At 72.3% G+C, this 112,543-nt stretch carries 98 protein-coding genes and 1 pseudogene (2 of these 99 cut by a window edge); 52 read left to right on the top strand and 47 right to left on the bottom strand.

The window, feature by feature from the left end; genetic code table 11:
* The 5 genes and pseudogenes from ACFZB9_RS12145 to ACFZB9_RS12125 form a co-directional block, all read left to right on the top strand.
* Window positions 1-8: the end of a response regulator gene (locus ACFZB9_RS12145; RefSeq protein ID WP_391446194.1), read on the top strand. 826 nt of this gene lie to the left of the window's left edge; the window shows 8 of its 834 coding nt (coding positions 827-834); its start codon lies beyond the left edge, outside the window; it ends in the stop codon at window positions 6-8.
* Entirely contained in the window at window positions 5-1,204 is a 1,200-nt protein-coding gene (locus ACFZB9_RS12140; protein ID WP_391446192.1) for an ATP-binding protein, read from the top strand. The genes ACFZB9_RS12145 and ACFZB9_RS12140 overlap by 4 nt, the downstream gene beginning before the upstream one ends.
* A 1,031-nt stretch (window positions 1,205-2,235) precedes the next feature.
* Window positions 2,236-3,831, top strand: coding sequence for a glutamine-hydrolyzing GMP synthase (guaA, locus tag ACFZB9_RS12135; protein ID WP_391446191.1), 1,596 nt, complete (start codon window positions 2,236-2,238; stop codon window positions 3,829-3,831).
* Window positions 3,832-4,183: 352 nt separating this feature from the next.
* Window positions 4,184-4,705: pseudogene (locus tag ACFZB9_RS12130) on the top strand (DoxX family membrane protein); the annotation flags it as partial.
* A gap of 15 nt (window positions 4,706-4,720) precedes the next feature.
* Complete coding sequence (locus tag ACFZB9_RS12125; RefSeq protein WP_391446738.1) at window positions 4,721-5,197, top strand: Rieske (2Fe-2S) protein; 477 nt, start codon at window positions 4,721-4,723, stop codon at window positions 5,195-5,197.
* An 18-nt stretch (window positions 5,198-5,215) separates the two neighbouring features.
* On the opposite strand, the gene ACFZB9_RS12120 is transcribed toward ACFZB9_RS12125, so the two are convergent.
* The 3 genes from ACFZB9_RS12120 to ACFZB9_RS12110 all read right to left on the bottom strand — a co-directional run bounded on the left by ACFZB9_RS12120 (window position 5,216) and on the right by ACFZB9_RS12110 (window position 7,821).
* Window positions 5,216-5,437 (bottom strand): hypothetical protein, encoded by a 222-nt coding sequence (locus tag ACFZB9_RS12120; RefSeq protein WP_391446189.1) that lies wholly within the window; start codon window positions 5,435-5,437, stop codon window positions 5,216-5,218.
* On the bottom strand, window positions 5,434-6,993 hold the full coding sequence (locus ACFZB9_RS12115) for a PspC domain-containing protein (protein ID WP_391446187.1): 1,560 nt from the start codon (window positions 6,991-6,993) through the stop codon (window positions 5,434-5,436). Before ACFZB9_RS12115 ends, ACFZB9_RS12120 begins: the two co-directional genes overlap by 4 nt.
* Before the next feature lie 81 nt (window positions 6,994-7,074).
* Complete coding sequence (locus ACFZB9_RS12110) at window positions 7,075-7,821, bottom strand: SGNH/GDSL hydrolase family protein (RefSeq protein ID WP_391446185.1); 747 nt, start codon at window positions 7,819-7,821, stop codon at window positions 7,075-7,077.
* Window positions 7,822-8,190: 369 nt separating this feature from the next.
* Between ACFZB9_RS12110 and ACFZB9_RS12105 the strand changes: the two genes are divergently transcribed.
* From ACFZB9_RS12105 to ACFZB9_RS12085, 5 genes are all read left to right on the top strand, one after another.
* Window positions 8,191-9,528: a PspC domain-containing protein gene (locus ACFZB9_RS12105; protein ID WP_391446736.1), complete on the top strand. Its 1,338-nt coding sequence runs from the start codon at window positions 8,191-8,193 to the stop codon at window positions 9,526-9,528.
* Window positions 9,521-10,222, top strand: coding sequence for a LuxR C-terminal-related transcriptional regulator (locus ACFZB9_RS12100; RefSeq protein WP_391446183.1), 702 nt, complete (start codon window positions 9,521-9,523; stop codon window positions 10,220-10,222). The genes ACFZB9_RS12105 and ACFZB9_RS12100 overlap by 8 nt, the downstream gene beginning before the upstream one ends.
* A 202-nt stretch (window positions 10,223-10,424) precedes the next feature.
* A complete protein-coding gene (locus ACFZB9_RS12095; RefSeq protein WP_391446181.1) occupies window positions 10,425-12,083 on the top strand; it encodes a hypothetical protein in 1,659 nt (552 codons plus the stop codon).
* A 140-nt stretch (window positions 12,084-12,223) separates the two neighbouring features.
* A complete protein-coding gene (locus ACFZB9_RS12090) occupies window positions 12,224-13,432 on the top strand; it encodes an acyltransferase family protein (RefSeq protein WP_391446179.1) in 1,209 nt (402 codons plus the stop codon).
* Between the two features lie 53 nt (window positions 13,433-13,485).
* Window positions 13,486-14,670, top strand: coding sequence for a hypothetical protein (locus ACFZB9_RS12085; RefSeq protein ID WP_391446178.1), 1,185 nt, complete (start codon window positions 13,486-13,488; stop codon window positions 14,668-14,670).
* Here the strand turns inward: ACFZB9_RS12085 and ACFZB9_RS12080 are convergent.
* Window positions 14,658-14,927, bottom strand: coding sequence for a hypothetical protein (locus ACFZB9_RS12080; RefSeq protein ID WP_391446176.1), 270 nt, complete (start codon window positions 14,925-14,927; stop codon window positions 14,658-14,660). The genes ACFZB9_RS12085 and ACFZB9_RS12080 overlap by 13 nt on opposite strands.
* A 149-nt stretch (window positions 14,928-15,076) precedes the next feature.
* On the opposite strand from ACFZB9_RS12080, the gene pcrA reads away from it, so the two are divergent.
* Together pcrA and ACFZB9_RS12070 are read left to right on the top strand one after the other, a co-directional pair.
* Window positions 15,077-17,692, top strand: a complete 2,616-nt coding sequence (gene pcrA / locus ACFZB9_RS12075; protein WP_391446174.1) for a DNA helicase PcrA — start codon at window positions 15,077-15,079, stop codon at window positions 17,690-17,692.
* A 168-nt stretch (window positions 17,693-17,860) separates the two neighbouring features.
* A complete protein-coding gene (locus ACFZB9_RS12070; protein ID WP_391446172.1) occupies window positions 17,861-18,268 on the top strand; it encodes a cobalamin B12-binding domain-containing protein in 408 nt (135 codons plus the stop codon).
* Between the two features lie 16 nt (window positions 18,269-18,284).
* On the opposite strand, the gene ACFZB9_RS12065 is transcribed toward ACFZB9_RS12070, so the two are convergent.
* Together ACFZB9_RS12065 and ACFZB9_RS12060 are read right to left on the bottom strand one after the other, a co-directional pair.
* The gene (locus ACFZB9_RS12065; protein ID WP_391446170.1) at window positions 18,285-19,919 is read right to left on the bottom strand and encodes a DUF5691 domain-containing protein; all 1,635 of its coding nucleotides are present in this window, start codon (window positions 19,917-19,919) and stop codon (window positions 18,285-18,287) included.
* Window positions 19,916-21,220 carry an SWIM zinc finger family protein gene (locus tag ACFZB9_RS12060; RefSeq protein ID WP_391446168.1) on the bottom strand — a complete coding sequence of 435 codons (1,305 nt, stop codon included), beginning with the start codon at window positions 21,218-21,220 and terminating at the stop codon, window positions 19,916-19,918. Before ACFZB9_RS12060 ends, ACFZB9_RS12065 begins: the two co-directional genes overlap by 4 nt.
* A gap of 204 nt (window positions 21,221-21,424) precedes the next feature.
* Between ACFZB9_RS12060 and ACFZB9_RS12055 the strand changes: the two genes are divergently transcribed.
* The 5 genes from ACFZB9_RS12055 (at window position 21,425) to sucD (ending at window position 28,936) form a co-directional block, all read left to right on the top strand.
* Window positions 21,425-22,537, top strand: coding sequence for an AAA family ATPase (locus tag ACFZB9_RS12055; RefSeq protein ID WP_391446166.1), 1,113 nt, complete (start codon window positions 21,425-21,427; stop codon window positions 22,535-22,537).
* A gap of 180 nt (window positions 22,538-22,717) precedes the next feature.
* Window positions 22,718-25,303 carry a DUF5682 family protein gene (locus tag ACFZB9_RS12050; RefSeq protein WP_391446165.1) on the top strand — a complete coding sequence of 862 codons (2,586 nt, stop codon included), beginning with the start codon at window positions 22,718-22,720 and terminating at the stop codon, window positions 25,301-25,303.
* Complete coding sequence (locus ACFZB9_RS12045; RefSeq protein ID WP_391446163.1) at window positions 25,300-26,556, top strand: VWA domain-containing protein; 1,257 nt, start codon at window positions 25,300-25,302, stop codon at window positions 26,554-26,556. The genes ACFZB9_RS12050 and ACFZB9_RS12045 overlap by 4 nt, the downstream gene beginning before the upstream one ends.
* A gap of 305 nt (window positions 26,557-26,861) precedes the next feature.
* Window positions 26,862-28,037, top strand: a complete 1,176-nt coding sequence (sucC, locus tag ACFZB9_RS12040) for an ADP-forming succinate--CoA ligase subunit beta (protein ID WP_391446161.1) — start codon at window positions 26,862-26,864, stop codon at window positions 28,035-28,037.
* Window positions 28,038-28,054: 17 nt separating this feature from the next.
* Window positions 28,055-28,936, top strand: coding sequence for a succinate--CoA ligase subunit alpha (sucD, locus tag ACFZB9_RS12035; protein ID WP_391446160.1), 882 nt, complete (start codon window positions 28,055-28,057; stop codon window positions 28,934-28,936).
* Here sucD and ACFZB9_RS12030 read toward each other — a convergent pair.
* On the bottom strand, window positions 28,933-29,919 hold the full coding sequence (locus ACFZB9_RS12030; protein WP_391446158.1) for an RNA polymerase sigma factor: 987 nt from the start codon (window positions 29,917-29,919) through the stop codon (window positions 28,933-28,935). The two genes, sucD and ACFZB9_RS12030, sit on opposite strands and share 4 nt — an antisense overlap.
* Before the next feature lie 77 nt (window positions 29,920-29,996).
* On the opposite strand from ACFZB9_RS12030, the gene ACFZB9_RS12025 reads away from it, so the two are divergent.
* Window positions 29,997-31,664: a DUF6350 family protein gene (locus ACFZB9_RS12025; RefSeq protein WP_391446156.1), complete on the top strand. Its 1,668-nt coding sequence runs from the start codon at window positions 29,997-29,999 to the stop codon at window positions 31,662-31,664.
* Between the two features lie 7 nt (window positions 31,665-31,671).
* Here ACFZB9_RS12025 and ACFZB9_RS12020 read toward each other — a convergent pair whose 3' ends face one another.
* Complete coding sequence (locus ACFZB9_RS12020; RefSeq protein WP_391446154.1) at window positions 31,672-32,436, bottom strand: hypothetical protein; 765 nt, start codon at window positions 32,434-32,436, stop codon at window positions 31,672-31,674.
* A gap of 324 nt (window positions 32,437-32,760) precedes the next feature.
* On the opposite strand from ACFZB9_RS12020, the gene purN reads away from it, so the two are divergent.
* A complete protein-coding gene (gene purN / locus ACFZB9_RS12015) occupies window positions 32,761-33,462 on the top strand; it encodes a phosphoribosylglycinamide formyltransferase (protein ID WP_391446152.1) in 702 nt (233 codons plus the stop codon).
* Window positions 33,459-35,042 (top strand): bifunctional phosphoribosylaminoimidazolecarboxamide formyltransferase/IMP cyclohydrolase, encoded by a 1,584-nt coding sequence (purH, locus tag ACFZB9_RS12010; RefSeq protein WP_391446150.1) that lies wholly within the window; start codon window positions 33,459-33,461, stop codon window positions 35,040-35,042. The genes purN and purH overlap by 4 nt, the downstream gene beginning before the upstream one ends.
* A 67-nt stretch (window positions 35,043-35,109) precedes the next feature.
* Here purH and ACFZB9_RS12005 read toward each other — a convergent pair whose 3' ends face one another.
* Both ACFZB9_RS12005 and ACFZB9_RS12000 read right to left on the bottom strand, forming a co-directional pair.
* Entirely contained in the window at window positions 35,110-35,778 is a 669-nt protein-coding gene (locus tag ACFZB9_RS12005; protein WP_391446148.1) for an RDD family protein, read from the bottom strand.
* A gap of 74 nt (window positions 35,779-35,852) precedes the next feature.
* Complete coding sequence (locus tag ACFZB9_RS12000; protein WP_391446146.1) at window positions 35,853-36,263, bottom strand: DUF2752 domain-containing protein; 411 nt, start codon at window positions 36,261-36,263, stop codon at window positions 35,853-35,855.
* A 335-nt stretch (window positions 36,264-36,598) separates the two neighbouring features.
* On the opposite strand from ACFZB9_RS12000, the gene ACFZB9_RS11995 reads away from it, so the two are divergent.
* The 7 genes from ACFZB9_RS11995 (at window position 36,599) to ACFZB9_RS11965 (ending at window position 44,276) form a co-directional block, all read left to right on the top strand.
* Complete coding sequence (locus ACFZB9_RS11995; protein WP_391446145.1) at window positions 36,599-37,453, top strand: bifunctional methylenetetrahydrofolate dehydrogenase/methenyltetrahydrofolate cyclohydrolase; 855 nt, start codon at window positions 36,599-36,601, stop codon at window positions 37,451-37,453.
* A gap of 24 nt (window positions 37,454-37,477) precedes the next feature.
* Window positions 37,478-37,891, top strand: coding sequence for a DUF3017 domain-containing protein (locus ACFZB9_RS11990; protein WP_391446143.1), 414 nt, complete (start codon window positions 37,478-37,480; stop codon window positions 37,889-37,891).
* 226 nt (window positions 37,892-38,117) lie between these two features.
* Window positions 38,118-39,110 carry a malate dehydrogenase gene (locus ACFZB9_RS11985; protein WP_391446141.1) on the top strand — a complete coding sequence of 331 codons (993 nt, stop codon included), beginning with the start codon at window positions 38,118-38,120 and terminating at the stop codon, window positions 39,108-39,110.
* 77 nt (window positions 39,111-39,187) lie between these two features.
* Window positions 39,188-40,537, top strand: coding sequence for a hemolysin family protein (locus tag ACFZB9_RS11980; RefSeq protein ID WP_391446139.1), 1,350 nt, complete (start codon window positions 39,188-39,190; stop codon window positions 40,535-40,537).
* Window positions 40,538-40,566: 29 nt separating this feature from the next.
* Complete coding sequence (gene trpS / locus ACFZB9_RS11975; RefSeq protein WP_391446137.1) at window positions 40,567-41,637, top strand: tryptophan--tRNA ligase; 1,071 nt, start codon at window positions 40,567-40,569, stop codon at window positions 41,635-41,637.
* Window positions 41,637-42,212, top strand: coding sequence for a 2'-5' RNA ligase family protein (locus tag ACFZB9_RS11970; RefSeq protein WP_391446135.1), 576 nt, complete (start codon window positions 41,637-41,639; stop codon window positions 42,210-42,212). The genes trpS and ACFZB9_RS11970 overlap by 1 nt, the downstream gene beginning before the upstream one ends.
* Window positions 42,213-42,386: 174 nt before the next feature.
* Complete coding sequence (locus ACFZB9_RS11965) at window positions 42,387-44,276, top strand: stealth family protein (protein ID WP_391446134.1); 1,890 nt, start codon at window positions 42,387-42,389, stop codon at window positions 44,274-44,276.
* A gap of 156 nt (window positions 44,277-44,432) precedes the next feature.
* Here the strand turns inward: ACFZB9_RS11965 and ACFZB9_RS11960 are convergent, their stop codons facing one another.
* Entirely contained in the window at window positions 44,433-47,996 is a 3,564-nt protein-coding gene (locus tag ACFZB9_RS11960) for a CDP-glycerol glycerophosphotransferase family protein (RefSeq protein WP_391446132.1), read from the bottom strand.
* 369 nt (window positions 47,997-48,365) lie between these two features.
* Here ACFZB9_RS11960 and ACFZB9_RS11955 point away from each other — a divergent pair, with 369 nt between their 5' ends.
* Entirely contained in the window at window positions 48,366-49,304 is a 939-nt protein-coding gene (locus tag ACFZB9_RS11955; protein ID WP_391446130.1) for a YihY/virulence factor BrkB family protein, read from the top strand.
* Window positions 49,305-49,350: 46 nt separating this feature from the next.
* Here ACFZB9_RS11955 and ACFZB9_RS11950 read toward each other — a convergent pair whose 3' ends face one another.
* Window positions 49,351-50,733 (bottom strand): D-alanyl-D-alanine carboxypeptidase family protein, encoded by a 1,383-nt coding sequence (locus ACFZB9_RS11950; RefSeq protein WP_391446128.1) that lies wholly within the window; start codon window positions 50,731-50,733, stop codon window positions 49,351-49,353.
* Window positions 50,734-50,898: 165 nt separating this feature from the next.
* Between ACFZB9_RS11950 and ACFZB9_RS11945 the strand changes: the two genes are divergently transcribed.
* Both ACFZB9_RS11945 and ACFZB9_RS11940 read left to right on the top strand, forming a co-directional pair.
* Window positions 50,899-51,168 carry an SCO4848 family membrane protein gene (locus ACFZB9_RS11945; RefSeq protein ID WP_391446126.1) on the top strand — a complete coding sequence of 90 codons (270 nt, stop codon included), beginning with the start codon at window positions 50,899-50,901 and terminating at the stop codon, window positions 51,166-51,168.
* 73 nt (window positions 51,169-51,241) lie between these two features.
* Window positions 51,242-52,909, top strand: a complete 1,668-nt coding sequence (locus tag ACFZB9_RS11940) for a hypothetical protein (protein WP_391446125.1) — start codon at window positions 51,242-51,244, stop codon at window positions 52,907-52,909.
* Between the two features lie 74 nt (window positions 52,910-52,983).
* Here the strand turns inward: ACFZB9_RS11940 and ACFZB9_RS11935 are convergent, their stop codons facing one another.
* The 7 genes from ACFZB9_RS11935 to ACFZB9_RS11905 form a co-directional block, all read right to left on the bottom strand.
* Entirely contained in the window at window positions 52,984-53,778 is a 795-nt protein-coding gene (locus ACFZB9_RS11935) for a succinate dehydrogenase iron-sulfur subunit (RefSeq protein WP_391446123.1), read from the bottom strand.
* On the bottom strand, window positions 53,778-55,520 hold the full coding sequence (gene sdhA / locus ACFZB9_RS11930; RefSeq protein ID WP_391446121.1) for a succinate dehydrogenase flavoprotein subunit: 1,743 nt from the start codon (window positions 55,518-55,520) through the stop codon (window positions 53,778-53,780). The genes ACFZB9_RS11935 and sdhA overlap by 1 nt, the downstream gene beginning before the upstream one ends.
* 44 nt (window positions 55,521-55,564) lie before the next feature.
* A complete protein-coding gene (gene sdhD, locus ACFZB9_RS11925; RefSeq protein ID WP_391446119.1) occupies window positions 55,565-56,053 on the bottom strand; it encodes a succinate dehydrogenase, hydrophobic membrane anchor protein in 489 nt (162 codons plus the stop codon).
* Between the two features lie 6 nt (window positions 56,054-56,059).
* Window positions 56,060-56,440 carry a succinate dehydrogenase, cytochrome b556 subunit gene (gene sdhC / locus ACFZB9_RS11920; RefSeq protein ID WP_327067292.1) on the bottom strand — a complete coding sequence of 127 codons (381 nt, stop codon included), beginning with the start codon at window positions 56,438-56,440 and terminating at the stop codon, window positions 56,060-56,062.
* Between the two features lie 245 nt (window positions 56,441-56,685).
* The gene (locus ACFZB9_RS11915) at window positions 56,686-57,177 is read right to left on the bottom strand and encodes a 2-oxo-4-hydroxy-4-carboxy-5-ureidoimidazoline decarboxylase (RefSeq protein ID WP_391446117.1); all 492 of its coding nucleotides are present in this window, start codon (window positions 57,175-57,177) and stop codon (window positions 56,686-56,688) included.
* A 394-nt stretch (window positions 57,178-57,571) separates the two neighbouring features.
* Window positions 57,572-58,333 (bottom strand): SDR family oxidoreductase, encoded by a 762-nt coding sequence (locus ACFZB9_RS11910; protein ID WP_391446115.1) that lies wholly within the window; start codon window positions 58,331-58,333, stop codon window positions 57,572-57,574.
* Window positions 58,334-58,449: 116 nt separating this feature from the next.
* Window positions 58,450-60,567 (bottom strand): protease pro-enzyme activation domain-containing protein, encoded by a 2,118-nt coding sequence (locus tag ACFZB9_RS11905; protein ID WP_391446113.1) that lies wholly within the window; start codon window positions 60,565-60,567, stop codon window positions 58,450-58,452.
* A 570-nt stretch (window positions 60,568-61,137) separates the two neighbouring features.
* Between ACFZB9_RS11905 and ACFZB9_RS11900 the strand changes: the two genes are divergently transcribed.
* From ACFZB9_RS11900 to ACFZB9_RS11870, 7 genes are all read left to right on the top strand, one after another.
* The gene (locus ACFZB9_RS11900; RefSeq protein ID WP_391446734.1) at window positions 61,138-62,343 is read left to right on the top strand and encodes an amidohydrolase; all 1,206 of its coding nucleotides are present in this window, start codon (window positions 61,138-61,140) and stop codon (window positions 62,341-62,343) included.
* A gap of 247 nt (window positions 62,344-62,590) precedes the next feature.
* Window positions 62,591-63,664, top strand: a complete 1,074-nt coding sequence (locus ACFZB9_RS11895) for a BMP family protein (RefSeq protein ID WP_391446111.1) — start codon at window positions 62,591-62,593, stop codon at window positions 63,662-63,664.
* Window positions 63,665-63,950: 286 nt separating this feature from the next.
* Window positions 63,951-65,630 (top strand): ABC transporter ATP-binding protein, encoded by a 1,680-nt coding sequence (locus ACFZB9_RS11890; RefSeq protein WP_391446109.1) that lies wholly within the window; start codon window positions 63,951-63,953, stop codon window positions 65,628-65,630.
* A 5-nt stretch (window positions 65,631-65,635) separates the two neighbouring features.
* Window positions 65,636-66,787, top strand: a complete 1,152-nt coding sequence (locus ACFZB9_RS11885; protein WP_391446107.1) for an ABC transporter permease — start codon at window positions 65,636-65,638, stop codon at window positions 66,785-66,787.
* A complete protein-coding gene (locus ACFZB9_RS11880) occupies window positions 66,784-68,055 on the top strand; it encodes an ABC transporter permease (protein WP_391446105.1) in 1,272 nt (423 codons plus the stop codon). The genes ACFZB9_RS11885 and ACFZB9_RS11880 overlap by 4 nt, the downstream gene beginning before the upstream one ends.
* A gap of 86 nt (window positions 68,056-68,141) precedes the next feature.
* Window positions 68,142-68,534: a cytidine deaminase gene (locus tag ACFZB9_RS11875; protein WP_391446732.1), complete on the top strand. Its 393-nt coding sequence runs from the start codon at window positions 68,142-68,144 to the stop codon at window positions 68,532-68,534.
* A gap of 178 nt (window positions 68,535-68,712) precedes the next feature.
* On the top strand, window positions 68,713-69,990 hold the full coding sequence (locus ACFZB9_RS11870) for a thymidine phosphorylase (RefSeq protein WP_391446103.1): 1,278 nt from the start codon (window positions 68,713-68,715) through the stop codon (window positions 69,988-69,990).
* A 189-nt stretch (window positions 69,991-70,179) separates the two neighbouring features.
* On the opposite strand, the gene ACFZB9_RS11865 is transcribed toward ACFZB9_RS11870, so the two are convergent.
* Together ACFZB9_RS11865 and ACFZB9_RS11860 are read right to left on the bottom strand one after the other, a co-directional pair.
* Window positions 70,180-70,830, bottom strand: a complete 651-nt coding sequence (locus ACFZB9_RS11865) for a beta-glucanase (protein WP_391446101.1) — start codon at window positions 70,828-70,830, stop codon at window positions 70,180-70,182.
* Between the two features lie 100 nt (window positions 70,831-70,930).
* A complete protein-coding gene (locus tag ACFZB9_RS11860) occupies window positions 70,931-71,710 on the bottom strand; it encodes a TetR/AcrR family transcriptional regulator (protein ID WP_391446099.1) in 780 nt (259 codons plus the stop codon).
* A 109-nt stretch (window positions 71,711-71,819) separates the two neighbouring features.
* On the opposite strand from ACFZB9_RS11860, the gene ACFZB9_RS11855 reads away from it, so the two are divergent.
* Entirely contained in the window at window positions 71,820-72,902 is a 1,083-nt protein-coding gene (locus ACFZB9_RS11855) for an alpha/beta fold hydrolase (RefSeq protein ID WP_391446097.1), read from the top strand.
* 26 nt (window positions 72,903-72,928) lie between these two features.
* Here ACFZB9_RS11855 and ACFZB9_RS11850 read toward each other — a convergent pair whose 3' ends face one another.
* The 4 genes from ACFZB9_RS11850 to ACFZB9_RS11835 all read right to left on the bottom strand — a co-directional run bounded on the left by ACFZB9_RS11850 (window position 72,929) and on the right by ACFZB9_RS11835 (window position 76,483).
* On the bottom strand, window positions 72,929-73,723 hold the full coding sequence (locus ACFZB9_RS11850) for a phytanoyl-CoA dioxygenase family protein (RefSeq protein ID WP_391446095.1): 795 nt from the start codon (window positions 73,721-73,723) through the stop codon (window positions 72,929-72,931).
* Window positions 73,724-73,803: 80 nt separating this feature from the next.
* On the bottom strand, window positions 73,804-74,541 hold the full coding sequence (locus tag ACFZB9_RS11845; protein WP_391446093.1) for a tyrosine-protein phosphatase: 738 nt from the start codon (window positions 74,539-74,541) through the stop codon (window positions 73,804-73,806).
* Window positions 74,538-75,137 carry a Uma2 family endonuclease gene (locus ACFZB9_RS11840; protein ID WP_391446091.1) on the bottom strand — a complete coding sequence of 200 codons (600 nt, stop codon included), beginning with the start codon at window positions 75,135-75,137 and terminating at the stop codon, window positions 74,538-74,540. The genes ACFZB9_RS11845 and ACFZB9_RS11840 overlap by 4 nt, the downstream gene beginning before the upstream one ends.
* Window positions 75,134-76,483 carry an MFS transporter gene (locus ACFZB9_RS11835; protein WP_391446089.1) on the bottom strand — a complete coding sequence of 450 codons (1,350 nt, stop codon included), beginning with the start codon at window positions 76,481-76,483 and terminating at the stop codon, window positions 75,134-75,136. The genes ACFZB9_RS11840 and ACFZB9_RS11835 overlap by 4 nt, the downstream gene beginning before the upstream one ends.
* 121 nt (window positions 76,484-76,604) lie before the next feature.
* Here ACFZB9_RS11835 and ACFZB9_RS11830 point away from each other — a divergent pair, with 121 nt between their 5' ends.
* The 3 genes from ACFZB9_RS11830 to ACFZB9_RS11820 all read left to right on the top strand — a co-directional run bounded on the left by ACFZB9_RS11830 (window position 76,605) and on the right by ACFZB9_RS11820 (window position 79,409).
* A complete protein-coding gene (locus tag ACFZB9_RS11830) occupies window positions 76,605-77,501 on the top strand; it encodes a LysR family transcriptional regulator (protein ID WP_391446730.1) in 897 nt (298 codons plus the stop codon).
* 133 nt (window positions 77,502-77,634) lie between these two features.
* On the top strand, window positions 77,635-78,783 hold the full coding sequence (locus tag ACFZB9_RS11825) for an adenosine deaminase (RefSeq protein ID WP_391446087.1): 1,149 nt from the start codon (window positions 77,635-77,637) through the stop codon (window positions 78,781-78,783).
* 227 nt (window positions 78,784-79,010) lie between these two features.
* Entirely contained in the window at window positions 79,011-79,409 is a 399-nt protein-coding gene (locus ACFZB9_RS11820) for an ATP-binding protein (protein ID WP_391446085.1), read from the top strand.
* 93 nt (window positions 79,410-79,502) lie between these two features.
* On the opposite strand, the gene ACFZB9_RS11815 is transcribed toward ACFZB9_RS11820, so the two are convergent.
* The 5 genes from ACFZB9_RS11815 to ACFZB9_RS11795 all read right to left on the bottom strand — a co-directional run bounded on the left by ACFZB9_RS11815 (window position 79,503) and on the right by ACFZB9_RS11795 (window position 83,748).
* On the bottom strand, window positions 79,503-79,685 hold the full coding sequence (locus tag ACFZB9_RS11815; RefSeq protein ID WP_391446084.1) for a PspC domain-containing protein: 183 nt from the start codon (window positions 79,683-79,685) through the stop codon (window positions 79,503-79,505).
* Window positions 79,686-79,905: 220 nt separating this feature from the next.
* A complete protein-coding gene (locus tag ACFZB9_RS11810) occupies window positions 79,906-80,769 on the bottom strand; it encodes a VanZ family protein (RefSeq protein ID WP_391446082.1) in 864 nt (287 codons plus the stop codon).
* Window positions 80,770-80,983: 214 nt separating this feature from the next.
* Window positions 80,984-81,307: a hypothetical protein gene (locus ACFZB9_RS11805; RefSeq protein ID WP_391446080.1), complete on the bottom strand. Its 324-nt coding sequence runs from the start codon at window positions 81,305-81,307 to the stop codon at window positions 80,984-80,986.
* Window positions 81,304-82,950, bottom strand: coding sequence for a sensor histidine kinase (locus tag ACFZB9_RS11800; protein ID WP_391446078.1), 1,647 nt, complete (start codon window positions 82,948-82,950; stop codon window positions 81,304-81,306). The genes ACFZB9_RS11805 and ACFZB9_RS11800 overlap by 4 nt, the downstream gene beginning before the upstream one ends.
* Before the next feature lie 120 nt (window positions 82,951-83,070).
* The gene (locus ACFZB9_RS11795; RefSeq protein WP_327067269.1) at window positions 83,071-83,748 is read right to left on the bottom strand and encodes a response regulator transcription factor; all 678 of its coding nucleotides are present in this window, start codon (window positions 83,746-83,748) and stop codon (window positions 83,071-83,073) included.
* 243 nt (window positions 83,749-83,991) lie between these two features.
* Between ACFZB9_RS11795 and ACFZB9_RS11790 the strand changes: the two genes are divergently transcribed.
* On the top strand, window positions 83,992-84,858 hold the full coding sequence (locus ACFZB9_RS11790) for a SigE family RNA polymerase sigma factor (RefSeq protein ID WP_391446075.1): 867 nt from the start codon (window positions 83,992-83,994) through the stop codon (window positions 84,856-84,858).
* A gap of 154 nt (window positions 84,859-85,012) precedes the next feature.
* Here ACFZB9_RS11790 and ACFZB9_RS11785 read toward each other — a convergent pair whose 3' ends face one another.
* Both ACFZB9_RS11785 and ACFZB9_RS11780 read right to left on the bottom strand, forming a co-directional pair.
* The gene (locus ACFZB9_RS11785; protein WP_391446073.1) at window positions 85,013-85,222 is read right to left on the bottom strand and encodes a hypothetical protein; all 210 of its coding nucleotides are present in this window, start codon (window positions 85,220-85,222) and stop codon (window positions 85,013-85,015) included.
* Between the two features lie 146 nt (window positions 85,223-85,368).
* Window positions 85,369-86,355, bottom strand: coding sequence for an AraC family transcriptional regulator (locus ACFZB9_RS11780; protein WP_391446071.1), 987 nt, complete (start codon window positions 86,353-86,355; stop codon window positions 85,369-85,371).
* A 159-nt stretch (window positions 86,356-86,514) separates the two neighbouring features.
* On the opposite strand from ACFZB9_RS11780, the gene ACFZB9_RS11775 reads away from it, so the two are divergent.
* From ACFZB9_RS11775 to ACFZB9_RS11765, 3 genes are all read left to right on the top strand, one after another.
* A complete protein-coding gene (locus tag ACFZB9_RS11775; RefSeq protein ID WP_391446070.1) occupies window positions 86,515-87,501 on the top strand; it encodes a zinc-dependent alcohol dehydrogenase family protein in 987 nt (328 codons plus the stop codon).
* Between the two features lie 256 nt (window positions 87,502-87,757).
* Window positions 87,758-88,603 (top strand): Scr1 family TA system antitoxin-like transcriptional regulator, encoded by an 846-nt coding sequence (locus ACFZB9_RS11770; RefSeq protein WP_391446068.1) that lies wholly within the window; start codon window positions 87,758-87,760, stop codon window positions 88,601-88,603.
* Window positions 88,579-88,791, top strand: coding sequence for a DUF397 domain-containing protein (locus tag ACFZB9_RS11765; RefSeq protein ID WP_391446066.1), 213 nt, complete (start codon window positions 88,579-88,581; stop codon window positions 88,789-88,791). The genes ACFZB9_RS11770 and ACFZB9_RS11765 overlap by 25 nt, the downstream gene beginning before the upstream one ends.
* 298 nt (window positions 88,792-89,089) lie before the next feature.
* Here ACFZB9_RS11765 and ACFZB9_RS11760 read toward each other — a convergent pair whose 3' ends face one another.
* Complete coding sequence (locus ACFZB9_RS11760) at window positions 89,090-89,782, bottom strand: DUF2637 domain-containing protein (RefSeq protein ID WP_391446064.1); 693 nt, start codon at window positions 89,780-89,782, stop codon at window positions 89,090-89,092.
* A gap of 69 nt (window positions 89,783-89,851) precedes the next feature.
* A complete protein-coding gene (locus ACFZB9_RS11755; RefSeq protein WP_391446062.1) occupies window positions 89,852-90,082 on the bottom strand; it encodes a hypothetical protein in 231 nt (76 codons plus the stop codon).
* Between the two features lie 586 nt (window positions 90,083-90,668).
* On the opposite strand from ACFZB9_RS11755, the gene ACFZB9_RS11750 reads away from it, so the two are divergent.
* Window positions 90,669-91,817 carry an IS21 family transposase gene (locus tag ACFZB9_RS11750; RefSeq protein WP_391446060.1) on the top strand — a complete coding sequence of 383 codons (1,149 nt, stop codon included), beginning with the start codon at window positions 90,669-90,671 and terminating at the stop codon, window positions 91,815-91,817.
* 13 nt (window positions 91,818-91,830) lie between these two features.
* Here ACFZB9_RS11750 and ACFZB9_RS11745 read toward each other — a convergent pair whose 3' ends face one another.
* The 4 genes from ACFZB9_RS11745 to deoC form a co-directional block, all read right to left on the bottom strand.
* Window positions 91,831-92,478, bottom strand: coding sequence for a uridine kinase (locus ACFZB9_RS11745; protein WP_391446058.1), 648 nt, complete (start codon window positions 92,476-92,478; stop codon window positions 91,831-91,833).
* A gap of 191 nt (window positions 92,479-92,669) precedes the next feature.
* A complete protein-coding gene (locus ACFZB9_RS11740) occupies window positions 92,670-93,572 on the bottom strand; it encodes an aldehyde dehydrogenase family protein (protein WP_391446056.1) in 903 nt (300 codons plus the stop codon).
* Window positions 93,565-95,043 carry an aldehyde dehydrogenase family protein gene (locus ACFZB9_RS11735; protein WP_391446054.1) on the bottom strand — a complete coding sequence of 493 codons (1,479 nt, stop codon included), beginning with the start codon at window positions 95,041-95,043 and terminating at the stop codon, window positions 93,565-93,567. Before ACFZB9_RS11735 ends, ACFZB9_RS11740 begins: the two co-directional genes overlap by 8 nt.
* A gap of 5 nt (window positions 95,044-95,048) precedes the next feature.
* Complete coding sequence (deoC, locus tag ACFZB9_RS11730) at window positions 95,049-96,035, bottom strand: deoxyribose-phosphate aldolase (RefSeq protein WP_391446052.1); 987 nt, start codon at window positions 96,033-96,035, stop codon at window positions 95,049-95,051.
* Window positions 96,036-96,287: 252 nt separating this feature from the next.
* On the opposite strand from deoC, the gene ACFZB9_RS11725 reads away from it, so the two are divergent.
* Entirely contained in the window at window positions 96,288-96,596 is a 309-nt protein-coding gene (locus ACFZB9_RS11725) for a hypothetical protein (RefSeq protein WP_391446050.1), read from the top strand.
* A gap of 46 nt (window positions 96,597-96,642) precedes the next feature.
* Here ACFZB9_RS11725 and ACFZB9_RS11720 read toward each other — a convergent pair whose 3' ends face one another.
* Window positions 96,643-98,484 carry a carbohydrate-binding module family 20 domain-containing protein gene (locus tag ACFZB9_RS11720; protein ID WP_391446049.1) on the bottom strand — a complete coding sequence of 614 codons (1,842 nt, stop codon included), beginning with the start codon at window positions 98,482-98,484 and terminating at the stop codon, window positions 96,643-96,645.
* A 322-nt stretch (window positions 98,485-98,806) separates the two neighbouring features.
* Between ACFZB9_RS11720 and ACFZB9_RS11715 the strand changes: the two genes are divergently transcribed.
* Window positions 98,807-99,493: a PH domain-containing protein gene (locus ACFZB9_RS11715; RefSeq protein WP_391446048.1), complete on the top strand. Its 687-nt coding sequence runs from the start codon at window positions 98,807-98,809 to the stop codon at window positions 99,491-99,493.
* Window positions 99,494-99,614: 121 nt separating this feature from the next.
* Here the strand turns inward: ACFZB9_RS11715 and ACFZB9_RS11710 are convergent, their stop codons facing one another.
* The 3 genes from ACFZB9_RS11710 to ACFZB9_RS11700 form a co-directional block, all read right to left on the bottom strand.
* The gene (locus tag ACFZB9_RS11710) at window positions 99,615-101,306 is read right to left on the bottom strand and encodes a phospho-sugar mutase (RefSeq protein ID WP_391446047.1); all 1,692 of its coding nucleotides are present in this window, start codon (window positions 101,304-101,306) and stop codon (window positions 99,615-99,617) included.
* Between the two features lie 157 nt (window positions 101,307-101,463).
* A complete protein-coding gene (locus ACFZB9_RS11705; protein WP_327067250.1) occupies window positions 101,464-102,285 on the bottom strand; it encodes a purine-nucleoside phosphorylase in 822 nt (273 codons plus the stop codon).
* Window positions 102,286-102,458: 173 nt separating this feature from the next.
* A complete protein-coding gene (locus tag ACFZB9_RS11700; RefSeq protein ID WP_391446045.1) occupies window positions 102,459-102,896 on the bottom strand; it encodes a gamma-glutamylcyclotransferase in 438 nt (145 codons plus the stop codon).
* Window positions 102,897-103,068: 172 nt separating this feature from the next.
* Between ACFZB9_RS11700 and ACFZB9_RS11695 the strand changes: the two genes are divergently transcribed.
* Together ACFZB9_RS11695 and ACFZB9_RS11690 are read left to right on the top strand one after the other, a co-directional pair.
* The gene (locus ACFZB9_RS11695) at window positions 103,069-104,523 is read left to right on the top strand and encodes an NAD(P)H-quinone dehydrogenase (protein WP_391446043.1); all 1,455 of its coding nucleotides are present in this window, start codon (window positions 103,069-103,071) and stop codon (window positions 104,521-104,523) included.
* 198 nt (window positions 104,524-104,721) lie between these two features.
* On the top strand, window positions 104,722-105,654 hold the full coding sequence (locus ACFZB9_RS11690; RefSeq protein WP_391446729.1) for a DeoR/GlpR family DNA-binding transcription regulator: 933 nt from the start codon (window positions 104,722-104,724) through the stop codon (window positions 105,652-105,654).
* Between the two features lie 87 nt (window positions 105,655-105,741).
* Here ACFZB9_RS11690 and ACFZB9_RS11685 read toward each other — a convergent pair whose 3' ends face one another.
* From ACFZB9_RS11685 to ACFZB9_RS11665, 5 genes are all read right to left on the bottom strand, one after another.
* On the bottom strand, window positions 105,742-107,517 hold the full coding sequence (locus ACFZB9_RS11685; protein ID WP_391446041.1) for an acetyl/propionyl/methylcrotonyl-CoA carboxylase subunit alpha: 1,776 nt from the start codon (window positions 107,515-107,517) through the stop codon (window positions 105,742-105,744).
* A gap of 226 nt (window positions 107,518-107,743) precedes the next feature.
* Window positions 107,744-108,541, bottom strand: a complete 798-nt coding sequence (locus ACFZB9_RS11680; protein WP_391446039.1) for a hypothetical protein — start codon at window positions 108,539-108,541, stop codon at window positions 107,744-107,746.
* A gap of 95 nt (window positions 108,542-108,636) precedes the next feature.
* Window positions 108,637-109,236: a nucleoside triphosphate pyrophosphatase gene (locus ACFZB9_RS11675; RefSeq protein WP_391446037.1), complete on the bottom strand. Its 600-nt coding sequence runs from the start codon at window positions 109,234-109,236 to the stop codon at window positions 108,637-108,639.
* 109 nt (window positions 109,237-109,345) lie between these two features.
* Entirely contained in the window at window positions 109,346-109,567 is a 222-nt protein-coding gene (locus ACFZB9_RS11670; RefSeq protein WP_391446035.1) for an acyl-CoA carboxylase subunit epsilon, read from the bottom strand.
* Window positions 109,568-109,603: 36 nt separating this feature from the next.
* Window positions 109,604-111,208, bottom strand: a complete 1,605-nt coding sequence (locus ACFZB9_RS11665; RefSeq protein WP_391446033.1) for an acyl-CoA carboxylase subunit beta — start codon at window positions 111,206-111,208, stop codon at window positions 109,604-109,606.
* 199 nt (window positions 111,209-111,407) lie between these two features.
* Here ACFZB9_RS11665 and ACFZB9_RS11660 point away from each other — a divergent pair, with 199 nt between their 5' ends.
* Together ACFZB9_RS11660 and ACFZB9_RS11655 are read left to right on the top strand one after the other, a co-directional pair.
* Entirely contained in the window at window positions 111,408-112,304 is an 897-nt protein-coding gene (locus tag ACFZB9_RS11660) for a biotin--[acetyl-CoA-carboxylase] ligase (RefSeq protein ID WP_391446032.1), read from the top strand.
* 205 nt (window positions 112,305-112,509) lie between these two features.
* On the top strand, window positions 112,510-112,543 hold the start of the coding sequence (locus tag ACFZB9_RS11655; RefSeq protein ID WP_391446030.1) for an adenylate/guanylate cyclase domain-containing protein. The gene runs 1,142 nt beyond the window's last position; 34 of the gene's 1,176 nt are visible here — the first part of the coding sequence; its start codon is at window positions 112,510-112,512; its stop codon lies beyond the right edge, outside the window.

Below are 112,543 nucleotides of genomic sequence, written 5' to 3'. Positions count from 1 at the left end.
CCGAGTGAACCTGCGCCGCCAGATCGCGGTCACCGTCGCGCTGGTCTCCTGCCTGGTGGCGCTCACCGTCGGCCTGCTGGTCCACCAGGCCTCCGTCCAGCAGCACACCGACCAGGCGCGCAGCGCGGCCGAGAACGCGCTGGACGCCGCGCTGGACGGCTACAGCCGGACCGGGGCGCTGGCCTGGAACGCCAAGCTCGACGACCCCGAACTGCCGCCCAGGCTCCGCGAACTGGCCACCGACGGGCACCACGGCTCGATGCTCGTGCACGGCCCCACCGGGACCCGGATGTGGGCGGCGGCCGGCAGCAACGGCCGGATCTTCTCGCTCTGGATCGACTTCGACCAGGACGAGAAGGCCATCAGCGACCTGGACCGCAGCATCATGATCTCGGCCGCCCTGTCGGTGGTGGTGACGGTGCTCGCCGGGGTCCTGGTGGCACACCGGATCAGCCGCCGGCTGCGCACCGCGGCCCGCACCGCGCGCACCATCGCGCAGGGCGACCTGGGCGCCCGGATCGGATCGCTGGGCCGCTCGCGCGACGAGGTCGCCGAACTCGCCGCCGCCGTCGACTCCATGTCGGCCGTGCTGAGCAGCAAGCTGGAGAACGAGCAGCGGTTCACCGCCGACGTCGCGCACGAGCTGCGCACGCCGTTGACCGGCCTGCTCACCGCGGCCGGGCTGCTGCCGCCGGGGCGGCCCACCGAGCTGGTGCAGGACCGGGTGCGGGTGCTCTGCGCACTCACCGAGGACCTGCTGGAGGTCTCCCGGCTGGACGCGGGCGCCGAGCTGCCCGAGCTGTCCCCGGTCACCCTCGGGCCGTTGCTGAGGCGGATCCTGGCGGTGGCCGGGCCCGCGGTGGAGCTGCGGATCGAGGCGGACGCCGAGGTGACCACCGATCCGCGCCGACTGGACCGGGTGGTGGCCAACCTGGTGACCAACGCGCAGAAGCACGGCGCCGCGCCGATCCAGGTGGTGGTCGCCGGTCCCACCGTCACCGTTCGCGACCACGGCCCCGGATACCCGGCGGACGTCCTGGAGTTCGGGCCGCAGCGGTTCCGTACCGGTGCCCGGGAACGCGGCCGCGGGCACGGCCTGGGCCTGACCATCGCGCAGGGGCACGCGGCGGCGATCGGAGTCGGGCTGCGGCTGGCCAACCATCCGGACGGCGGCGCGCTGGCGGAGCTGACTTTCCGTCAGTAGGCCCGGCTCGCAGGCGAGTCGACCCCTCCCTTGCCAGGGTGAGCGGCCGCGCCGGACCGGGCGGGGGCGGCGGCCCCGGGCAAGGCTGCCCGGGCAAGGGGCTGTCCGGGTAAGGCAAAGGGCCCCGCGGGGGAACGGGGCCCTTTGTCGCTCAGCACACGGCGTCAGGGCTGCGCCGGTGCTGCGGCGACGGCGCCGGGGGATGAGCGCCGTCTATTCGGTTGGCTTCGTGTCGTGCCCCGGCGGACCGGGCGCGAACGCGGGCCGGGCGCCGGGAGGTGGTCCCGCGCACCGACTGGCCGCCGTACCCTCACGGAGTGTGAGGCGATACCCACTGTTACCGCCGATGGGCAGTCGTGGGAAGCAAGTGACCGACGGCCCGAGTCGGCCACCGGAGAACCCCCTCCCCAGCATCGTGGTGGACACAGGCCATGCTCTGCAACCGATTCGGCCGACTTCGGTCCAGCGCATTTTTCGCCGACCGTGCTCCTGGCAGCCTCTCGGCAGCTGGTCCGGACCTGTTCCGGGCCCGGCGACCTGGGACGCTGCGGTGACGTTCGGTAGTCGTACAAGTCGTTCGACCGGGTGGTGCGGCGGTCGGTCCGGGCGTCCCCGGGCCTGCCGCCGCACCACCCGGCGCAGTCGGGAGCCGGCCGCTGTCCCCTGCCGCCGGTTCCACCGCACCCGCGCGCGGTCCCACGGCGCTCCGGCCCGCCGGTGCCGCCGGCGGCGGAGCGCCACACGCACGAGTGGACTGGAATCTTCCACGCGTGGTCCTGCCGGACCGTACGGGCGCGGGCCCGGGCGCCGATGCGCCGCACCTGGCCGGTACGGCGCGGTCGTACGGTCGCCGGTAGAACGAGCGCGCGCCCGGTGCGGACACGGCCGATGGGGGAGTCGCGGGCAAAGGGGTGAAAGGGGTGAAGAGGGCGGCCGGTAGAATCGGTGGTGACACCCCCACCGGTCGCCCGCCGCCGCCCTTGCCGGCGCGCTGCGTGCGACACCTCCCGTTCGCTGCCGGAAGGCCGTCTGTGTCCTCTGCTACCCCCGACCAGTCCGTACCGTCGGTCGACACCGTCCTGGTGGTCGACTTCGGCGCCCAGTACGCCCAGCTCATCGCCCGTCGGGTGCGTGAGGCACGGGTCTACAGCGAGATCGTGCCGAGCACCATGCCGGTCACCGAGATGCTCGCCAAGAACCCGAAGGCGATCATCCTCTCCGGCGGTCCGTCCTCGGTCTACGAGGAGGGCGCGCCGCGCCTCGACCGCGCGATCTTCGAGGCCGGGGTGCCGGTCTTCGGCATGTGCTACGGCTTCCAGCTGATGGCGATCACCCTCGGCGGAACGGTCGACGACAACGGTGCGCGCGAGTACGGCCGCACCCCGCTGCACGTCACCAAGGCCGGCTCGACGCTCTTCGAGGGCACCCCGGCCGAGCAGTCGGTGTGGATGTCGCACGGCGACGCCTGCTCCGCCGCCCCCGAGGGCTTCACCGTGACCGCCTCCACCGACGTGGTCCCGGTCGCCGCCTTCGAGAACGACGAGGCCAAGCTCTACGGCGTCCAGTACCACCCCGAGGTGCTGCACTCCACGCACGGCCAGCAGATCCTGGAGCACTTCCTCTACCGCGGCGCGGGCCTGGCCCCGACCTGGACCACCCACAACGTGGTCGACGAGCAGGTCGCGCTGATCAAGGCGCAGGTCGGCACCAAGCGCGCGATCTGCGGCCTGTCCGGCGGCGTGGACTCCGCGGTCGCGGCCGCGCTGGTGCAGAAGGCCATCGGCTCCCAGCTGACCTGCGTCTACGTGGACCACGGTCTGATGCGCCAGGGCGAGACCGAGCAGGTCGAGAAGGACTTCGTGGCCGCCACCGGCGTCAAGCTCAAGGTGGTCGACGCCCAGGAGCGGTTCCTGACCGCGCTCAAGGGCGTCAGCGACCCGGAGCAGAAGCGCAAGATCATCGGCCGGGAGTTCATCCGGGTCTTCGAGCAGGCGCAGGCCGAGATCGTGGCCGAGGCCGGCGAGCACGGCGAGTCGGTCGACTTCCTGGTCCAGGGCACCCTCTACCCGGACGTGGTGGAGTCCGGTGGCGGCACCGGCACCGCGAACATCAAGTCGCACCACAACGTCGGCGGCCTGCCGGAGGACCTGCAGTTCTCGCTGGTCGAGCCGCTGCGCAAGCTGTTCAAGGACGAGGTCCGGATGGTGGGCCAGGAGCTCGGCCTGCCCGAGGAGATCGTCCAGCGCCAGCCGTTCCCGGGCCCGGGCCTGGGCATCCGGATCGTCGGCGAGGTCACCAAGGAGCGCCTGGACCTGCTGCGCGAGGCCGACGCGATCGCCCGCGAGGAGCTGACCGCGGCCGGGCTGGACCGTGAGATCTGGCAGTGCCCGGTGGTGCTGCTGGCGGACGTGCGCAGCGTCGGCGTGCAGGGCGACGGCCGTACCTACGGTCACCCGATCGTGCTGCGCCCGGTCTCCTCCGAGGACGCGATGACCGCCGACTGGTCGCGCCTGCCCTACGAGGTGCTGGCCAAGATCTCCACCCGGATCACCAACGAGGTGCGCGACGTCAACCGCGTGGTGCTGGACGTGACCAGCAAGCCGCCGGGCACCATCGAGTGGGAGTGATCGTCCAGCGGGCCTGACCGGGCCCGCCGGAAAACTCCCGTCAGCTGTTGAACGGCCGCACCGCCATCCGCGTACCCGTGGGTGGCGGTGCGGCCGTTCGCGTCAGATCCGGCCGGGTCGCGGCTGGGCGCCAAGCCGGCGCCCAGGTGGGCGGGATACCGTCGGGATCGGGCTGGAACGGGCAGAATCCCACCCGAACCGGTCGCGGGTGGACAGGCTGTGGCGTGGAGAGGCGGACTGCTGTGGGAAGGGTGACGCGATGATGGAGGGGACCACGGACCCGGTGGAGACCGCTGGACCGACCGCTGTGCCGACCGCTGGACCGACCGCTGTGCCGACCGCTGGACCGCCCGTGGGGCCGGCACCCGCGGGGCCGGGCGGCCGGGCGGCGCGGGCGGCCCAGCGCCGGGCGTTCGCCGGTCGGTACGCGCTGCTGCCGGTGCGCCTGTTCCTCGGCGTCACCTTCGCCTTCGCGGGCCTGGACAAGCTCGCCGACAGCCACTACCTGGCCGGGGCCGGCGACCCGCAGTCCTTCTACGCGCAGACCGTGGCCGCCCGGGCGAACAGCCCGATCGGCTGGGCCCTGGCCCCGGCGCTGCACCAGCCCACCTTCTTCGGCCTGCTGATCGCCTTCGGCGAGCTGGCGGTCGGGCTCGGCACGCTGTGCGGGCTGTGGGGCCGGGTGGCCGCGCTCGGCGGCGCGCTGCTCAGCCTGACCCTGTTCCTGACCGTCAGCTTCCACATCTCGCCCTACTACCTGGGCAACGACCTGCCCTACCTGATGGCCTGGACCACCCTGCTGCTGGCCGGGACGCCGTACCTGTCGGTCGACGGCTTCATCGCGGGCCGGGCCGAGCGCGACCGGCGGCGCGGCCTGGAGGAGGAGGCGGTGCGCCGACGCAGCTTCCTGGACGGCTCCATCGCGGCCGTCGCGCTCGGCGGGGCGGGGCTGCTGGGCGGCTCGCTGACGGCCACCTTCATCCGCCGGAAGCCCAAGCCGGCCACCACCGCCACCGCTGCCGGGGGCGCCCCGGTGAGCGCCCCCGCGGGCGGCGCGAAGGTCTCGGTCGCCGTCGCGGCCGTCCCGGTGGGCGGCTCCGCCACCGTCACCGACCCCGCCAGCGGCGACACGGTCTACATCGTCCAGCCCACGGCGGGCCAGTACTGCGGCCTCTCCTCGGTCTGCACGCACGCCGGCTGCGCCGTGGACGCGCCGAAGCAGGGCCAGCTGCACTGCCCCTGCCACGGTTCGAAGTTCGACGCCACCACCGGCGCGGTGCTGGCGGGCCCGGCGGTCAAGCCGCTGCCGCGGTACCGGGTCACCAAGGACGGCGACCGGCTCGACCTCGGGCCGCTGCAGTCCTGACACCCCGCCGGTCGGGCCTCAGGCGTCCGGGTCCTGGGCGTCCGGGCCCCGGCCGCGGCGGGACATCGCGGCCACCGCACCCGCCAGTCCCGCCACGCCGAGCACGATCAGGGTGATCGGCATGACGATCCGTCCGTTCACCGAGAAGTCGTTCAGCGAGGCGACCAGGTAGAGCACGGCGATCACCGTGAACAGGCCGCCGGCCAGGAACGAGTAGAGGTCGAACCGATGCCGCTTCATCCCTGCACCACCTGAATGTCGCCGAGGTCGACCACGATGTCGAGGTCGATCGTTCCCTTGCTCGCCGCGCCGCCGACCGGGGCGAGGTGGACCGTCTGCCGGGTGCCGACGTCGCCGTCCAGCGTCCGGTCGGGCAGATGGACGCTGCCGACCACGGTGTGCAGGGTCAGGTTCGCCTCGACGTCGGGCGGCAGTGTCACGTCGGCCTGGCCCGCGCCCAGCCGCACGGAGGTGCTCACCGTGCCGCCGGCCGGGTCGACCGCCGACAGGTCCAGGGCGATGTCGCCGGCCCCCAGCGCGTACTGGTGCTGAACGGCCGCCGCATCGGCCGGCGTCCAACTGCGGTCGCCGACGCTCGCGTGCACCGAGGTGGCGGAGGTGCCGCCCGCGGCCAGCACGATGGTGAGCAGCAGGGCCGGGACGGTCAGCACCCTGGCCCGGCCGAACTTCACGCCCACCAGCATGGTCAGGCCGAGCCCGAGCAGGCAGGTGGCCAGCATGCTGGAGAGCAGCGTCGTGCTGCTGTGGTGCCCGCTCACCGTCCAGACCAGCCAGGCCGCGCCGACCGAGAGCAGGAGGCCGAAGGGGGCCAGCACCGAGCGGGACCGCCGCTCGTGGCGCACCGGGTGCGGCATCGGCGGCATGGGCGGGTACGGCGCGGCGGCGGACTTGCGCAGCGGGTCGCCCTCGGGCAGGTCGCTCCGCTGCCACCAGGGCTGGGCGGGCGCGCCCGGGGGCGGGGTGGTGCCGTAGGGGTTGCGCTCGGGGTGCCGCGGGTCCCACAGGTAGCCGGTGCGGCTGGGGGGCGCGTCGGCGGGTGGCGCGTCGGCCCGCCCGGCGCCGTCCCGCGCCGCCTGGGCGGAGCGGCTCAGCGTCTCCTTGGCCAGGTTGACGCGTTCCTGCACCTCCTCGCTGTGGTTGGCCCACTCCTCCCGCAGGTGCGCCTTGACCTCGGCCGCGCGGCCGGCCCACTCCTCGTGGAAGTCGCGCCGCCAGGTCTGCCAGTCGCTCAGCGGCGAGGTGGCCCCGAGGCCGAGGTCACCGGCCGGGCCGGTGGGCCGGTCGTAGGGACCGCCCTGCCGCGGCGGCTGCCCGAGCCCGCGGGCCCGGCGGCGGCGCTCGGGGTCGTGCCGCACCGCGAAGAAGATCATCGCGCCGAGCAGCAGCAGCGGGAAGGTGGAGTCACCGCTGCCCATCCAGGAGAAGAAGACCCCGGTGCCGATCACGGTCAGCAGCACCGCGCCGATCGACTGGCCGTCCACCCGGCCGGTCAGCACCCGCTGCAGCTCGGTCCGTCCGTGCTTCCCGTCCGGGTGCTCGGTGGGCACGATCAACCAGGCCAGGCCGTACAGGAACAGCCCGAGTCCGCCGGTCAGGCAGAGCACTGCCGTGACCACCCGGAACACCACCGGATCGATGTCCAGGTGCCGGCCGAGCCCCCCGCAGACCCCCGCCACCACGCGGTGGCTCTCGTCGCGCACCAGGGGCGGGCGTTCGCCCCCGGGCTGTTCCTGGGCGGCCCGCTCGTCCTCGGCCGCGTTCTGCTCCTGCGTCATGGCTCCATCCTGGGGGCTGGGAGCGGCAGGCGGGAGCGGGGTGGGCCCTGTGCGGACCCTGATCTCACCCTGAGACAGCGCTCAGGGACGGCCGGCGGCCTCGCGCAGCGGGGCATCGTCGACCAGCCGGCCGGCCTCGTCGTCGAGGGTGCCGAAGAAGGCCAGCGCCATCCTGTCGTAGCCACGGTCGTTGGGGTGCAGCCGGTCGTACCACTCGTCGGCGGTCAGCGCGGGCGGGGTGACGTAGCTCAGCTGGTTCCCCAGCTCGCGCTCGGTCGACTCCAGGGTCCGGGCCTGGCGGTTGAAGCGGCGCACCTGGGTCTGCAGGCCGCCGGTGGTGGGCAGCAGGCCCTGCAGGATGACGGTGATGCCGGGGCGGTCGGTGAAGATCTGCTCGACCAGGGCCTGCAGGCGGTCGGTCGCGTGGTCCTTGTCCGTCCCGCGGTCCAGGTCGTTGATGCCGATGTGCAGCAGCACGATGTCCGGGTGCTGCGCGGCCAGCCAGCCGTCCACGTGGTCGCGGATGTCGTCGATCATCCAGCCGCTGTGTCCCTCGTGCCACGGGGAGGCGAAGGAGCCGTCGCGCTGCGAGCCGACGAACTCCACGGCGTAGCGGGACTGCCCGGTGATCAGCTGCCAGAGCGGCAGCCGGTAGCCGGCCTGGCTCTGGCTGCCGACGCCCACGGTGATCGAGTCGCCGAGCGGCATGACCCGCAGCACCGGCGGGGTGTCCCGGGGTGCGGGCGCGGCCTGGGCGGGAACGGAGCTGACCAGGCCGAGGCCGGAGCAGAGAATCGCGGCCAGCAGGGCAGCGACAGTCCGTTTCATGGCGGTACCTCCAGATGTATGACGATCTGTCAGATGCGCCGGATCATAGGATTGTTCGATCTTGGGATGAGTGGCGACACGCGGCGCTGTACGCCGGACCGGGTGGCGGTGCGGCCACCTGGCGAGGTCCGCGGGGGTCCGGCCGATCCGGCCCGGCGCGCGACAGGGTCCGCCGGGCAGGCCCTAGGGGAAGCACCCTGATGCGCTCGCCCCCGCGCGCGTGTGACCATCTGTGGCGTGGCAGTCCCCGGCACCGAAGCGAACCCGAGCACCTCCGCCTCCGACGCTCCACCGAGCGCGGGCGGCGAGCCGACCCCGGCCGCGGCCCGGCCGCCGTACCGCAAGCTCTACCGCAGTCCGCACTCGCGGATGCTGGGCGGGGTGGCGCACGGGCTCGCGGTGCACCTGGGCCTGCCGGTGGTCTGGGTGCGGGCGGCCTTCGTGCTGCTCACCTTCGCCAACGGGATCGGGGTGCTGCTGTACGCGGCCTTCTGGTTCGTGGTGCCGATCGGCATCGGCGAGCCGGGGGCCCGCGGCGCACTGGGCGTCAGCTATGTCTGGGCCAACGGCCAGTTCGTCCCGGCCGGTGCCTCCGGTGTGACCCCCGACCCGCTGCGCAAGGGCCGGCGCGGCCGGCTCGGGCGGCTGCGCGACATGCTGCAGGGCACCTTCCAGGGGGAACCGGTGATCGCGCAGGAGAGCGGAGCGGCGGGCTCGCCCACCTCGGGCAGCCGGCAGAACCTCGGCCAGCTGGCCGCCCTGCTGATGCTGGTCATCGGCGTGATGGCGCTGCTCAACGTGCTGAACATCCAGTCCTCCAGCCCCTACACCTGGCCGCTGCTGGCGATCGGGGTCGGTGTCGCGCTGGTCTGGCGGCAGGCCGACGACTCGCGCTGGCAGCGCTGGTTCGGCCTGGAGGGCGGCGGCAAGCGGCGGGTGGCCTTCACCCGGGTCGGCGTCGGCGTGCTGCTGGTGACCGTGGGCATCATCGGCTTCCTGGTGCTGCAGGGGGCCGGCTCCACCCTCGCCTCGGTGATCGAGGCCTCGCTGGCGGTGCTCGCCGGTGTCCTGGTGCTGACCGGACCGTACGCGCTGCGGATGTGGCAGGACCTCGCCACCGAGCGGACCGCCCGGATCCGGGCCCAGGAGCGGGCCGAGATCGCCGCGCACATCCACGACTCGGTGCTGCACACCCTCACCCTGATCCAGCGCCGCTCGGAGGACCCCAAGGAGGTCCAGCGCCTGGCCCGGGCCCAGGAGCGCGAGCTGCGGCTGTGGCTCTACCGCCCCGAGGCCGCCGCCGAGGCGGCCCCCGACACCCTGGCCGAGCGGCTGCGCTCGGTGGTGGCCGAGGTGGAGGACCGGCACGGGGTGCCGGTCGAGCTGGTCTGCGTGGGCGACTGCCCGATGGACGAGCGGCTCACCGCACAGATGCAGGCAGCGCGTGAGGCGATGGTCAATGCGGCCAAGTACGGTGGCGGGGGACCGGTGCAGGTCTACGCCGAGGTGGAGGGGAGGACGGTGTCGGTGTTCGTGCGCGACCACGGCCCCGGCTTCGACCCGGACACCGTGCCGGAGGACCGGATGGGCGTCCGCGAGTCGATCATCGGCCGGATGAAGCGCAACGGCGGCACCGCACGGGTGCGTCCCGCGCCGGACGGCGGCACCGAGGTCGAGTTGGAGATGGAGAGAGCTGCTGATGACTGACGCTGTTGCGCCCGACGCCGGGTCAGGGGGCCCCGAGCGGGTGGCACGGGTGGTCCTGGTCGACGACCACCGGATGTTCCGTACCGGCGTGCGGGCCGAGATCGGCCGCACCGAGGCCACCGGCATCGACGTGGTGGGCGAGGCCGACGACGTGGAGTCGGCGGTCCGGGTGGTCGCCGAGACCCGCCCCGACGTGGTGCTGCTCGACGTCCACCTGCCCGGTGGCGGCGGTGTCGAGGTGCTGCGCCGTTCCACCGCCGTGATGGGTGAGCCGGGCGGCGTGAAGTTCCTGGCGCTGTCGGTCTCCGACGCCGCCGAGGACGTGATCGGCGTGATCCGCGGCGGCGCCCGCGGTTACGTCACCAAGACCATCACCGGTGCCGACCTGGTCAACGCGGTCTTCCGGATCGCCGACGGCGACGCGGTCTTCTCGCCGCGGCTGGCCGGCTTCGTGCTGGACGCGTTCGCCGCCACCGACACCCCGCCGGTGGACGAGGACCTGGACCGCCTGACCCAGCGCGAGCGCGAGGTGCTGCGGCTGATCGCCCGCGGGTACGCGTACAAGGAGATCGCCAAGCAGCTGTTCATCTCGGTGAAGACGGTGGAGAGCCACGTCTCGGCGGTGCTGCGCAAGCTGCAGCTGAGCAACCGGCACGAGCTGACCCGCTGGGCGACGGCGCGCCGGCTGGTCTGACGGCCGGGGCACAGGAGCCGGTACGCGACCCTTTCGGGTATACCCAGTATGCACTCCCCCTGGCATACTGGGTATGCAGTCTGCGTTGCCTGGATCCCGTCGACACCACGGGGTCGCATGACCTCCTGGCCGAAGAAGCGGCCCGGAGGCATCGTCTGGCCTTGAAAATTCCGGGCCACTAGTTGCCGTATTGTGGAGCACCGTGACCGACACCGCCGCCGCTTCGAGCCTCCCCGAGTCCGAGGCCTCCGACGATGACAACCAGCCGATCACGATCAGGGGACGCTCGCGTGGACCAGGGGCGGGTCGTGACGGTCTGCGGGAGTGGCTGTTCCGGGTGACCCCGTACCGGGTCACCGGTCTGCTCTTCCTGCTCGTGCTGGTGCCGATGTGTTTCGCGCTGCCCTGGTCGGGAGACCAGGGGCAGCACGCGTCGACCATCTGGCGACTGCGTGAGAACTTCTCGCACCCGACCAGCCCGCTGATCGACATCTCGGGGAACAACAGCCCCTACTTCGCGCCGTACCAGGTCTTCGGTGCGCTGGTGTCACTGGTCACCGGCCTGGTGCCGCTGAAGACGATGCACCTGCTCGCGGTCATGAACGTGGTGCTCGTGATCACCGGGATCGGCGCCTTCGTCCGGACCCTGACCAGCCGTCCGTGGGCACCGGTCATAGCCCTGTTCACGTACTTCTTCCTCTGGGGCGTCAACGTCGAGGTGTGGAGCGGCTACGAGTCGTGGCTCTCCTTCTGCCTCGGGCTGTCGTACCCGAGCGCCTTCGCGGCGGGCCTGATGTTCTGGCTCTGGGCGGGGACGCTGCGACTGCTGGGCCGGGTGCCCGACCGGGCGCCGCTCTCCGACAAGCTCGCCGTGCGGATCCCGGCGCATGTGGCCCTCGGCCTGGTGCTCTTCGTCGTCCTGCTGTCGCACCCGTTCACCGGCATCGTGATCTGCCTGGGCCTGGCCGGCATAATGATCGGCTCGCTGCGCGGCCTGTCCGTGCGCAACTGGCTGCTCTGGGTGCTGTCCGCGGCCGTCACCCTCGCCGCCGTGCTGGTCTGGCCGTACTTCAACCTGCTCGACCAGCAGCAGTCCTCCGCGCTGGACGCGATGCACCAGGGTCTGTACAGCGCCCCGCTGGCCTGGTTCGGCTTCGCCCTGGTGCTCGGCCTGCCCGCGCTGTTCCTGCGCTTCCGCCGCAACCGCATGGACCCGCTGGTGCTCACCTTCGCGCTGATCGGCGCGGTCGTGGCGTACGGCTGGTTCAGCGGTCACTACAGCTTCGGTCGCGCCTACCCGGGCCTGATCATGACGATGCAGCTGGCCGTGGCCATCGAGGCGGCGGAGATCCCGTGGAAGGACTGGTTCAAGCGTGAGCTGTCGCTGATGCTCACGGTGGCGCTGGCGCTCGGCATGTGGGTCCAGGCCGGCACGATCTTCTACCTGATCCCGAAGAAGGACTTCCCCAAGGGCGTGGTCGACAACGTCCAGACCTGGAACCCGTGGCCCGGCTACCAGTGGGTCGCCCAGTACGGCGTGAAGTACGGCGACGTCGTGATGACCTCCGGCGAGCGGCCGCTCGACCAGCTTCCGGCCTACGGCTACTACACCGTCAGCACCGACTACCCGGACCCGGCCGTGGCCCAGTCGGTGTTCGACCAGCGCAACCACGACGTCTGGGAGTTCTTCTACTCGAAGGAAGCCACCGACCAGGACCGCCGCGACCTGCTGACCAAGTACCACGCGAGCTGGGTGCTGATCATGCCCGGCCAGGGTGTGGTGCTGCCGAGCGGATCGGGCTACGAGCAGGTGGCGACCAGCCCCCAGGGTGAGTATCTGTACAAGGTGGTCAACTCCTGACAGAACCTCAACGCGAGCCCCGTCGGCTCGTGCCAGGTACGGCCGGTGGGCGCTCAGCGCCCACCGGCCGTACCTGTAGGCTCCCCTAGACGAAACGCCCCCCAGCGCCGCCCGGTGCTCCCGTAGGAAAGCGTCGACCGATGCCACTCTCCGTGCTGCCGAACCGGCTCAGGTCCGCTTCGGCTGACAGGCCCGCCCACGCCGAGCAGTCGAAAGGCTCCGGCAAGCACAGCCGGCCCAGGCTCTACGTGCTGGACGGCATGCGTCTGCTGGCCGCACTGAGCGTGATGAGCTTCCACCTGCTCGGCAAGCCGGTGGGCTGGGAGCAGACCTGGCACGGCAGTCCCGACAAGCTGATGCCGGGTCTGCACGGGGTGGCCATCTACGGCTGGATCGGCGTCGAGCTCTTCTTCCTGATCAGTGGCTTCGTGATCTGCATGTCCTGCTGGGGCAAGCGGCCGCAGGACTTCTTCATCTCCCGGGTGGTCCGGCTCTATCCCGCCTACTGGGCGGCGATGGCGATCACCACCGCCGTGGTCCTCACGGCCGGCTACTCGTTCAGCACGGTCAAGGACCTCACCCCGCGCAACATCATCGTCAACGCGACCATGCTGCCGTCGCCGCTGGGTGCCCCGCTGGTCGACCCCAGCTACTGGACGCTCTGGGTCGAGATGCTGTTCTACGTGCTGTTCGCCGTCGTGGTGGCGATGGGCCTGACCTACCGTCGGGTGGTGGCCTTCTGCGGGATCTGGACCTTCCTGGCGGCGATCGCGCCCACGGTGAACTTCCCGCTGCTCGACACGATCACCCAGCCCAGCTACACGCCGTTCTTCGTGGCCGGCATCACCATGTACCTGATGTACCGGTTCGGGCCCAACCTGCTGCTCTGGGGGATGCTCGGCTTCTCCTGGCTGGTGGCGCAGTACCGGCTGGAGGGCACCGTGCAGATGTACCAGCAGTGGCTGCCCCAGCACATCTCCTGGACCATCGCCGCCTGTCTGATGACCGGCTGTTTCCTGCTGGTCCTGGCGGCCGCGCTGGGCTGGCTCAACTGGATCAAGTGGCGCTGGCTGACCGTGGCCGGCTCGCTGACCTACCCGCTCTACCTGCTGCACCAGGAGATCGGGACGACCGCCATCTGCTGGCTGCGCCAGTGGCTGTCGCCGGGCGCGACGCTGGCCATCGTGGCCACCGGCATCCTGCTGCTCGCCTGGCTCATCCACCGACTGGTGGAGCGGCCGCTGACCCGAGCGATGAAGAAGGGCCTGGACTCGGCCTTCGCGTCGTTGACGACGATCGACGCGCAGGCCGGTGCGGCCAGAGAGAAGAAAGAGGGAACACCGCAGTGACAGTTCAGGCCACCGGGGCCGACGCGCCTGGCGCGCATCGGCTGGGGGGAACGGTGTCCGGCCGCGGGAGCGGCCTGCTGGACCGGATCAAAGGCGCGCTGCGTGAGGCCGCGCCGGCTCTTCTCGGCTACGCGGGGGTGCGGGCCGTCGGCGTACTGCTGATGCTGCTGCTTCCGCACAAGTACGCCGTGCTGCACCACCTGAGCGACCTGTGGGACGCGCACTGGTACACGGACATCGTGCTGCACGGCTACAACGACCATGTCGGCAACGGCATGAACGACATCCCGTACTCGACGCGGGCGTTCTTCCCGCTCTTCCCGATGCTCATCAAGGCGGTCTACACCGTCCTGCCGATCTCGGTGGGTGCCGCGGCGCTGGCGGTGGCCTGGGGGTCGTCACTGGTCGCGGCGGGGGGCATCTTCGCGGCGGTCTCGCACCGGTACAACCGCCGGGTGGGGGTGATCACGGCGGTGCTCTGGGGGGTCCTGCCGCACGCCGCGGTGCAGAGCATGGCCTACTCCGAGTCGCTGTTCACCGCGACGGCGGCGTGGGCGCTCTACGCGCTGCAGCGCCGCAACTGGATCTGGGCCGGTGCGCTGAGCCTGCTGGCCGGCCTGGTCCGGCCGACCGCCGCGGCCGTCGCGGCGGCGGTGGGCCTGGCGGCCGCCGTCGAGCTGGTCCAGCGGCTGCGCGGGCGGCACGACGAGCGCTCGCCCGCTCCGGCCTGGTGGCGCGTGGTGCTGGGCGCGGTGCTGTCGCCGCTGGGTGTCCTCGGCTACATCGGCTACGTCGACTACGTGCGCCGGTCCTGGAGCGGCTACTCCTACATCCAGTCCGCCTGGGGGACGCAGTTCGACGGCGGAGTGGGCACCGTCCGCTGGCTCGACGAGATGTTCCTGACGCCGGGCACGGGGCCCCAGCTGCTGAACCAGGTGGTGATCGCCCTGGTCGTGGTGGCCTACGTGGTCCTCTTCCTGCTCGCGCTGATCCAGCGGCAGCCGCTGCCGTGGCTGGTGTTCGCCGCGACGATGCTGGCCGTCGCGATCGGCAGCAGCGCCAGCGACGCCGCTCGGGCGCGGTTCCTGGTACCGGCGTTCGTGGTGCTGGTGCCGTTGGCCGCAGGACTGTCCCGGGTGCGGTCCCGGGCCTCGATCTGGGTGCTGCTCGGTTCGGCGGCGGTCTGTTCGGGGTTCTACGGCGTCTACCTGGCCTTCGCGAACGGCTACTCGCCGTGATCCTGCGGCTGGGCCGGTGCCGGCTGCGACAATGACGCGGAGTCCGGCACCGGCGTCGGCACCGCCTGCTGTGAATCGTCGGGCCGGCTGAGGGCGGGATCCGGGGGGCCGGTGGGCTGCGGCGGGTCGGCCGGAGCGAAGGTGAGCAGGGACAGCGCGCTCGCCATGGCCAGGCCCGTCAGGGTGCCCAGCGTGCGCAGGGAGCGGCGGGCGGGCAGGGGGAGGAGTGGGCGGCGGGGTCGGCGGTGCGTGCCCATGGGGCGACGGTAGCGGGTGCCCGGGGCGGCCCGGGCAGCACCGCGGTCGGTGACCGGAACTGTACGACCGGTGGCATGGGTCGATCACTGCTGCCCGGTTTCCGGCGGCCGCACGTCCTGTCGGCGGCGGGCCATAGACTCGGAGAGCCATGAGTAGCCTCTTTGACGACCTCCCGCTGCCCGGCTTCGAGCCCTTCGAGGCGAAGCCCGCCACCGCCGCGATGCCCGTGCACCTGGCCGAGGAGCCTCCGCCGGAGGACTACGACGGCCACCAGGGGTACGAGGAAGAGATCCCCGGTGATCTCTTCCGGACCGACTACGCCGCGCAGGCCGAGCGCGACGCCTACTACCGCAACGGCAGCCACCGCACCGTGGTCGACCCGGCGCAGCTGCTGGAGGGGATGAACGACCCGCAGCGCGAGGCCGTGCTGCACGCCGGGGCGCCGCTGCTGATCGTGGCCGGCGCCGGGTCGGGCAAGACCCGGGTGCTGACCCACCGGATCGCGTACCTGCTGGGCGCGCGCGGGGTGCAGCCGGGCGAGATCCTGGCGATCACCTTCACCAACAAGGCGGCCGGCGAGATGCGCGAGCGCGTCGAGCAACTGGTCGGGCCGCGGGCGCGGGCGATGTGGGTGTCCACCTTCCACAGCGCCTGTGTGCGGATCCTGCGCCGGGAGAGCAAGCGGCTCGGCTTCACCTCCAGCTTCTCGATCTACGACTCGGCCGACTCGCAGCGGCTGATGTCACTGGTCTGCCGGGACCTGGACCTGGACCCCAAGCAGTTCCCGCCGAAGTCGTTCACCGCCAAGGTCTCCAACCTCAAGAACGAGCTGATCGACGAGGAGACCTACACCGGGCAGGCCGCCAACCCGATGGAGCGCAAGCTCGCCGAGGCGTACACGCTCTACCAGGCCCGGCTGCGCGAGGCCAACGCGCTGGACTTCGACGACATCATCATGACCACGGTCAACCTGCTGCAGGCCTTCCCGGACGCGGCCGAGCACTACCGGCGCCGGTTCCGGCACATCCTGGTGGACGAGTACCAGGACACCAACCACGCGCAGTACATGCTGGTGCGCGAGCTGACCGGCGGCGCGGCTGGCTCGGCGCCCAAGCGCACGGTGGACGGCGACTTCGTGAACCCCGCCGCCGCGGGGCCGGCCGAGCTGCCGGCGGCCGAGCTGTGCGTGGTGGGTGACGCCGACCAGTCGATCTACGCCTTCCGCGGCGCGACGATCCGCAACATCCTCCAGTTCGAGGAGGACTACCCCGACGCCACCACGATCCTGCTGGAGCAGAACTACCGCTCCACCCAGACCATCCTGAGCGCCGCCAACTCGGTGATCGAGCGCAACGCCAACCGCCGCGAGAAGAAGCTCTGGACGGCCGGCGAACACGGCGAGAAGGTGGTCGGCTATGTCGCCGACGACGAGCACGGCGAGGCGCAGTTCATCGCCGAGGAGATCGACCGCCTCACCGACGCCGGCGACGCCAAGCCCGGTGACGTGGCGATCTTCTACCGGACGAACGCGCAGTCCCGGGTCTTCGAGGAGGTGTTCATCCGGGTCGGACTGCCGTACAAGGTGGTCGGCGGGGTGCGCTTCTACGAGCGCCGCGAGGTCCGCGACGTGCTGGCCTACCTGCGGGTGCTCTCCAACCCCGAGGACACCGTGCCGCTGCGCCGGATCCTCAACGTGCCCAAGCGCGGCATCGGCGACCGCGCGGAGGCGATGATCGAGGCACTGGCCTCCCGCGAGCGGATCTCCTTCGCCCAGGCGCTGCTGCGCGTCGACGAGGCGTACGGGATGGCCGCGCGCTCGGCCAACGCGGTACGCAAGTTCAACGAGCTGCTGGCCGGGCTGCGCCAGGTGGTCGAGTCGGGGGCCGGACCGGCCGCCGTGCTGGAGGCCGTCCTGGAGGAGACCGGGTACCTGGCGGAGCTCCAGTCCTCCACCGACCCGCAGGACGAGACCCGGGTGGAGAACCTCCAGGAGCTCGCCTCGGTGGCCCTGGAGTACGAGCAGGACCCTGGCGAGCGCCCCGACGCGGGCGAGGACGGCGCGCCGCCGGTCGGTTCGCTGGCCGACTTCCTGGAGCGGGTCGCGCTGGTCGCCGACTCCGACCAACTTCCGGACGCGCAGCGGTCCGGGACCGACGGAGGAAGCCCCGACGACGACGAGGGGCAGGGCGTCATCACGATGATGACCCTGCACACCGCCAAGGGCCTGGAGTTCCCGGTGGTCTTCCTGACCGGCATGGAGGACGGGATCTTCCCGCACATGCGGGCGCTGAGCCAGGTCAAGGAGCTGGAGGAGGAGCGCCGGCTGGCCTACGTCGGCCTGACCCGGGCCCGGCAGCGGCTCTACCTGACCCGCAGCGTGCTGCGCAGCGCCTGGGGGCAGCCGGCCTACAACCCGGCCTCGCGCTTCCTGGAGGAGATCCCGGCCGAGCTGGTGGAGTGGAAGGGCACGGTCGCCAAGGTCGCGCCGCCGTCCCGCAGCCTCTCGGTCGGCGGCTCGCGCTCCTCGGGCGGGCTGAGCTCGCAGGGGCCGAAGGCCGGCTGGGGCCGCTCCTCGACCCGGACGGTGACCGAGCGCGAGGTGGTCTCGCTGGCGGTCGGCGACCGGGTCAGCCACGACAAGTTCGGGCTCGGCACGGTGGCGGAGGTGGCGGGCAGCGGCGACAAGGCGAAGGCCACCATCGACTTCGGCGCCTCGGGCCGCAAGGTGCTGCTGCTGCGGTACGCGCCGGTCGAGAAGCTCTGAGCGGTCCGCTTTCGGACCGTCACCCGGCCCGGGGCCCTCGCGGGGTCCTGGGCCGGGTCCTTCGCCGCCCGGGTTTTCCCCCGCCCGCGCGAGGGAGCGCGGCCCGCGCGCCACGCGGCGCTAACCTCCCCTCAGATCCGTTGTCGCTGAGTGACGTTGGAGGCGCAGATGGTGGGGTCGGGCCCGATCCGGGTGGTGGTCGCCAAACCAGGTCTCGACGGCCACGACCGTGGTGCCAAGGTGATCGCGCGGGCGCTGCGGGACGCCGGCGTGGAGGTGATCTACACCGGCCTGCACCAGACGCCCGAGCAGGTGGTGGACACCGCGATCCAGGAGGACGCCGCCGGGATCGGCCTGTCGATCCTGTCCGGCGCCCATATGACCCTCTGCGCCCGGGTTCTCGAACTCCTCCGGGAGCGGGGCGCGGCGGACATCACGGTGTTCTGCGGCGGCATCATCCCGGCGCCCGACATCCCCGAGCTGAAGGCGCTGGGCGTCGCGGAGATCTTCACTCCGGGGACCACGACCGGCGAGGTGGTGGCCTGGGTGCGGGCCAACCTGAGCTCCGCGACCTGAGACCTCTGACGATGCGTCATGTCACCGCCTCGGTGAGCTCGGCGAGCATCGCCGCCCGGAACCGCAGCGTGCCGGCCAGCCGGGCGAAGGTCTCCGCCCAGGCGGTGTCCGGCGCGGCGTCGGCGGCCAGGGCGGCGACCGCCGGCGCGGTGGCGGGTGCGAGCGAACGCTCCGTCAGGCCCAGCACGCCGCTGTGGTTCCACGGGTAGGAGCCCGCCGCGGCCGCCCGCTCCAGGGCCGCCACCACGGCGGTGCTGAGCGGCGGGGTCCACGGGGTGGCGCAGGCGCCGAGCAACTGGAAGGCGTCGCCGGGGCCGTGGGTGCGCAGGAAGGCCGCGGTCCACAGCGCCCGTTCGGCCGGCGGCAGGACGGCGAGCAGCTTCGCGGGCGCGCCCGCGACGGCCGGCGAGCCGGGGCGGCGCGGTGGCGGGCCGAGCAGCGCCCGGGCCCAGGGGGCTTCGCCCTGGCGCACCGCGGCCCGTGCCCAGGCCTCGTGCAGCTCCTCCCGCCAGGGGCCGCTGCCGGTTGAGCCCGCTGCCGCGCGGGCGTTCGCCGCCGCGCGGGCGTCCACTCCTGCGCGGGCGTCCACTCCCGCACGGGCGTCCGCGACGGGCAGGGCGAGCAGTTGGCCCGGCGTCAGGCCGAAGGAGTCCGTCCAGCAGGAGAGCGGTGCGGCGGCCAGCACCTCGCCCAGCCACCAGGCCTGTTCGCCGCGCCCGGTCGGCGACTTGGGCGGGATCCCGTCGCGCTGCATCGCCTCGTCGCAGGCGGTGGGCGGGGTGACCAGCAGCACGCCGTCGACCAGCCGCACGGCGGCCCGCGCCCGCTCGGCCATCCGCCGGCCGAGCGCGGAGCCGGGCAGCGTGGAGAGCAGTTCGGCGGCGGTGGCGCGCACGTTCCTGCTGCGGTCGGCCAGGGCGGACTCCAGGAACGGCTCGTCGGCCGGTGACAGGCCCTCCTGCAGGGCGTCCAGGAAGAGCAGCCGGTCCTCGGCCCGTTCGCTCGGCCAGGTGCCGGCGAGCAGGGCCAGCGCGGCGGCCGGCTCCCGGCGGCGCAGTACGGTCAGATGGGTGACCCGCTCGGCGAAGAGGCCCTGCTGCCAGACCAGGTCGGCCTCGGTCGGCCCCTCGGCGCCCGCGGTGCGCAGCACATAGCGCCACTGCGGGTTCCGTTCGGCCAGCCAGCGGCCGAGCGGGCCGGCCAGCGCCACCGCGTCGCCGCGCAGTTCGCCGCGGGCCCGGGCGGCCTCCAGCAGGGCCGGGACCTGGTCGGCCGGCGGGCGGTAGCCGCGCTGGCGGGCCAACGCCAGCCACTGCGGCAGCAGTTCGGTGAGGTTGGGCTGGGTGGTGGTGCCGGCGGCCCGCCCGGCCAGCAGCACCGCGAGCCGGCGGGCCGCCGCCGCGGGCAGTTCGGGGCGCTCGTCCTCCCCGGCCGCGGGCTGCGGCGCCGGGGCGGGCAGCGGGAGCAGCCCGGCCCGCTGCCGGACGGCGGTCAGCGCGGCGAGTTCCAGCAGGGCGGTGGCCGGGTCGGTGCGCTCCACGCCCGCGGCGGCGGCCAGCAGGGCGGGCGGGCCGGCCGGCTCGGGCAGCGGGCGGCGGTCGGTGCCCAGCAGGGCGGTGCTCTGCAGCTGGGCCCAGTAGTCGGCGCTCATGCGGCTCCTCCCGTGGTCAGGCCGGTGGCGCGGCCCTGTTCGTCCCAGACCGTCACCGGGGTGAACCCGCGATGCCCGCAGTCGCCGAAGACCGTCACCGGACGGCCACCGGAGACCGCCGCCAGTCGCCAGAGCGCCCGCTCGGGGGCGTCGTGCAGGGGCAGTGCGTGCTGACGGTCCGTCAACTGCCAGCCGGAGGCGGTGGCGACGGGCCGCACCTCGCGCAGGACCGCCGGCCAGGACTCCGTCCAGGGGTCCGCGGCGACCGCCTCCCCGTAGCGGGCGAGGGCGGCGGCCACGGGCTCGGCCCGGGGGGCGCCGGGCGCGGGCGTGGGGGAGCCGTGCCGCGGGCCGAGGACGGCGCGCAGCGGCTGTGCGCCCGGCTGGAAGGCCAGCTCCGCCTCCAGCAACCAGCCGGTGGGCAGGGAGAGTTCGGGAGCCTGGCCGGGGCGGCCGTAGGAGAGCAGCAGGGCCGGCCGGCCGGTCTTGGCGCCGCGCAGCCACAGGCGGCGTGTGGTCAGCGGATCGTCGAGGACGTCCCGGCTGCCGAGGACCAGCCAGTGGTCGCGCACGGTGGGGCCGGCCAGCAGTTCGGCGCTGTCGGTGGTGAAGCCGACCCGGGCGCGCACGGTCCGGGCCAGCGGCTCGGGCAGCTCGCCGATCCGTTCGTAGGCGGCGGCCAGCAGGTGCAGCAGGGCGTAGCCGGCGAGCTGCCCGTCGGCCGGGAGGTGATCCAACTCCCGGGCCCTGGAGGCGAGTCCGGGCGCCTGGGCGTCCACCATCCGGGCCGCGACCTCCGGCCAGCCGCCACCCGCCGCGCCGCCCGGGTCGGCCAGCCCGCGCCGCACCCGGTCGGCCAGTCGCAAGTGCAACTCCGCTGCGCCGGCGGCCACTTTGGCCGCCCGTCGGTCGGCCCGCCGACGTGCGGCCGCCGGATCGGCGGGAGCCGCGGGCGGCTCGGCGCGCTGCCGGCGCCCGGCCAGCCAAGCGCCGGCCCAGTCCGGCGGCTCGGCCGCCGCCGGCACCGCCTGCCGATCGCCGCTCCACAGCAGGAGCAGACCCAGCGCGTGCTTGCACGGGAACTTCCGGCTGGGGCAACTGCACTGGTACGCGGGCGCGGTGAACTCGATCACCGTCCGGTACGGCGTGCTCCCGCCGCCCTGGCAGAGCCCCCAGAGCGCCCCCTGCCCGCACCCGGTCCGCGACCAAGGGGCGGGGGAGGAGAGCTCGCCGGCCGCCTTCCGCGCGGCGGCGTCCGGCGCGAGGGACAGGACGTGTTCGGTGCTCCAGCGTTCCTCCATGACCCGAACGCTAGGGCGGGGGACTGACAGGGGCTCAGATGTGCTCGCCGCTGCCGCGCCGATTGTCAGTGGCGTCCGGCAGAGTGGTTCTCGCAGGTCGGACGGGAGCCCGATCCCGGGCCTGTCATCTGCGCCGATGCTCCCCACCACCCCACCGCCCCGGGCACCGCTGTGCCCTGGGGCGGGCGATTCGAAGGAGCCCCGATGACCACCAGCACCGACGGCAGCGAGAAGACCGGCGAGGTTCTGCGGGCGCATGCCGAGGAGGCGTTCGCCGGTGAGCTGGCGGCGCTGGCCGCGCAGGACGAACGGCCCCGGCCGGCCCGGTGGCGGCTGTCGCCGTGGGCGGTGGCGACCTATCTGCTGGGGGGCGAGCTGCCGGACGGCACCGTGATCAGCCCCAAGTACGTCGGTCCGCGCCGGATCGTGGAGGTCGCGATCACCACGCTGGCCACCGACCGGGCACTGCTGCTGCTCGGGGTCCCCGGCACGGCCAAGACCTGGGTCTGCGAGCACCTGGCGGCGGCGATCAGCGGCGACTCCACGCTGCTGGTGCAGGGCACCGCGGGGACGGGCGAGGAGGCCGTGCGGTACGGCTGGAACTACGCGCGGCTGCTCGCGGACGGCCCCAGCCGGGAGGCGCTGGTGCCCTCGCCGGTGCTGCGGGCGATGGCCGAGGGCAAGATCGCGCGGGTCGAGGAGCTGACCCGGATCCCGGCCGACGTGCAGGACAGTCTGATCACCGTACTCTCCGAAAAGACGTTGCCGATACCGGAGTTGAACGGGGAGACTCAGGCTGTCCGCGGGTTCAACCTGATCGCCACCGCCAACGATCGCGACCGCGGGGTCAACGAACTCTCCAGTGCGCTGCGCCGCCGTTTCAACACGGTCGTCCTTCCGCTGCCGGCGACGCTCGACGAGGAGGTCGAGATCGTCGAGCGACGGGTCGGCCAACTCGGCCGTGCGCTGGAACTGCCCGAGCTGCCGGGCGGCGCGCAGGAGATCCGTCGGGTGGTGACGGTCTTCCGCGAGCTGCGTGACGGCGTCACCGTCGACGGCCGGACCAAGGTCAAGAGTCCGACCGGCACCCTCTCCACCGCCGAGGCCATCTCGGTGGTCACCGCCGGCCTCGCGCTCGCCACCCACTTCGGTGACGGCGTGCTGCGGGCGGGCGAGGTGGCTGCCGGGGTGCTCGGGGCGGTGGTCCGCGATCCGGTCGCCGACCAGGTGGTGTGGGGCGAGTACGTGGAGGGCGTGCTGCGCGAACGGGACGGCTGGCAGGACTTCTACCGGGCCGCTCGCGAGCTGTCCCGCTGACCGCACAGGACCGACCGCACAGGACCGACCGAACAGCACCGACCAAAAAAGGAGTTGGACGCACTGACCGAACCGCACGACCCGAACGGACAAGTACTACCCGAGCGACAGGTACGACCTGAACGACTTGAACGATGCAAGACCCGCACGGACACCAGGAACGGAACAAGGGGGAGCGACATGACTGGTGAGCGGACTCTGCTGGGTGTGCGCCACCACGGACCGGGTTCGGCCCGCGCGGTGGGTGCGGCCCTGCGTGAAATCGAGCCGGACGCGGTGCTGATCGAAGGACCGCCGGAGGCGGACCCGATCATCGCCCTGGCGGCCGAGCCGGAGATGGTCCCGCCGGTGGCGCTGCTGGCGCACGCGGTCGAGGACCCGGCCCGCGCGGCCTTCTGGCCCTTCGCCGCCTTCTCGCCCGAGTGGGTCGCGATCCGGCACGCGCTGGCGGCCGGGGTGCCGGTCCGGTTCATCGACCTGCCGGCCGGCAGCACCTTCGCCCTGCAGCACGCCGAGGGGACGGCGGAGCGCGGGCAGGGGACACCGGAGAGCGGCGAGGGGCCGGCGGTCGACCCCATCGCGGTGCTCGCCGCGGCCGCCGGGAACGGGGACCCGGAGGCCTGGTGGGAGGACGTGGTGGAGCACCGCCACCCGGGCGACGACCCGCTGGCGCCGTTCGCGGCCGTGGCGGCGGCGATGGCCCAGCTGCGTGACCCCGAGGTCGGCACCCCGGGCTCGCCCGGGGTGCGGCCCGAGGGGCCCTCGGCCCGCCCCACTGCCCGCCCCACCGCCGGCCCCACCGCCCGCCTCGCCGGGCGGCGTGACGATCTGCGCGAGGCGTACATGCGCCAGCAGATCCGCGCCGCCCGGCGGGCGGGGCACCGCCGGATCGCCGTGGTCTGCGGAGCCTGGCACGTACCGGCGCTCGCCGCGCTGCCGGCGGCGAGCGCCGACCGGGCGCTGCTGGCGGGCCTGCCGAAGAAGCTGAGGACCGAGATCACCTGGGTCCCGTGGACCCACCGCCGGCTCGCCCAGCGCACCGGCTACGGGGCCGGGATCGAGTCGCCCGGCTGGTACCAGCACCTGTTCGACAACCCCGGGCCCGCGGCGGGCACCGGCATGGCCCGCTGGCTGACCCGGGCCGCCGAACTGCTGCGGGCCCAGGACCACCCGGTCTCCTCGGCGCACGTCATCGAGGCGGTCCGGCTCGCCGAGACGCTGGCCGCCGTGCGCGGCCGCCCGGCCCCCGGACTGACCGAGGCACTGGACGCGGTGCGCGCGGTGCTGTGCGAGGGCTCGGACGTCGCGCTCGCGCTGGTCCGCGAGCGGCTGGTGGTCGGCGAGGCGCTCGGCCGGGTGCCGGCGGCCACGCCCACCGTGCCGCTGCAGCGCGATCTGACCCGACTGCAGCGCACTCTGCGGCTCAAGCCGGCCGCCGCCGCCCGCGAACTCACCCTGGACCTGCGCAAGGAGCTGGACACCGGCCGCTCGCGGCTGCTGCACCGGCTGCGGTTGCTCGGCATCGACTGGGGGACCGAGATCCGCTCCGCCGTCAACTCCACCGGAACCTTCCGGGAGAGCTGGCGGCTTTGCTACGAACCGGAGTTCGCGGTTCGGGTGGTCGAAGCCGCCCAGTGGGGCACCACCGTGGCGCAGGCGGCCACCGCCAAGGTGGTGGCCGCGGCCGGGCAGACCGCGGACCTGCCCGGGCTCACCCGGCTCGCCGAGCAGTGTCTGGTGGCCCAACTGCCGGCCGCGCTGCCCGCGGTGATGCGCGCGCTGGCCGACCGGGCCGCGCTGCGGACCGACGCCGCCGAGCTCGCCGAAGCGCTGCCCGCGCTGGTCCGGGCGCTGCGGTACGGCGATGTGCGCGGCACCGACGGCGGCGCGCTGGAGGGGGTGGCGCGCGGCCTGGCCGATCGGATCTGCGTCGGCCTGCCGCCCGCCTGTGCCGGGCTGGACGCCGAGGGAGCCGCCGCGATGCGGGCCCGGCTGGACGCCGTGCACGGCGCGATCGGGCTGCTGGGCCGACGCGCCGACGGGCCCTCGGCAGCCCCCTCGGTGTCCGGCCCGGCGCAGGCGGCCGGGCCGTCAGGACCCGCTGCTCAGGTGCCGGCGGGCACCGCCCCCGGCACGCTTGCCGAGCGCTGGGCAGCCGCGCTCGGCGCGCTGGCCCGGCGCGGACCGGAGGCCCGCGGGGCCGGCCTGGGGAGCCTCGGCGCGGGGGGCCGTGGTGCGGGCAGTGCCGTCCCGGGTCTGCTGCGTGGCCGGGCCGTGCGGCTGCTGCTGGACGACGGCCGGCTGGAGGCCGCCGAGGCCGCCCGCCGGCTGCGCCTGGCGCTCTCCACCGCGAGCGCGCCCGCCGACGCGGCCGGCTGGATCGAGGGCTTCCTGTCCGGCGGCGGCGCCCTGCTGCTGCACGATCCGCAGCTGCTCGCGCTGCTGGACGGCTGGCTGACCGAGGTCCCCGCCGACACCTTCGTCGACCTGCTGCCGCTGCTGCGCCGCACCTTCGCCACGCTGGAGGCGGGGGTGCTGCGCGGCGTCGCCTCCCGGGTCGCCGCCGGCCGACCGGCCGCGGACGCGAGCGGCCCCGCGGGCGCGGGTCCGACCGGCGCGGGTGACGCGCCGCTGGACGAGGCCCGCGCCGACGCGGCGCTGCCCACCGTGCTGCGCCTGCTCGGCCGCAGGCCCGCGCCCGAGCCGCCGCCGGCCGGCGCCCGTGCGTGGATTCCCCGTCAGTCCGACCGCAGGAGCGCCGCATGACGACCGGTGAGCAGGCCGGCGGGTCCGCCGCCGCGCAGGCCCCTGAGCAGCCTGCGGAGCAGACCCCGGACGAGGCCGCCGAGCAGAGCCCCGACGAGGCCGCCGAGCGGGAGCGCCTGCGCCGCTGGCGTCTGGTACTCGGCGGCGAGGCCTGGAGCCCGGAGCACGCAGGGACTCCGACCGGCCGCGACGCGTCGATCGACCGGGTGCTGGCCGCCCTCTACCGCGGTGCGCCGGAGCAGGCTTCGACCGCCCGGGGGCAGGGGCGCCCGGCGGGGCTGGGCGCCAGCGCCCCGCAGGTGGCCCGCTGGCTGGGCGACATCCGCCGCTACTTCCCGACCCCGGTGGTCCAGCTGATGCAGCAGGACGCGATCTCCCGCCTGGGCCTGACCCGGCTGCTGCTCGAACCGGAGATGCTGGCCGCCGTGGAGCCGGACGTGCACCTGGTGGGCACGCTGCTCTCGCTCAAGCAGGCGCTGCCCGAGACCACCCGGGAGACCGCTCGCCTGGTGGTCTCCCGGGTGGTCGCCGAGCTGGAGCACCGACTGGCCGACCGGACCCGCACCACCCTGGGCGGCGCGCTGGACCGAAGCGCCCGGGTCAACCGCCCGCGCCACCGCGACATCGACTGGGACCGCACCATCCGGGCGAATCTGCGGCACTACCTCCCCGAGCAGCGCACGGTGATCCCCGAGCGCCTGGTCGGCTACGCCCGCGCACAGCGCGCGGTGCGGAAGGAGGTGATCCTCTGCGTCGACCAGTCGGGCTCGATGGCCGCCTCCGTGGTGCACAGCGCGGTCTTCGGCGCGGTGCTCTCCTCGATGCGCACCCTGGAGACCCGGCTGGTGGTGTTCGACACCTCGGTGGTCGACCTGACCGAACAACTGAGCGATCCGGTGGACGTCCTGTTCGCCACTCAGCTCGGCGGTGGCACCGACATCAACCGTGCGCTGGCCTACTGCCAGTCGAGGATCACCCGTCCGGCTGACACCGTGGTCGTCCTGATCAGTGATCTCCACGAGGGCGGCATCCGGGACCAGATGCTGCGCCGGGTGGCCGCGATGAAGGCCGCCGGGGTCCAGTTCGTCGCGCTGCTCGCACTCAGCGACGAGGGCGCCCCCGCCTACGACCACGCGCACGCCGCCGCGCTGGCCGCGCTCGGCGTCCCGGCCTTCGCCTGCACCCCGGACGCCTTCCCGGACATCATGGCCGCGGCCCTGGAGCGGCGACCGCTGCCGGTGCCGGGCGGCTGACCCGGCAACCGTGGAAACCCGCCGGGCAGCGAGGTGAACGGCGGGCGCACGGCATCCGGATGCGCACCCGTTGTGACGGTTCTCACCTCGGCGCAGCCGCTCCCGGGCGAATGGCGCCGTCCCGGCGGGGATACCCTGCCAGACGGACGTGACGCGCGTGTTGATTGACGTGTGCGCCCGAGACCGCGTGGGCCGCAAGGCCGCAACTCTGCGTACCCGCACGGCCCCGACGACCCGCAGCGAAGATCCTGCCGTGGCACGCTCGTAGAGACACAATCCGCGACCACGAACAAGGACGAACACACGTGGACCTGTTCGAGTACCAGGCGAGGGACCTCTTCGCCAAGCACGGCGTACCCGTGCTTGACGGTGATGTCATCGAGAACGCTGAGGACGCTCGCGCGATCGCCGAGCGCTTCGGTGGACGCGCCGTCGTCAAGGCTCAGGTGAAGGTCGGTGGCCGTGGCAAGGCCGGTGGCGTCAAGCTCGCCGCCGACCCCGCCGACGCCGTCGCCAAGGCCGAGGCGATCCTCGGTATGGACATCAAGGGTCACACCGTTCACAAGGTGATGCTGGCCCAGACCGCGGACATCAAGGAGGAGTACTACGTCTCCTTCCTGCTGGACCGCGCCAACCGCACCTTCCTGGCCATGGCCAGCAAGGAGGGCGGCGTGGAGATCGAGGTCGTCGCGGAGGAGAACCCCGAGGCGCTGGCCAAGGTCGCCGTCGACGCGAACGAGGGCTGCACCGCCGAGAAGGCCGCCGAGATCGTCGCCGCCGCGAAGTTCCCGGCCGAGATCGCCGACCAGGTCATCGAGGTCCTGCAGAAGCTCTGGGTCGTCTTCATCAAGGAAGACGCCCTGCTGGTCGAGGTCAACCCGCTGGTCAAGACCGGCGAGGGCAGGATCGTCGCGCTCGACGGCAAGGTCTCGCTGGACGAGAACGCCGACTTCCGCCAGCCGGAGCACGAGGCGCTGGTCGACCACGCCGCGGCCAACCCGCTGGAGGCCGCCGCCAAGGCCAAGAACCTCAACTACGTCAAGCTCGACGGTGAGGTCGGCATCATCGGCAACGGCGCGGGTCTCGTCATGAGCACCCTGGACGTCGTCGCCTACGCCGGTGAGAACCACGGTGGCGTCAAGCCCGCCAACTTCCTCGACATCGGTGGCGGCGCCTCCGCCGAGGTGATGGCGAACGGCCTGGAGATCATCCTGGGCGACGCCGACGTCAAGTCGGTCTTCGTCAACGTCTTCGGCGGCATCACCGCGTGCGACGCGGTCGCCAACGGCATCGTGCAGGCGCTGGCCCTGCTGAAGAGCAAGGGCGAGGCGGTCACCAAGCCGCTGGTCGTGCGTCTCGACGGCAACAACGCCGAGCTGGGTCGCAAGATCCTCACCGATGCCAACCACCCGCTGGTCGAGCAGGTGGACACCATGGACGGCGCCGCTGACCGCGCCGCCGAGCTGGCCAACGCGAAGTAAGGAAGGGGACTCTCACCATGGCTATCTTCCTTACCGAGGACAGCAAGGTCATCGTTCAGGGTATGACCGGCTCCGAGGGCATGAAGCACACCCGCCGCATGCTGGCCTCGGGCACCAAGATCGTCGGCGGCGTGAACCCGCGCAAGGCCGGCACCACGGTTGACGTCGACGGCACCGAGGTGCCCGTCTTCGGCACCGTCGCCGAGGCCATGAAGGCCACCGGCGCCGATGTCAGCGTCATCTTCGTCCCGCCGGCGTTCACCAAGAGCGCCGTCGTCGAGGCGATCGACGCCGAGATCCCGCTCGCGGTCGTCATCACCGAGGGCGTCCCGGTGCACGACAGCGCCTCGTTCTGGGCCTACGCCGGCGAGAAGGGCAGCAAGACCCAGATCATCGGCCCGAACTGCCCCGGCCTGATCTCCCCCGGGAAGTCCAACGCGGGCATCATCCCGGCCGACATCACCAAGGCCGGCAAGATCGGTCTGGTCTCCAAGTCGGGCACGCTGACCTACCAGCTCATGTACGAGCTGCGGGACATCGGCTTCTCCTCGGCCGTCGGCATCGGTGGCGACCCGGTCATCGGCACCACCCACATCGACGCGCTGCGCGCGTTCGAGGCCGACCCGGAGACCGAGATCATCGTGATGATCGGTGAGATCGGTGGCGACGCCGAGGAGCGCGCCGCGGCCTTCATCAAGGAGAACGTGACCAAGCCGGTCGTCGGCTACGTCGCGGGCTTCACCGCCCCCGAGGGCAAGACCATGGGCCACGCCGGCGCCATCGTCTCGGGCTCCTCGGGCACCGCTCAGGCGAAGAAGGAGGCCCTGGAGGCCGCCGGTGTCAAGGTCGGCAAGACGCCGTCCGAGACCGCTCGCCTGGCGCGTGAGCTGATCGGCTAGTCGGCCGACGCTGCCTGTTGCCGCTCCCCGGACCGGATCACCGGTCCGGGGAGCGGCATTTGCGCGTGCGGCCCGTCCTCGGCGCACCACAGACTGCGCATGCCCGGGAAGTGGGCCGGGGTGGCGGGGCCCGCGCTGCCGTTCAGGCTGCTGGTGCAGAGCGGCGCGGGCGTGGGCGGCCGGTCGAAGTAGGCCGAGGGGCCGTGGCCGTCCAGGGTGCCGGCGATGGCCGCCGCGGTCACCAGGACCAGCAGGCCGGAGGCCGCGGGCAGGGCCGCGGCGCGCAGCCGGGCCCGGGCGGGCAGCGCGCGGGGCACCGGCTGCCCGGCCGCCTCGGGCGGCGGGCAGTGCCGCACCGCCGTCTCGTAGAGCAGCCCGCCGAGCCGCTCGCCGAAGCCGGGCGCCAGCGGGTCGGCGCCCACCCGCTCGGGCAGCGCGCGGGCCAGCTCCAGGTGGGCGGCGCGCAGCCGGTGCTCGACGGCGGTGCTGCTCGCCTCGACCTCCAGGGCGATCTCGCCCGGGGCCAGGCCCAGCGCGTCGTGCAGCACCAGCACATGGCGGCGCGCCCGGCTCAGCCGGTGCAGCGCGCCGAGCAGCGCCCGGTCGGCTGCCGCCGCAGGGTCCGCTGCCGTCGTCTCCGCCGCGGTGCGGGCCGGCCGCCACGGCGCTCGCAGCCGACGGTGGCGGGGCGGGCCGCCCGGGTGCCAGGGGGCGAGCGCGGTGCTGAAGGCGCGGGTGCGCAGCCAGCGCACGGGGTCGGGGTCGGTGGCCGCCTCGGCCCAGCTCGTCCAGGCGGCCTCGAAGGCCCGCCGGACGGCCTGCCCGGCGAGCCGGTGGTGGCCGGCGGTGAGCAGGTACGTCTGCTGGAGGAGTTCGTCGTACGACCGTTCGTACAACTCTGCATAGCCGGAGCGGTCGGGGACCGGGGCCGGTTCGTCGGGGTGGACGGCTACGGATTCGTCTGATTCAAGGGTCTGACGCACAATCAGATAATCCGGGACACGGCGAGCGGGCGCCGCTTGCACGGGGCAGGACGAGTGACGGCTGCACCATGAGGCTCATGACGCAGCACCTGATGGGCCGTCGGATCCCGCGCGGTGTCGGCTCGCCGGGATCGGGTCCGCTCCTGGCGGGGGCCACCGCGGCGCTGCTCGGACTCGCCGTCACCGGCGTGCCCGTGCTGGTCCTGTGGGTCCTCACCGCCACCGGGCACGACAGTGCCGCCGACGCCGCCCGGCTGGTCGGCGTCCTGTGGCTGCTCGGCCACGGCGGACCGCTGACCAGGGGCGGGGCGGCGCCGCTCTCGCTCACCCCGCTGCTGCTCACCCTGCTGAACGCGGTCCTGCTGCGCTGCGCCGCCGCCCGCGCGGCCGTGGCGGCCCAGCCGCGCACCGGCCCCGTCCCGGCGCTGCTCTGCGCCGGGTACCTGCTGGTCGCGCTGCCGGTGGCGATCGCCTGCACGGCCGGCGGTGGCGGCCTGCGCGCCGAGCCGCTGCCCGACCTGCTGGCGGTGGCGCTGCTCGGCTACGCCGCCGCGCTCTGGGGAGTGCGCAGCGCGGGCGGCTTCGTCGCACCGGCCCCGGCGGGCCCCGGCCGACTGGCGGCGGCCCGGCGGCGGCTGCCGGCCGGCTGCCCGGGCGCCGTGCGGGCGGCGGTGACGGCCGGGCTGCTGATCCTGCTGGCGGGCGGTGCGCTGCTCTTCGGCGTGGCGGCGCTGCTGCGCACGGACACCACCGACCCCGCGGTGCGTGCGCTGGCCGGCGGCAGCGTGCCGGCCGCGCTGGGGGTGCTGCTGACCTGCCTGCTGCTGGTGCCGAACGCCGTGCTCTGGGCCGGTGCCTACGCGCTGGGCCCGGGCTTCCTGCTGGGGACCGACACCGTGGTGGCGCCCGGGCGGGTGCAGCACGGCGCGCTGCCCGACTTCCCGCTGCTGGCCCTGGCGCCCGGGACGGCCTCGGGGTGGCAGCTGCTGGTGCTGCTGGTCCCGGTGCTGGCGGGGACGGCCGCGGCCGGCCTGCTGGGGCGGGCGGCCGCCTGGGGCGGTGGGCGGCGGGCCGGCGCGGCGTCGGCCTACCAGGCGGAGCCCGGGGAGGATCCGGCGGACCGGGCGGAGCCGGGGCGGCCCTGGGGGCCGGTTGCCACCGCGCTGGCCGGGCTGGCGACGGCGGTGGCGGCGGGCGCGCTGGTGGCGCTGGCCGGCTGGCTGGCCGGGGGAGCGGTGGGCGGTGGCCGGATGGCGCGGCTGGGGCCCTCGTTCGCCTGCGGGACGGTGGCGGCCGGATGGTTCGCGGTGCTGGCGGTGCCGGGCGCGCTCGTCGTCCGCTGGTGGCTGCTGCGCCGGGCGGCGCCGGCCGCGGCGGTGTGGGACGAGGTGGCGGCGCTGGGCGCATCGGTGCTGGGTGGACCGGTGCTGCCCGGGCCTGTGCTGGGTGGGCCGGCGCTGGGCGGGCCGGGCCCGGTCGGCCGGGGTCCGGCCGCTCTGGTGCCGGTGGGCCTGGCACTGGGCGAGCCGGCGGCGGCCCGTGCGGACGTGACCGGCCCAGGCCTGGACGGCGCTCAGCTGGACAGCGCTCAGTTGGACGGCGAGGAGCTGGACAGTGCCGACCTGGACGCCGAGGACCTGGACGGCCGGTCCTGGGCGGCGTCGCGGTCCCGGTCCGCGCTCGCCGCGCGGTGGACGGCGCTGCGCCTGCGGCCTGGCCGTGGCCGGAGCCAGGGGCCGGGGTGAGGCGGTGTCAGTTCTGCGGGTCGTTCATCGTGACCACCCACTGCGGGGCCAGGTTCGAGCAGCTCTGCTCGGCCACCGAGGTCAGCGCGTCGTTCACGCAGGTGTAGTAGGGGCGGTAGGCCAGCTGCACCCCGAAGCTGCCGAGCACCAGGGCGATCGCCACCCCGCCGGTGATCAGCCCGCCGAGCGCGGCCGGCACCTGCGGGCGGCTGCGCTGGGCGTACGGCCAGCCGACCGGCGGCACGGTGCGCGGGTCGACGGCGGTCGGCTCCGGCGCGCCGTCGCCGCCGCGCACGGCGGTCGGTGCGGCGCCGGGCGCGGTGCCGTTCGCGGCCGCCGAGGCGCTCTCCTGGCCGCCGGTCCGCAGCGCGCTGACACCCCAGTAGAGCGCGAGCGCGCCGAACAGCAGCGCGAGCGACATGAAGGCGTCCAGGCCGCAGAAGAGCGAGGCCATCCCGCTCATCAGCGCGTAGCGCGAGCGGCGGTGGCGTGGGTCGTTGGGGTCGAATCTGGGCTGCTGCGGGGCCTGTGGTCGGTCCGGCCAGCCGGGGCCGCCGCCGCCCTGCCAGTTCGGGCTCCACGGGTGCGGCGGCGGGACCGGCGGGCGGCCCGGGCGGCCCTCGCCGGGGGACTGCGCGCCGTCCTCGGGGGCGTCCTCGGAGGTCCCGCCCGAGCGACCCCGCGGAAGGCGCGGACGCCACGGCTGGTCCGGAGCGTCCTGCGGCGGCGGCGCGAAGGGGTTGCGCTCGTCGCTGTTCTTGCCGCTGCTCATGTCGGTCGGGGTCCTCATCGTCGTCGGGCGTCGCGACCCATGATCCCGCAGGCCGCCGGGGAGCAGGGGGCGGCCTGCCGTTCGATGCGAAACCGCAGTGTCGTGCGGTCCCCGAACGGCGCGCGCCGGGTGGCCGGGAGATCCCGCTCTCATCTACGCGCGTCAAGCAGAATCCCAGGTACGGCACCCGTTCAACCAGCCGTTATCGTGGTGACGGTCAGCAGCTCTCCCAGGTTCCCGGGCCCCGCAACGCAGCGGGCGTACCCGGCACACCCACCGCCAGCCGACCTGCCGCCTGTCCGTAGTGGCCCCACCGTCCGGTGGATGTACCAGCGGGCCGGCACCCGACGTACGGAGACCCGCGCAGTGGCCGCCGCTCACCCGCTCGCCTTCCCCGCCCCGCCCGACCGTCCCGCCCGCCTGGTGGTCCTGGTGTCCGGTTCCGGCACCAACCTCCAGGCGCTGATCGACGCGGTCGCCGACCCCGCCTACGGTGCCGAGATCGTCGCCGTCGGCGCGGACCGGTCGGGTATCGCCGGTCTGGAGCGCGCGGAGAAGGCCGGCCTCGCGACCTTCGTGCACCGGGTGAAGGACTTCGCGGACCGGGCCGACTGGGATGCCGCGCTGACCGACTCGGTCGCCGGCCACCAGCCCGATCTGGTGGTCACGGCCGGTTTCATGAAGATCCTCGGCGACCGCTTCATCAGCGCCTTCGCCGGACGGATCGTCAACACCCACCCCGCTCTGCTGCCCGCCTTCCCCGGCGCGCACGGTGTCACCGACGCGCTCGCCTACGGCGTGAAGGTCACCGGCTGCACCGTCCACCTGGTCGACGCCGGCGTGGACACCGGACCGATCATCGCGCAGGGCGTCGTGTCGATCACCGACGCCGACCACGCCGATGGCGGCGAAGCGCTGCACGAGCGCATCAAGACTGTCGAGCGCCAGCTGCTCGTCGAGGTCGTGGGCCGTCTCGCCCGCGAAGGCCACCGCATCGAAGACCGAAAGGTTTGGATTCCGGCATGAGTTCCGCCCCCCACGCCGCGCCGCCCGTCTCCGAGAACATTCGTCCGATCCGCCGCGCTCTGGTCAGCGTGTACGACAAGACCGGCCTGGAGGAGCTGGCCCAGGGGCTGCACGCCGCCGGGGTCGAGCTGGTCTCCACCGGCTCGACGGCCGCCCGGATCGCCGCCGCCGGCGTCCCGGTCACCGAGGTCTCGGAGCTCACCGGGTTCCCGGAGTGCCTGGACGGGCGCGTGAAGACGTTGCACCCCCGGGTGCACGCCGGTGTGCTCGCCGACCTGCGCCTGGAGTCGCACCGCGCGCAGCTGACCGAGCTGGGCATCGAGCCCTTCGACCTGGTGGTGGTCAACCTCTACCCGTTCGCCGCCACCGTCGCCTCCGGCGCCACCCCGGACGAGTGCGTCGAGCAGATCGACATCGGCGGGCCGAGCATGGTCCGCGCGGCCGCCAAGAACCACCCCTCGGTCGCCGTCGTGGTCGACCCGGCGCGCTACGGCGACGTGCTCGCGGCCGTCCAGTCGGGCGGCTTCGACCTGCTGACCCGCAAGCGGCTGGCCGGCGCGGCCTTCGCGCACACCGCCGCGTACGACGTCGCGGTCGCGCAGTGGTTCGAGGCCTCGGGCTACACGCAGTCGCAGGAGGCCTTCCCGGCCTTCCTCGGCGCCACCTGGGAGCGCTCGAACGTGCTGCGGTACGGCGAGAACCCGCACCAGAGCGCGGCCCTCTACGTCGACGGCACGGGCGGCCTGGCGGGCGCCGAGCAGCTGCACGGCAAGGAGATGTCGTACAACAACTACGTCGACACCGACGCCGCCCGCCGCGCCGCCTACGACCACCAGGGCCCGGCCGTCGCGATCATCAAGCACGCCAACCCGTGCGGCATCGCGGTGGGCGCGGACGTCGCCGAGGCGCACCGCAAGGCGCACGCCTGCGACCCGCTCTCCGCGTACGGCGGCGTGATCGCGGTCAACCGCCCGGTCACCGTCGAGCTGGCCGAGCAGATCGCACCGATCTTCACCGAGGTCGTCGTCGCCCCGGGCTACGAGGAGGGCGCCGTCGAGGTGCTCGCCCGCAAGAAGAACATCCGGGTGCTGCGCGCCCCCGACGCCCCGTGCGAGCGCCGCGAGGCCCGGCGGATCAGCGGCGGGCTGCTGTTCCAGGAAGTCGACCGGATCGACGCTGCGGGCGACGACCCGTCCAGCTGGACGCTGGCCGCGGGGGAGGCGCTCTCCGAGGCCGAGCTGGCCGATCTCGCCTTCGCCTGGAAGGCCTGCCGCGCGGTGAAGTCCAACGCGATCCTGCTCGCCAAGGACGGCGCCTCGGTCGGCGTCGGCATGGGCCAGGTCAACCGGGTCGACTCCGCCAAGCTGGCCGTCGAGCGGGCGGGCGAGCGGGCGAGCGGCTCGTTCGCCGCCTCGGACGCGTTCTTCCCGTTCGCGGACGGCCTGCAGATCCTGCTCGACGCGGGCGTCAAGGCGGTCGTCCAGCCGGGCGGCTCGGTGCGCGACGAGGAGGTCGTCGCGGCGGCCCGGGCGGCCGGGGCCACGATGTACTTCACCGGGACGCGGCACTTCTTCCACTGACGGTGAGCAACCCGAACGGCCCGGCGCTCCGTCAGGAGGCCGGGCCGTTCGGTTGCGCGGGTGGCGCTCAGGCGCGGATCACCAGGCTGTTGGTCACCTTGTCGGCGAAGCACTGGCCCTTGTCGTCCCAGAGCGGCCAGAGGTAGCCGAGGCCGCACAGGAAGCCGTCCAGGAAGTGGGCGAGCTTGCGCACGAACGCCATGCCGAAGCCCAGCGGCCGGCCGTCGATCTCGCGGACCAGCTTGATGCCCACGGCCTTCTTGCCGATGGTCTGGCCCTGGCCCTCGCGGACCAGCTGCCAGATGCCCAGGATCAGGGTGAGCAGGAAGCCGATCAGCATGATCGCCAGGCCGCCGCCGCTCATGCCGCTGGAGGGCGCGGGGCAGTTCGGGAAGCCGTTGTCGTCCACCGGGCAGTTGGTGGTGCTCTTCACCACGGTGCTCACCACCATGGCGGCGCCGATGAAGTAGCAGATCAGCGCGGGCAGGCCGACCACCAGGAAGTCGATGAAGTACGCACCGACCCGGGAGCCCCAGCTCGCCAGCACCGGCGGCGCCGCGGGGGCGTAGCCGTAGGGGGCCTGCTGCTGCGGGAAGCCGTAGCCCTGGGGAGCGCCCTGCTGCGGGTAGCCGTAGGCGGGCGGCTGGCCGTACGGGTTCGGCTGCTGCGGAGGAGCACCGTACGGAGCCTGCTGGGGCTGGCCGTAGGGGTTGTTGGGATCGGGCGGGTAGGACACGGAAGGCCTCCGGACGGGGACGTGCTCGATGAACGGCGGGGACGGATGGGACAGCGGGTGAGACTAGTGGAGGGCTATGACGGTGCGACACCCAGACGCTGCAGCTGCCAGATCCAGGCGACGGCCAGCGCGGTGGCGATCACCCCGGTGCGCCGACGCGGCGTCAGGGACCACCACCGGGCGCCGGCGCCGAGCGGTGCGGTGAGCAGGCCGAGCACCGCCAGCACGGTCACCGGATTGGCCGTCAGGGCGGCGAGCCAGTGGCCGTGGCCGGCCTCGATGAAGACGGTGGTGCTCCCGCAGGCGGGACACGGTATGCCGGTCAGGCGGCGCAGCGGGCAGAGCACGCCCGGGTCGTGGGCGTCGTGCAGCACCGCCACCACCAGGGCCGCGCCGGCCGCCAGCGCGCAGCGCAGCGCGGTGCGGGCCAGCCGGGCGGGCAGTGGTCCTGGGGCGGGCCGGGCGGCCCGGACCGGTGTGATCACCGGGAGACGGGCCGCGGCCGGTGCTCCGGTGCGCGGGCGCGGCGTTGTCGCCGCCGGTGCTGAGGCGTGGTCACGACGTTCTTCCCCCGATCGCCCGGGGCCCGCGCGAGGCGGATCCAGGGCCTTCTGACTGGTGCTCGACGCCTATGCTCGCCGTCGGCCGGGAGGGCTGTCCAGTGCGATTCGGCGCTGTGGCCACAACTGTGGCGCAACCGCAATCGGATCCACACGTTCCGTTAAGGGCCGCCGTCACGAGCCACCGCCTCGGACGCCCGTCGCAACCCTGCGGCCCGCCGGGTGCCCGAGCAGTGCCGCCGATCCGGGAGGATAGGGGTATGACTGCCCAGATTCTCGATGGCAAGGCCACCGCGGCCGCGATCAAGTCCGAACTCGCCGTCCGTGTGGCGGCCCTCAAGGAGCGGGGCATCACCCCCGGTCTCGGCACCGTCCTGGTCGGCGACGACCCGGGCAGCCACAGCTACGTGCGCGGCAAGCACCGCGACTGCGCCCAGGTCGGCATCGCCTCGATCCAGGTCGAGCTGCCCGCCGACGCCACCCAGGCCGAGGTGGAGGCCAAGGTCCGCGAGCTCAACGAGGACCCGGCCTGCACCGGCTACATCGTCCAGCTCCCGCTGCCCAAGGGCCTGGACGCCAACCCGGTGCTGGAGCTGATGGACCCGGACAAGGACGCCGACGGCCTGCACCCCACCTCGCTGGGCCGCCTCGCGCTCGGCATCGAGGGCCCGCTGCCCTGCACCCCGTACGGCATCGTGGAACTGCTGCGCCGTCACGACGTGGCGATCAACGGCGCGGACGTGGTCGTGGTCGGCCGCGGTGTCACGGTGGGCCGCTCGATCGGCCTGCTGCTCACCCGCAAGAGCGAGAACGCGACCGTGACGCTCTGCCACACCGGCACCCGCGACCTCTCCGCGCACCTGCGCCGGGCCGACATCATCGTCGCCGCCGCGGGCGTCCCCCACCTGGTCAAGGCCGAGGACGTGCGCCCGGGCGCGACCGTGCTGGACGTCGGCGTCAGCCGCACCGAGGATGGACTGGTCGGCGACGTGCACCCGGCGGTCGCCGAGGTCGCCGGCTGGCTCTCGCCGAACCCGGGTGGAGTCGGTCCGATGACCCGGGCCATGCTGCTCAACAACATCGTCGAGGCGGCCGAGCGTCAGGCCGCCCACTAGTCGCCACCCCTGGGGATACCGGAAATGAGCGCGCTACGAACGGGCCGGTCCACGCGTCGACGGCCGGCCAGGACCACGGGGACGCTGCCGCCGGAGGGCTCCAAGGCGGCGCTGGGCCGCGACCACTCGCTGCCCGTGCGGCAGTGGCCGATAACCCTGGTGCTGGCCGTGGTCGGGATCGGGCTGGCGATCACTTCGCGGGCCGACTTCCGCTACGGCCTGCTGGTCATCGGCGGTGCCATGGTGCTCGGGGCGCTGCTGCGGCTGCTGCTGCCGGAGGTGGGCATGCTGGCCGTGCGCAGCCGGTTCACCGACGTGCTGGTGCTGCTCTGCTTCGCCACGGTGATCGTGGTGCTCGCGCTGGTGGCCCAGCCGGACCCCTGGCTGCGGCTGCCGCAGGTGGAGGACATCGGCACCTACATCGGCCAGCGGCACTGACGCGGCCACGCGACGTACCGAAGGCCCACGCCGTATCGAAGCCCGCCCCGCACCGTGCCGGGGCGGGTTTCGCCTTGTTGTGACGCACCAGCCACGCCCGGGCGCGCGCCGGGAGGCCACCCTTGCGATAACCTGACGCCGGTTCTCTCGATGTCGAGAGAAAACATCCTCGGCTCCAGCGCGCCGACGTGCCTGGGGCATGCTGGCGATCGCTGGAGAAGGAAACATGACTCGCACCCCCGTCAACGTCACCGTCACCGGAGCTGCCGGCCAGATCGGTTACGCGCTGCTCTTCCGCATCGCCTCGGGCCACCTGCTCGGCGCGGACGTTCCGGTGAACCTGCGCCTGCTCGAGATCCCGCAGGGCCTCAAGGCCGCCGAGGGCGTCGCGATGGAGCTCGACGACTGCGCCTTCCCGCTGCTGCGCGACATCACCATCACCGACCAGGCCGACGTGGCCTTCGACGGCGCCAACGTGGCCCTGCTGGTCGGCGCCCGCCCGCGCACCGCCGGCATGGAGCGCGGCGACCTGCTGCAGGCCAACGGCGGCATCTTCGGCCCGCAGGGCAAGGCCATCAACGCCCACGCCGCGGACGACATCAAGGTCCTGGTGGTCGGCAACCCGGCCAACACCAACGCCCTGATCGCCCAGCGCAACGCCCCCGACGTGCCGGCCGAGCGGTTCACCGCGATGACCCGCCTGGACCACAACCGCGCCGCCGCCCAGCTCGCCAAGAAGGCCGGCGTCACGGTCGAGGACGTCAAGAAGGTCACCATCTGGGGCAACCACTCGGCCACCCAGTACCCGGACCTGTTCCACGCCGAGATCTCCGGCAAGGCCGCCTTCGACGCTGTCGGCGGCGACCAGAAGTGGGTCGAGGAGTTCTTCATCCCGAAGGTCGCCAAGCGCGGCGCCGAGATCATCGAGGTCCGCGGCGCCTCCTCGGCCGCCTCGGCCGCCAACGCCGCCATCGACCACGTGTACACCTGGGTCAACGGCACCCCGGCGGGCGACTGGACCTCGATGGGCATCGTCTCGGACGGCTCCTACGACGTGCCGGCCGGCCTGATCTCCTCCTTCCCGGTCACCACCAAGGACGGTAAGTTCGAGATCGTCCAGGGCCTGGAGCTCTCCGCCTTCGACCGCGCCCGGGTCGACGCCTCGGTCCGCGAGCTGGCCGAGGAGCGCGACGCCGTCACCGAGCTCGGCCTCATCTGAGCGAGCCGGTAAGCACGAACCCAGGCCGATCGCTTCGTTCAGAAGCGGTCGGCCTGGGCCGTTTACACTGACCGACCGTGAACGAAACCCTCCAGGACGCCGCCCTCGTCCTGCTCTTCATCGTCCTCGGTGGGCTGTTCAACATCGCCGAGATCTCACTGATCTCGCTGCGCGAGGGCCAGATCCGCGCGCTGGCCGAGCGCGGGACCAAGCGGGCCGACCGGGCCGCGCACCTGGCCGCCGACCCCAACCGGTTCCTGGCGGCCGTGCAGGTCGGGGTGACCTGCATGGGCTTCCTGTCGGCCGCCTTCGGCGCGGACACGCTGGCCGGCAAGCTCTCCCCGGCCTTCGTGCGCCTGGGCCTGTCCAGCGGGGTGGCGGACGCGCTGGCGCTGGTCGGCCTGACCCTGCTGATCTCCTACATCTCGCTGGTGCTGGGCGAGTTGACCCCCAAGCGGATCGGGCTGCAGCGGGCCGAGTCGCTCGCGCTGATGGCCGCGCCGGTGGTCGACGTGATGTCGGTGGCGCTGCGCCCGGTGATCTGGCTGCTGGGCCGCTCCACCAACCTGATGGTCCGCCTGCTGGGCGGCGACCCGAAGGCCGGGCGCGGCAGCATGAGCTCCGAGGAACTGCGCGGCCTGGTCGCCGCCAACACCGAACTGGGCAGCGATGAACGGGCGTTGATCGCCGACGTGTTCGCGGCCGGGGAGCGCCAGCTGCGCGAGGTGCTGGTGCCGCGCACCGAGGTCACCTTCCTGGACGCCGACCAGCCGCTCGCCGAGGTGCGTGAGGAGACCAGCACCTCGCCGCACTCGCGCTACCCGGTGGTGGAGGGTTCCTACGACGCGGTGGTCGGCTTCGTGCACGTGCGCGACCTGTACCGGGCGCACGGTGAGCAGGCGGTCCTGGTGCGCGAGATCGCCCGTCCGGTCAAGCTGCTGCCGGCCACCAAGAAGGTGCTGGAGGCGATGAGCGAGATGCGCCGGGAGGGCCACCACCTGGCGATGGTGGTCGACGAGTACGGCGGCACGGCGGGCATCGTCACCCTGGAGGACCTGGTTGAGGAGGTGATCGGCGAGATCCGCGACGAGTACGACGCCCAGGAGACCACCGCGACCCGCCGGCTGGTGGGCGGCGGGGTCGAGGTCAACGGCCTGCTCAACCTGCCGGACTTCGCCGAGGAGACCGGCGTGCTGCTGCCCGAGGGCCCCTACGAGACGGTGGCCGGCTACGTGGTGGCCGAGCTGGGCGAACTGCCCGAGGTCGGGGACCAGGTGCTGGTGGCCAAGGAGGGCACCGAGCAGGGGGTGCGGCTCACCGTGGCGGCGCTGGACGGACGGCGGATCGACCGGATCAGGGTGAGCGCCGCGGCGGCCCAGCCGGGCGGCGAGCGCCCGGGCGAGTCACCGGGCGAAGCCGGGTCCTGACCGCTTCACGGAACTGGAAGAATGGCGGCATGGTCAACGCAGCGGTCAACGAATCGGCGCAGGATCGCCCCCGGGTGCTCTCCGGTATCCAGCCCACCTCGGGCTCGTTCCACCTCGGGAACTACCTGGGCGCGGTGCGCCAGTGGGTGGATCTCCAGGAGGAGAACGACGCCTTCTACATGGTGGTCGACCTGCACGCGATCACGGTGCCGCAGGACCCGGCGCAGCTGCGCGAGAACACCCGGGTCTCGGTCGCCCAGCTGCTGGGCGCGGGCCTGGACCCGGAGCGCTGCACGCTCTTCATCCAGTCGCACGTGCCGGAGCACGCCCAGCTCGCCTGGGTGATGAACTGCCTGACCGGGTTCGGTGAGGCGGCCCGGATGACCCAGTTCAAGGACAAGTCGGCCAAGCAGGGCAGTGACAGCACCACGGTGGGCCTGTTCACCTACCCGATCCTGCAGGTCGCCGACATCCTGCTCTACCAGGCCGACGCGGTGCCGGTCGGTGAGGACCAGCGCCAGCACCTGGAGCTGACCCGGGACCTGGCCGAGCGCTTCAACAGCCGCTACCAGCCCACCTTCACGCTGCCCAAGCCGTACATCCCCAAGGAGACGGCGAAGATCCTGGACCTGCAGGATCCGACGGCCAAGATGAGCAAGTCGGCCGCCTCGCCCAAGGGCCTGATCAGCCTGCTGGACGACCCGAAGCTCAGCGCGAAGAAGTTCAAGAGCGCGGTGACCGACACCGACACGGTGGTCTCCTACGACGAGGAGAGGAAGGCCGGCGTCTCCAACCTGCTGCGGATCCACTCCGCGCTGAGCGGGCAGAGCATCGAGAAGCTGGTCGCCCACTTCGAGGGCAGGATGTACGGCGCGCTCAAGACCGAGCTGGCCGAGCTGTTCGCCGAGTGGGTGGGGCCCTTCCAGCAGCGCACCCAGATCTACCTGGACGACCCGGCCGAGCTGGACCGGGTGCTCGCGCTGGGCGCCGAGAAGGCCCGCGAGGTGGCCTCGGTGACGCTGGCCACGGTCTTCGACCGGATCGGCTTCCTGACGCCGGCCGGCGCGGCACCGACCAGCCCGTCGGCCGCCCAGCGCTGATGCCCGACTCCGTGTCCGCCGGTGGTGGCGCCCTCCCCGAGGCCGCCACCACCGGCGCGTCGCTGACCATCGGAGTGGCCGTCACGGTGCCGGAGCCGTTCGGCTCGGCGATCCAGGACACCCGGGCCGCCCTCGGCGACCCGCTGGCCCGCGCGATACCCACGCATGTCACGCTGCTGCCGCCGACCGAGATCCGCACCGAGCGGCTGCCCGAGGTGCGGGCCCATCTGGCAGCCGTTGCCGCCGCGCACCAGCCGTTCCGGATGCTGCTGCACGGCAGCGGCAGCTTTCGCCCCGTCTCCCCGGTGGTCTTCGTCCGGGTCGAGGAAGGGGCCCAGGAGTGCCGCGAGCTGGAGGCTGCGATCCGCTCCGGACCACTCGCCCGGGAGCTGGCCTTCCCCTACCATCCGCATGTGACGGTGGCGCACGGTCTGCCCGAGGAGGCGCTCGACGCGGCCCTCGTCGAGGCGCGGGAGTTCCACGCGGCCTTTGCGGTGCCGTCGTTCACCCTGTCCTGGTGCGGGACGGACGCGGTCTGGCGACCGTGGTGCGGGTACGGACTCGGCGCTCGTTAATTCGATTCTCAGGATTCTCCCAGAAAACCAAAACTATAGGTTTTTATTACTTTCTCATTCACCCCACCATCTGCTGAGCGCTATACTCGCCCGGTAATGGCCGCGGGGGGCCTGGAGCGGTCAGAGGGCTCACCGTCTGGAGAGATGATGCGCTGTCCCCGAACGGTCCGGCGAGTGGTGCGCGCCGTCACCCGCAGGGCTCGCCGGGTCGGCGTACGGTCCGGGCTGCTGCCCCGGCAGCGCGTGACCGAACAGGTGCTGCCGTCCGCCCCGGAGCCCGAGCCCCAACCGGAGCCCGAGCCCGAGCCGCAGCCCGCGCCGCCGACCGCCGAGGAACTGCGGTGGCAGCGCGAGGAGCGGCTGCTGGAGCAGCAGCCGGCGCTGGTGCGGCACGACGGCCTGGTGACCGAGGTCCGCGACGACCTGCTCTCCGGGGACGCCTTCCTGCGCAGCTTCACCGAGGTGACCGAGCTGCTGATCGGCGCCGAGCTGACCTTCGCCCCGATGCGCGGTCAGGAGGCCCGCCACTGGGTGGTGATCGCGCCGGGGCAGCGTGCCGAGGTGCTCGCCACGCTGGCCGCCGCCTTCGCCGGGCAGCCCGTCTACGCGGACCTGCTCGGCCACGACGTCACCCTCCGGACGGTGCTGGCGGAGAACCTGCCGGCGGCCGTCGAGGCCCTGGAGGGCCACCCGGAGCCGGCCGCCGACGAGTCACCTGCCGACGAGCAGGTCGAGCCCGAGCACGAGCAGAGCGAGCCGGAGCAGGCCGAGTCCGAGCGGGTCCGGGTCAAGGGCGTGCGGATCTACCGGCCGGTGGTGACCAGCGGCCGGACCTTGGTCTACGGCCCCGAGCACGGCTGCGACCTGGACTTCTGGGACTCGGCCGCGCCGTCCAGCGGCGCCATCGCGGCCATCCACGAACCCCCGTTCGGCTGGTGGGTGCCCTCCCTGGAGGCGGACGCGACGGTGCGGATCGGCGGCCGGGAGTACCCCGCGCCGAAGGCCTTCGCTCGCCCGCTGCTGGACGACGTCACCTTCCCGGTGGACGCGGTGGTGACCTGGGTGGACGACAGCGACCCGGTCTGGCGCGGTCAGCGGGAGGCGACGCTGGCCCGGATGGCCGAGCCGCCGGCCACCGGGAGCGGCACCGAGCGCTTTCACAATCGGGACGAACTGCGCTACTGCCTGCGCTCGATCGCCATGTACGCCCCCTGGATCCGGCAGGTGTTCCTGGTCACCGACGGGCAGCAGCCCGACTGGCTGGAGACCGCGCACCCCGGCCTCACCGTGGTCTCCCACCGGGAGCTGTACGCCGACCCCTCGGTGCTGCCGGTGTTCAACTCGCATTCGATCGAAACGCAGCTGCACCGAATTCCGGAGCTCGCCGAACATTTCCTCTATTTCAATGACGATATGTTTCTCGGCCGTCCGGTTCGGCCCGAACAGTTCTTCCAGGGAAACGGCTCGCCGTTGGTCAACCTGGATTCCCGGGTCATCCCGCCGGGCCGGGTGACGGGCGACGACGACGAGTACGTCTCGGCGCAGAAGAACACCCGGGAACTGGTCCGGCGTGCCTATGGCCGGGACACCACCAACACCCTGAGCCACGTGCCCTATCCGCTGACCCGCACGCTGCTCGCCGAGAGCGCCGAGCTCTTCGACGCGGAGCTGTCCGCCACCGCCCGTTCGACCTTCCGCTCGGCGACCGACGTCGCACCGGTCACGCTCGCGGTCAGCCACGGCTACCTCAGCAGCCACGTCGGCTGGGGCCGGATCGGCCACCGCTATGTCGACGTCGACCGGCGGGCGGCGCTGGAGCAGCTGCCGGGCCTGCTGCACGCCCGCGAGATCGACACCTTCTGCCTCAACGACGGCGCGTTGGACCAGGTGCCGAGGGCGGAGCAGGACCGGCTCGTCACGGCGTTCCTGCAGGCGTACTTCCCGGTGGCCGGACCGTTCGAGAACACGCTGCCCGAGCCGGTCGGCGGCGGCCAGGAGCCGGCCGAGGAGGACCCGGTGGACGCCCACCCGGCGGAGGTCGTCCCCGTGCAGGCGTCCCACTGAGGCCCTGCTGTACCCGCTGGAACCCGACGGCCCGCTGAACCCCGGCAGGCCCGCTGAACCCCGAAGGGGCCCGCGCTCTCCGGCTGACCGGAGGGCGCGGGCCCCTTCTTCGGTTCGGGCCGCACCGGGAGGTCCCGGTGCGGCCCGAACCCGGGCTCAGCCCAGCATGCCGTCGACCACCCGGGCGGCGGCGTGGCCGTCGTCCAGGTCGCAGTAGTTCGCGCGGAACTTCGCGTAGGCCTCGCGGTGGTCGGCCGTCACCTTCGGCAGGTCACCGAGCGCCGCGACGAGGTCCTCGGAGGTCGCCAGCAGCGGCCCGGGAGCCTCCTTCTCGAAGTCGAAGGTGAACCCGCACAGGTTGTCGCGGTAGTGGTCCAGGTCGTAGCTGAAGAAGAGGACCGGGCGACCGGTGTTGACGAAGTCGAAGACCGACGCCGAGTAGTCGGTGACCAGCGCGTCCGCGACCAGCAGCAGGTCGGTCATGTCCGGGTAGCGCGAGACGTCGTAGACGTAGCCGTTGCCGTCGCCCGCGATCGTGCCGTGGCAGTTCGCGTGCGGGCGGACCAGCAGGACCTGGTCCTCGCCCAGCGCGGCGCGGGCCGCGTCCAGGTCGATCCGCAGGTCGATCTGGTAGCCGCCGTGCGGACGCTTGCGGTCCTCGCGGAAGGTCGGCGCGTACAGCACCACCTTCTTGTCCTCCGGCAGACCCAGCCGGCGGCGCACCTCGGCGGCCCGCTTCTCCCGCTCGGGGGAGAACAGGATGTCGTTGTGCGGGTAGCCGGTCTCCAGCATCTCGCCCTGGAACTTGAACGCCCGGCGCAGCACCGTGGTGGCGAAGGTGCTCCCGGAGATCAGCTTGCCCCAGGTCGGCACCTCGCGGTCCAGGTGCTTGAGGTAGTTGCTGTCGATGAACCAGATCTTCTCGAAGTCGTGGCCGATCCGCTTGAGCGGAGTGCCGACCCAGGTCTGCAGGATCACCTGGCCCGGGCGCGGGGTCACGAAGTCGGGCAGGTGGGCGCTGGTGACGATGTACTTGGCGGTGGCCAGCGCGTCGAACCACTCGGGGCTCCACTGGCGCAGCCCGCGGGCGCTCTCGGGCAGCTCGGCCTGCTGGTCGTCCACCGTCCACAGGTGCTCCAGCGGCAGGCCGCGGCGGACCAGCTCCTCGTGGATGGCGCGGGGCGAGCCGGCGTACTGGCCGCCGTGGGCCACGTTGTAGACCACCGCGTCGCGCAGCGGCTTGCTCTTGGCGGCCGGGTAGATCTCCTTGCGCAGCTGGCGCTGGCGGTAGCCGCTGCGCTCGTGCGGGCCGAGGTCGGAGTGCGCCTCCAGCGAGAGCGTGTCGTAGTAGCGGCGCTCCAGCACCACCTGCTTGCCGCGCGCGCGGATCTCGGCGGGCAGCGCGGTGTGCACCTCCAGGGCGACCTGGACCTTGGGCCAGGCCAGCTCGGGGTCGGCGCCCGCCGGGCGGAACAGCAGCTCCCAGGTGCCCTTGTGCAGCGGCACCCGGCCGGCGTGCGAGTCGATCGGCACGGCCGGCAGCTTGACCTCGAACCGGCCGTCGCGGATCACCACCGGGTGGTGGTAGTCCTCCTCGCGCCAGGTGTGCTGGAGCACCAGGTCGTAGTGGTGCTCACCGGGCAGCGGGAAGCGGCCGGCGAGGGTGAAGCCGTCCTCGTCCGCCGCGGTGATCCGGTCCACCACCGGCTGCACCAGCTGGTCGGAGAACTGCAGGTGGCCGGTGTCGGTCGGCTTGGAGACCAGGACGCGCGCGGTCCCCAGCGGGGCGTCGGGGTTCAGCGGCAGGTCGAGGTGCTGCACCGGAACCCGGTCGTCGACCATTATCTGCAGCACGGTCCTGTCGGCCAGCAGCAGCTTGGCGTACCAGTGGTCGGAGGTACGGGTCTCGGCGGTGGGGTCCAGCTCGGCCCACTTGTCCTGGACCTCGGCCAGCGCCTCGACCGGGATCTGCGCGGTGAACGGCACCGGGCGGCCCGCGGGGGCGCCGAACTCGACCGGGAAGTCGATCTTGTTGCCGGACTCGGAGTGGTGCATCTGCAGCCGCATCCCCGACAGGTTCGCGGCGCTGCGCACCGTGCCGCGCAGCTCGATCACGCCGTCGGCGGCCTGCAGTCCGGTGAGCGCGGCACGCAGCGTCTCCACCGTCAGGTGCAGGAAGCTGTCGCGCAGTATGGGCACGATGCGGGTGTTGGCGTCGACCCAGTGGATCGGGTAGCTCTGCGCGGTGTCGGCCCAGCCGCCGGTGACCCGGCCCTTGTAGACGCCCGCCTTGCCGACGCCGCCGATCAGCACCCGCCAGCTGCCGTCCTGCCACTGGCCGCGCTTCTTCAGCTTCTCCGGGTCGATGGAGCTGGTGAAGCCCGCCCAGTCGCAGCTGTAGATGTCGTGCGGCGAGCTCGCGGTGGCCTCCGGCGCGTACTGCGCCTTGGTCTTGAACGTGACGATCCGCTTGCCCTTGGCCTCGCGCAGCACCAGCATCCGGACCAGGTCGTGCTTGTGCTCCACGCCCAGGTGCTCGGGGAACGCGTGGCCGGTCAGCCGCAGCTTGCCGTCCTCCCAGGCCGACTCGTAGACGCGGCTGCGCATCACCAGTGCGTTGTCCAGCCGCAGCACGTCGGCGGGCACGCTCTTGCGCCCGCCGCGCAGGAACGGGTAGTCGGCGTACGGGCGGATCACGCCGCGCGCCGGGGCGGCGCCGTTGCTCTCGGCCTCGTAGCGCATCTGCTCGACGAACTCGTCGATCCGGCCCTGCAGGGTCAGGTGGTACTTCAGCCGCAGCGGCGCACGCAGCTTGCGGACCTGCTCGGGCCCGATCGCGCGCAGCAGCCGGCCCACGCACTCCTGGTAGGCGTCCCGGTAGTCCTGCTCGCCGTCGACCACCGACCAGAAGAACATCGGGATCTCCTCGACGAGGTTGTTCTCGTCGTAGGAGCGCAGGTACTCCTTGTACTTCGGCGCGGTCTGCTTGAGCAGCCAGGAGCGCACCAGCTCCATCGAGGTGACGCGGTCGACCAGGCCCTTGGGGTTGGTCCGCATCTGGGTGATCGACATCTCGCCGAGCTCGCGCTCGCGCCAGTGGTAGATCGGCTCGGAGAGCACGTCGACGCTCTTGGCGAGGTAGTGGTGCGGCACGCTGACCGGGGCGTCCTCGTACAGGATGCCCTCGGGGTAGAGCAGCCCGGCCGCGTCCCAGAAGGAGCGCCGGTACACCTTGTTCCACGCGGTGCGGTCGGTGACCAGCGCCGGGATCTCGGTGATGTGGGTCTTCAGCTTGGTGTGCCGGAACGGCTTGCTGTGCCCGCCCGACGGGTAGTGGCCCACGGCGCGGAAGCGCAGCACGTTGCCCGTGGCGAAGTCGGAGCCGGTCTCGTCGAGGGTGGAGATCATCAGCTGGTACGCACTCGGCGGCAGCGTGTCGTCACTGTCCACGAAGGCCACGAACTCGGTGCCCTCGGTCAGGTGCAGCAGACCGGTGTTACGGGCGGCGCCGAGACCGGCGTTCTTCTTGCGGACCAGGCGGAACCGGGAGTCCTTGGCGGCGAAGGCCTCGGCGATCGCCGCGCTCCCGTCCTTCGAGCCGTCGTCCACCATGATGCACTCAAGGTCGCTCATGGTTTGGGCGGCGATGGATTCCAGGCACTCCTCCAGGTACCGCTCGACGTTGTAGATCGGAACAACGACGGAGAGACGGGGGGCCATCAGCTGGGCGGGCCTTTCATCAGGGGCGGGACGACGACCTGGGGCGGGCCCCCGCGAATCAGGGGTCACAGGACAGGCGGTACGCCGCGATCCTACCGTCCACGCCTACCGGGACCCGGGTCGCGGCCGGGCGCCACGAGCCCCGCGATCCGGCGGAGCGCTGCCCCGCGGTGCCGCCGGCCGGGCCGCCCGGCAGGTCCGCGGCCACCGTCCGCCGCGTGCAGCGACCCTGACCGGGCGTCAGCCGGGGCCCGGCGGGATCCGGTGGCGGACCGGCTCGGCGGCCGGGCCGGGTGGCGAAGCTGCGCCTTCCAGGGCAAGTCGGACCATCCAGGACTTTTACCCTCGGTGACCGGGTAGGCGTGGCCCATGGGATTCCTCACCAGGCTGCCGGTCATCGGCCCGTTCGTCGTCGCCGTGTTGCGCAGCCGCCCGTACCGCGTCTACGAGCACTTCACCGCGGCCAAGGGCAACCGGCTGGCCGGTGCCGTCACGTTCTTCGGCTTCCTGGCTCTCTTCCCGCTGCTCACCGTGGCGCTGGCGATCGCGGTCTCCACCCTGACCCCGAACCGGGTGGACAGCCTCAAGCACAAGATCGCCGACCAGGTCCCCGGCCTGGCGAACTCGCTCGGCCTGGACTCGCTGGTCGCCAACGCCGCCACGGTCGGGGCGGTCAGCGGGTTGCTGCTGCTGCTCTCCGGGCTGGGCTGGGTGGACACCATGCGCGGCGCGATCCGCGACATCTGGCAGTTGCCGCAGGAGGACGGGAACCTGGTGCAGCGCAAGGTCTGGGACTGCGTGGTGCTGGCCGGCCTCGGCGTGGTGTCGCTGGCCTCGCTCGGCGCCTCCGCGGTGACCACCCAGCTGGCCGGGCGGCTGGCCTCCGGGCTCGGCCTGTCCGACCGGGGACCGGCGCACTACCTGCTGGCGCTGGCCGGCTTCGTCATCGCGGTCGGCGCGGACCTGCTGCTCTTCCTGTACCTGCTGGCCCCCTTCCCGCGGATCGGCGGCCAGCACCGCCGCGACCTGCTGACCGCCGCGCTGATCGCGGCGGTCGGCTTCGAGCTGCTCAAGCTGCTGCTCTCGTCCTACCTCGGATCGGTGGCGGGCAAGAGCCTGTACGGCGCCTTCGGGGTCCCGGTCGCGCTGCTGCTCTGGATCAACTTCGTCTGCAGACTGCTGATGTACTGCGTGTCCTGGACCGCGCTGGCCGACCCGGAGGGCGCGCGCGCCCGGGCCCGCGCCAGTGCGGACGCCGCTTACCGCGCGGCCGGCGAGCTGGGCGGCGTCGTGCCCGCCCGGGGGTAGCCGCGGGTCCGGGGGACGCCGGCGCCGGCGCCCGGGGGAGCGGCCGCTAGCGGTGACCCACCGCGGTGGCGCCGCCGGTCTCCTCGGGCGCCTGGGTGGGGGCCTCGGTGGAGTCGAAGGCCAGGCCGAGGGGCGTCTGCGCAACCGTCGCGGGGCTCCTGCGCGAGGCTGCGGCGAGCGGCCCGCGGCGGCGCCCGCGCAGCAGCCACAGGGCCGCCGCCGCACTGAGGGTGAGGGCGCCGGTCACCGTCCAGGTCTCCGGGCCGAGCAGGCCCGGGCCGCGCTCCCGCGCCCCGGCCAGCCTGCCCGGGCCGCCGCCGGCCGGGCCCGCCTTGGCCGGAACGGGGGCCGGGGCGGCGGCGAGCTGGCTCGCCGCCGCCGATCCCTTGCCCTGGGCCGGGGCCGTCTCGGCGGGCTGCTTCGGGGTGACCAGCTTGCCGACCGGCGTCACGTGGTCGGCCGCCGCGAAGCCCCAGTCCAGCAGGGCGGCGGTCTCGTCGTAGACCTTCATGTAGGTGTCGGGGTGCATGACCGCCACCAGCAGGGTGCGCCCGTCGTGCTGGGCCGCCCCGACGAAGGTGCTGCCCGCGTTGGTGGTGTAGCCGTTCTTGACGCCGATCAGCCCCGGGTACCTGCCGAGCAGGCGGTCGGTGTTCTGGATGCCGAAGGTGCCGCGCTGCCCGGTGCGGCTGTCCACCGCCCCGGGGAACTGGGCGTCCTTGGTGGCGCAGTAGGAGCGGAAGTCCGGGTTGCGCAGCCCCTCGCGGGCGAAGAGCGTCAGGTCGTAGGCCGAGGTGAGCTGCCCGTCCTCGTCGTAGCCGTCCGGCGAGACCACATGGGTGTCGGCGGCGCCCAGTTCGACGGCCCGCTGCTGCATCTGGCGGACCGTTTCCTCGACCCCGCCGTTCATGTGGGCCAGCACGTGCACCGCGTCGTTGCCCGAGCTGAGGAAGACCCCGCGCCACAGGTCCTCGACCCGGTAGTCCAGGTCCTCCTTGATGCCCACCAGGCTGCTGCCGGCACCCAGCCCCGCCAGCTCGTCCGGCGCGACGGTGTGCACGGTCCGGCGGTCGAACTTGGGCAGCACGGTGTCGGCGAAGAGCATCTTCAGCGTGCTGGCGGGAGGCAGCCGCAGGTGCGGGTTGTAGGCGGCCAGCACGTCGCCGGTGTCGGCGTCGGCCACCAGCCAGGACATCCCGGTCAGCCCGGTCGGCAGCTTCGGTGCCGAGCTCCCCAGGGAGACCTGGACCCCCGACTGGGCGAGCCGCTCGCCGCCGACCGCCGAGGGCGGTGGCGGTTCGCCGGTGGCCAGCGCGGTGGCGACGGGCGCGGTGGCCAGCACCAGGGCGGTGGCCAGCGCGGCGGTCAGCGTGGCGGCCCGGCGGCCGGGCCGCCGGCAGGGACGGTTGCGCAGACTGGTACGACACATCAGGTAAGCATCCAATTGCACTCGGTGTCCGTACCCAGTCCAACGCTCGCCCCGCCCGGGCCGTCGCCCGCGTCCCCTGGAAGGGGGACCGCCGCCTGGGCCGATCGGCCGCCTGCCCATACTGGGAAACGCCCGCCCCGCCCGCACCGCGAAGGACCGCCCGCCATGAAGCTCAGCCGCCGCACCTCCTGGTTCCTCGTCGCTTTCGGGGTCTGGTCCGTCATCATCTGGACCACCTTCGTCAAGAACCTGTGGGCGGACTCCGCCCACCAGGCCTTCACCAACGGCGACCACAGCCACCCCACCGCCTTCTTCTGGATCCACCTGACGCTGGCCGTCACGTCCTTCGTGCTGGGGGTTCTGGTGGGCCTGGTGGGGATCAGGGGGCTGCGCGGCACGGCCACGGCGAGCCCTGCCACAAAGTCGTTGACCTGACGGGTTGGCGGCTGCCAGAGTCTCCCTGCTTCGCATGCCGTGCGAACGAATATTCGAGGGGGGACCTCTTTTCGTGCTGTCCACGACCCGACTCCTGGCTGCCGGCGGTGTGCTCACCCTGGCCGCCGGCCTGGCCACCGCGCCGAGCGCCTTCGCCGGCAGCGGACTGTCCTACAGCAACCCGCGGGCGACACCCACGCCGGTGATCGCCTCGACCGGTGCGAGCGGCAACGCCTGCGATGACACCACCACCCCGGGGTGGATCGGCCTGACCACCGGCCCGCCGACCCTCAGCGTCGACGTCCAGGTTCCGACCGGCAGCACCACGGTGCCGAAGATCTCGGTGACCGACGAGACCAGCACCCCCTTCAGCAGCGCCTTCCAGGCCGACGCCCCCGTGGCGAACGGCACCGCCGCCGTCCAGCTGCCGGACCTGAAGGACGGTCACTCCTACTCCTGGCGCGCCTGGTCGGTGACCGGCGGGATGCCGGCGGCCTCGGCCAAGTGCCACTTCCGGGTGGACCGCACGCCGCCGACGGTGAGCGTCGACTCGACCGACTTCCCGGCCGACGGCTCGGGCAAGACCGCGACCAAGTACGCCGGCCAGGCCGGCACTTTCACCTTCACGGGCGCTGACCCGGCCCCGGCGGGCGGCGCGGCGTCGGGGGTGGCGTGCTTCGAGTACGCGCTCACTCCGGCCACGTTGGGCATCTTCACGGGCTGCGCTGGCCCGAACACCGTGGTACCCGACGCCACTGGCAAGGCGAGCGTGCAGCTGACGCCCGGTCAGTGGGGACCGAACACCCTGCAGGTCCAGGCGATCGACAACGCGGACAACGTGTCGCAGTCCGTGACGTACAACTTCGAAGCACCGAGCAACCCCAACCCGCCGGCCACCCCGGGCGACGTCGACAACGACGGTGTTCCCGACATCGTGGTGCCCGACAGCGCGGGCGTCCTCCAGGTGATTCCCGGCAACAGCGGCACCACCACGCCAAAGGAGACCTTCCCGGCGATCGATGCGCCCGGCGGAGCCGGCTGGAGCGGTCTCCAGATCGCCCACCGGGGCTGGATACCGAACACCGCGACCGCCGACACGGTCTTCGCGCACGACCCGAAGGCCCCCGGCACCCTCAACGCATACCGCAACGAGGGGTCGCTGCAACTCGGCGGGCAGAACGCCATGCTGGTCAGCCGGCCGACGACCTGCCAGGACGTCACCGGAGCGACCATCAGCTGCCCGGTGGGCTACGGCTCCGACTGGTCCGGGGTGACACAGCTCGTCGCGCTCGGCTCCACCGATCCGGGCCAACCGAATGACGCCTCGCTGCTCACCGTCGAGGGCGGCAACCTGTGGCTCTTCGAGCACGTCAACTTCCGAGGCTTCACCGTCGCCCAGCAGCTGACCACCGCGGGCAACTGGAGCGGCTACGACCTGGTCGCCCCCGGCCCCGACGCTCAGGGCAACCTGGCGCTCTGGGCCCGCGACCGCGCCAGCGGCGCGCTGCACGCCTTCACGTTGCCCAAGAAGGCCGACGGCACCTTCGACTTCTCCGCCTTGGCCGACCCCACCGCGAACGTTGTGGCCACGGGCTTCACCACTGCCGCCTACCCCACCCTGGGCAGCTCCGGTGACCTGGACGGCGACGGCGTGCCGGACCTGTGGGCGGTCACCGGTGACGGGCACCTGGACGTCTTCGCCGGCTGGAGCACCCCGTACGACGCCGGTGCGCTGAAGTAGCCCGGCCGTACGACAGCACAGGGCCCGTCCGGTGGATACCGGACGGGCCCTGTGCTGTACCGCGAAGCGGAGCGTTAGAAGCGGCGCGTCACCAGGGCGCGCTTGACTTCCTGGATCGCCTTGGTGACCTCGATGCCACGCGGGCAGGCCTCCGAGCAGTTGAAGGTGGTGCGGCAGCGCCACACGCCCTCACGGTCGTTGAGGATCTCCAGGCGCTGCTCGGCACCCTCGTCGCGCGAGTCGAAGATGAAGCGGTGCGCGTTGACGATGGCGGCCGGGCCGAAGTACTGGCCGTCGTTCCAGAAGACCGGGCAGGACGAGGTGCACGCGGCGCACAGGATGCACTTGGTGGTGTCGTCGAAGCGCTCGCGGTCCTCGGCGGACTGCAGGCGCTCGCGGGTCGGGTCGTTCCCGTTGGTGATCAGGAACGGCATGACGTCCTTGTACGCCTGGAAGAACGGGTCCATGTCGACCACCAGGTCCTTGAGGACCGCGAGGCCCTTGATGGCCTCGATGGTGATCGGCTTCATGCCGCCCTTGCCGTCCGGCTCGGTGACGTCCTTCAGCAGGGTCTTGCAGGCCAGCCGGTTGCGGCCGTTGATCCGCATGGCGTCCGAGCCGCAGATGCCGTGCGCGCAGGAGCGGCGGTAGGTGAGGGTGCCGTCCTGCTCCCATTTGACCTTGTTGAGGGCGTCCAGGACGCGCTCCTTGGGGTCCATGGTGAGCTGGTAGTCGACCCACACCGGGTCCGGGTGCTCCTCCGGGTTGAACCGGCGGATCCGCAGGGTGAAGTTGATCATCTGCACGCCGCCGGCCTCGGCCGCGTCCAGCGCCGCCGAGTGCGGTGCGTCGATCGTGGGGGCGCTCATCAGTACTTACGCTCCATCGGCTGGTAGCGGGTCGTGACAACCGGCTTGTAGTCGAGGCGGATTGAGGTGGTGCCGTCCTCGGCCACCTCCTGGTACGCCATGGTGTGCTGCATGAACTTCACGTCGTCACGGGTCGGGAAGTCCTCGCGGAAGTGGCCGCCGCGCGACTCCTGACGCGCCAGCGCGGAGACCACCAGCACCTCGGCCAGGTCGAGCAGGTTGCCCAGCTCGACGGCCTCCAGCAGGTCCGTGTTGTAGCGGAAGCCCTTGTCCTGGATCGCCACGTGCTTGTAGCGCTCGCGCAGCGCGGCGATGTCCTCGCAGGCCTGCTTCAGGGTGGCGCCGGTGCGGTAGACCATGGCGTTGACGTCCATGGTCTCCTGCAGCTCCTTGCGGATCTGCGCCACCGACTCGGTGCCGGTCGACTCGCGCAGGCCGTCGACCAGCGCCTGCACCTTCTCGGCCGGGTTCTCGGGGAGCGGCGTGAAGTCCACCGTCGACGAGTAGTTGGCGGCCGCGACACCGGCCCGCTTGCCGAACACGTTGATGTCCAGCAGCGAGTTGGTGCCCAGGCGGTTGGCGCCGTGCACGGACACGCAGGCGACCTCGCCGGCCGCGTACAGGCCCGGGACGATGTCGGTGTTGTTGCGCAGCACCTCACCCTCGACGTTGGTCGGGATGCCACCCATGGCGTAGTGCGCGGTGGGCTGGATCGGGATCGGGTCCGTGTAGGGCTCGATGCCGAGGTAGGTCCGGGCGAACTCGGTGATGTCCGGGAGCTTGGCGTCCAGCTGCTCCGGCGGAAGGTGCGTCAGGTCCAGGTAGACGTGGTCGCCCTCGGGACCGCAGCCGCGGCCCTCGCGGATCTCGGTGTAGATCGCGCGCGAGCAGACGTCACGGGACGCGAGGTCCTTCATGACCGGGGCGTAGCGCTCCATGAAGCGCTCGCCGTCCTTGTTGCGCAGGATGCCGCCCTCGCCGCGGGCGCCCTCGGTGAGCAGGATGCCCATCCGCCAGATGCCCGTGGGGTGGAACTGGAAGAACTCCATGTCCTCCAGCGGCAGGCCGCGGCGGTAGACCAGGGCCTGGCCGTCACCGGTGAGGGTGTGGGCGTTGGAGGTCACCTTGAAGAACTTGCCGGTGCCGCCGGAGGCGAAGACCACGGCCTTGGCCTGGAAGACGTGGATCTCGCCGGTGGCCAGCTCGTAGGCGACGACGCCGGAGGTCTTGCCCTCGTTGATCAGCAGGTCGAGGACGTAGAACTCGTTGAAGAACTCGACGCCGTGCTTGACGCAGTTCTGGAACAGCGTCTGGAGGATCATGTGACCGGTGCGGTCGGCCGCGTAGCAGGAGCGGCGCACGGCCGCCTCGCCGTGGTTGCGGGTGTGGCCGCCGAAGCGGCGCTGGTCGATCCGGCCGGCCTCGGTGCGGGAGAAGGGCAGACCCATCTTCTCCAGGTCGAGGACGGCGTCGATGGCCTCCTTGCACATGATCTCGGCGGCGTCCTGGTCGACCAGGTAGTCACCACCCTTGACCGTGTCGAAGGTGTGCCACTCCCAGTTGTCCTCCTCGACGTTGGCCAGGGCGGCGCACATGCCGCCCTGGGCCGCGCCGGTGTGGGACCGGGTCGGGTAGAGCTTGGTCAGCACCGCGGTGCGGCTGCGCTGGGTCGACTCGATGGCCGCGCGCATGCCGGCGCCACCGGCGCCGACGATGACGGTGTCGTACTGGTGAATCTGCATGGGGGTTAGTTCGCCTCTGGCTCTGCTGGCTCTGCGATGGCCGATTAGATGTTCGGGTCGAAGGTGAAGATGACCAGGGTGCCGAGCAGCACGGTGAACACCGTGGCAGCGCCCATCAGGCCCTTCAGCCAGAGCCGAGTGGAGTCCTTCTCGGCGTAGTCGTTGATCACCGTGCGCATGCCGTTGGCGCCGTGCAGCATGGCGAGCCAGAGCATCAGCAGGTCCCAGCACTGCCAGAACGGCGAGGCCCAGCGACCGGCCACGAAGGCGAAGTTGATCTTCGACACACCGTGGTCCAGGAACAGCATGATCAGCAGGTGACCCAGGATCAGCACGACCAGCACGACACCCGACAGGCGCATGAAGAGCCAGGCGAGCATCTCGAAGTTGGTGCGGGTGCGTCGCGGGGTCTTCTTGGTGCGGGTGCGCGGCGGCTGGATCACGAAGGCGTCGGCGGGGTTGCCGGTGCCAAGACCCTTGCCGGTGTGCGCCTGCGCGGAGGGGACCACGAGGTCGGTGGCGTCAGTCGACATGGCGCATCACTTCCCGAACCAGTTGGACAGCGTGTGCTGGAGAATCGGGTAGAAAGAGCCGGCCATCAGCACGACCCAGAGGCCGACGACGCTCCACAGCATCTGCTTCTGGTACTTCGGGCCCTTCGACCAGAAGTCCACCGCGATGACCCGCAGGCCGTTCAGGGCGTGGAACAGGATGGCGGCCGTCAGGCCGTACTCCATCAGGTTCACCAGCGGAGTCTTGTACGTCTGGATGACCGAGTCGTACGCCTGTGGCGAGACTCGCACCAGTGCGGTGTCAAGGACGTGGACGAGAAGGAAGAAGAAGATGAGGACGCCAGTGACTCGATGAGCCACCCAGGACCACATGCCTTCGCGGCCGCGGTACAGCGTTCCAGCCGGCACGGGAAACCCTCCGGAAGCGGTTGAAGGGCTCGGCCGGCGTCGGTGTCGGTCAGCCCGGCCGGATACGGTCCACCGGCCGCGGTCATCCTATCGACGCCGCGTCGGCAACCGCCTCCGGGGGGTTTGAGTGTGATCAATCAGGCACGAGCGGCCTAATCGGGCCGGGAACTATGACCGTGGGTAACCGGGTGGGCCACGATACGGTGACGGAGCGTCGAGATGCTGACGCCACCCGGGCGGTGGTGTCAGCCGGCGGTACCGCTGGCGACCAGGTGCTCCAGCCGGTGCAGTGCGATCCGGCGCAGTTCCTCGGAGGCCACCAGGCGCTCCTCGTCCGGTTCGTTGGCCAGCCGGGTGCGGATCGAGCTGAGTACGGTGTCCAGCATCTCCTCCGGCTCGACGCCGTCGAGGCAGACCACGAAGACATGGCCGAACCGGGACTCGTAGGCGGCGTGCGCGGCCTGCAGCGCGGTGTGCGCCGCCTGGCTGCCCGGCGCCCGCATGCCCAGCAGCGGCTGGGGCATCCAGCTCTCGTCGGCCAGTGCCTCGGCCAGGTCGCTGGGCCGCAGGTCGTACGAGGCCTCGCTGGCCGCGGCCAGCAGCGAGTCCAGATCGGGGTAGGGGCGGTGAGCGGTCAGCCGCAGTGCCCAGCGGTGGCTGCCGCAGCAGGCCAGGAGCGCCTCCTCCGCGGCGCCGGGGTCGGCCTCGTTGAAGCGGTGCAGTCCGACCGCCGGCATGGGCGGGATGGGCGGCCGTGGCGCGGGGATGTCGGCCGGGATGTCGCTGGCCAGCGGGTCCTCCTCGGGAGGCGGGAAGGGCGACGGGCGGCCCCCGCGGGAAGCAACGGGCGGCGCACCGCGTCGGACGGCTCGTGGGGTCGGACGTAACCAGCATGGATCACGGCACGGCGCGGACGGGGTCGACCGGGCGATGCCGGGGTCCTCCCGGGCAGCGGCACCACGGTAGTTGAGCGCTCACCAGTTGGGGAGAGTGCGCGCCGAATTCACCCTGACGAGCTATCAAGTTGTGACCCCTGCGCTACCGGACCCCTTCTTCCCGCGGGCCTCACCGGGCTTCACCGGGCTTCACCGGGCCTCACCAGGCCCGGATCAGTCGCGATGCGGGACCGGCTCAGTCCCGGTGCACCTTGTAGTTGGAGGCCTGGGCGCGCGGGCGCACCACCAGTAGGTCGATGTTGACGTGGGAGGGCCGGGTGACCGCCCAGGCCACCGTGTCGGCGATGTCCTCGGAGCTGAGCGGGTGGGAGACACCCTGGTAGACGGCGGCGGCCTTGGCCTCGTCGCCGCGGAAGCGGGTCACCGCGAAGCCCTCCGACTTGACCATGCCCGGGGCGATCTCGATCACCCGGATCGGCTCGCCGACCAGCTCCAGGCGCAGCGTGGCGGCGATGGTGTGCGCGGCGTGCTTGGCGGCCACGTAGCCGCCGCCGCCCTCGTAGGCGGCGAGCGCGGCGGTGGAGGAGAGGATCAGCACGGTGCCGTCGCCGCTGGCGCGCAGGCCGGGCAGCAGGGCCTGGGTCATGTGCAGCACGCCCAGCACGTTCACCTGGTACATCGCCAGCCAGTCGGCCGGGTCGCCCTGCTCGACGGACTCGGCGCCGAACGCCCCGCCGGCGTTGTTCACCAGGACGTCGATCTGCCCCAGCGCCACCGCGAAGGCGTCCACCGCGGCCCGGTCGGTGACGTCCAGGGTGATCGCGCGGGCGGCACCGCCCTGGCTCTCGATCTCCTTGGCGAGCTCCTCGATCCGCTCGGTGCGACGCGCGGTCAGCACCACCTCGAAGCCCTCGGCCGCCAGCCTGCGCGCGGTCGCCGCGCCGATCCCGCTGCTGGCTCCCGTGACCACCGCGACCTTGTGCCGACCGGTACCCATCCGTCTCGCTCCTCTGTTCGTGCCCTAGCCTGCCGGGTCATCATCGCACCGCCCGGAACGGATGTGGGGCCCGCAGCCACCGGCTGCGGGCCCCACATGTTCAGCGCTCGGCGCGGTCAGTCCTGGGCGTTGTCGTCGCCCTGGTCGTCAGCGGTGTTGGCGCTGCCCTGGTTGGCGTGCTTGAGGGTGAAGGACTTGAAGAAGTCCTTGGCCGGCGAGCCGAGGCCGGTCGCGGTGTCGTAGCCCTTGGTCGCCGACAGACCGTAGTCCGCGCCGATCTTGTAGAGGCGGACCTTCAGCGCGCCGTTGACCATGCCCAGGTCCACCACGTTGCCGCGCTTGGTGTGCACCGCGCTGTCGTTGACGTCGTGGAAGGCCCGGGTGTTGTAGCGGTCGTACAGGTCGGGGTTGGCGAAGCCGATCGGGCGGCCGCCGCGGGCCTGGATGGCGTCGGCCAGGACACCGGCGAACTCCGGCGAGGAGACCGAGGTGCCGCCGTAGCCGCCCTCGCTGTAGGCGCCGCCGGCCGGGGTGAAGCCGACCAGGGTGGCGGCCACCAGGTCACCGCTCATCGCGACGTCCGGGGTGGCGCGCTGCGGGGTGGCCGACTTGGTGCCGTCCGCCGCCACGGTGGAGATGGAGTCCGGCACCACGCCCTTCTGGTACCACGGCTGGGCCTCGCCCTTGACGACGCCGCCGCCACCGCCGAAGTAGAAGGGAGCCTGGCCGGGGGCCGGGGACCACGACTTGCCGTCGGTCGAGAGCACCGAGCGCTGGTCACCCATGTTGACCTCGTGGCCGTAGGTGCCCGACTTGTCCTTCAGCTCCAGGGCGGTGCCGCCGACCGCGGTGATCCACGGCGAGGAGGAGGGCCACTGGGTCTGGGCCTGGTTGGTGTCGGCCTGGCAGTTGACGCCGGTGGCCGCCGCACCCGGGGAGTTGTCGCCGCAGTCGCCGGCCGAGGCCATGAAGGTGATGCCCTCGGTGGCGCCGAGCTGGAAGACCTGGTTGTCGGCCGCGATCACGGCCGGGTCGAGGTCACCGCTCTTGCCGTGCATGATCTCGCCGTAGGAGTTCGAGACGATGTCGGCGAGGTGGTTGTCGACGATGTTGCTCAGCGCCGCGTTGAGGTCCGGGTCCTCGCAGGAGTTGGCACCCACGTAGACCACGTTGGCGTCCGGCGCCATGCCGTGCACCATCTCGACGTCCAGCGCCTCCTCGCCCGACCAGTCACCGCAGTCGGCCTGGTGCGTCCACTGGTTCGGGGTGAGCACCTCCTTGTACTGGCCGGGGGCGAAGGGCTGGTCGCCGTGCGCGGCGGAGAACTTGTCGGCGTCGGCCTGCATCGTGCCGAGCCCGTAGGCGTCGACGATGGCGACGGTGGCGCCCTTGCCGGTCACCTTGGCGTCGGTGACGCCGTACGCCTTGCGCAGCTGGCTGGGAACGTAGCTGCAGGGCGCGAACGGCTCGTTCTTCTCGTAGCCGGCCGGGGCACCGGTCGCCGTCTTGGAGCCGTACCGGCCGTCCGTGCAGGTCGCGGTGGTCGGAAGGGTCTTGGGCGTCTTGGCCGGGTCGGCGGCGGGCTGGTTGGTGCCCTGCGCCTGCACGTCGGCGGCGGCCTGCGAGATGGCGTTGGAGGCCGCCTTCTGCACCGTGTCGGCCAGGCCCTCGACACCGACGACATCGGCGGCGACCGTGGCCGGGACCACCGCGTCGGTGGCCGGCGCCTTGTGGGTGCCGTTGTCGGTGCGGTAGTTGCGGAACTGCGCGCCCAGCGCCCGGGTCAGCTCATCGGTGGTGCCGGTGACCTGCAGGTAGTGCGGGTCGGTCGCACTGATCGTCAGACCGGCGCCGGTCAGCCACTGGGTGACCGCCTGGACCTGCTCGGGGCTGGTGCCGAAGCGGGCCTTGGCCTCGTCGGTGGAGAGGAACTTGCCGTAGTCGGGCGAGTTCTGGTCCGAGACGGCCTGCGCGTACGCGGCCAGCCCCTGGGGGTCCCGGCCGGCCAGGTAGACCCGGGCGGTCGCCGGGGTGCCCGCGGGCACCGCACCGGCGTCGGCCTGCGGGGTGGCCCAGTCGGGGTGGGAGCCGGTGAGCTCCTTGGCGGCATTGGGGTCGCCGGCGGTGGTGTCGGCGATGGCCGGGCTGGCGAACGCGAGCGTTCCCAGGACCAGGGCGGCGGCGGCCGGAGCCGCCACCGCTATCCGGGAGAGCCGGCTGCGAGCTGCTGGCACGTGGGTTCCCCACTCTCATGGAAGGGCCCCGTCCCCGCGGGGGCGGGAACGGTGACTGCGTGCCCGGCCGCGCTTCGTGGGCGCCGACCGGACGCGGGCGTGACGGATCCCCCCGCCGGGCCCGGCTCCTGAAGGAGGGTCGGGGGCGTGGGAGAGGTTTCTGACTGTGCGGTCGTTGTCTATTCGCTCGCGTGGTCGAAGCTCAAGACTTCGTCTGAATTCTTTACCAGTACATGACCTGAATGACCGGATCCTGATACGTGCGGGCCATCCGGGGGACGGCCGGATGACGGATCGTTACCCTCCGGTCGTGTCGGTCGTTGACCGGGGCACACCGCCGATCTCGCCCAGGGTGGTGTCACCGGGGAAGGCGGCTGAAACGAGATGTCATACCCAACCGCTGGCCGTGTATGCGCCAATCCGGGGAGTTATTCGGCCGAAGTCAAGCCAAACCTCGGCCGCCCCCATATTCTTGTTGGGGTGAACCGTCCTCAGCCCGACCCGCAGGCAAGCCCGCAGCCCATCGCGTCCGCCTCCCGCCCGGCCACGGCCGGGGACCGGGCGTCCGCCGTGACCGAGGCGGCGCTGCGCGCCCGGGTCCGGGCCTACGAGGCCGAGCTCATTGCCTTCCGCCGTGACCTGCACCGACACCCCGAGCTGGGCCGTCAGGAGCTGCGCACCACCAGGCTGCTGCGCGAGCGGATGCAGGCCGCGGGTCTGATGCCGCGGGTGCTGCCCGGCGGTACCGGTCTGCTCGTCGACCTCGTCCCCGCGGGCACGAAGAGCGGCACCCCGATGCTCGCGTTCCGGGCGGACATCGACGCGCTGCCCATCGATGACGCCAAGTCCGATGTGCCGTACCGCTCCACGGTGCCCGGCTGCTGCCACGCCTGCGGCCACGACGTGCACACCACGGTGGTGCTCGGCACCGCGCTGGTGCTGGCCGACGCGCTGCGCGAGGGGCGGCTGCGGCAGCCGGTGCGGCTGATCTTCCAGCCCGCCGAGGAGGTGATGCCCGGCGGTGCGCTGGACGTCATCGAGGCCGGCGGGATGGAAGGGGTCGGACGGATCTTCGCGGTGCACTGCGACCCCCGGGTGACGGTGGGCCGGATCGGCCTGCGGATCGGCGCGATCACCTCCGCCTGCGACGCCCTGGTGCTCAACCTCGACGGTCCCGGCGGGCACACCGCTCGCCCGCACCTGACGACGGACCTGGTCACCGCGATCGGCCGGTTCGCCGCCGAGCTGCCCGCCGCGCTCGCCCGCCGGATGGACCCGCGCTGGGGCGTCAGCCTGGTCTGGGGCCGGATCGAGTCCGGCTCGGCGCCGAACGTGATCCCGCAGCACGCCGAACTCGAAGGCACCGTACGCTGCTTGGAGCTGGCCGGCTGGCGCGAGGTGCCGGACACGCTGCACGAGCTGATTGACTCGATGGCCGAGACCTACCGGGCCAAGTGGAGCCTGGACTACAAGCGGGGCGTCCCGCCGGTGGTGAACGAGGCTGAATCCATTGCCCAGTTGGAGATGGCGATGACGCGTCAGTTCGGTGCCGAGGATGAAGAGGTGGTGGAGGGCACCGAGCAGTCCCTGGGCGGCGAGGACTTCTCCTGGTACCTGGAGCACGCGCCGGGCGCGCTGGCCCGGCTCGGCGTGCGGGCGCCGCACGAGACCGGGGTGCGTGACCTGCACCAGGGCCGGTTCGACGTGGACGAGCGGGCGATCGCGATCGGTGTCGAGCTCTTCGGCTCGCTGGCGCTGGAGCACGGCCGGGTCTGAGCCGGGGGGCGGCGGGGGCAGTCGGGGAGGGGGCGGCGTCAGGGAGTCGAACAGGGGCGCGGATGGGTGGGTAAGGCCGTGCGAGACTGGGCCTGCTCACCGGGGTGCGACGTTCACCTCATGGGCATCCGTGCCACGGTTTGATAACAACCCGAGGGGCCGGGCGACCCGTAACACAACCGTGTTCTACGCGCGTTACGGTGACGTCCGACCACGCCAAACGGGTGTGTGAGAAGGAGAAACTCCCTTGCGCCGTTCAGTAAAGCTCGCCGCGGTTGTGCTCTCGGGTTCCCTGGGCATCGCCTCGCTCGCCGCTTGCGGCGCAAAGAGCAACAGCACCACCACCGCATCCTCCGGCGGCTCGGGCCTCAAGGTCGGTATGGCCTACGACGTCGGTGGCCGTGGTGACCAGGGCTTCAACGACCTCGCCGCCGCCGGTCTGGACAAGTCCAAGGCCGAGTTCGGCCTGACGACCAACGAGGCCGAGGCCAAGCCCGGTGAGGCCGACTCCGACAAGCAGACCCGTCTGGAGACGCTGGTCAACAACGGTTACAACCCGATCATCGCGGTCGGCTTCGTGTACCAGGCGACCGTCGAGAAGGTCGCCAAGGAGCACCCGAACGTCAAGTTCGCGATCATCGACTCCGACTCCTCCACCCAGCCGAGCAACGTGACCTCGCTGGAGTTCACCGAGCAGCAGAGCTCGTACCTGGCCGGCATCGCCGCCGCCAGCAAGACCAAGAACAAGCAGGTCGGCTTCATCGGCGGCGTGCAGTCCGAGCTGATCAAGAAGTTCGAGGCCGGCTACCGGGCGGGTGTCGCCTCGGTCGACTCCAGCATCAAGGTCGACGTCTCCTACCTGACCACCCCGCCGGACTTCACCGGCTTCACCGACCCGGCCAAGGGCAAGTCCGCCGCGCAGGGCCAGATCGACCAGGGCGCGGACGTCATCTACGCCGCCGCCGGTGGCTCCGGCACCGGTGCGATCCAGGCCGTCGCCGCGGCGAACAAGCCGGGCAAGCCCGTCTGGTCGATCGGTGTCGACACCGACCAGGCCAAGCAGACCGCGCTCGCCCCGTACAAGGACACGATCCTGACCTCGGCGCTGAAGAACGTGGACACCGCGGTCTACAACTACATCAAGAGCGTCAAGGACGGCGCGCCGCTGACCGGCGTGCAGCGCTTCGACCTCAAGTCGGGCGGTGTGGGCCTGGCCACCACCGGCGGCCACATCGACGACCTGAAGGCCAAGCTGGACCAGGCCACCCAGCAGATCACCTCGGGCGCCATCACGGTCCCGACCGCGCCGTCCGGCAACTGACCGGTCGTAGCACGTCCGTAGTCGCGGCTACCCCAGCGGTACCGCAGTAGCACCAGGGAGGGGCCCGGTGGGTCGCGCGTGAGCGCACTCCGCCGGGCCCTTCTGCACCCCCGTTTGCGCCGCCAAGCAGTTCGGCCTCCCTCCCCAGCGCAACGAAGCGCCTGCTCACCACCAGGAGATCGCCATCACCGCTTCCACTCCCTCCCTCAGCAAGGGAGGCAAGCCCACCAAGGGATCGGCGACCGTCGCCGTCGAACTGCGCGGCATCACCAAGCGCTTCCCCGGCGTGGTGGCCAACCACGACATCAACCTCACCGTGCAGTCCGGCACCGTGCACGCCCTGATGGGTGAGAACGGCGCCGGCAAGTCGACGCTGATGAAGATCCTCTACGGCATGCAGCGGCCGGACGAGGGCACCATCGCGATCAACGGTGAGACGGTCGAGTTCGCCACCCCGGGTGACGCCATCGCCCGCGGCATCGGCATGGTGCACCAGCACTTCATGCTGGCCGACAACCTCACCGTGCTGGAGAACGTCGTCCTCGGCGGCGAGAAGCTGTACGGGATCGGTGCCAAGGCCAAGGCGCGGATCAAGGAGATATCCGACCAGTACGGCCTCAACGTGCGCCCCGACGCGCTGGTCGAGGACCTGGGCGTGGCGGACCGCCAGCGCGTGGAGATCCTCAAGGTGCTCTACCGTGGCGCCCGGATCCTGATCCTGGACGAGCCCACCGCCGTGCTGGTGCCGCAGGAGGTCGACGCGCTCTTCGACAACCTGCGTGAGCTCAAGGCCGAGGGCGTCACCGTCATCTTCATCTCGCACAAGCTGCACGAGGTGCTCTCGGTGGCCGACGCGATCAGCGTGATCCGCCGCGGCACCACGGTCGGCGACGCCGACCCCGGGCAGGTCACCGCCCGCGAGCTCGCCGAGCTGATGGTCGGCAGCGAGCTGCCCTCCCCGGAGAGCCGCGAGTCCACCGTCACCGACGTGGAGATGCTCAAGGTCGAGAACCTGCGGATCGCCAAGGCCGACGCCGAGGGGATCGAGCGCGTCGTGCTGGACGACATCTCGCTCACCATCCACAAGGGCGAGATCCTCGGCATCGCCGGTGTCGAGGGCAACGGCCAGGCCGAACTGGTCGAGGCCATCATGGGCATGCTGCCGCTGGACGCCGGCACCGTGGTGCTGGACGGCGCCGACCTCACCCCGCGGCACACCCGGGCGCGCCGCGAGGCCGGGATCGGCTACATCCCCGAGGACCGCCACCGCCACGGCCTGCTGCTGGAGGCCCCGCTCTGGGAGAACCGGATCCTCGGTCACGTCACCGAGGCGCCGAACGCCAAGGGCCTGCGGCTCGACCCGGCCGCGGCCCGCCAGGACACCCTGCGCATCGTCGAGCAGTACGACGTGCGCACCCCCGGCATCGACGTCACCGCGGCCTCGCTCTCCGGCGGCAACCAGCAGAAGCTGATCGTCGGCCGCGAGATGAGCCACCAGCCGAAGCTGCTGATCGCCGCGCACCCGACCCGCGGTGTGGACGTCGGCGCGCAGGCGCAGATCTGGGACCACATCCGCGGCGCCCAGCGGGACGGCCTGGCCGTGCTGCTGATCTCCGCGGACCTGGACGAGCTGATCGGGCTCTCCGACTTCATCCGGGTCATCTACCGCGGCCGCCTGGTCGCCGAGGCGGACCCGGCCACCGTCACCGCCGAGGACCTGGGCACCGCGATGACCGGCGCGAGCAGCGGCCACCTGGAGTCCGACGCCACGCCGGCCGACGTGGCCGACGCCGCCGACAGCGTGGAGCCGACCGACGCCGCCGCCGACGACGAGACCGTTGAGCCGGCCGACGCCGCCGACGACAGCGTGGAGCCGGCCGCCGCCGACGTCCCCGCGCAGGCCGCCTCGGCCGACGACATCGCCACCACCGAGACCGCTGCCGCCGACGCGCAGGCGGGGGAGTGACCCACATGAGCACGACCACCCAACCCGCCCAGCGGGGTTTCCTGCAGCGGATCGACCGTGAGCGGCTGGGGCTGGCCATCGCCGCTCCGCTGCTGGCCATCGTCATCGCCGTGCTGCTCTGCTCGGCGCTGCTGGCCGTCGCGGGCTACGACCCGACCCAGGCCTTCAACATCATGGGCAAGTTCGCCGTCGCCTCCGACGGGCAGGTGGCGATCCTGAACAAGGCGACCACCTTCTACCTCGCCGGTTGCGCGGTGGCCTTCGGCTTCCGGATGAACCTGTTCAACATCGGTGCGGACGGCCAGTACCAGCTGTCGGCGCTCTTCGTCGCCTACGTCGGCGGCCAGGTGAACCTGCCCTCGTTCATCGAGATCCCGATGCTGCTGATCGTCGCGATGCTGGTCGGCGGCACCTGGGCCGGTGTCGCGGGCGTCCTCAAGGTCACCCGCGGCGTCAACGAGGTCATCTCGACCATCATGCTGAACGCGATCACCACCGCGATCATCGGCATGCTGCTGGTCCCCGGCATCTTCGTGCCGGGCAACGGCGGCGGCACCAGCAACACGGTGCAGACCAAGCAGATGGTGGCCTCCAGCAACTTCTTCACCCTCAACACCCAGGGCGGCTCGCTCTACGGCTTCATCATTGTCGCGGCCCTGGTCGGCGTGGTGTTCCAGCTGGTGCTCACCCGCACCCGGTTCGGCTTCGACCTGCGGGCCACCGGCCGCTCCGAGTCGGCCGCGGCCGCCAGTGGTGTCAACGTCAAGCGCATGGTGCTGACCAGCATGTGCGTCTCGGGTGCGCTGGCCGGTCTGATCGGCATGCCCGACCTGCTCACCAACTCGCACTACTTCGGCCAGAACTTCCAGGCGGGCATCGGCTTCGTCGGAATCTCGGTCGCGCTGCTGGGTCGCAACAGCCCACTCGGGATCGCTTTCGCGGCGCTGCTCTGGGCCTTCCTGGAGGCGAGCGCGCCCAGCCTGTCGGTGTCGAACTTCCCTCCGGAGATCATCAACGTCATGGAAGGCACCATCGTCATCTGCGTGGTGGTCGCCTACGAGCTGGTCCGCCGGTTCGGCCTCAAGCGTCAGCAGCAGCGGGTCGGCGCCCAGCTCGCCGCCGCCGCCGTGTCCGTCAAGAAGGAGGTGGCGGCATGAGCACCGCGACCGCATCTCGTCCCAAGCCCGCCGTCAAGGCGCCGGGCAAGAGCGGCGGCAAGCTCTCGCTGCCGGTCGTCCTGCTGCTGATCGCCGGCGCGATCCTGCTGCTGGCCGCCGTCGGTGCCGCCACCGGCAACCACGCGCTGACCTCCTCCGGCCAGATCACCGCCGCGCTCGGCGCGGCCGTGCCGATCGGCATGGCCGGTCTGGGCGGCCTGTGGGCCGAGCGGGCCGGCGTGGTCAACATCGGCCTCGAAGGCATGATGGTGGCCGGGACCTTCGCCGGTGCCTGGGTCGGCTACCTGGTCAACCCGTGGGTCGGCCTGCTGGCCGCGATCGCGGCCGGGGCCTTCGGCGGTCTGCTGCACGCGGTGATCACGGTCGGCTTCGGCGTGGACCACATCGTCTCCGGTGTCGGCATCAACCTGCTGGTCCCGGGCATCTGCCTGTACGTCAACCGGATCTACTACCAGGACTACCGCGACGCGGGTGCCGGTGCCAGCATGTCGCCGCCCACCCCCGGGCTGCCGACCATCACCGTCCCCGGGCTCTCGCCCTGGCTGGACAAGATCGAGACCCACCACTGGTTCTTCGTCTCCGACGTGGCCGGCGTGCTGGGCGGCGTGGTCACCAACCTCTCGGTGGTCACCCTGGTGGCGGCCGCACTGCTGGTGGGCAGCTACTTCGTGCTCTGGCGGACCACCTTCGGCCTGCGCCTGCGCTCCTGCGGTGAGAACCCGACCGCGGCCGAGTCGCTGGGCGTGAACGTCTACAAGTACAAGTACATCGCGGTGATCGCCTCCGGCGGCTTCGCGGGCCTGGGCGGCGCCTACCTGTCGATGGTCGCGGCGAGCATCTACCGCGACGGCCAGACCGGCGGCCGCGGCTACATCGGTCTCGCCGCGATGATCTTCGGCAACTGGCTGCCGGGCGGCCTGGCCACCGGTGCGGGCCTGTTCGGCTTCACCGACAGCCTGCAGCTGCGCGACCCCGACTCGGTGCACGTGCTGATCCTGGTGATCGCGCTGGTGCTGGCGCTGCTGGCGATCTGGCAGGGCTACCGGCGCAAGCTGGTCCCGGCCGTGGTCACGCTGGTCGCGGCCGCCGCCATGGGCCTGTGGTACGGGACGACCGACGCCGTGCCGCGTCCGCTGATCGTGGCCACGCCGTACGTGATTACCCTGGTGGTGCTGGCGCTGTCGGCTCAGCGCCTGCGGCCGCCGAAGGCCGACGGTCAGATCTACCGCAAGGGGCAGGGCAAGTGACGGATGCGCAGGCGTCTTCCGGTCCGGCCGACGGCGCGGGTGTCGGCTCGGTGGCCGACTCGGGTGCCGGCTCGGCGGGCGGCCCGATGGGCGACCCGGTGATCGACTGGCCGGCGCTGCGCGCGGCGGCCCGGGACGCGATGTCCCGGGCGTACGCCCCGTACAGCAAGTACCCGGTCGGTGCGGCCGCGCTCGTCGACGACGGGCGGGTGGTGACCGGCTGCAACGTGGAGAACGCCTCGTACGGCCTGGGCCTGTGCGCCGAGTGTGGTCTGGTCTCGGCGCTGGTCGCCAGTGGCGGTGGCCGGCTGGTCGCGTTCGCCTGCGTGGACGGTGCCGGGCAGGCGCTGATGCCGTGCGGGCGCTGCCGCCAACTGCTCTGGGAGCACGGTGGTGCCGAACTGCTGGTGGACCTGCCCTCGGGCATCAAGCCGATGACCGAGGTGCTGCCGGACGCGTTCGGTCCCGAGCGGCTGTAATCCCTGTACCGAGCGGGTATTCGGTAGTAGCCGCGCGCGGTGTGACGCGCGTAGAGTGAGGTGGGGGCGGCAGAGCAGCAGCCGCCCCCACCTTCTTTTTCCGCTCGTTTCCGCCTGTTCTTCGCTGCCCTCCCCTGTCTTCCTCTCGCAGGTTTCCATCCCCTCCTGGAGCACGCTCATGGACGTCATCTCCGTCATCACCGCCAAGCGCGACCGCCGCGAGCTGACCGATGATCAGATCGACTGGGTGATCGACGCCTACACCCGCGGCGTGGTGGCCGACGAGCAGATGTCCGCGCTGGCGATGGCCATCCTGCTGAACGGGATGAACCTGCGGGAGATCGGCCGCTGGACCGACGCGATGATCCGCTCCGGCGTCCGGATGGACTTCGCCGGCCTCGGCATGCCCACCGCCGACAAGCACTCCACCGGCGGCGTCGGCGACAAGATCACCCTCCCGCTGGCCCCGCTGGTCGCCGCCTGTGGCGCCGCCGTGCCGCAGCTGTCGGGACGCGGCCTCGGCCACACCGGCGGCACCCTGGACAAGCTGGAGTCGATCCCCGGCTGGCGGGCGCTGCTCTCCAACGACGAGATGATGGACGTGCTGCGCCAGTCCGGTGCGGTCATCTGCGCGGCCGGCGACGGGCTGGCCCCCGCCGACAAGAAGCTCTACGCGCTGCGCGACGTGACCGGCACGGTCGAGGCGATCCCGCTGATCGCCTCCTCGATCATGTCCAAGAAGATCGCCGAGGGCACCGGCGCCCTGGTGCTCGACGTCAAGGTCGGCTCCGGCGCCTTCATGAAGAACCTGGCCGACGCCCAGGAGCTGGCCCGCACCATGGTGGGCCTGGGCCGCGGCGCGGGCGTCAACACCGTCGCGCTGCTCACCGACATGTCCACCCCGCTCGGCCTGACCGCCGGTAACGCCCTGGAGGTGCGCGAGTCGGTCGAGGTGCTGGCCGGCGGCGGCCCGGCGGACGTCGTGGAGCTGACCATCGCGCTGGCCCGCGAGATGCTCGCCGCAGCCGGCGTGCGGGGCAAGGACCCGGCCGACGCCCTCAAGGACGGCTCCGCCATGGACCACTGGCGCCGCCTGATCAGCGCCCAGGGCGGCGACGTGGACGCCCCGCTCCCGGTCGCCCGCGAGCAGCACGTGATCCCGGCGCCCGCCAGCGGCGTGCTGACCGCGCTGGATGCCTACGCGGTGGGCGTCTGCGCCTGGCGCCTGGGCGCCGGCCGCGCGCGCAAGGAGGACCCGGTGCAGGCCGGCGCGGGCGTTGAGATGCACGCGAAGCCGGGCGACACGGTCACGGCCGGCCAGCCGCTGCTGACCCTGCACACGGACACCCCGGAGCGCTTCGACTACGCGATCGAGGCCCTGACCGGCGGCATCGACGTCGCGCCGCAGGGCACCGAGTACACCCGCACCCCGCTGCTGCTGGACCGCATCGGGTGAGGTAGCGGGCACCCGTGACGGGTACGGCGACGGGCGGTGCGCGGGATGCGCACCGCCCGTCGTCCTAGGGGCTGTTGAGGATCTCGTGGGTACCGATCCGCCGCCCGACGAGGTGCGCCTCGTGGGGTCTGCCGCTCGGATCTGCTGGATCCTGCGGCCGACGTCAGGGCCGATGCGTTCGCGTCGCCGTCAGCGCTCCACCTGGAGGCTCTGGCAGGTCCAGCCGAGGCGGCGGGGGCCCCAGAAGGACGGGGCCGGGTGGTAAGTGCCGTCGGAGACGGAGAGGTTGACGATCAGGTAGGCGGACCAGTCGGCGCCCACGCCGGAGCCGTCCGCGTAGCAGAGGGTGTCGCCGACGTACCACTCGACCGAGTCGGCACCGAGGGAGGTCGAGATCCGCACCGTGGCGCCGGGGGCGACGCCGGCCGAACTGCCGTGCCAGTAGAGGTTGGTGTCGGCCAGGTGGTTGCTGAACTCCAGCAGGTCGGGGTGGTCGGGGTGGTACTCGAAGATGTCGACCTCGTTGCCGCCGTCGCGCCAGGTCCAGATGGCGGGCCAGGCGCCGATGCCGGTGGGCAGCACGACCTCGGCGCGCAGCAGGTCGCCGCTGCGGAGCTGGAAGCCCTCCGGACTGCCCTCGGTGGTCAGCAGGTTGCAGTTCCACAGGCGGCTGAAGCGGCCGCGGGTCGCGCTGAAGACCCCGCCCGGGCAGAAGGCGGGGATCAGTCGGTCGAGCTTGTGGTCGCCCCGGTTGGTCGGTCCCATGTCCGGATAGGAGCTGGTGCGACCCGCCACCCACTGCTGGGGCGAGGTGAAATCGGCGTCGAAGACCACGGCCATGACTGCCTCCCTGTGTGCTCAGGGTGATATGCCCGCTACGGAAGGCGATAACCGCCGGTGGGGGCGGCGGCCGGCGAGGTCCGGCGCCGGGGCGGTCGGCTCAGGATGAACTCCCCTTCCCCTTGCGGTCGATGAGGGTCTGGACGCCGTCGAGAATGCGGCCGAGGCCGAAGCCGAGCGGGTCGACGGCCGCCGGTTCGAACGCGCCCTGGGCGATGGCCCTGGTCAGGGCGGGGAAGCGGTCGGCGTGGCGGTCGAGCAGTTCGCCGGTCAGCCGGCTCCACTCCCGGTCGTGCTCCGCGTCGAACTCGGTCAGCTGCTGGGCGAGGTTGCGCACCAGCCCGACGATCAGCAGGAAGACCTGGTGGCGCTCGGCGGCCGTCAGGTCGGCGGCCTCCATGGCGCCCAGTGCGGCGTCCAGCCAGCCGAGTTGGTTCGGTCCCATGGCCTGGCGGCGCATCGCGGTGGCGGTCAGCAGCCAGGGGTGGGCCTGGTGGACGGCCAGCGAGCGGCGGGCCCACTCGGCGAGTCGGGGCTGCCAGGCCGGCCCCGCGGCCGTCAGGTCGGGGCGCTCGGTGAGGACGGCTTCGACCATCAGCTCGACGAGTTCGGCCTTGCCGGGCACGTAGCGGTAGAGGGCCATCGCCGAGACGCCGAGCTCGGTGCCGACCTTGGACATCGAGACGGCGTCCAGGCCCTCGGCGTCGGCCAGGCGCACGGCGGCGTCGGCGATGCGGCGCGGGCTGAGGGTGGGCTTGGGGCCGCGGGTGGGCTGGTCCTGTTCGCCCCACAGCAGTGCGACGCCGGCGCGCAGGTCCCGGGGCTTCTCCTTGCCGCCCCTGCTGTCCTTGCCGTCCCGGGCTGCGGCGGTACTGGCCATGGCGATCCTCTCGGTCGGTGCTGCGGCGCGGGGGCGGTTGACGCCCCCGCTAACTGTGTATACCTTAAACCTCATCGCTTACGGCATAAACAGTTTAGGGGAGAAGCTCATGCTCGGCGCCATCGTCACCACGTCCGCCGCAGTCCTCGCCGCCGCACCCGTGGCCGCTCTGCTGGGCTACCGGCAGCTCCAGCGGGCCGCCAACGCCAAGGCGCTGCGGATCACCACCCCGAACGGCATCGACGAGGCCGGCTTCGTCCGGATCGGCGGCATCGACCAGTGGATCTCGATCCGTGGCGAGGACCTCGGCAACCCGGTCATCCTTGAGGTCCACGGCGGCCCCGGCGCCGCCAACCGCATCTTCGTCCCGCGCACCCGGGCCTGGGAGCGGCACTTCACCATCGTCCGCTGGGACATGCGCGGCGCCGACCGGACCTTCGGCCACGCCGGGCCGCAGGACCAGGGCGGCATGGACCTGGCCCGGCTCCAGTGCGACGCCCTGGAGGTCACCGGGTACGTGCGCGCCCGGCTCGGCGTCGAGCGGGTCCTGCTGGTCGCCAACTCCTTCGGCACCGTGCTCGGCCTGCGACTGGCCCGCAGCCACCCCGAGCTGTACTCCGGCTACGTCGGCACCGACCAGAACATCAACGCGGGCGGGCGGGACCGCGCGGCGTACCACGCGCTGCTGGAGCGGCTGCGGGCGGCGGGCAAGCGCAAGGAGCTGGCCTTCGCCACCGCACTGGGCACCGGCAAGTCGGCCTGGAGCAGCCAGCAGTGGACGCGCTACAACAGGCTCGTCGTCACCTCGGACCCGCTGACCTACGACACCATGAAGACCGTCGTGGTCCGCTCACTGTGGTTCTCTCCGCTGCACACGCTGCGCGAACTGCGCGGCTACCTCAAGGGGATGACCTTCTCCGAGCGGGTCGCGCCGGCGGCCGCGACGATCGACGAGTGGGCCGAGGGCACGGCCTTCCGGCTGCCGTTCTTCGTCTTCCAGGGCGAGCACGACGTCCTGACCCCGCCCGAGCCGGCCAAGCGGTTCTTCGACGATGTCAGCGCGCCGGTCAAGGAGTTCGCGCTGATCGAGGACGCCGGCCACTTCGCGTCGTTCCGCCGGCCCGAGCGATTCCTCGACCTGATGCTCACCAAGGTGCGTCCGGTGATCACCGGCCAGCTGATCGGCCGGTGACGGGGCCGGGCCCCGCCGCCGCCCGGTCAGGCCTGCTGCGCCAGGCCGAGCCGCACCGCGCGCTCGACCGGGGAGTGGTCGCCGTCGGGGCGGTCGAGGTCGAGCAGGCCGGTGGGGAGCAGCGGGGGCTGGGCGAGGAAGCGCGGCGCGGTGCCGTGGTGGTTCTGTGCCGCGTGGATCAGGAACGGGTGGCAGAGGTAGACGTCGCCGGCCCGCCCGGTGGCCAGGGCGAGCGGCCGGTCCGGGGCATCGAGCCGGCCCGCCTCCTGCATCGTGGAGCAGAGGGCGAACAGGTCGGCGCCGCGTTCGCCGAGCGGCTCCAGGAACGGTGGCACGTCCAGGTGGGAGCCGACCTTGATCCGGGTGGGAGCGCTGTCGGCGTCGGTGTCGGAGAAGAGGAAGAGCATCAGCAGTGCCCGGCCCCGCGAGCGCAGGTTGACCCAGTAGCCCTGCTCGCCCTCGGGGGTGTAGCTCGCGTCCAGGTGCCACCCGGTGTCCCCGGCGTCCCCCGGGTGCGGGAAGCGGATCGGGAAGGTGCCCAGACCGGTGCGCGGCACCCACCGCCCCGCGCCGACGAGTTGGTCGAAGGCGCCGTGCAGGCGCGGCGTGCCGGCGGCCCGGGCGAACAACTCGTCGCCGTAGCCGCCGAGTCGCACGACCGGCTCGGTCCAGGTGGCCGGGTCGTCGGGGTCCAGCCCGGTCTCGCGCCAGAGGAACGCCCGGCACTCGTCGGCGAGTTCGCGCGGGAAGGCCTCGGGGAGACGGACGTAGCCGTCGGTCACGAACCGCTCGACCTGCTCGTCGCTCAAGATCGCTGTCACGGGCCGATTCTCCGAGCCACAGTGGCGGGGGGCAACCGGGTTTCCCGGCGCCGTCTCAACCGGGCAGCCCCTGGGGCTTGTCAGACAAAGTCCTGGGCCGTCAGCAGGCGGGTGCGCAGCTCCGCCACCAGCGCGTCGTCGACCCCGAGGTGCTGGGCGGCGTAGGCGTCCACCGAGCCGTAGCCGGCCCGCAGGTCGGCCAGGAACAGGCGCATGACCTCGGCCGGTGCCCGCCCGTAGCCCGGCCAGCGCAGCGTACGGTCCGGGTAGGCGGCCAGCCAGTCGGCGCGCAGCCGGTCGGTGGCCAGTTCGGTGAGCGCGAAGTCCGCGAGGATCTCCTCGTCGCCCACGCCGATCAGGGCCAGCACCAGCGCCGCCAGCAGACCGGTACGGTCCTTGCCCGACGCGCAGTGGAAGACCAGCGGAGCGCTGTCGGAGGCGATGACTTCCAGGGCCTGCCGAAGCTCCTCGGCCCCGTCGAGCGCCACCTCCGCGTAGCGGTCGGCGAGGAAGCGCCAGGGGTCGAGGCCGGGGTCGATCTGCGCCTGGTCGTAGGGCCGGTGCTCCACACTGAGGTTGACGTAGTCGAGGCCGGCGGCCGCCGGGACCCGCCCGCGCCGCTCGATCTCCCACGGGTAGCGCAGGTCGATCACGGTGCGTACGCCGAGGGCCAGGAAGCGGTCCCAGTCGGCGCCCTGGAGCTTGGCGAGTGAGTCCGACCGGTACAGCCGCCCCCACCGCACCGACCGGCCATCGACGGCGCGGTAGCCGCCCAGGTCACGGAAGTTGTGCAGTCGTTCGAACTCGATGTGCCTCATCCGCGACACCCTACGGGCCGCCACGTTTGCCAGCCCAGGCCCGGGCCGTAGGTGAGCAGTCCGCCGGGGTCGATGTTCCAGGGGCCGACGGTGACGGTGTCGCCGAAGGCGAACGTCTCGCGTGACGCGTAGTTGGGCCGCGCGTGCACGATCCCCGTGCCGTCCCGCGGGTCCACGAGGAGGTAGGAGGGGATTCCCATGGTGGCGTAGTCGAGGACCTTGTCCTCGTAGTCATTGGCGGGGTTGGACTTCGACACGATCTCGACCACCAGGAGGACCTCCTGTGGCAGGACGGCCGACTCGTCACCCTCCAGCGTCGCCTCCGGGAAGACCATCAGATCGGGCCGCCGCAGGCGACCCAGCCCCGGATCCTCAAGATCCGCCCCGGCGTAGGCGATGCGGCCCGGGTGGGTCCTGGGCAGTTGCTCGTTCAGCTGCTGGGAGATGCGGTGGACGGCGAGCTCGTGCCGTTTGACCGGGGAGATCATCATGACGATCTGGCCGTGAGCGATCTCGATGGCTCCGACACCCGGCACCTGCGGCAACTGGTCGGCGATTTCCCGGAGCCTGGCGAAGGCGGCCGCGTCGCTGCTCATGCTCGGAGCGTACCGACCCCCGCCGTCCGTCGTCCGGCGTAGCTCGCGTACGCCGTCACCGCGCCCGCCAGTGCCATGGCCACGAGTCCCACGGTGGCCGCGCCCGACCAGCCGACCGCGTGGTAGGCATCGGCGCCCACCGTGCCGCCGAGGCTGTTGCCGACGTAGTAGGCCATCAGGTAGAGCGCCGAGGCCTGGGCCCGGCCGTGCTGGGCGGTGCGGCCGACCGCCGAGGAGGCGGTGGCGTGGCCGGCGAAGAAGCCGCCGGTGATCAGCACCAGGCCGAGCAGCGCGCAGGGCAGCGAGTCGACCAGGGAGATCAGCAGGCCCGCGGTGGTCAGGCCGATCGCGACGTACAGGGCGCCGCGGCGGCCGAGCAGGGCGGTCAGGCGGCCCGCGGCGGCGGAGGTGCCGGTGCCCACCAGGTAGACGACGAAGATCGAGGCGGCCACCGACTGCGGCAGGTGGAAGGGGGCGCCGATCAGCCGGAACCCGGCGCAGTTGTAGACGGCGCCGAAGACCGCCATGAAGAGCAGGCCGAGGGCGTACAGCCGCAGCAGCAGCGGGTCGCGCAGGTGGGCGCCGATGGTGCGGGACAGGGCGCGCGGGTCCACGGGGGTGCGGGCGAAGTGCCGGGCGGCGGGGATCAGCAGGCGGAAGGCGAGGACGGCGAGCAGCGCGAGGACGGCGGCCGAGGCCAGGCCCCAGCGCCAGCCGCCGACGGCGCCGGTCCAGCCCGCGATCAGCCGCCCGCCCATCCCGCCGATGCTGTTGCCGGCCACGTACAGGCCCATCGCGGAGGGCAGCGCGCTCGGGTGCACCTCCTCGGCGAGGTAGGCCATCGCGGTCGCGGGCAGGCCGGCCAGCGCCGCGCCCTGCAGGGCCCGCAGCGCCACCAGCACGCCGAGCGAGGGCGCGAACGGCAGCGCCACGGCGATCAGCGTGGCGGCCAGCATCGAGCCGGTCATCACGGCCGTGCGCCCGTAGCGGTCGGAGAGCGCGCTGGCCGGCAGCAGCGCCAGGGCCAGGCCGAGGGTGGCCGCCGAGGTGGTCCAACTCGCCTGCCCCGGCGTGATGCGCAGGTCGGTGGCGAGCAGCGGGAGCAGGCCCTGGGTGGCGTAGAGCAGGACGAAGGTGGCGACCCCGGCGGCGAAGAGCGCGAGGTTGGAACGGCGGAACTCGCGCTGCCCGGGGCGCAGTCGCAGGTCGGCGGAGGCGGAGGCGGAGGCGGTTGCGGTGGCGGTGGCGGCGGCGGCGTTGGTTGCGGCGGCCGAGGCGGCCGCTGCGGCAGGGGGAACGGCACCCGGGGCGGTGGCGGCGGATGCCTCGGCGGGGACGGGAGGCATGGGTACGACGGTAGACCCGCTGCTTTCCATGCGTCCAATGCATGAATCAGCCATAATCGATGCCGTGCCGCATGAGGATGTCCCCGCCGCCCAGCTCGCCGAACTCGATCCGCAGGCCCCGGTGGTGCGGTTCGCGCCCCGGCTGGCCCAGTTCGCGGCGGTGGCCCGGCTGGAGCACGTGACCCGGGCGGCCGAGCTGCTCGGCATGCCGCAGCCCACCCTGTCGCGCGCGATCGCCCGGCTGGAGGGCGAGTTGGGGGTGGCGCTGCTGGCCCGGGAGGGACGCACGGTGCGGCTCACCCGGGCCGGGCACCTGCTGCTCGGCTCGGTGGAGCGGGCGCTGGGCGAGCTGGAGCGCGGGGTGCGGGCGGTGGCGGCCGAGGCGGATCCGGCGGCGGGGCGGGTGGCGTTCGGCTTTCTCCACACCATGGGGACGGACGCGGTGCCTGGGCTGCTGCGCGGCTTCCGCGAGGACCACCCGCGGGTGCGGTTCCAGCTGGTGCAGGACTACGTGGCGGCGATGCTGGAGCGGCTGCGCGCGGGCGAGCTGGACCTGTGCCTGGTCTCGCCGCTGCCGGACGACCCGCGGCTGACCGCACGGCCACTGGACGAGCAGGTGCTCCACCTGGTGGTGCCCGCCGACCACCGGCTCGCCGGGCGGCGCCGGATCAGGCTGGCGGAGGTGGCCCGGGAGCCGTTCGTGGCACTGGAGCACGGCTACGGGCTGCGCCAGATCACCGACGACTTCTGCGCCGAGGCCGGGTTCACGCCGCGGATCGCCTTCGAGGGGGAGGAGGCGGAGACGCTGCGCGGGCTGGTGGCGGCCGGTCTCGGGGTGGCCCTGCTGCCGCCGGGTACCGCACCGCGCCCGGGAGTGGTGGACCTGACGGTCACCGCGCCGCGCACCAGGCGGGCGATCGGGCTGGCCTGGGTGACGGGGCGGCCGCTGGCGGCGCCGGCCGAGGCGTTCCGGGAGTTCGTGCTGTCGCGGCGCGGGCAGCTGCTCAGCCAGGGGTGATCGGTCCGGGGTGATCGGTCCGGATCGATCAGTCCAGGGCTATCGGTCCGGGGCGAGCGGCGACGGTGTGGGGTGAACGAGCCCTGTGACGTGGCGAGTAGGAATCTACGCGCGTAGGGGCTACACTCCCGCAATGCAGAACCAGATCCCCGTTCCCGCGGGCACCACGGCCCCGCGTACGCCCACCGCCGACCAGATCCGCCGCGCGCCCAAGGTGCTGTTGCACGACCACCTGGACGGCGGCCTGCGCCCCGAGACCATCGTCGAACTGGCCGCCGCCTGCGGTTACGAGGGGCTCCCCACCACCGACCCGGCCGCGCTCGGTGTCTGGTTCCGCGAGGCCGCCGACTCCGGTTCGCTGGTCCGCTACCTGGAGACCTTCGCCCACACCTGCGCGGTGATGCAGACCCGCGAGGCGCTGATCCGGGTCGCCGCCGACTGCGCCGAGGACCTGGCCGCCGACGGCGTGGTCTACGCCGAGGTGCGCTACGCCCCCGAGCAGCACCTGGAGGCGGGCCTGACCCTGGACGAGGTCGTCGAGGCGGTCAACGAGGGCTTCCGCGAGGGCGAGGCGAAGGCCCGCGCCAACGGCCACCGGATCAAGGTCGGCACCCTGCTCACCGCGATGCGGCACGCCGCCCGCTCGCAGGAGATCGCCGAGCTGGCCAACCGCTACCGCGACGCCGGCGTGGTCGGCTTCGACATCGCGGGCGCCGAGGCGGGTCACCCGCCGACCCGCCACCAGGGCGCCTTCGACTACCTCAAGGGCGAGAACAACCACTTCACCATCCACGCCGGCGAGGCCTTCGGTCTGCCCTCGATCTGGGAGGCCCTGCAGTGCTGCGGTGCCGACCGGCTCGGCCACGGGGTGCGGATCATCGACGACATCACGGTGAACGAGGACGGGACGGTCGCGCTCGGCCGCCTGGCCGCGTACGTGCGTGACAAGCGCGTCCCGCTGGAGATGTGCCCCACCTCCAACCTGCAGACGGCCGCCGCGAGTTCGTACGCCGAGCACCCGATCGGTCTGCTCAGCCGGCTGAAGTTCCGGGTCACCGTGAACACCGACAACCGGCTGATGAGCGGCACCAGCATGAGCCAGGAGTTCGCGCACCTGGTGGAGGCGTTCGACTACTCGCTGGACGACATGCAGTGGTTCACCGTCAACGCGATGAAGTCGGCCTTCGTGCCCTTCGACGAGCGCCTCGCGATGATCAACGAGGTGATCAAGCCGGGCTACGCCGAGCTCAAGGCCGAGTGGCTGTTCGGCTCGTCGGTCTGAGTCGCTGATCGGTCCGGAGAATCTGACGTCTCGTCAACTCTCCGATGGGTCAGGTCAAGTAGGACTGTCTGACAGTTCACTCGGGCGAGTGGTGAGCCTTTGGCCCGGGCCCGGGGGACTGTCTACGGTGGGCAGTCACTGCTGACACGGTGCAGCGGCACAGCCTCGGGCCCCGTCCCGGGCGATCAGTGCGCGCGCCGGCCCGACGAGGACACGAGGACGGACTCATGAAGCAGGCCATCAAGGTTGCCGGTACCGCGGCGCTCGGCGTCGCCATCGCGACGGCCGCGGCGGGCGCAGCCTCCGCGGCTGCCACGGGCGGTCTCCCCGCGCTGCCGGACACCAGTGGCGTGACCGGGAGCCTCACCAAGACCAGCGCGGTCGACGGTCCGGTGAAGCAGACCACCGGCCTGCTCGACCAGAAGTCCGGGACTCAGGCCGCCCCCGCCCCTGCCGCGCAGGCGCCGGCTGCCGCCGCGCCCGAGGCGGCTCCGGTGTCGGCGAGCGGCGCCACCCGCGGCCTGCCGGTCGGCGCGGTGTCCGGCGCGGCCAAGCAGGTCCCGCTGGGCGGGGTGCTCGGCAGCGCGGTGCCGCTGGGTGCGACCGCGCCGGGTCTCGGCGGCTGAGCCCAGCCGCCCACACGTCGGGCCGTCCACTCCGCTCAGGCGGGGTGGACGGCCCGACGCATTGCTGCCCGCCCCGGGCTCGGGCCTCACGGCTCACGGCTCCTGCGGCAGCAGGAACCAGAGCGCCGGGTAGAGCAGGAACTGCGGGCCCGGCAGCAGGCAGAACGCGAGGAAGATCAGCCGGACCGTCCACGGGGTGAGGCCGAAGCGCTCGGCGACCCCGGCGCAGACGCCGGCGATGAGGCGGTTGTGGCGAGGGCGGGCGAGCGTGCGCATGGGGATCTCCGAGCGGTGGCGGGGTGCTGCTCCGGTGGTCCCGGGGCTCGGTATCCATGCTGCGCCGCGACGACCCGCCCGGACGTCCGCCTGACTGCCGATCCCGGACCCCGGCCTCTTACCGGGGCGGGGTAGCCGGGTCTCGGGGTTGGACTCAGGGTCGCCCCCGAGCCGCCGGAGCGGACGCACGGGTACGAAGGGCCCAGTGAGGGAGCGCTGTTCAGAGGTGGCGCGCGTGGGACACGGAGGCGGGCAGCGTGCCCGGGCAGGGGGACAGCAGCCGCAGGGCGCGCCCGCTGTCGCCCGGGCCGGGGAGCCCGGGCCGGGCGGCCGGAGCCTCGGCGCGGGTGGTCTCGGCGCGGGGAGCCCCGGTGCGGGGGGTCTCGGTGCGGGAGGTCTCGGCGTGGGGCGTCTCGAAGGCCGGGCGGGGACTCGCCGCCGGGGCGTCGTCAGCGCCGGACCGACCGGTCTCCGGTCGGCCCACCGCGCCCGCGTCCTCCACCGCCGCCCCGTCCGGCCACGGGTGGCGGGCCAGCCAGGCCCGCAGCCGCACCCGTCCGACCGGGACCGCCAGCAGGTGGGCGGCCGCGGCGCCGATGGTGCCGAGCACTATGTCGTCGACGTTCAGCAGGTGGCTGGTCAGGCCGGTGCGCACGACCTCCATCGCCGTCGCGATCAGCGCGTTGATGCCCAGGGTGTGCAGAAAGGACGGCAGCCAGGCCTGCCGCAGCCGGCCCCCGGCCAGCGGCATCAGCACGCCGAGCGGGGCCAGCACGACCAGCTCACTCGCCACCTGCCGCAGCCCGGCCGCGCCACCGGTGGTGAGCGCGCGGTGCACGGAGGCGAACGGCGTCAGGTTGGAGTCGTAGGACCAGCCGGCCGGCGCCTGGCGCAGCGCCAGCCAGCCGATCAGCAGGAAGTAGAGCACCATCACGGTCAGGCCGGCCGAGCGCAGCAGCGGCGGCAGCAGGTCGGGCCCGGCCTCGGCCGCTGGGCCGCCGGGTACTTCGGCGGTCGGGGCGGGGGCCGGCGCATCGTCGAGCGGCCGGGCCGTCGCGGCCGGCCGTCGGTCTTCGATCCGCACGCTGTCGCGTGCTTGCCGCACGCCGGTGCCATCTCGCTGCACGCCAGAGTGGACGCGGCACCGGGCGCGCACGGTTCCCATCACACCCCGACCGCTCGCGCATGGCGCTGGTCACAGGAGCCCGGCGCCCGCCCGGCGCTCGGACAGGCCCCAGGGCACGCCCTCGGGCACGCCCCAGGACACGCCCTCGGGCACGCCCCAGGACACGTTGGCGTCAGGGGCACCGCACCGGCCCGTTCGGGCTGGGGGGCGCCGAGGGCAGTGCGCTGAACAGGCTGCCGGTCGCCGGGGAGACCACCGGCGAGGGCAGCAGGGACGGGTGTACGGGGCTCTTCGGCGTGGCGCTGGGCTGGCTGGTCGGCACGGACGGCGGGTGCACCGGGCTCGGGCAGGCGGTGCGGACGGCGGGACGCCCCGCGTCGACCGGGATGGCCGTCGGGCGGATCCCGCAGCCGGAGGCCAGTGCGACCGTGACCGCGCCGACCCCCAGGGCGAGCACCCACCGTCCGGCTCCACTGCTGTTGGTGGCCTCGTTCACTGGGGCGTCCTCCGCTCGGTACCGTCTCCCGAGTCTCCCGCATCCCCGGTGCCGCTCGTACCTCCGCGGCCGGTGCCCCGCTCACCGGTGGCCCCGCCGTGCGGTCCGCGGCCGCCCAGCCCGCTGCTGACCGGGCCGCCGGCCGCGGGCCGCTCGGGCGGGACCAGCGGCAGCCGCAGCGTGAAGACCGCGCCGCCGTGCGGCCCGTTGGCGGCGGTGATGGTGCCGCCGTGGATCTGGGCGTTGGCCATCGCGATGGACAGGCCGAGCCCGCTGCCCTCCGAGCGGGCCCGCCCCTTGTCGGCCTTGTAGAACCGGTCGAAGACATGCGGCAGCACGTCCTGCGGGATGCCGGGGCCGCTGTCCGAGACCTCCACCACCACCTCGCCGGCGCCGGTCGGTCCGACTCCCTGGCCGACCTTGACCCGCACCGGGGAGCCGCCGTGCTTGAGCGCGTTGCCGATCAGGTTGGCGAAGACCACGTCGAGCCGGCGCGGGTCGACCACCGCCAGCACCCCGCGCGGCGCGTCCACCTCCACGGCGTCGTACCAGGCCCGGCCGTCGATGCAGGACATGATCAGGTCGGCGATGTCCATCTCGTCGGCGACCAGTTTGGCGGTGCCCGCGTCGAACCGGGTCACCTCCATCAGGTTCTCCACCAGGTCGGAGAGGCGGCGGGTCTCGCTGACCACCAGCCGCACGGCCGGCTCGATCATCGGGTCCAGCGACTCGGCCTCGTCCTCGAGGATGTCGGTGACCGCGGTCATCGCGGTCAGCGGGGTGCGCAGCTCGTGCGACATGTCGGCGACGAACCGCCGGCTCTGCGCCTCGCGCGCACTCAACTCGTCGACCTGGTGCGAGAGCTGCTCGACCGCCTGGTTGAACGTCCGGCTCAGGTCGGCGAGTTCGTCGGCGCCGGTGACCTCCAGCCGGACGTCCAGCTCGCCCTCGCCCAATCGCCTTGCCGCGTCGCCGAGCTGGCGCACCGGACGGAGCACGGCGCTGGATGCCGCCTGGGCCAGCAGGGTGGCGGCGACCAGCGCGAGCAGGGTCGCCACCGCCAGCGACCAGGCCAGCGTGTTGAGGTCGTCCCGCTCGTTGTCCAGCGACTTGAACATGTAGGCGGTCAGGCCGGTCGGCACCACCTTGGTGCCGCCCACCAGGTAGGGCTTGCCGTCCAGGTTCACCCGCTGCCAGTAGAGGTGGTAGCTGAACGGGATGGCGGTGGTCGCGCTGCGCGGGGTGGCGACGGTGGTCACCAGCGCGTGCGGCACCTGGGGCAGGGTGAACTGCGGGTCGGAGAAGGCCGCGCAGCCGGGCTGGCTGTCGTCCACCACCACGACGTTGTAGTTCAGGCCGGAGCTGGCCACGTCGTTGGCGAGCTGGGTCAGCTCCGGGCAGCTGGCGCCCTGGGGCAGCGCGGAGACGTTGCGGCCGAGCGAGGAGCGGAAGTCGTCCAGCGCGCTGTTCTGGGCGCGCTTGAGCACCGCGTCGCGGTTGAGCCAGTAGGCGATTCCGGAGGCGGAGACGGCGGCGGTCAGCGCCACCACGGCGAAGACCGCGGCCAGCCGGACCCGCAGCGAACTGAGTCGGAGCCGGCGCAGTGTCCGGGACAGGCGGTGGCCGTTCTGATGATCAGTCACGTGTCAGGTCAGCCATTCGGTGTCAGGGCAGCTGGCAGCGGTGCGCGGCGCGGTGGACGGTTTCGCGGGTGACGGGAGGGCGGGAGGGCGGGACGGTCGGCGGGTGCTCGGTGGCGGCGGTCAGGCGGGCGGGTCCAGACGATAGCCCACACCGCGCACCGTGCGGATCAGGGTCGGCGCCGAGGGCACGTCCTCCACCTTGGCCCGCAGCCGCTGGACGCAGGCGTCCACCAGCCGGGAGTCACCGAGGTAGTCGTGCTCCCAGACCAGCCGCAGCAGTTGCTGGCGGGAGAGCGCCTGGCCGGGACGGCGGCTCAGCTCCAGCAGCAGCCGCAGTTCGGTCGGGGTGAGCTGGAGGTCCTCGCCGTCCTTGGTGACGGTCATCGCCGAGCGGTCGATCACCACCGAGCCGAAGGCGGAGGAGTCGGAGTTCTCCCGCTCGCCGCGGCGCAGCACGGCCCGGATCCGGGCGTCCAGCACCCGTGGCTGGACCGGCTTGACCACGTAGTCGTCGGCCCCGGACTCCAGGCCCACGACCACGTCGATGTCGTCGGAACGCGCGGTGAGAAGGATGATCGGCAGCTGGTCGGTGCGCCGGATCCGGCGGCACACCTCGAAGCCGTCGATTCCGGGGAGCATCACATCAAGAACGATCAGATCCGGACGCTGTTCTTTGAAGAGCCGAAGGCCGTCCTCACCGGACGCTGCGGCGGCCACGCGGTGGCCCTGGCGGGTGAGGGCGAGTTCGAGGCCGGTCCGGATGGCGTCGTCGTCCTCGATCAGTAGGAGGAAAGGCACGCGTTCATTCTGGCTCACCGGATGTGCCGTCGGGAACCGCCTGGGTCACAGCATGCGTCGTGGGTGTCGGACGGCGGCTCGGGACGAAGGTCCCGTCCCTTGTGACACCGCTGTGACAGTCGCCGGACACCGTCATGACGGGCGGCGGGCAAGCTTTTCCATGTCACCGCGACGAACCGGCACCACCGGGACGGGGCGCAGACACCGGAAAGAACCCGCTCGTACCGACCATGGGGGCGCCACATGACCGCAACGCTTGAGACCCGGGGCATCCTGGATGCGCACAACCCGGCCGTCCGCGGCGTGCGTCCGGCGGCGCACCGCGTGGTCGAGCACAGCAGGACCGAACACTGCACGGGGACCCGCCGGGTGAGCGGTGGGAGCCGGGCGGGCGAGCACCGCGCGTTCGTCCGGCCGGGCAGTGTTCCCGTGGGGGCGGGGATCGGCCGGACCGCTGGCGACTCGGGGGAGTCGACGGAGGGCCAGACGGTGGGCGCCACCCTCTACCGGCTCGCGCCGGTGGAGGAGAGCGCTCAGCAGGGCGAGCAGGGAGGCGCGCAGGGGGAGCACTCGGCCGCCGAGGTGGACCACCTGACGGAGTTCACCGCGTATGTGCGCGAGCGTCGCGCCTCCCTCTACGCCACTGCCTACCACCTGACCGGTGACCGCTACGAGGCCGAGGACCTGCTGCAGAGCGCGCTCTTCAGCACCTACCGCGCCTGGGGCCGGATCAGCGACAAGGCGGCGGTCGGGGGCTACCTGCGCCGCACCATGACCAACCTGCACATCTCCGCCTGGCGGCGGCGCAAGCTCAACGAGTACCCGACCGAGGAGCTGCCGGAGACGGTCGGTGACACCGACGCCATGGGCGGCACCGAGTTGCGTGCCGTGCTCTGGCAGGCGCTCACCAAGCTCCCGGAGAACCAGCGCACCATGCTGGTCCTGCGCTACTACGAGGGCCGTACCGACCCGGAGATCGCCGACATCCTGAACATCAGCGTCGGCACCGTCAAGAGCAGCATCTGGCGCGCCCTGCGCCGGCTGCGCGACGACGAGCAGCTCAACCGCAACGGCGACACCGCGCACGCCTTCGGCGAGCTGGTGGCGTAACGGTTCACCACAGGACTCCCGTCGGGGGACGGGTGAGGGCGCGGAGGCAGGCGGCTCGGGGGAGCCCGCCGGCTGGGAAGCCGCGAACTCGCAAAGAAGCTGGGCCCGGTGTCTTGGGAGAGGACGCCGGGCCCAGCTGCGTGCGGTCGCAGTGTCAGCCCGCGTCGCCGCCGCCGCTGTCGCCGCTGTTCTGGTTCAGGCTCCGGCGCCGGCGCCGCTGGGTGAGACGCGCCAGCTCGCCCGCGGCGAGCGTCACGGTCGCCACACCGCGGACCCAGCGGGGCCCGCCGCGCTCCGCCCACACCACGCAGGCGCAGCCGCCGATGGTGAGCACCAGGATGCCGAGCAGTACCAGACCGAGCATGTTCTCCACCTCTGTGTTTCCCTGTGTTCCTACGGGCGGCCCTGCCGGCGGGTTCAGGCGGGGAGGGGCCCCGGCACACTGCGTCTTCCCGCACGGCGGACGGCCAATCGGACACCGCCGGGTGGCAGGGATCGGCCGGACAGGCCCTAACCGTCGGCCGCCAGTGCCGAACCGCTGCGCCGCGCGTCCTGCTGCCCGTCGTGCCGGCCGGCGCGGCGCTGGTCGCGGTAGCGGCCGGGGGAGAGGCCGTACTCGCGCTTGAAGGCCTTGGCGAAGGCGAACTCGCTGATGTATCCGGCCTGGTGGGCGATGGTGCGGAGCGGAGCGTCGGATTCGCGCAGCAGGCGGCCCGCAGTGGTCATCCGCCACCAGGTGAGGTAGCCGAGCGGGGGCTGGCCGACCAGGGTGGTGAAGCGGCGGGCGAAGGCGGCGCGCGACAGGCCGGCCCGGGCGCCGAGTTCCTCGACGGTCCAGGGGTGCGCCGGGTCGGCGTGGATCTCGCTCAGGGCCGTGGTGACCACCGGGTCGCCCAGCGCGGCGGCCCAGCCGCTGGTGGCCGCGCAGGCGGTCTCCTCGAAGAAGGCGCGCAGGATGTAGAGCAGCAGCGTGTCCAGCAGCGCGGGCAGCGCCGCGTCCGAGCCGAGCCGGTGCTCGGTCAGCTCGGCGCCGAGCAGGTCGACCAGCGAGCGCAGGCCCGGGTGGCGGCCGACCCGGGCCGGCAGGTGGACCACGTCGGGCAGTGCGGCCAACAGGGGGTGCGGGCGGGCCTGGTTGAGCCTGTAGGCGCCGCAGAGCAGGCTGGTGACCTCGGCACCGGGTGACCCGGCGGTCGGCTCGTACCGCTGGTGGGGCGGCAGACCGAGATCGGTGAAGACCGCCTCGGTCAGCTCGGTCTCCAGGGAGTCCGCGATCCCGTAACCCTGGCCGCTCGGCAGCAGCACCACGTCGCCGACGCCGAGCCTGATCGGCGGAGCGCCCTCGGGCATCATCCAGCAGGAGCCGCGCAGCACGATGTGGAAGCCGGCACCAGGGGAGGGCGGGTAGCGCACGCCCCAGGGCGCGAGCTTGTCGGTGCGGCCGGAGTGCGGCCGGCCGGTGCGCATCACGGTGATCGCGTCGCTGAGCACGTCCATGGCGGGAGCGTAGCGCTCACGGAGGCTCGATGGGGCGAGACGATCGGACAGGAAAGTGAGCGCTTGCGGCATGGTCCGTCTCTGCGACGGCTCCTACGGTGGAAGCACGTCAGCGAACTGACGGCAGATCATCTGATGTGTGTGATGGGGGATTCCGCCATGGCCAAGGCAGTGGTGTTCGACGAGATCGGTGGACCCGAGGTCCTGAAGATCGTGGAGGTGGAGCTCGGCGAGCCGGGGCCGGACGAGGTGCTGGTGCGGGTCGAGGCGCTCGGGCTGAACCGTGCGGAGGCGATGTTCCGCGGCGGTACGTACTTCTACCAGCCCGAGCTGCCGGCCTCCCGGCTCGGTTACGAGGCCACGGGTGTGGTGGAGGCGGTCGGTGCGGCGGTCACCGGGTTCGCCGTCGGCGACCTGGTGAGCACCGCGGCGCTGGGGCACTTGAGCACCCACGGCGTCTACGGGGACCGGGTGCTGGTGCCCGAGGCCAACCTGATCCACCGCCCGGGCGACGTGGACGCGGTGACCGGCGCGGCCGTCTGGCTCTCCTACACCACCGCGTACGGCGCGCTGGTGGACAAGGGCGGGATGCGGCCCGGGGACACGGTGCTGATCACCGCGGCCTCCAGCAGCGTGGGGGTGGCCGCGATCCAGATCGCCCGGCACCTGGGGGCGATCCCGGTGGCGGCGACCCGGACGGCGGCGAAGCGCGAGCAGCTGCTGAAGCTCGGTGCCGCGCACGTGATCGTGACGGACGAGGAGGACCTGCTGGTCCGGGTCGGTGAGATCACCGGCGGGCGGGGGGCGGAGCTGGTCTTCGACCCGGTGGCCGGGCCCGGGTTGGCCACCGTCGCACAGGCGGTGGCGCCGGGCGGGCTGCTGATCGTCTACGGCTGGCTGGACCCGCGCCCGACCCCGCTGCCGCTGAACTGGGGTCTGCGGGTGCTCGGTTACAGCAACCTGGACATCACCGGCGATCCGGCCGCGCGGCGGCGGGCGTGGCACTTCGTCGACGCCGGGCTGCGGGCGGGGACGCTGGCGCCGGTGGTGGACCGGACCTTCGACCTGAGCGAGATCGTCGAGGCGCACCGGTACCTGGAGGCGAACGGGCAGGTGGGGAAGGTTGTGGTGACGGTGTCGCACTGACGGAGGGCGGCTGACGGAGAGGCGATGACGGAGAGGCGATGACGGAGAGGCGATGACGGAGGGCAGATGACAGATTTCAAAATCTGTCATCTGCCCTCCGTCATCGTGTCGTGGTCATCGGTCGCCTGACGGCAGCTGTGGCCGACTTCCCGTGCGGGCAAGGGATGAATTCTCACGATCTGCGAATAAGCAGTGACAGTGCGCAGTTAGCATCCCCAGGGGGTCTTCATTCGGCTCGCACAGACGAGGAGGGGCCGTGCCGGCGCCAAAGGAACTCGATCCCACCGTCTCCCTTGCCGCGTACCTCGGCGCGCAGATCCGCCGACGGCGGGAGGCGCTGGGGCTGACGCAGAAGCAGCTCGGGCAGCTGGTGTTCGTCTCACACAACCGGATCGCGCAGATCGAGCTGGCCACCGACCCGCCGGGGCGGGCCCTGATCACGCTGGTGGATGCGGCGCTCCGGGCGAACGGCGAGCTTATCGATCTGTGGCAGCACGTTAACGATCCGAAGTACGACCACTACGCCAAGACCTTTCTGTACCGTCAGGCCGAAGCCACGGTGATCCAGCAGTACTCGTTGGTCATTCCGGGGCTGGTGCAGACCGAGGCGTACATGCGGGCGCTGTTCGACGACGGCGATGGCCTGATCGACGACCGCACGACGGCGGAGAAGGTCGGCATTCGCGTCGAACGGCAGAAGATCCTGCAGGCCGAGAAGCCGCCGTGGTACCGGCTGACCCTGCCGGAGTCGGCGCTCTACGTCTCGGTGGGCGGCCTCAAGGTGATGCGTGGCCAGCTGGCGCATCTGTTGGAGACCGGGCGGCGACGGCACGTTGAGATCCAGGTGGTCCCTCTCCGCTCGTTGCCGCTGACCGCGCTGAACGGATCGTTTTCCGTGCTGACGATGGCGGACGGCTCGCGATCCGGCTACAGCGAGGGGCTCACGATTGGGCGGTACTTCGAGGAACCGGAGGACGTGACCCGACTGGCGGTCATCTACGATCGGGTGCAGGCAGCCGCGCTCGACCCGGAGATGTCGGCCGCCTTCATCCGGAACGTGATGGAGGAACGGTACACGTGGGAACCGCCGCCCCTGACCTGAGCAACGCGGCCTGGCGCAAGGCTAGTTATAGCGGTCAGTCGTCGAACGACTGCGTGGAGGTCGCGGACGGCTTCGCCGGTGTCACCCCCGTGCGGGACTCCAAGGATCCCTCCGGGCCGGCGCTCGTCTTTCCCGCCTCCTCGTTCGCCGCGTTCGTCGGGGAGCTCAAGGCCGGCCACCTGCAGTAGCCACGTCGTGGTCGACCACGCGGCCCCGGCGAGCCGCGTGGTCGCAGGATCCGGGAGGCTGCGTCCGGGATCTGGCGAAGGGGGCGGTGGTGCTCGGGTCGGTGGGCCGCCGTAGGGCGTTCGCACACGAGAGCACGACTGGCCATCCTTGCGGTCCCATGTCATCCGTTCGAGGGAAACGGTCTTCGGTCGGTTGCCGTGAACATCCACCGTCGGCCCGGGCGTTCGGGGAATCGGGGTGGGCGGTGGCTTCAACATCAAATGAATCTCCTCTCCGTATTGGCATATTCAGTTCCACTCAGCGAGATGTCGGGCGAGCGGTGTGGCGCGGGGCACGGCGCGCGGTATGAGCGGTGGTGAGTTGACGCACGAGCTGGTGCAGGGAGACGGCTGCGGTGATGGGAGGCAGGCCCGCGACGACGATGTCGAGGACCCCGAAATATGTCTGGCACGCATCGGAGATGCAGAGCCCGGTCGCGAGGCTGGAGGAGATGACCACCACGGCCCACGAGTGGGTCGGCCGGCGCCCTTCGAGGGCGGCGCGCAGGACCGAGAGGCAGCCCACGAGCCACGGGCCGTAAACGATGACCGGCCACAGGTGCGACAACCCGTGCGGCACGCGGGACTGCGCCAGGTCCCGCAGCGGGTCGTAGGAGAGCATTCCGCCCAGGACGCACACGGCTGTGACCATCACGGCGGTCAGTACTCCGAACGCCTCCCCGATGGCCAGTGGCCATGACACGACTGCGGGTTGGGATCTGCGTCGCCGGTGCGACGTGATCGGGGCGCCCAGGCCGGTGGAGTCCGGATCCGCGGAGTGCAGGCCCGTGGAGTGCAGGCCCGCGGAGTGCAGTGCGGCGTCGTCGAGCGGGCTGCGCGGACGGGGCAGCGGGATCTCCTCGGTGCCCCAGGCTGTCCCGACGAGGTCGTCCAGGATGCCGTACGGGGCGCCCCCGTACCGGAGGGAGAAGTCACCCGCTGGGTCATACATGGTCAACTCCCCAGGTTTTTAATGTTGTTGTTCGACCAGTCAGTGTTCGCGCCGGTCGCGCCGCGGGGGTCATCCTTCGAGGGCTGTCGGCTCGGTGCCGATGCGAGCGGCGAAGTTCTCCTCGATCTGGCGGAGCGTCCGCAGGAACTCGGCCAGCAGCCGGGAGCAGTGCCGCAGGACGACGCGTTCGCCGTTGCACGACAGGTAGCCGGTCCGCACGTCGCCCGCGGCGTTCCTGCGGTCGGGGACGAAGAGCCACTTTCCGGCGTTGCAGACAGGATCACGATCCGGCGGAGGCAAGGTATTCGGGTAGCACATTGAACTCATGCCTCGGTTAACGACCGAGTGCCGCGGCCGCGTCTACGGAATTCGGGCGTCTTTTGATATCCAATTCCCGGTGCGCTCCATGAAATTCCCCCGGCGGTGCGCCGGATGTCATACGGCATTGTATGCTCCGGATGCTCGCCAAAATTCCCCAGCGCCGACCGGGGCGGCCATCATACATTCATTACCGCCGGCCGGTGCTCGGCGAACTTCCCCAAGTGGTGCAGGGGGGTGGCGCGTTCACAACCAGCGGTGCTCTCCCAAATTCCCCACCCGGTACAACGAGAGAACAAATCCCCGGCTACTCAGCTACTGCTTCATCGTGTAACGTTTTCGCCTCGTCAGGGCGTCCGCCATCAACTTGCACTCGGCACGATTCTCGGGTCCGACTTGAAGGGGGTCTGGAATGCTCACCAGGGAGGAATACGCGGAAGCGCGGGAACTGCATCGCGTGGGATGGTCGATCTCCGCGATCGCCCGGCGCCTGGGGCGTGACCGCAAAACGCTGAGGTCGTACCTCGCGGGCACGCGGGTCGCGGGGGTCCGCAGCCCGACCCAGGACGTGAGTCTGCGCTTCCTGCCCTACTGCCGCCGGCGCCTGGCCGATGATCCGCACCTCCCGGCGACCGCGCTGCTGGCGGAAGTCGTCGAACTGGGCTATCCGGGTGGCTATTCGACCCTCACCCGCGCCATCCGCAAACACCGGATGCGGCCGCCCTGCCGGTGGTGCGGCCCGGGCATGTCCCTCGACGGGAGACGATCATCGGACCGGGCGGACGACGAGATCCGGTTCGCCTGGCTGGAGCTTGCCGATCCCTCCGCGCAGTGGGGTTGCGGCAGCCGTCTCCACCTGCTGACGGGCTCGCTCGCGAGCTCGGGCCGCTGGCGCGCGGTGGTGGCCGAGGGCCAGGACCTCCCGCAACTCGTCGCAGCCGTGGACCAGGTGATGCGGCGTCTGGGCGGCACCGCGCCGCGCTGGCGGCTCGACCGGTCGATGGCCGCCTGCTGCGTGCTGAACGGGCGGGTGACACCGGCCTTCGCGGAGGTGGCGAGGTACTACGGCGCGGGGGTCGATCTCTCCCCCGCGGAGGAGGCCGGCGCGGACGGCAGCGAGGGCGGCCGGGCCGGCGCGGGCGACGGGAGCGGTGCGGACCGTGCTGTCGCCCTCCGGGCCTGGTGGAGCTCCGCCTCGCACGGCGCCGGACTCCAGGCCGCCCAGGACGATCTGGACCGGCTCGCGGCGCGGATGGACCCTCGTCACCGGGCCGTCGACGGCACACCCGCCACGCTCGGCGAACCCGCCCCACCGGCGCGGGGACTGCTGGAGCTGCCGGCCCTGCCCTTCCCCGCCCGCGTGTGCGTCAGCCGCATCGTCAGCCCCCAGGGGTTGGTGTCCTTCCGGGGCAGCTTCTACGCGGTCCACGTCGACCTGGCGGGCGCTGTGGTGGAGGTCCGCCAGCGCCTGGACAAGCCGTACCTGTCGATCGCGACGCTGAACGGAGCGGTCATCGCCCGCCACACCCTGGCCCCGCCGGGAGCAGGCCTGACGGTGGTCGGCCGCGACCACGCCATCGCCCGGGACGCCCTGGAGCGTCCCGCGCGTCTGCCGCGCGCCGAAGCACCGGCCTGTCAGGGCGGCAAGGACCGCCGACCGCTCTCCCCTGCGGCGCTGGCCGAGGCCGAGGCCCTGCGCACCGGTTCGGGAGGCTGAGGAAGCGACGGACTCAGACGCCGGCCGTGATCCGCTCGCCCTGCCGCACCACGGCGCGGACCCGGGCCGCGGCCTCGTCGCCCGCGCAGGCGTGGGCGCCGAGGTCGACCTGGCGGGCCACGATCCCGCGCTCGGCGCGCATCAGGCGCCAGCCGCGGCGCAGCAGGTAGGGGACGGACTTGCGGCCCTCGCGGACGTCGCGGCGGAACCGGCGCCAGGCGGTGGTCAGCGGGCGGTTGCGCAGGCACAGCGCGGCGCCGAGCAGGTCCTCGCCGGCGCAGGCGTCGACCAGTTCGGCGGCGAAGATGCCCTCGGCGATGAAGGCGGGGGAGCCGGCCAGGTCCAGGGTGTGGGTGCCGGCCCGGCCGTTGGCGGGGATCGAGTAGATCGGCACCTCGGCCCGCCCGGTCTCCACCAGTTGGCGGATCGCGACCAGCGCCTGGGCGCGGTGCCAGGACAGCGGCGAGTCCCAGTCGGTGCCGGAGCCGTCGGCCAGCACCGGCAGGCTGGGGTCGTCGCCGTCCTTGTAGAAGTCGTCGAGCTGGAGCACCGGCAGGGCCATGCGCTCGGCCAGCGAGGACTTCCCCGAACCCGAGGGCCCGCAGAGCAGCACCACGCGGGCACGGGTGGTCGGGGCGGGGTTCAGCGGCGTGTCACTCACGAGACACCAGTCTGACGCATCGGGTGCCGTGCTCGGAACCCGTGGGACGGCGGAAAGAATCCGCGGGGCGGCGGAAAAGGGCGACGGGCCCGCGCCAGGGGGGGAGAGGCGCGGACCCGTCAGTGGCGCGTCCGGACCCCTGGGGGGGAGAGGGGCACTGGGGACGGCCAGTTCAGGAGGGTGGTGCCGGACTACTGACCCATGGGGTGCCAGACCGTCTTGGTCTCCAGGAAGGAGAGCAGTCGCTCGACACCGGGGGCGTTGGTCCAGTCCTGCGCCGACGGATCGACCGCCGGGCGCAGCACCCGCTTCAATGTATCCGCCGCGGCCGCCTCCAGGACAGCCGCCGCGCCAGCACCATCGGCGGCGATCGCGCCGGCGAGGTCGAGCGCGTTGACGTCCTGGTGCGAGGCCAGGGTCGGCGCGAGGTCCGCGGTGCGGCCCGAGATGATGTTCACCACGCCGCCGGGCACGTCCGAGGTGGCCAGCACCTCGCCCAGCGACAGGGCCGGCAGCGGGGCGTCCTCGGCGGCCGCGACCACCACGGTGTTGCCGGTGGCGATCGCCGGGGCGATCACCGAGACCAGGCCGAGGAAGGAGTGCCCGTAGCCGGTCTGCGGGGCGACGATGCCGACCACGCCGGTCGGCTCCGGCACCGAGAGGTTGAAGTACGGACCGGCGACCGGGTTGGCGGCGCCCGCGATCTGCGCGACCTTGTCGGTCCAGCCCGCGTACCAGACCCAGCGGTCGATCGCCTGGTCCACCAGCGCGGCGGACTTCTTGGCGCCCAGCCCCTCGGCCGCGGCCACCTCGGCGGCGAACTGCTCGCGCCGCCCCTGCAGCATCTCGGCCACCCGGTAGAGCACCTGGCCGCGGTTGTAGGCGGTGGTGCCGGACCAGCCCTTGACCGCCGCGCGGGCGGCCAGGACGGCGTCCCGGGTGTCCTTGCGGGTCCCGAGCGGGGCGTTGGCCAGCCACTGGCCCTTACCGTCAGTCACCTCGTACACCCGTCCGCTCTCGGAGCGCGGGAACTTCCCGCCGACGAACAGCTTGTAGGTCTTGAAGACGTCAAGACGCGTGGCGATATCAGACATCGAGGTATGCCTCCAGACCGTGCCGGCCACCCTCGCGGCCGTAGCCCGACTCCTTGTAGCCGCCGAACGGCGAGGTCGGGTCGAACTTGTTGAAGGTGTTGGCCCACACCACGCCGGCCTTGAGCTTGTCGGCCATCCAGAGGATGCGCGAGCCCTTCTCCGTCCAGACGCCGGCGGAGAGGCCGAAGGGGGTGTTGTTGGCCTTGGCGACGGCCTCGTCCGGGGTGCGGAAGGACAGCACCGAGAGCACCGGGCCGAAGATCTCCTCCTGGGCGATCCGGTGCGCCTGGCTCACGCCGGTGAAGATGGTCGGGCGGAACCAGTAGCCGGCCGACGGCAGTTCGCACTCCGGCGCCCAGCGCTCGGCGCCCTCGGCCTCGCCGGCCGCGGTCAGCTCGGTGATCCGGGCCAGCTGGGCGGCCGAGTTGATCGCGCCGATGTCGGTGTTCTTGTCCAGCGGGTCGCCCACCCGCAGGGTGGCCATCCGGCGCTTGAGCGCCTCCAGCAGCTCGTCCTGGATCGACTCCTGGACCAGCAGCCGGGAGCCGGCGCAGCAGACGTGGCCCTGGTTGAAGAAGATCCCGTTGACGATGCCCTCGACCGCCTGGTCGATCGGCGCGTCGTCGAAGACGATGTTGGCGGCCTTGCCGCCCAGTTCCAGCGACAGCTTCTTGCGGCTGCCGGCCAGCTGCCGGGCGATCGAACGGCCGACGTTGGTCGAGCCGGTGAAGGCGACCTTGTTGACGTCCGGGTGCGCGGTGAGCGCGGCGCCGGTGCGGCCGTCACCGGTGATGATGTTGACGACGCCCTTGGGCAGACCCGCCTGGCGGCAGATCTCGGCGAACCGCAGCGCGGTCAGCGGGGTGGTCTCGGCCGGCTTGAGGACGACCGTGTTGCCGGTGGCCAGCGCCGGGGCGATCTTCCAGGCCAGCATCATCAGCGGGAAGTTCCACGGGATGACCTGCGCCGCCACGCCCACCGGGCGCGGGTTCGGGCCGAAGCCCGCGTAGTCCAGCTTGTCGGCCCAGCCCGCGTAGTAGAAGAACCACGCGGCGACCATCGGCAGGTCGAAGTCGCGGGTCTCCTTGATCGGCTTGCCGTTGTCGATCGACTCCAGCACGGCCAGCTCGCGCGAGCGCTCCTGGATGATCCGGGCGATCCGGTAGAGGTACTTGGCGCGCTCGCTGCCGGGCAGCGCCGACCAGTCGCCGAAGGCCTTGCGGGCGGCCTTGACGGCGCGCTCGACGTCCTCCTCGGTGCCCTGGGCGATCTCGGCCAGCACCTGCTCGGTGGCCGGGTTGACCGTCTTCAGCGCCTCGCTGCCGCTGGAGTCGACGAACTCGCCGCCGATGAAGTGGCCGTAGGAGGTGGCGATCCCGCCCGCCGCCGCCGGCGACTCGGGGGCCGGGGCGTAGGCGAACAGCGGCCCGCTCTTGGGCAGGTCGGCCTCGGTCTTCTTGTTCTTGGCCATCGTGATCAGTCCACCGTCACGTAGTCGGGACCGGAGTACCGGCCGGTGCGCAGCTTCTGACGCTGCATCAGCAGATCGTTGAGCAGGCTGGAGGCGCCGAAGCGGAACCAGTGCGGGCTCAGCCAGTCGTCGCCGAGCGTCTCGTTGACCATCACCAGGTACTTCATCGCGTCCTTGGTGGTCTTGATGCCGCCGGCCGGCTTGACGCCGACCTGCACACCGGTGGCCGCCTTGAAGTCGCGCACGGCCTCCAGCATCAGCAGGGTGACCGGGGGAGTGGCGTTGACGGTGACCTTGCCGGTGGAGGTCTTGATGAAGTCGGCCCCGGCCAGCATGGCCAGCCAGGAGGCGCGGCGCACGTTGTCGTAGGTCTGCAGTTCGCCGGTCTCGAAGATCACCTTGAGGTGGGCCGCCGTGCCGTCGGGGCGACGGCAGGCCTGCTTGACGGCGGTGATCTCGTTGAAGACGTCCAGGTAGTGCCCGGAGAGGAAGGCACCGCGATCGATCACCATGTCGATCTCGTCGGCGCCGGCGGCCACCGCGTCGGCGGTGTCGGCGAGCTTGACCGGGAGCGCGGCGCGCCCGGCGGGGAAGGCGGTGGCCACCGAGGCCACCTGGATCCCGGTGCCGGCCAGCGCGGCCTTCGCGGTGGCGACCATGTCCGGATAGACGCAGATCGCGGCGACCTGCGGGGCGGACTGATCACTCGGGTCGGGGTGCTTCCCCTTGGTGCACAGGGCGCGCACCTTGCCGACCGTGTCCGCGCCTTCCAGCGTGGTCAGGTCGATCATCGAGATGGCGAGGTCGATCGCGAAGGCCTTGGCCGTCGTCTTGATCGAACGCGTACCGAGGGAGGCGGCGCGGGCTTCGAGGCCGACGGCGTCGACGCCGGGCAGGCCGTGCAGGAAGCGGCGGAGCGAGGCCTCCGAGGCGGCGACGTCGCTCAGGCCGCCGCCCGCGGCGCCGGGGGCGTTGGCTGCAACAGTGGACATAGTCACCAGATGAGCATATCTACGCGCGTAGTCAATGGCTAGGAGGGGTGCCCCTTCGATGCCGGACCGAGATCTGCGGCGGGTGCCGCGGCGGCTGCGTGCTGAGGTGTGCATGACGGAAGGGCGGCAGCCGCCTCGCGCGGTCGCCCGGGCCGGATCGGCTCCCCGGTAGAACCTGCGTCCGGCCCGGTAGAGCGCAGGGTTACGCGGGTAGCGTCCTGGCAGGGGGAGGCGAGAGCAGGGGGTGACGCGGTGTTCGAATCGGCGCGCTGGCCGCTGGTGTGGACCGGATTCCTGTTGATGGCGATGAGCGTGCGCCTGGCGGTGACCGTGCGCACCCACCGCCACCGGCGGGTGCGGAGCGCGCCTCGGCCCAGCCATCTGGAGTGGCTGCCCGGGCTGGGCGGACTGGTCCTGGTCATCGGCGCCGGCCCGCGGATCCTGTGCGCGGGCCCGGCGGTGCTGGCGGCCGCCGACGACCTGGCCGTGCTGGCCTGCGCCGGGGTGCTGGGGCTGCTGCTGTACGGCGGCGTGGTGCTGGCCCGGCGGCTGCGCGGTTGAGCGCGCGGCCACCGGGCCGGGGCGGGCCCTGGTCCTGCGGCAGGCGCTAGCTCTGCCAGCTGTCGTTCAGTGTCCCGCCCGAGGAGCCGGAGTTGGCGCTGTGGTTGCCGCCGCCCTCCCAGGTGACGTTCCCGGAGCCGTCCTTGATCAGGTACTTGTACTGGAAGGCGGTGTTCGCGGGCAGGCTCAGCGTGCCGCCCCAGGTCGGGTAGTTGGCCGAGGAGAGCGGGATCGCCGCGTTCGGGTCCCAGCTGCCGAGCGCGGGGATCGAGCCGACCAGGTAGACGCTCTGGCCCCAGCTGGTGGTCTTGGCCTCGTTGAAGTTCTCGGCCACCGTGCCGTTCGAGCCGGTGGCGTAGATCGCCACCGAGTCACCGGGGTTGACCGTCACGGTGGCCTGGCCGGTGGCGTTGACGGTCACCGTCGGGCCGCTGCAGCCGCCGCCCGCGGCGGGGGTGCCGTGGATGACGTCGCAGTAACTGCCGGGCGCGAGGCCGGTGCTGAAGGTCTGGGTGACCGCGCTGCTGCCGTTGTTGATCGCGACCCAGGCGGTGGTGCCGCGGCTGAACGCGATGGCACTGGTGCCGTTGTCCCACCAGTTGGCCACCGGCTTGCCCTGGGCGGCGTTGTGCCAGCCGACCATGTTGGCGATGCCCTGGTTGCGGTCGGTGCAGATCCACGCGCCGGACGAGCAGTCGGTGGCGGTCACGAAGCCGTTGGCGTCGGCCGGCGGGGACTGGTCGCTGGTGCTGAAGTCGAAGCCGGAGTACACCTGCGGAGTGCCGTAGCCCCAGGCCAGTTCGAAGACGGTGGCCAGCGTGTACTTGCTGCCGTCCTTGTAGCTGAGGGTCTGGCCGCTGCGCTCGGTGTCGTGGTTGGCCACCATCACCGAGGACAGGTTGCTCGGCTCGATGCCCCAACTCTGCCCGAGGGTCTTGAGGTTGGCTATGTTGCCGTTGAACTGGCTCTTCAGGTCGTAGGCGTAGGTGAACTCGATCACGCTGCCGTTGCCCTCGAAGGCCGAGGGGGCCAACTGGCCGCTGCTGCCCGGGATCACCTCCTGGTAGACGTAGGGCCGCGAGCCGGTCCAGGTGGTGTTGTTCACCCGGCTCAGGATGTTGGCCATGTCGGCCTGCGCGATGTGCTTGGCGGCGTCCATCCGGAAGCCGTCCACGCCGTAGCCGACCAGCTTGTTGAGGTAGCCGGCCAGCTTGGCCCGGACGTCGTCCTGCTCGGTGGCGAGGTCGGAGAGCGAGGAGAGGTCGCAGTCCTGCACCTGCTGGACGTTGTTCCAGTCGGTGATGCTCATGTCCGCGTTGGGACAGGGCGGCGAGAAGTGGAAGTCCGAGCTGGTGTACGGGACGTTGTTGTAGCTGAACGTCGCCGGGTTGAAGCTCGCGCCGCCGTAGGAGTCGGTGCTGGTCTGGTTGGCACCCGCGGTGTGGTTGAGCACGGCGTCGGCGTAGACCTTGACGCCCGCGTTGTGGCAGGCGGTCACCATCTGGGCGAACTGCGCCTCGGTGCCCATCCGGCTGTTCAGGTCGTAGGCCACCGGCTGGTAGACGTCCCACCAGGCGTGGGTGCTGCCCGACAGGCGGATCGAGTCCTCGGGCGGGGCCACCTGGACCGCGCCGTAGCCCTTGGGGCCGAGCACCGTGGTGCACTCGTTGGCCACCGAGGGCCAGTTCCACTCGAAGAGGTTGGCGATCGCGTCGCCGCCGTCCGGGGCGGCCCCCGAGGTGGCGGGGACGGCCGCGGGCGAGGCCGCGGCGGTCGGCGCGGCGTGCGCGGTGCTCTGCAGGCCGAGCGGCAGCAGGGCACCGGCCAGCAGGGCGGTGGCGGTCAGCGCGGCTGGTCTACTGGTCCGGTGTCGTCGGAGCAGCGTCATGGGAGGACTCCCGTGGGGGGTGGGCCGTCCCGCCGAGGGACCGAGGCGCAGGTTCGCGGGGCTGCGCGCCGGGGGTGGGGCTCGGCGGTGGCGGGGTACCGATGGGCGATGGGTACACCTGTTCGGCCCGCGAGGCTCCGGTGCACCGCGGCTAGACCATCCCGCCCGGAAACCGGCGGCGTCAAGAGTGTGGCAAGGAATTTCTGAAAGTTGCGGCAAGTAGTTTCTGGATCGGCCTGCGCGCGGGTCCGCCCAGGTCGCGGCCGAATAGTGACGTTTGCGACCACTGATACGCAGGGGTCCATGCGGCAGAATCGTCCCCATGACCGAATCCGCCGGCACGCCCGACCCGGGCTCTGCCGCCTCCGCCGACGGGCCGAAGAACGCCGATCACGTCTTCCGCTCGACTCCCGGCATCATCTCCGGCGTGCTGCTGCTCGCGGTGGCCGCCTGGCTCATCGTGGACGCCATCGTCAGTGGCAGCGGCAAGACGCCCTGGGTCGCGCTGGCCTGCGCCCCGCTGTTCGCCGCACCGGTGATCGCCTACACCATCCGCCCCATGGTCACGGCCGGGCTCGACCGGTTGGTGGTCCGCAACCCGCTGCGCACCATCGTGGTGCCCTGGGCCTCGGTGCAGGGCCTGCGGGCCGCCTACTCGGCCGAGCTGACGGCCGAGGACAAGACCTACCAGCTCTGGGCGGTGCCGGTCTCGCTGCGCCAGCGCAAGAAGGCGAGCCGGCGGGTCATGGCCGGTGACCTGCGGCCGCGGCCGTTCCAGCTGGGCGGCACCGGCCAGGGCGGCTTCCGGCCGCCCAACGCCGCGGTCCCCGGCGCTCCCGACCAGAACCGGGCCTGGTCCGACCAGGTGGTGGACCTGCTGAGCGAGCAGGCGCGGATGAACGCGGTGCGGCCGAGCGCCAAGGGCGAGGTCGAGGTCAGCTGGTGCTGGTGGGTCATCGCGCCGACGCTGGCGGGCCTGGTCGCGCTGGTGGCGCTGATCGCGGCCTGAGCCGACGCACCGGCGGCCTGAGCTGGGAACGCACCGGCGGCCCGAGCCGGGAACGCACAAGGGGGCCTGCGACCGAGTCGGTCGCAGGCCCCCTTCGGGTGCGCGTTCAGGCGGCGGCGGTTCAGATGCCGGCGGCCACAGCCATGTCCCGCTTCAGCGCGGTGAGCAGCTCGGCGGCCCGCTCGCGCGCGGCGGCCAGCCCATCGGCCGAGCCGACCGGCAGCACGACCTCCAGGTAGCACTTGAGCTTCGGCTCGGTGCCGGAGGGGCGCACCACGATCCGGGCGCTGCGCACCGCCTCGCCGGCCAGGTAGTACCGCAGGCCGTCGGTCGGCGGCAGCTCGGCCGAGCCGGTCGACAGGTCGTCGGCCCGGGTGACGGCCAGGCCCGCCAGCTCGGTCGGCGGCTGCTCGCGCAGCCGGCGCATCGCGTCGGCGATCAGCGAGAGGTCCTCGACCCGGGCCGAGAGCTGGTCGGTGGCGTGCAGGCCGTGGGTCAGCGCCAGCTCGTCCAGCAGGTCGGACAGGGTGCGACCGGCGGTCTTGAGCGAGGCGGCCAGCTCGGCGATGAGCAGGGCGGCGGTGACGCCGTCCTTGTCACGCACGCCCTGGGGGTCGACGCAGTAGCCGAGCGCCTCCTCGTAGCCGTAGCGCAGACCCTCGGCGCGGGCGATCCACTTGAAGCCGGTCAGCGTCTCCTGGTAGTCCAGCCCGGCCGCCGCGGCGATCTCGCCGAGCAGGGTGGCGGAGACGATCGTGGTGGCGAAGGTGCCCTGGACGCCCTTGGCGACCAGCGCGGCACCCAGCAGCGCGCCGACCTCGTCGCCGCGCAGCATCCGCCAGCCGGATGCTTCGGCGGCGTCCGGCACGGCCACCGCGCAGCGGTCGGCGTCCGGGTCGTTGGCGATCACCAGGTCGGGGTCGGTGGCGGCGGCGGCCTTGAAGGCCAGGTCCATCGCACCGGGCTCCTCCGGGTTGGGGAAGGCCACGGTCGGGAAGTCCGGGTCCGGCTCGCCCTGCTCGGCCACCACGGTCGGGGCGGGGAAGCCGGCCCGCTCGAAGGCGGCCAGCAGGGTGTCCCGGCCGACGCCGTGCATCGGGGTGTAGACGACCGACAGGTCGCGCGGGCCCTGGGGGTCGAGAACGGTGACGGCGCGGGCCAGGTAGGCCTCCAGCACGTCCTCGCCGAGCACCTGCCAGTCGGCGGCGCTGTCGGTGGCGAGCGGCACGTCGGCCAGCGAGGCCACCGCGTCGATCCGGGCGGCGATCTCGGCGTCGGCCGGCGGCACGATCTGCGAGCCGTCGCCCAGGTAGACCTTGTAGCCGTTGTCGCGCGGCGGGTTGTGGCTGGCGGTGACCATCACACCGGCCGCGGCGCCCAGGTGGCGGATCGCGAAGGCGAGCACCGGGGTGGGCAGCGGGCGCGGCAGCACCGCGGCGCGCAGGCCCGCGCCGACCATCACGGCGGCGGTGTCCCGGGCGAAGTCGTAGGACTTGTGGCGGGCGTCGTAGCCGATCACCACGAGGTCGCCCGCGTCGGCCGTGCGCAGGTAGCCGGCCAGCCCGGCGGCGGCGCGCATCACCACGGCGCGGTTCATCCGCATCGGGCCGGCGCCCAGCTCGCCGCGCAGCCCGGCGGTGCCGAACTGGAGCCGGTCGGCGAACCGCTCGGCCAGCTCGGCCAGGGCGGGCTCCTCGGCCTGCGCCGCGGCGGCCAGCAGCGCGGCCAGCTCCTCGCGGGTCTCGGCGTCGGGGTCCTCGGCCAGCCACTGGTGGGCGCGGGCGAGGAGTTCGGTGGTGCTTTCCTGGGCCATGGGTCGCCTACTCCGGTATCCGGTAGGGGTCGCTGTGACAGTCAAGAGGGGGCAAGAGGGTCCGAGGCCGGCCTGGGAGGACCCGCTGGGACAAGGATCGGCCCGGGCGCTCAGAAGCGGGAGGGGAGCGCCCGGGCCGGGTCTAGCGGAGCGCGGGTCAGATGCGCTCCAGGACCTTCGCCAGCAGGCTGCCCATGCGCTCGGCGGAGGCCTTGCCGGCCTCCAGCACCTCGGCGTGGTTCAGCGGCTCGCCGGTCATGCCCGCGGCCAGGTTGGTGACCAGCGAGATGCCGAGCACCTCGGCGCCGGCCTCGCGGGCGGCGATCGCCTCCAGCGTGGTGGACATGCCGACCAGCTCGCCGCCGATCACCCGGGCCATGTTGACCTCGGCCGGGGTCTCGTAGTGCGGGCCGCGGAACTGGACGTAGACGGCCTCGTCCAGGCTCGGGTCGACCTCGCGGCACAGCTCGCGCAGGCGCTTGGAGTACAGGTCGGTGAGGTCGACGAAGTTGGCGCCGACGATCGGGGAGTCCGCGGTCAGGTTGATGTGGTCGCTGATCAGCACGGGCTGACCGGGGACCCAGCCCTGGCGCAGGCCGCCACAGCCGTTGGTCAGCACGATGGTCCGGCAGCCGGCGGCGGCGGCGGTGCGCACGCCGTGCACCACGGTGGCCACGCCGTGACCCTCGTAGTAGTGGTTGCGACCGAGGAAGATCAGGGCGCGCTTGTCGCCGATCTTCACCGAGCGGATCGTGCCGGCGTGGCCGGCGACGGCGGGGGCGGGGAAGCCCGGGAGGTCGGTGACCGGGAATTCGGCCACCGGCTCACCCAGGGCGTCGGCCGCCGGCACCCAGCCGGAGCCCATCACCAGGGCGACGTCGTGGCGCTCGGCACCGGTCAGCTCGCGCAGGCGGGCAGCGGCGGCCTGGGCGGCGGCATAGGGGTCGGCGGACACGGCGGTCTGAGGAGAAGCGTTCACATGCCCGAGGATAGACAAGAAATGCCTACGCGCGTAGAACCAGCCGCCATGCCTTGCCGGATCGTTACCGGGATCACGGGAAAACACCAGTTGGGACGGGTTTGGCAGTCCGGGTTTCGGAGGATCCGCCAGTGGTCGAACGACCGGGTGCGACGGTGCGCGGGGCGGGGCGGTCAGCAGGGACGGTGGCGCAGCGACAGTACGTAGTCGTCCGGCGCCCCGGCGCTCTCCGCGGCGTCCGCGATCAGCCCCAGGTAGCGGGCGGCCGGCAGGCCGCCCTCGTAGTCGTTGAGCACGTACGTCCACACCGCAACCTCGCCGTCCAGGGTGTGGGCGCGCAGCCGGATCTTGCGGTAGATGCCGAGCTGGAGGCCCTCCCAGCGGTCCAGGCCGTCCTCGTCCATCGGGGCCACGTCGTAGAGCGAGACGAAGACCTGGTCCTTCTCGTCCTCCACCACGGTGGCCAGTGAGCCCTCCCAGCCCAACTGCTCGCCGCCGAAGGTCAGCCGCCACCCGTCCAGCCAGCCGGTCCCGCGCAGCGGGGAGTGCGGGGCGCGCCGGCTCATCTGCCGGGCGTCGAGGTTCGTGGCGTACGCGGCGTAGAGCGACATGGGCGTCAGCCTACGGGAGTTGACGGGTGGATCAAGGCCCGGCCGCAGGCCGGCCGCCCGGGTGCGGAACCGCCGTACCCGCACCGTTCGCCGTGTGCCGCTGGTCACACCGTCTCCGTGATGCGCACAAATCAACGGCCCCCTGCTCGCGCCGGACGCGGCGTGCGGGACAATGGTGCACGTGACTCGGATCGTGATCATCGGTGGCGGACCTGGCGGATACGAGGCGGCCCTGGTGGCGGCCCAGCTCGGGGCGGAGGTGACCGTCGTCGACCGCGACGGTCTGGGCGGATCGGCGGTCCTCACCGACTGCGTCCCGTCCAAGACCCTGATCGCGACGGCCGAGGTGATGACCGGCTTCGACGCCTCCTACCAGGAGCTCGGCATCAACCTCGCCTGCGACGACCGCGACGGCGAGGGGGACCGGCGCGCCATCAGCGTCGACCTCGGCAAGGTCAACCGACGGGTCAAGCGGCTGGCGATCGCCCAGTCGCACGACATCACCCAGGCCGTCACCCGGGCCGGCGTGACCGTGCTGCGCGGCAAGGGCCGGCTCGGCTCCGGCGGGCAGGCCGCCGACGGCTCCCGCGAGGTCGTGGTGGAGGCCGTCGACGGCAGCACCCAGACCGTGCGGGCCGACGCCGTGCTGATCTCCACCGGCGTGCACCCGCGCCAGGCGCCCGACGCCAAGCCGGACGGCGAGCGGATCCTCAACTGGACCCAGGTCTACGACCTGGAGGAGCTGCCCCGCGAGCTGATCGTGGTCGGCTCCGGTGTGACCGGCGCCGAGTTCGCCGGCGCCTACCAGGCGCTCGGCTCCCGGGTCACCCTGGTCTCCAGCCGCGACCGGGTGCTGCCCGGCGAGGACCCGGACGCCGCCGAGGTGCTGGAGGACGTCTTCCGCCGCCGCGGCATGAACGTGATGAGCCGCCAGCGCGCCGAGGGCGCCAAGCGGGTCGGCGACCGGGTGGAGGTCACCCTCTCCAGCGGCGAGGTGATCAGCGGCACGCACTGCCTGATGGCGATCGGCTCGATCCCCAACACCGCGGACATGGGCCTGGAGGAGGCGGGGGTCAAGCTCAACGAGTGGGGCCAGGTCGTGGTCGACCGGGTCTCGCGCACCTCCGCCCCCGGTGTCTACGCGGCCGGCGACTGCACCGGCGTCTTCATGCTCGCCTCGGTCGCCGCCATGCAGGGCCGGATCGCGATGTACCACGCGCTCGGCGACGCGGTGCAGCCGCTGAACCTCAAGACGGTCGCCTCCAACGTCTTCACCGACCCGGAGATCGCCACCGTCGGCTACACCGCCGCGGACGTCAAGTGCGGAAAGATGGACGCCGTCGAGGTCAAGCTGCCGCTGCGGGGCAACCCGCGGGCCAAGATGCAGGGCATTAGGGACGGCTTCGTGAAGCTCTTCTGCCGCCCCGGCACCGGCATCGTGGTGGGCGGTGTGGTGGTGGCACCGCGCGCCAGCGAGCTGATTCACTCGATCTCGTTGGCGGTGGACAACAACTTGACGGTCGAGCAGGTGGCGAGTGCTTTCACCGTCTACCCCTCGCTCTCCGGATCCACCGCCGAGGCCGCCCGTCAGCTGCACATTCGCAAGCGGGCCGAGAGCGAATCCTGACCCCTTCACCCGTACGCGCGAGCTCTTCGCCCTGACGGCGGAGAGTTCGCGGGGGTGCGGCGGCGCGAATTGTACGGTCGTGCGCCGCTGGAAGGTGAGCAGTTCCTGTTACTAGTGGCAAACGCCTGAAAGCAGACGGTCAGGAGAGTTACCGTCGGTTCTGTGTTTGCAGCAGAACGTCGCCAGTTGATCCTCGAAATGGTGCGGGCCAACGGAGCCGTGTCGCTCCGCGAGTTGGCCCGCGTCGTCCAGACCTCCGAAGTCACCGTCCGCCGAGACGTCCGGGCGCTGGAGGCCGAAGGGCTGCTCGACCGCCGACACGGCGGTGCGGTGCTCCCCGGAGGCTTCAGCCGTGAGCCGGGCTACCCCCAGAAAACCCACCTAGCCGCCGCCGAGAAGAGCGCGATCGCGGACCTCGCGGCCACGCTCGTCGAGGAGGGGGACGCGGTGGTGATCGGCGCCGGGACCACCACCCAGGAGCTGGCCCGTCGTCTCGCCCGAGTCCCGGGCCTGACGGTGGTCACCAACTCCTTGCTGGTCGCCCAGGCGCTCGCGCACGCCAACCGGGTGGAGGTGGTGATGACCGGGGGGACACTGCGGGGCTCCAACTACGCACTGGTCGGCAGCGGTGCCGAGCAGTCGCTGCACGGGTTGCGGGTCTCCAAGGCCTTCATCTCCGGCAGCGGCCTCACCGCCGAGCGCGGCCTGTCCACCACCAACATGCTCTCCGCGAGCGTGGACCGGGCGCTGGTGCAGTCGGCCGCGGAGGTGATCGTGCTGGCCGACCACACCAAGCTCGGCACCGACACGATGTTCCAGACCGTGCCGACCGACGCGATCACCCGCCTGGTGACCGACGAGCACGCCGCCGGTCACGACCCCACCGCCCGGGAGCTGGACGCGCTCGCCGACTGCGGGGTGCAGATCGCCATCGCCCCGCTGGGGCTGGCCGCCGAGCCGCCGGGCCATCCGGCGCCGGAGCGCCATCCGCAGCAGCCGCCGCCGGGCGCCGCGCGGCGGGCGGCCGGTGCTCCGAGCGCCGCCGCCCCGTTGCCCGGTCAGCGTCGCCCCGGCACCCACGGCGGTCCGCCGCCCGGCCATCTGCCACCCCGTCTCGCGGGGGCCAGATAGCCGTGTGGCCCGCCGGTTGACGGACAACCAGCGGGCCACCGTGGGAGCGGGGGCGGGGTGGAGCCCCGCCGTGCCCCCGAGCGGACCTCAGTCCTTGATCTCGCAGAGCGCCGCGCCACTGCTCACGCTCGCGCCCACCTCGGCCTTCAGGCCCACGATGGTGCCGGCCTTGTGCGCGTTGAGCGGCTGCTCCATCTTCATCGCCTCCAGCACGACGATCAGCTCGCCCTCCGCGACCTGCTGACCCTCCGTGACGGCAACCTTCACGATGGTGCCCTGCATCGGCGAGGCGAGGGTGTCACCGCTGACCGCGGCGCCCGCCTTCTTGACGCCCACCCGGCGCTTGGCCTTGCCCGCGGCGCCCGCACCGGCGGCCGGCGCGGAGCCGACCCCCAGCGAGGCGGGCAGCGAGACCTCGATCCGCTTGCCGCCGACCTCGACCACCACGGTCTCCCGGCCGTCCGGCTCCTCGCCGTCGGCCGCGCCGCCCGCGAACGGCGGGATGGTGTTGTTGAACTCGGTCTCGATCCAGCGGGTGAAGATGGTGAACGGGCCCTCGGACCCGTGCGTCTCCGGCGCGAACGCCGGGTCGGCCACCACGGCCCGGTGGAACGGGATGGCGGTGGCCATGCCCTCGACGTTGAACTCGGCCAGCGCCCGCTTGGCCCGCTCCAGGGCCTGCTTGCGGTCCCGGCCGGTGACGATCAGCTTGGCCAGCAGCGAGTCCCAGGCCGGGCCGATCACCGAGCCGGTCTCGACACCGGCGTCGAGACGCACACCGGGGCCGGAGGGCGGCGCGAAGAGCGTCACCGTGCCGGGCGCGGGCAGGAAGTTGCGGCCCGGGTCCTCGCCGTTGATCCGGAACTCGAAGGAGTGCGCGCGGACCTCGGGGTCGTCGTAGCCGAGCTCCTCGCCGTCCGCGATCCGGAACATCTCGCGGACCAGGTCGATGCCGGTGACCTCCTCGGTCACCGGGTGCTCGACCTGCAGACGGGTGTTGACCTCCAGGAAGGAGATCAGCCCGTCCTGCGAGACCAGGAACTCGCAGGTTCCGGCGCCGACGTAGCCGGCCTCGCGCAGGATCGCCTTGGACGCCCGGTAGAGCTCGGCGTTCTGCTCCTCGGTGAGGAACGGCGCGGGCGCCTCCTCGACCAGCTTCTGGTGCCGGCGCTGCAGCGAGCAGTCACGGGTGGAGACGACCACCACGTTGCCGTGCCGGTCGGCCAGGCACTGGGTCTCGACGTGCCGCGGGTTGTCCAGGTAGCGCTCCACGAAGCACTCGCCGCGCCCGAAGGCGGCGACCGCCTCGCGCACCGCGGACTCGTACAGCTCCGGGATCTCCTCCAGCGTGCGGGCCACCTTCAGGCCGCGCCCGCCACCGCCGAAGGCCGCCTTGATGGCGACCGGCAGGCCGTGTTCGGTCGCGAAGGCGACCACCTCGTCCGGCCCGGAGACCGGGTCCGGGGTGCCGGCGACCAGCGGCGCACCGGCCCGCTGGGCCACGTGCCGGGCGGTGACCTTGTCACCGAGGTCGCGGATGGCCTGCGGCGGCGGGCCGATCCAGATCAGTCCCGCGTCGAGCACGGCCTGGGCGAAGTCGGCGTTCTCCGACAGGAAGCCGTAGCCGGGGTGGACGGCGTCCGCACCCGAGTCGGCGGCCGCCTTGAGGACCTTGGCGATATCCAGGTAACTGGTCGCGGGGGTGTCGCCGCCGAGAGCGTAGGCCTCGTCGGCCGCGCGGACGTGCAGCGCGTCCCGGTCGGGCTCGGCGTAGACGGCGACGCTGGCGATACCGGCGTCCGAGCAGGCCCTGGCGACGCGGACGGCGATTTCCCCGCGGTTGGCGATGAGCACCTTGCGCACTGTGGCTCCCTTCTTGAACCTCGATGGAGTTTAGGGATGATGAGGTGGTACCGGCGAGTAGCCCCTGGTGGTGAGCTTGCCCACACGGAGCGTGACGCACATCGTGATCATGTGCGCACGCAGCGGGAGAGCCGCAGGTGGCAACGGTACGCCCGGCGGCTATAGACGGGCTTGACCGGGCCTGAACCGCCGACCGACGGCCGTGGTATTCGCCACAGTGCGGATCTCACGCGGTACTTCCGGAACCCGGTACGGGTGTGCTTGCGGGTGCCGGCGTCGGCGCCGGGACAGGAGCGGCGGCCGGGGGCGCGGTCGCGGCGGTGGTGACGTCGGCGACCAGCTCGACCACGTCCGGGCCGTACTTGACCGGGTTGACGACCCGCAGCATCAGCGCGAACGTCCCGTGCGTGCCGTAACGCCCCATCAGTTCGCGCTGGTTCGCCAGCAGGTGGCGCACCGCCGCGTGATTGGCGATCGCCACCTGACCGGCGATCAGGAAGACCGGCCGGCCGCCGCTGCCCGTGTCGAGCCGGGCCAGCAGGACGTAACTGTGGCCCGGGACGTCCTCGGTGCTCCGCTCCAGCACGAACTCCCGGTCGCCCACCAGGATCGCGCCCGGGGTCCCGGAGAGATAGCTGAACCGCACGCCTGGCAGCCGCCAGTTGAGGTGGGCGACCGTGCGCTCGTTGCTGCTCGGCCCGCCGAGGCAGAACTCCGCCTTGTTGCCCAGCCCCTGGCGGACCTCGTCGTGCGCCACCACCTCGGGCCGCGCTCCGCAGGCGTTGACCAGCACGGCCAGCTCCATCAACGCGCTGACGTCGTCCCGGTGCACGCTGGTCGCCTTGGGGCTGCCGGAGTGGCGGTTGACCACCAGCAGACACTCGGTGCCGACCGGCATCCCGAAGAACGCCCGGGTCCGCTCCAGCCGGCGACGGCGGCGCAGTGACTGGGCCAGCCAGCCCGCGCCCGCGCCGATGGCGCTGGTGAGCAGGCCGAGCACGATGTTCAGCACCATGTCCCGCATCGCGCCACCCCCTCCCCGTCCGGCGCTCCTGGCCCGGCCTTCCCCGTCCGGCGCTCCCCCTCCGGAGCGGCGCCAGCCTAGCGGGAGGGGCAGGCTCAGGCCCAGAGGTCGGTGATCCGCACGTCGAGGTCGGCGAGCAGGGTGCGCAGCAGCGGCAGCGACAGCCCGATCACGTTGCCGGGGTCGCCCTCGATGCCCGCCACGAACGGTGCCGAGCGGCCGTCCAGGGTGAACGCCCCGGCCACGTGCAGCGGCTCGCCGCTGGCCACGTAGGCCTCGATCTCGGCGTCGTCGGGCTCGGCGAAGTGCACGGTGGTCGAGGCGGTAGCGGAGACCTGGCGCCCGTTCGCGGTGTCGATCACGCAGTGCCCGGTCTGCAGCACCCCGCTGCGCCCGCGCATCGCGTGCCAGCGGGCGAGCGCCTCGGTGGCGTCGGCGGGCTTGCCGAGCGCCTGCCCGTCCAGTTCGAGCACCGAGTCGCAGCCGATCACCAGCTCGCCCCCGGTCAGCTCGCCGGCCACCGCGGCCGCCTTGGCCCGGGCGAGCACCAGCGCCAGCTCGCCGGGCGTGGCGGCGTGCAGGGCGTCCTCGTCCACGCCGCTGACGATCACGCGCGGGTCGAGCCCGGCTCGGCGGAGCAGTCCGAGCCGGGCGGGGGAGGCGGAGGCGAGCACGAGGGTGCGGCGATCGGTCATGCGGGCCAGCCTAGGGCCTGGCCGGCGGCCTGCCCCAGTCCCGTGGATCCGGCCAGGGCAGGCGCCCGGCCTGCCCGGATCCACGGGCGATCGCCTGCGTGCGGCTGCCTCAGCCGCCGGCCCAGCCCGAGGTGCGCCAGGCGTGGCTGCCCGGGCGCGGGGCTACGCGGATGCGGCGGGCGGGGTCGGTCCACGGGGAGCCCGGGCCGCTCGCGCGGCGGGTCGCCTCGGCGGCGGCCTGCGCGGCGGCCCGGGCTTGGACCACCGCCAGGACGGTGGCCAGCTCCTCGGGGGTCGGCTGCCCGTGCAGCACCTGGATGGGGGGCATCATCGGGTCCTTTGAGCGAGCGTGGACAGGGACGTGGGTCTACAGGGGGATGTTGCCGTGCTTCTTGGGCGGCAGCACCTCGCGCTTGCCGCGCAGGGCCCGCAGACCGCGCACGATGTGCTTGCGGGTGTCGCTGGGGGCGATCACCGCGTCCACGTAGCCGCGCTCGGCGGCCAGGTACGGGTTGAGCAGCGTCTCCTCGTACTCGGCGACCAGCTCGGCCCGCCGGGCGTCCACGTCCTGCCCGGCGGCCGCGGCCTCGGACAGCTCGCGCCGGTAGACGATGTTGGCCGCGCCCTGCGCGCCCATCACGGCGATCTGGGCCGTGGGCCAGGCCAGGTTGAGGTCGGCGCCCAGGTGCTTGGAGCCCATCACGTCGTAGGCGCCGCCGAAGGCCTTGCGGGTGATCACGGTGATCAGCGGGACGGTGGCCTCGGCGTAGGCGTAGATCAGCTTGGCGCCGCGCCGGATGATGCCGTCCCACTCCTGGCCGGTGCCGGGCAGGAAGCCGGGCACGTCCACGAAGGTGAGCACCGGGATGTTGAAGCTGTCGCAGGTCCGCACGAAGCGCGCGGCCTTCTCGCTGGCGGCGATGTCCAGGCAGCCGGCCAGGTCCAGCGGCTGGTTGCCGACCACGCCCACCGGCTGGCCCTCGACGCGGCCGAAGCCGGTGATGATGTTGCGCGCGTACAGCGGCTGGGTCTCCAGGAACTCGCCGTCGTCCAGCACGTGCTCGATCACGGTGCGCATGTCGTACGGCTGGTTCGCCGAGTCCGGCACGATCGCGTCGAGTTCGAGGTCCTGCTCGGAGACGGTGAGGTCGGCCTCCTCGGGGAACCCGGGCGGGTCGGAGAGGTTGTTGGAGGGCAGGTACGACAGCAGGTTCTTGACGTACTCGATCGCCTCCTTCTCGTCCGCGGCCAGGTAGTGCGCGTTGCCGGACTTGGTGTTGTGCGAGCGGGCGCCGCCCAGCTCCTCCATGCCGACGTCCTCGCCGGTGACGGTCTTGATCACGTCCGGCCCGGTGATGAACATGTGCGAGGTCTGGTCGGCCATCACCACGAAGTCGGTGATCGCGGGGGAGTAGACCGCGCCGCCCGCGCAGGGGCCCAGGATCAGCGAGATCTGCGGGATCACCCCGGAGGCGTGCACATTGCGGCGGAAGATCTCGCCGTACAGGCCGAGCGAGACCACGCCCTCCTGGATCCGCGCACCGCCGGAGTCGTTGATGCCGATCATCGGGCAGCCGGTCTTCAGCGCGAAGTCCATCACCTTGACGATCTTCTCGCCGAACACCTCGCCGAGCGAGCCGCCGAAGACGGTGAAGTCCTGGGCGAAGACGGCCACCTGACGGCCGTCCACGGTGCCGTAGCCGGTCACCACGCCGTCGCCGTACGGCCGGGTCTTCTGTTGGCCGAAATTGGTCGAGCGGTGCCGGGCGAACTCGTCGAACTCCACGAAGGAGTCCTCGTCGAGCAGTTCGAGGACGCGCTCACGGGCCGTCAGCTTGCCCTTGGCGTGCTGCTTCTCGACCGCGGCGGCGGAACCGGAGTGCACCGCCTCGTCGATCCTGCGGCGCAGGTCGGCGAGCTTGCCGGCGGTGCTGTGGGGGTCCAGCGAGGGGTCGGTGGGCACGTCGGTCATCCCGTGGAGTTCCTCACGTGAAAGGCGCGTTGGAGGTTGGGGGGCAGTTCGGGCGACAGGGCGCCGCACTACCGTCGGGTAGCGTAGCCAGCCGCCCGCTCTTCGCGTTATGGCCAGCGACACAGTGTGTTAATCAGCGTTTCTGGTGGACGATGGGTCGGCCTACGGCTCGGCGCGGGCTCGCCCCTACGCTAGGCCCATGACCGAGCCAGATCGTCCCCGTCGCAGCGGACTGCGTGGTTTCGGCCACGCCGGCCCCTCCCCCTGGACCGACCTCGACCGCCCGCCGCTGGACGCCGCCGTACTCCGGCACGACCTGCTGCTGCCCGGCGGCCTGTGGACGGCGCTCGACGTGGTCGAGGAGACCGGCTCCACCAACAACGACCTCACCGCCCGGGCCAGGGACGGCGCCGCCGAGGGCGCGGTGCTGATCGCCGAGCGGCAGAGCGCCGGGCGCGGCCGGCTGGACCGGCAGTGGAGCGCGCCGGCCCGCTCCGGGCTCTTCCTGTCGCTGCTGCTGCGCCCCACCGTGCCGCGCGAGCGGCTGGGCTGGCTGCCGATCCTGGTCGGCGTCTCGGCGGCGACCACGGTCGGTCGGGTGGCCGGGATCCAGGTCGGTCTGAAGTGGCCCAACGACCTGCAGGTCGAGGTGGCGGGCGAGGAGCGCAAGACCGGCGGCATCCTCACCGAGCTGACCGGCGAGGCGGTGGTCGTGGGCCTGGGGCTGAACGTCACGCTGCGCCAGGAGGAGCTGCCGGTGCCCACTGCCGCCTCGCTCGCGCTGGCCGGCGCCGAGGTCACCGACCGCGCCACGCTGCTGCGCTCGCTGCTGCGGGAGTTCGCCGAGCTGTACGGCGAGTGGCAGGCGGCGGCCGGCGATCCGCAGGCCAGCGGACTGCTGCCGGCCTACACCGCGCGCTGCACCACGCTGGGCCGCCAGGTGCTGGTGCAGCTGCCCGGCGAGCGCGAACTGCGCGGCGAGGCGGTGGCGCTGGACACCGACGGACGCCTGGTGGTGCGTACCCCGGACGGCGCTCGCCAAGCGGTCGCCGCGGGGGACGTGGTGCACGTGCGCCCCGAGCCGCGCACCTCCTGACACCCCGCCGACCACCGACGCGCCACCCGTGCGCCGCCCGGTAGGGGCCGGTTCGTCGGCTGTGGATGCCCCGGATCCGGCGATTCCGTGCGACCATTCCACCTGGCATCAGTGTGAGGCGCGCCACGTCCGAGGGATCGCGGGGCGCCGCGGGCTGGGTAGGACACTTCGACGGCAAGTGCGGCGACCGCACGGGGACGGACCGGTGGCAGACGACGACGGCGGGCTCGCGCCGAAGG

The organism is Kitasatospora sp. NPDC008050, from assembly GCF_042957465.1.
Taxonomy (GTDB): Bacteria; Actinomycetota; Actinomycetes; order Streptomycetales; family Streptomycetaceae; genus Kitasatospora.
The sequence above is the reverse complement of the archived record's forward strand: the minus strand, read 5'-3'. Positions and strand labels throughout refer to the sequence as shown.

What these genes read in the sequence shown, in the direction of transcription:
- ACFZB9_RS11955 (WP_391446130.1), top strand. Translation starts at nt 48,366, where the DNA reads ATGGGATTCCTCACCAGGCTGCCGGTCATCGGCCCGTTCGTCGTCGCC.
- ACFZB9_RS11820 (WP_391446085.1), top strand. Translation starts at nt 79,011, where the DNA reads ATGAAGCAGGCCATCAAGGTTGCCGGTACCGCGGCGCTCGGCGTCGCC.
- deoC (WP_391446052.1), bottom strand. Translation starts at nt 96,035, where the DNA reads ATGTCCACTGTTGCAGCCAACGCCCCCGGCGCCGCGGGCGGCGGCCTG.
- ACFZB9_RS11710 (WP_391446047.1), bottom strand. Translation starts at nt 101,306, where the DNA reads ATGGCCCAGGAAAGCACCACCGAACTCCTCGCCCGCGCCCACCAGTGG.
- ACFZB9_RS12025 (WP_391446156.1), top strand. Translation starts at nt 29,997, where the DNA reads ATGACGCAGCACCTGATGGGCCGTCGGATCCCGCGCGGTGTCGGCTCG.
- ACFZB9_RS12100 (WP_391446183.1), top strand. Translation starts at nt 9,521, where the DNA reads ATGACTGACGCTGTTGCGCCCGACGCCGGGTCAGGGGGCCCCGAGCGG.
- ACFZB9_RS12065 (WP_391446170.1), bottom strand. Translation starts at nt 19,919, where the DNA reads ATGAGCGCCGACTACTGGGCCCAGCTGCAGAGCACCGCCCTGCTGGGC.
- ACFZB9_RS11790 (WP_391446075.1), top strand. Translation starts at nt 83,992, where the DNA reads ATGACCGCAACGCTTGAGACCCGGGGCATCCTGGATGCGCACAACCCG.
- ACFZB9_RS11995 (WP_391446145.1), top strand. Translation starts at nt 36,599, where the DNA reads ATGACTGCCCAGATTCTCGATGGCAAGGCCACCGCGGCCGCGATCAAG.
- ACFZB9_RS11915 (WP_391446117.1), bottom strand. Translation starts at nt 57,177, where the DNA reads ATGCCGGCGGTCGGACTGCACCGCTTCAACGAGGCCGACCCCGGCGCC.
- ACFZB9_RS12055 (WP_391446166.1), top strand. Translation starts at nt 21,425, where the DNA reads ATGACCACCAGCACCGACGGCAGCGAGAAGACCGGCGAGGTTCTGCGG.
- ACFZB9_RS11785 (WP_391446073.1), bottom strand. Translation starts at nt 85,222, where the DNA reads ATGCTCGGTCTGGTACTGCTCGGCATCCTGGTGCTCACCATCGGCGGC.
- ACFZB9_RS11870 (WP_391446103.1), top strand. Translation starts at nt 68,713, where the DNA reads ATGGACGTCATCTCCGTCATCACCGCCAAGCGCGACCGCCGCGAGCTG.
- ACFZB9_RS12115 (WP_391446187.1), bottom strand. Translation starts at nt 6,993, where the DNA reads ATGACGCAGGAGCAGAACGCGGCCGAGGACGAGCGGGCCGCCCAGGAA.
- ACFZB9_RS11950 (WP_391446128.1), bottom strand. Translation starts at nt 50,733, where the DNA reads ATGTGTCGTACCAGTCTGCGCAACCGTCCCTGCCGGCGGCCCGGCCGC.
- ACFZB9_RS12080 (WP_391446176.1), bottom strand. Translation starts at nt 14,927, where the DNA reads ATGGGCACGCACCGCCGACCCCGCCGCCCACTCCTCCCCCTGCCCGCC.
- purN (WP_391446152.1), top strand. Translation starts at nt 32,761, where the DNA reads ATGTACCAGCGGGCCGGCACCCGACGTACGGAGACCCGCGCAGTGGCC.
- ACFZB9_RS11865 (WP_391446101.1), bottom strand. Translation starts at nt 70,830, where the DNA reads ATGGCCGTGGTCTTCGACGCCGATTTCACCTCGCCCCAGCAGTGGGTG.
- ACFZB9_RS12105 (WP_391446736.1), top strand. Translation starts at nt 8,191, where the DNA reads ATGCTGGGCGGGGTGGCGCACGGGCTCGCGGTGCACCTGGGCCTGCCG.
- ACFZB9_RS12070 (WP_391446172.1), top strand. Translation starts at nt 17,861, where the DNA reads ATGGTGGGGTCGGGCCCGATCCGGGTGGTGGTCGCCAAACCAGGTCTC.
- ACFZB9_RS11985 (WP_391446141.1), top strand. Translation starts at nt 38,118, where the DNA reads ATGACTCGCACCCCCGTCAACGTCACCGTCACCGGAGCTGCCGGCCAG.
- purH (WP_391446150.1), top strand. Translation starts at nt 33,459, where the DNA reads ATGAGTTCCGCCCCCCACGCCGCGCCGCCCGTCTCCGAGAACATTCGT.
- ACFZB9_RS11990 (WP_391446143.1), top strand. Translation starts at nt 37,478, where the DNA reads ATGAGCGCGCTACGAACGGGCCGGTCCACGCGTCGACGGCCGGCCAGG.
- ACFZB9_RS12050 (WP_391446165.1), top strand. Translation starts at nt 22,718, where the DNA reads ATGACTGGTGAGCGGACTCTGCTGGGTGTGCGCCACCACGGACCGGGT.
- ACFZB9_RS11860 (WP_391446099.1), bottom strand. Translation starts at nt 71,710, where the DNA reads ATGGCCAGTACCGCCGCAGCCCGGGACGGCAAGGACAGCAGGGGCGGC.
- ACFZB9_RS11855 (WP_391446097.1), top strand. Translation starts at nt 71,820, where the DNA reads ATGCTCGGCGCCATCGTCACCACGTCCGCCGCAGTCCTCGCCGCCGCA.
- ACFZB9_RS11840 (WP_391446091.1), bottom strand. Translation starts at nt 75,137, where the DNA reads ATGAGCAGCGACGCGGCCGCCTTCGCCAGGCTCCGGGAAATCGCCGAC.
- ACFZB9_RS11760 (WP_391446064.1), bottom strand. Translation starts at nt 89,782, where the DNA reads ATGTATGACCCAGCGGGTGACTTCTCCCTCCGGTACGGGGGCGCCCCG.
- ACFZB9_RS12090 (WP_391446179.1), top strand. Translation starts at nt 12,224, where the DNA reads ATGCCACTCTCCGTGCTGCCGAACCGGCTCAGGTCCGCTTCGGCTGAC.
- sucD (WP_391446160.1), top strand. Translation starts at nt 28,055, where the DNA reads ATGGCTATCTTCCTTACCGAGGACAGCAAGGTCATCGTTCAGGGTATG.
- ACFZB9_RS11835 (WP_391446089.1), bottom strand. Translation starts at nt 76,483, where the DNA reads ATGCCTCCCGTCCCCGCCGAGGCATCCGCCGCCACCGCCCCGGGTGCC.
- trpS (WP_391446137.1), top strand. Translation starts at nt 40,567, where the DNA reads ATGGTCAACGCAGCGGTCAACGAATCGGCGCAGGATCGCCCCCGGGTG.
- ACFZB9_RS11700 (WP_391446045.1), bottom strand. Translation starts at nt 102,896, where the DNA reads ATGTCGCTCTACGCCGCGTACGCCACGAACCTCGACGCCCGGCAGATG.
- ACFZB9_RS11720 (WP_391446049.1), bottom strand. Translation starts at nt 98,484, where the DNA reads ATGACGCTGCTCCGACGACACCGGACCAGTAGACCAGCCGCGCTGACC.
- ACFZB9_RS11735 (WP_391446054.1), bottom strand. Translation starts at nt 95,043, where the DNA reads ATGGCCAAGAACAAGAAGACCGAGGCCGACCTGCCCAAGAGCGGGCCG.
- ACFZB9_RS11815 (WP_391446084.1), bottom strand. Translation starts at nt 79,685, where the DNA reads ATGCGCACGCTCGCCCGCCCTCGCCACAACCGCCTCATCGCCGGCGTC.
- ACFZB9_RS11885 (WP_391446107.1), top strand. Translation starts at nt 65,636, where the DNA reads ATGAGCACGACCACCCAACCCGCCCAGCGGGGTTTCCTGCAGCGGATC.
- ACFZB9_RS11875 (WP_391446732.1), top strand. Translation starts at nt 68,142, where the DNA reads ATGGGCGACCCGGTGATCGACTGGCCGGCGCTGCGCGCGGCGGCCCGG.
- ACFZB9_RS12045 (WP_391446163.1), top strand. Translation starts at nt 25,300, where the DNA reads ATGACGACCGGTGAGCAGGCCGGCGGGTCCGCCGCCGCGCAGGCCCCT.
- sdhD (WP_391446119.1), bottom strand. Translation starts at nt 56,053, where the DNA reads ATGTCGACTGACGCCACCGACCTCGTGGTCCCCTCCGCGCAGGCGCAC.
- ACFZB9_RS11775 (WP_391446070.1), top strand. Translation starts at nt 86,515, where the DNA reads ATGGCCAAGGCAGTGGTGTTCGACGAGATCGGTGGACCCGAGGTCCTG.
- ACFZB9_RS11825 (WP_391446087.1), top strand. Translation starts at nt 77,635, where the DNA reads ATGCAGAACCAGATCCCCGTTCCCGCGGGCACCACGGCCCCGCGTACG.
- ACFZB9_RS12060 (WP_391446168.1), bottom strand. Translation starts at nt 21,220, where the DNA reads ATGGAGGAACGCTGGAGCACCGAACACGTCCTGTCCCTCGCGCCGGAC.
- ACFZB9_RS11935 (WP_391446123.1), bottom strand. Translation starts at nt 53,778, where the DNA reads ATGAGCGCCCCCACGATCGACGCACCGCACTCGGCGGCGCTGGACGCG.
- ACFZB9_RS11845 (WP_391446093.1), bottom strand. Translation starts at nt 74,541, where the DNA reads ATGAGGCACATCGAGTTCGAACGACTGCACAACTTCCGTGACCTGGGC.
- ACFZB9_RS11945 (WP_391446126.1), top strand. Translation starts at nt 50,899, where the DNA reads ATGAAGCTCAGCCGCCGCACCTCCTGGTTCCTCGTCGCTTTCGGGGTC.
- ACFZB9_RS11660 (WP_391446032.1), top strand. Translation starts at nt 111,408, where the DNA reads ATGACCGAGCCAGATCGTCCCCGTCGCAGCGGACTGCGTGGTTTCGGC.
- ACFZB9_RS11670 (WP_391446035.1), bottom strand. Translation starts at nt 109,567, where the DNA reads ATGATGCCCCCCATCCAGGTGCTGCACGGGCAGCCGACCCCCGAGGAG.
- ACFZB9_RS12110 (WP_391446185.1), bottom strand. Translation starts at nt 7,821, where the DNA reads ATGAAACGGACTGTCGCTGCCCTGCTGGCCGCGATTCTCTGCTCCGGC.
- sdhA (WP_391446121.1), bottom strand. Translation starts at nt 55,520, where the DNA reads ATGCAGATTCACCAGTACGACACCGTCATCGTCGGCGCCGGTGGCGCC.
- ACFZB9_RS11675 (WP_391446037.1), bottom strand. Translation starts at nt 109,236, where the DNA reads ATGACCGATCGCCGCACCCTCGTGCTCGCCTCCGCCTCCCCCGCCCGG.
- ACFZB9_RS11665 (WP_391446033.1), bottom strand. Translation starts at nt 111,208, where the DNA reads ATGACCGACGTGCCCACCGACCCCTCGCTGGACCCCCACAGCACCGCC.
- ACFZB9_RS11740 (WP_391446056.1), bottom strand. Translation starts at nt 93,572, where the DNA reads ATGTCTGATATCGCCACGCGTCTTGACGTCTTCAAGACCTACAAGCTG.
- ACFZB9_RS11970 (WP_391446135.1), top strand. Translation starts at nt 41,637, where the DNA reads ATGCCCGACTCCGTGTCCGCCGGTGGTGGCGCCCTCCCCGAGGCCGCC.
- ACFZB9_RS11780 (WP_391446071.1), bottom strand. Translation starts at nt 86,355, where the DNA reads ATGGACGTGCTCAGCGACGCGATCACCGTGATGCGCACCGGCCGGCCG.
- ACFZB9_RS11880 (WP_391446105.1), top strand. Translation starts at nt 66,784, where the DNA reads ATGAGCACCGCGACCGCATCTCGTCCCAAGCCCGCCGTCAAGGCGCCG.
- ACFZB9_RS12120 (WP_391446189.1), bottom strand. Translation starts at nt 5,437, where the DNA reads ATGAAGCGGCATCGGTTCGACCTCTACTCGTTCCTGGCCGGCGGCCTG.
- ACFZB9_RS11680 (WP_391446039.1), bottom strand. Translation starts at nt 108,541, where the DNA reads ATGCGGGACATGGTGCTGAACATCGTGCTCGGCCTGCTCACCAGCGCC.
- ACFZB9_RS11910 (WP_391446115.1), bottom strand. Translation starts at nt 58,333, where the DNA reads ATGGGTACCGGTCGGCACAAGGTCGCGGTGGTCACGGGAGCCAGCAGC.
- ACFZB9_RS12020 (WP_391446154.1), bottom strand. Translation starts at nt 32,436, where the DNA reads ATGAGCAGCGGCAAGAACAGCGACGAGCGCAACCCCTTCGCGCCGCCG.
- ACFZB9_RS11960 (WP_391446132.1), bottom strand. Translation starts at nt 47,996, where the DNA reads ATGGCCCCCCGTCTCTCCGTCGTTGTTCCGATCTACAACGTCGAGCGG.
- ACFZB9_RS11690 (WP_391446729.1), top strand. Translation starts at nt 104,722, where the DNA reads ATGGTGCGGGCCAACGGAGCCGTGTCGCTCCGCGAGTTGGCCCGCGTC.
- pcrA (WP_391446174.1), top strand. Translation starts at nt 15,077, where the DNA reads ATGAGTAGCCTCTTTGACGACCTCCCGCTGCCCGGCTTCGAGCCCTTC.
- ACFZB9_RS11695 (WP_391446043.1), top strand. Translation starts at nt 103,069, where the DNA reads ATGGTGCACGTGACTCGGATCGTGATCATCGGTGGCGGACCTGGCGGA.
- ACFZB9_RS11715 (WP_391446048.1), top strand. Translation starts at nt 98,807, where the DNA reads ATGACCGAATCCGCCGGCACGCCCGACCCGGGCTCTGCCGCCTCCGCC.